We start from the raw sequence: 106,275 nt of genomic DNA, 5'->3' as shown, positions 1-106,275 counted from the left end.
GGTCGATGCCCATTAGGAACTGGGGCATTATTTTAAACCAGTTTTTGACTATATTTGAAAAAAGGGTCCGGCTTTAATCAAGCCAAACCCTCGATTTATAACTTACACACTTCTCGGGATAGTGTCTTTTTACAAAACTCAACTCTTACCATAATAGATTCATCTAGTTTCTGTCTTTAATTTATAAGAATTGCAACATTTGTTTTAATCATTGCTTCACAAATAGCTGTTTTTTATACCGCAAGAAAGTAATTTCATTTTTCTATAAATAAATATATAAATTCAAACAAAAAATGAAAAAACTTTGTAGTTCCATACTTATTTTAACTTGTATGTTGGTGAATAATCCTGAAATTTTTGCTCAAAAAAAGGGCTCTAAATTAGACGATAATATTGAGTCAAAAATTGATAGTATTTTACCTTTATTAACGCTGAAAGAAAAAGTAGATATGTGCCATGCGCAATCTAAATTTAGTACAAAAGGCGTAGGAAGGTTAGGAATACCAGAAATATGGATGTCAGATGGTCCTCACGGTGTAAGAGCCGAAATTAGCTGGGATTCATGGGATTATGCTGGATGGACAAACGACTCAATCACCGCTTTTCCTGCATTAACTTGTTTGGCAGCTACTTTTAATCCAGAATTGGCCGAAGCAATTGGATTTAGTCTTGGTGAAGAAGCACGATACAGGAAAAAAGATGTACTCCTAGGGCCTGGAGTTAATATTTACAGAACCCCGCTTAATGGTAGAAATTTTGAATATATGGGAGAAGACCCATTCTTAGCTTCAAAGATGGTGGTGCCCTATATTAAAGGTGTACAAAAAAATAATGTAGCCGCTTGTGTTAAACATTTTGCCTTAAACAACCAAGAACATTGGAGAAATACTGTTAATGTAGAAGTGAGTGATAGGGCTTTGCACGAGATTTATTTGCCAGCCTTTAAAGCAGCTGTACAAGAGGCTGGTGTTTGGGCTGTAATGGGAGCATACAATAAATTTAGAGGACAATATACTACACATAACGAATTACTTACCAAAAAAATCTTAAAAGGTGATTGGAATTATGATGGTGTAGTAATTAGTGATTGGAGTTCTGCGCACAATACAATGGAAGCTGCCATGAATGGATTAGATCTTGAAATGGGAACAGGAACAGATGGTTTAGGCACAAACTCTGTTAACCACTATGATAATTATTATCTAGCATCACCGTTTTTAAAAGCCTTAAAATCAGGAGAAATTGATGAAGCTGTTCTTAACGATAAAGTAAGACGAATTTTAAGATTAATGTTTAGAACCACATTAAAACCCAATAGAGGTTTTGGAAGAATTAATAATAAAGAACACCACGATGTAGCCAGAAAAGTTGCTCAAGAGGGAATTGTTTTATTAAAAAATGAAAATAAATTTTTTCCTATTGAAGATAAAAAAGGAGTAACAATTGCAGTTATTGGTGAAAATGCAACCCGTTCTATGACAGCCGGGGGAGGGTCTTCAGAGTTAAAACCTCAATTTGAAATTTCTCCATTAGAAGGTTTAAAAGCACGTTATAAAAACGCAAATATTGTACATGCTATGGGGTATGCCACGGGCCCATCAGTTTATGATGCTATTATACCATCTAAACTTAATGCAGATTCACTCAAGACAGAAGCTGTAAAAGTTGCAAAAAATGCCGATATCGTTTTGTTTTTTGGCGGTTTGAACAAAAGCCACCTTCAAGATTGTGAAGGTGCCGATAGAACACAGTTCAACCTACCATTTGGGCAAGATCAATTACTTAATGATATATTAAAAGTAAACAAAAATGTTGGATACATTTTAATGTCTGGAAATGCGGTTGAAATGCCTTGGTTAAAAAATATAGACGGCCTTATACAAACGTGGTACTTAGGTAGTATGGCTGGATATAGTATAGCAGATGTTGTTAGTGGAGATGTAAATCCTTCGGGAAAATTACCATTTTCTTTCCCTGTTAAATTAGAAGATAATGCTGCACACTCATTCGGTGAATCTTCATATCCTGGTATAGATGAGGAACAAACCTACAAGGAAGGTATTTTGGTTGGTTACAGATGGCATGATACTAAGAAAATTACACCTCTTTATGCCTTTGGTTACGGACTTTCTTATACTAGTTTTAATATTTCAGATGTAAAAACTGATAAAAAAACATACCGTGCTAACGAAAAAATTAAAGTAACCTGTCAAGTAACAAATACTGGTATTCTTGATGGATCTGAAGTTGTTCAAGTATACATAGGTAAACCAAAATCTAAAGTAAAAAGAGCTTTAAAAGAGTTAAAAGGATTTGAAAAAATTAATTTGAAAAAAGGGATATCCAAGACGGTAGAAGTTACTATAGACATTGCGAATCTTGCATTTTATGACGAATCTATTTCTGATTGGAATTTAGAAAAAGGTGGTTACGTGGTTTACGTAGGTAACGCGTCCAATAATACTGTTAAAACCATAAAAATAAACATTAAGTAATTTCTAAACAGTACACCATCACTATTCTATGTAGTTTTAAGGTGGTATCTCACTAATTGCGTAAAGTTTAAATATCGAGGGTTAAACGCTCTCGATATTTTTTTGTTTAATTTTAAATTTTATACACTCATGAAAAAGAAGATTTTATAAACCAATTCAGAACGGTAGACGAACTGACCTCCTTTCTAAAACCCATCCAAATGCAAGGTATTGAAAAGTTGTCGGAAGGAGAACTTGATGCATATCTGAATTACGATAAGCACCAACAATACGATAACAGCAATATCCATAACGGTTATGCTTACAAAAGAATAAAAATGGCATTGGGCGATACTGATATTTAAATTCCCAGGGCCGATAAACCTCTTTTAGCCCAGTGGTGGTTCCTAAACGCACTAACATGGTCGATGGCATAGAAAATGTGATTGCCAGCCTTCATGCTAAAGGTAAGACTGAATGTGATGTTGAAGAACAGATCTGTGGAGTCTGTGGTTTTGATGTATTCATATCTAAGATATCCTGTGTTACGGAAAAAGGTGACCAACGATATTGTACTTTAAGGTTTGGGAGAACTGTTTCTTCTGTAACCTTGTTTTTATTTATTTTCTTAATTAAATCACACTAATAATATAACAAATGTAGCATTTCATGTTTCATATGTTGTACAATAGGCATATAATTCATTATTGCAACAATTCTTTCAGTACATGCATTATCAGTTTTATTATAAACCTTAGCCTCTAATTATATTTGGTTAATACATTTCATATAATATAGGTGATAGAGCGAAAAAAAACAAAGTATAAAATATGGAAAGAAGTCCTAATTATAGGGTTTATGTTGTTTTTGCTTCTACTTATTTTCAATTACATATAAAAACAATCATTACCAATTTTAAATATTGATAGAATGCATTTTAACAAATACAGAGGTACAAAATTATTAGTTTATTTATCAAACTTTAGGTTGATTTCAGTAATGCTAGTACTGTTAGTTTCATCGTGTAAAACAAATGAAAAAGAGATTGACTCCTACAAATTTAAGTTTCAAAATCCATCGTTAAAAATTGAAGAACGTGTCCAAGATTTAATACATCAAATGACTCTTACAGAGAAAGTATCTCAAATGCGTTATGATGCTCCAGCTATTGATAGATTGGGAGTACCAGCATACAACTGGTGGAATGAATGTTTACATGGGGTTGCAAGAGCAGGTGAGGCAACGGTTTTCCCTCAAGGAATTGGCATGGGAGCCACATGGAATGCACCGTTAATTTACCAAATGGGAACAGCTGTATCAGACGAAGCAAGAGCTAAACACCACAAATTTATTTCAGAAGGTAAAAGAGGTATTTACCAAGGGTTAACATTTTGGACACCCAACATAAATATTTTTAGAGATCCAAGATGGGGACGTGGACAAGAAACTTACGGTGAAGACCCATACTTAACTAGTAGAATTGGTGTTAATTATATAAAAGGGCTTCAAGGGAACGATTCTAAATATTTAAAAGTCGTAGCTACGGCAAAACATTTTGCAGTGCATAGCGGGCCAGAAAAATCAAGACATGAGGATAATTACCAAACCTCTAATAAAGATTTGTATGAAACCTATTTGCCTGCTTTTGAAGCTGCCGTAAAAGAAGCTAAAGTGCATTCTGTAATGTGCGCATACAATCGCTTTAGAGATGAAGCTTGCTGTGGAAGCAATTTGTTGTTACATAAAATCCTTCGTGATGATTGGGGATTTGATGGGTATGTGGTTTCAGATTGTTGGGCAATTAATGATTTTTGGGAACCAGGAAAACACGAGCTCGTAAAAACTCCAGAAGAAGCCAGTGCATTAGCCGTTTCCAGAGGAACAGATTTAAACTGTGGAGACTGTTTCGACCCTAATTTAAAAGAAGCTGTTCTTAAAAAAATGGTAGATGAGGATAAAATAGATTTAGCCCTCACCAAATTAATGACAGCGCGCTTTAAATTAGGAATGTTTGACCCAGAGGAAAATGTAAAATGGTCAAAAATCCCATATAGCGTTGTAGGAAGTCAAAAACACTATGATTTATCAAAAAAGGTAGCAAGAGAATCAATGGTTTTGTTAAAAAACCAGAACAACATTTTGCCCTTAAGTAAAGACGTAAAATCTATAGCAGTTATAGGGCCCAATGCAAATTCAAAACCAGCATTATTAGGCAACTATCATGGTACACCAAAAAATTACAATACACCTGTAAAAGCTATCTCCAAAAAATTACCTAATGCTACTGTAAATTACGCCTTAGGAAGTGATATTGCCATTGGTTGGCCTATGTTAAACACAATACCTTCTTCCGTTTTAAAAAATGGAGAAAATAAAGGTTTAAAAGGAGAATATTTTAAAAACAAAAACTGGGAAGGAAATCCAGAGTTTATAAAAAACGATAGTGTAGTCGATTTTATTTGGACGTTAAAAAGGCCTATCGAGAATTTAACAACAGACGAGTTTTCAGTGAGATGGACTGGACAATTAATACCAAACGAAAGTGGAAAATATAGGATAGGACTCAGAGCAAGTAGCGCAGGCAAACTCTACTTTGATGGTGATTTAAAGTTTGAATTTAGTGACGATCATGAACCAAAAACTAAATATTTCGATATCAATTTAAAAAAAGGAAAAATTCATGATATAAAAATAGAATATTATAACTATCACTCAGATCCTCAAGCGCAATTTGTTTGGGCTAAAATAAATCAAGATTTAATAACACCAGCTCTAGAAGCAGCTAAAAAATCTGAAGTTGTTGTACTGTGTTTAGGATTGTCTCCAGATATTGAGGGTGAAGAAATGCCTGTTTTGTTAGAAGGTTTTGATAAAGGTGACCGCTCTGATATAGCCTTACCCCAAACCCAAATTGAACTAATGAAAAAAGTTCATGCTCTAGGTAAACCAACCATACTAGTTTTAATGAATGGAAGTGCCTTAGCCGTTAATTGGGCAGCCAATAATGTTCCCGCCATTTTAGAGGCATGGTACCCAGGTGAATTTGGAGGAAATGCAATTGCAGATGTTCTTTTTGGAGATTATAACCCTGCAGGTAGATTACCTGTAACCTTCTATAAATCAATAAAATACTTGCCGGATTTTAAAAATTACAATATGGAAAACAGAACCTATAAATACTTTAAAGGCACCCCACTGTTTCCTTTTGGTCATGGTTTAAGTTATACCAATTTTACATATTCCAATCTAAATATTCCTGATAGCATAACCATAGGTAGTAATATTGAAATAAATGTAGAAGTAAAAAATACTGGAGACTTTGATGGAGATGAAGTAGTACAATTATACATTTCTCATAAAGGCAAACCCAATACGGCCATAAGAACTTTAGTGGAGTTTGAAAGAATTCATTTAAAAGCTGGCGAAACCAAAAAGCTAAAATATAATATTAACCCAAAAAAATACAGTTTAATTAATGAACATGGTAAACCTGTAATAGAACCAGGAAATTTAGTTATAAGCATAGGTGGAAAACAACCCGGTTTTAAAGGTCTTTCAAACACCCACACAACCAATGTGTTAGAGAAGAAAATAGCATTAAAAAATAAGTAACAAATAAACTAAATTAATAACTTAAACTATTTAATATGATAAAACTAAAACTTTTAGGTATTGCACTAGTAATGCTATGCATGCAAAATGCATTATCACAGGTTAAAACGGTCTCTGGTGTAGTTTCAGATAAGAGTGGCGTTCCGTTACCTGGCGTAAATGTTCTTTTAAAAGGCACTAAAAAAGGAACCTCAACAGATTTTGACGGAAAATATACTATTAATGATGTGAAAGCAAACAGTATATTTGTATTTAGCTATTTAGGATATGCAACTCAAGAAATTCCTTATAACGGTAAAAATGTACTGAATATCACTTTGAAGGAAGATACCTCTAAATTAGAAGAGGTAGTAGTAATTGGTTACGGTACTTCCAAAAGAAAAGACCTAACAGGAGCAATATCTTCTGTTTCTGCTGAAGAACTAAAAGACCAACCCTTTTCTTCTGTTGACCAAGCCTTAACAGGAAAAGCTGCAGGTGTTACGGTTTCCCAAAACTCTGGAGCTCCAGGAGGGGGTGTTTCCATTAAAATTAGAGGTATAACATCGCTTTATGGCAATGAACCACTTTATGTTATAGATGGCACCCCTGTATTTGCAGACAGAAATAATACTTCTTTAGATTTAGGAACCGCTACCGGAGGTGGTTCTGGGCAAAATGTAAATTCTGCCTTGGCTGGTTTAAACATGTCCGACATTGAATCTATTGATATATTAAAAGATGCATCGGCCACGGCTATCTATGGTGCAAATGGTTCTAATGGTGTGGTATTAATTACAACAAAAAAAGGTAAAAGAGGTAAAACCACTATTAATTTCGATCACTACACAGGTATTCAAAGTGTTGCTAAATACTATGACATGATGAATTTACAAGAATACGCTCAATATACCAGTGATTTATTAAAGTCTGATAACAGAGATGTTCCGTTTATATTTCAAAACCCTAGTTTATTAGGTAAAGGAACAGATTGGCAAAAGGAAATTTTTAGGAGTGCAATAGTAACAAATAACCAACTTTCTGTTTCTGGAGAAAAAGATGGAACACGCTACTATACATCCCTTGGTTTTTTTAGGCAAGAAGGTGTTATTGTAAATACAGACTTTAAAAGAATTTCAATGCGCTTAAATATAGAAACAAAAGTTAATAACTGGTTTAAAATAGGTAACAACATATCATTAAGCAACGTTCAACAGCGTATTGTTAAGAATGATGATAGAGGAGGTATAGTTTCTTCTGCCTTGCGTTTAAGTCCGCTAATCCCTGTAAGGTATCCAGATGGTAGTTATGGAGCTCCTGGTGGAGGCGTAAATGGTGCTTCAAACAATTATGAAGCAGTAAACCCTGTCGCCTATTCAGAATATGTTAACAACCTAGATAAAAAATTCAAAATAAATGGGAACTTATTTGCTGAAATTTCATTCATAAAAAATCTAACTTTTAGAACCGAATTGGGATATGATTTAAATGCTGGAGATAGTAGGGTGTTCATTCCTACATATGAAAACATAGGTACAGCCGCTAATGAGGTAAATTCATCGCTTAAACAGCAAGATCAAGGCTACTATTGGACGGTAAAGAACTTTTTAACATATAATAACTCTTTGGCTAAGCACAATATTAACCTAGTGCTAGGTCAAGAAAGCCAGAAAAGTGATTTTGAATACTTAAGAGGATCCAGAAGAGATTTGGAAGGAAATAATGAATTTGATAATTTAGTATTAGGATTAAAATCTACCTCTGAAGTAGATAACCAAAGTTTTGCTTGGGCTATGCAATCTTACATAGCAAGAGCCAATTATAACTATAACAGTAAATATTATTTAACAGCCTCTATAAGAGCCGATGCATCTTCAAATTTCGGCCCAAATAATAAATGGGGTTACTTTCCATCAGTTTCTGGTGCTTGGACCATTTCAAATGAAAATTTCATGAAATCTTCATCTGGTCCCATTAATTTTTTAAAATTAAGAGCAGGCTATGGTGAAGTAGGTAACCAAAACATTCCTAGCTTCTTATATCAAACACAATTTGCTGCCGTTCCTTCATCTAGCGGACTTTCATATGTTTATACAGTAGATGGCAACCCAGATATTAAATGGGAAACCTTAAAATCCACTAACCTTGGTCTAGAAATAGGTTTGTTTAATGATGCTATAAATCTAGATCTTGATTTGTATCAAAAGAAATCCTCAGATTTATTAATTCAAAGACCAGCAGATGATAGAACAGCTGGAAGAGTACTGCCATATGAAAATGTAGGTGAAATGCTTAATAGAGGTCTAGATATAAAGTTGAACACAAGAAATATTCAAACAGATGATTTTTCATGGAATTCTACATTTATATTTTCAACATATTCCAACGAGTTAACAAAATTCTATGGTGGTACAAAACCACTAACCGCAAATATTCCACAGTCAGATGGCGAGTTATTATATAGCTATGTTGAACAAGGAGAGTCTTTAGGCCAAATTTATGGTTATGTTACAGATGGTATTTTTAGAACCCAACAAGAGGTAGATGAAAGTGCCGTTCAAGTTCCAGGTAAAACCAGTGTAGGCGATATAAAATTTAAAGATTTAGATAACGATGGTGAAATTACACTTAAAGACAGAACCTATATAGGGTCTGCTCTTCCAAAATTTACTTATAGTATAAATAACAACATATCTTATAAAGATTTTGATTTAAGTGTTGTAATAAACGGTTCTTACGGTAACAAAATATACAATCAAAATAGATTTTATACTGAAGCCTTACGTTTCTTAGGAGAAAATCAATCTAAAGATGCCCTAAATCACTTCGTTGTAAATTATTTACCAGATGGCGTTACTTTAGATGATGCTGCAAATCTTGCTCAAGATACAGATATTCCTAGAATTGATTTAGCAAACGGTAATTCAAACACACGGGTTTCAGACCGTTTTGTAGAAGACGGGTCATACCTTAGAATTCAAAACATTACCATGGGCTACAATATTAACTCTGATATTTTAAGTAAAACAAACTTCTTTACTAAAGCAAGAGTTTACCTTTCAGGACAGAATTTATTCACCTTCACTAAGTATTCTGGTTTAGACCCAGAAGTTGGAAGTAGGAATTCAGATATAAGGTTTGCTGGTTTAGATGTGGGTAGATACCCATTAGCTAAAACAATAACCCTAGGTGTTAATCTAACATTTTAAAAAATTAAAATTGATTATTATGAAAAAACAAATAAAAAAAGCATTAATGCTAGTGACCATGATTCTTTGTTTAGTATCATGTTCAGAAGATTTCACCGAGTTAAGATCGGAGAATTCATTGTGCGTAGATTGTTTACCTCCAGGAGCATCTCCCTATGAAGGTATTCAGAACGGAATGTATACTAAAGGCTGGTTTGATTATAATTTTAAGGGTATGATAACCCAAGGAGACACCTACGCAGGCAACGTATGGGCTAACGATGGCGAATTTAGACCATTTGCAGAGGCATCTGTATTAAATGATAATCCCGTACTAAATAGTAATTGGACAGCGTTGTTTTCTGTAGTGAACCAAGCTAATTCTTTAATACAAGATTTGATCAGGGACAAAGATAATATCCCTGAAGACGCCTATATTCAAGGAATTGGAGTTTCAAAATTCATGCGAGCCACTGCTTATTTTTATCTAGTTAGAATATGGGGCCCCGTACCTATTTTTGATGAAAACTCTGACGGTATAAATGCCAACAGAAATTTAGAAGCCGATGTTTATAAATTCATCGAGATGGATTTAGAGGATGCCGTAGAAAAATTAACCACAGAACCAAAAACGGGAAGAGTTGGGAAATATTCTGCTATGGGCATGTTGGCAAAAGTGAAATTAAATTTGAAAAAATTTGATGAGGCTGCTAATTTATGTAGAGAAGTTATTAATAGTGGTAAATACGATTTGCTAGAAGATTATGGAAACTTATTCAATAACCCCAACTATAACAATAACATAGAAAGTTTATTCTCTTTACAATGGACAGTAAATTGTAATGAATGGGGCACTCAAAATACCGAACAAGCGTTTATAGTACCATCGGGTTCCGGTATAACAGGAGGTGGAGATGGCTGGGGGTCTTACATGCCAACCATTGACTTACCTGGATTATACGAAGATGGTGACAAAAGAAGAAAACCATCCATTATGATTGATGGTGATTTTTACCCAGAGTTATTAAGCAAAAAAGATGGTTATACCTTTAATAAACTTCCTTCTCAAACTGCATTAAACTTTAGAAAGTATATTGTGGGTTCTGCAGATGATGGCTATAATGTCTGCTTTATGAGAACAGACCAAAACACCAATATGTTAAGATATGCAGACGTACTATTAATGATGGCCGAAGCCAAATTAGGCGCCAATGCCTCTACCTCTGACAGTGAAGCGCTATCTGCTTTTAATAGAGTGCGTTCTCGCGCAGGTCTAAGTTCAGTGAGTACCATAACCCAAGCCAGTTTATTTAAAGAAAGAAGAATAGAGTTTTTGCTAGAAGGGCAATATTATTTTGATCTACAACGCAGAAATAGAGCTGATGCCTTGGCAGAAATCGCTGCCCAGGAAAGAGGTTTCTACGGAGATGATGCCAGAACCGAGTTGAATTCCATTAAAATCACACCAACAGATGATTTCTTCTCTATGCCATTGCCATCCGGCGCTATAAGCATCAATGAGAATTTAACAGCAGAACCGGTTCCTTTTAATTTTTAAACTACAATTATGAAAAATTTGATAAAAATATATTTAGTTACGGCAATTTTTGCCCTTACGTTATTTTCATGTTCAGAAGATGATGTCGAAATGCCAACAATAACGACTTTTTCTTCTCAATCAAGCCCTAATGCATCAGGTACACCTGGTGAATTGCTTAAAATTGAAGGAACAAATTTATCTGGTTTAGAAAAAATTATACTGGACAATACATTGGAGGTATCTTTTAATCCGAATTTAAATTCCGATAATGCGATCTTTTTCAATATCCCTAATTATGATTTTGAAAATCCATATAATTTTGGGGTTCAGCCTATAAAATTCATAACCGCAAATGGGGAAATTGATTCCCAAATAAACATTATACAACCTACACCGATTTTTGGGAACTTGAGTATACCCAATCCTAAACTTGGCGAAAAAGTAACCATAAAAGGAAGTTGGTTTATAGGGGTGCAATTTGTTACTTTTGGAGGTAAACCATTAGATTACACTCTAGTTTCAGACCAAGAAATGTACTTTTTAGTGCCAACAGATGCAACTGAAGGACAACATGTTGTTATTACAACCGATGCAGGAAGTACTGCAATCGTGGAGCCAGGTCCTGGTATCGCAAACACTACATTCGTTGATATCAATTTTGGGTTTGTTAATTACTTGTTTGAAGATTTTGATGGTAATGGATTGTACACTAGTACTTGGGGATTTTATGGTGATGCGGGTGATTTGTCTGTAACCGCTGCAGGCCAAACCGGTAATTGTGCCCAATATGATTATAATGGAGCAACAGCAAACGGTTATAATGGATGCCAAAATAATGAGGCTGGCGCATTTTTACCCAGTTCAGCCACAGATGCATCCAAAGTCACTTTCAAAATGATGGTGAATGCTAACGCAGGTTCATCTTTTGATGTGATTCTAGACACGTGGGCTTATAATTTTACCCTTGCAGAGAGTGGATGGCAAGAAGTTTCAGCTAGATTAGATGAATTTGGATCTGGTTATAACCCAGGGAATGCAGCAACAGATACGGAAAAAGTAGATCCCTCTGGCATATTACAAGTTAAAGTCTCTTTACCCAATAACGGTACTGCTTCAAGTGTAAAATTTGATGATATTATATTTAAAGTAAAAGAGTAATCCTGATAACAGTAATATGAAAGGTTACTAGGTTAAAAAAACAGTAACCTTTTTAAACATTAAAAAATGAGAATAATTAAAATAAAAATGGGAATAGCCTTTTATTTAATACTTACAATTCTAAGTTGTAGTGAAGACAATGACAATGGAGATTCCCCAGAAGCCTCTGGTAAACTAGATATACCGTTTGCCTCAATAGCTAGTAATATTACAGAAAATTCTTTTCAAGCCAATTGGGCTTTGGTTTCTGAGGCAGATAGTTATTTATTAGATGTTTCAACAAATAGTAATTTTTCTGTTATGCTTACTGAATATAACGCTTTAATTGTTCAAAATAATACGGTTACTGTAACAGGGCTTTCCCCTGCAAGCAACTATTATTACAGGGTAAGAGCAAAAAAAGGTACAGAAATTACCAATAATTCTAATGTTATTACAGTTACAACAACAGGGGTTGCCGCTGAAGAACCCGAAGACCCAACTTTTCTTAAAGTTAAAGCCAATGCTTTAGAAAACCCATTTTATGTAGGAGTTGCTGTAAAAGCTCATCAGCTAACAGAAGGAAGTGCTTATGATGAAGTATTAAAAAATGAATTTAGCAGCATTACGGCTGAGTATGAAATGAAAATGAACCCAATTTCTACAGGGAGTGGATCATATAATTGGGAGGCGGCCGATAAAATAGTTAATTACGGAAATGATAACGGAATAAATGTTCATGGGCACGCCTTAGTGTGGCATAATGCCGTACCCGATTGGTTGTCTAATTTCTCGGGTACAGATACTGAGTTTGCTTTAGAAGTAAAAAAGTTCATCACCGACGTGGTTACCCGTTATGCCGGAAAAGTAAGGTCATGGGATGTGGTAAATGAGGCCGTTGATGATAATGGCAATATGAGAAACACTATTTTTCTACAAAAAATGGGTCCCGATTATATTAAAGATTGCTACCAGTGGGCCAGAGACGCTGCAAATACAGCTGGTGATACCGACTTGTTGTTGTTCTATAATGATTATGCAACATCTACCAATATACCCAAACAAGATAGGGTGTTTAGTATTGTAGATGATTTAAAAGCGAACAACCTTATTGACGGGGTTGGTTTTCAGATGCATAATACCTATTTAAGTCCAACCAAAGCACAAATAGAAACAGACATAAATAGAGCTGTTGCCTTAGGTTTAAAAGTGCACGTTTCTGAATTAGATATTCAAGTGAACCAAAATAATGACATCACTTACCTTACAGAGGAAAGAGCATTGGCTCAAAAAGAAAAGTATAAAGAAATAGTTAAAATATATAACGCGCTTCCTAAAGCAAATAAATATGCTTTAACGGTATGGGGTTTTAAAGATAATGAATCTTGGATACCTTATAGTACGGATTTAAATCATCCAGGGAATGACTGGCCGTTATTGTATAATGATAAATTTGAATTAAAAAAGGCTCACACAGGATTTTTAGAGGGATTAGATTAAGTTTTGTTTAGTTGTTTGGTTTTGGTGAATCGTCTGAAAATCAATTTTCAGGCGATTTTTTTGATTAAAGTTTATGAACTCTATTCCTGTGTCGGTTGATATATTTTGGACAAATCGTTACCCTCCATTACTGATTGACTTTTTTTTGATAAAGAGGTTTGCAGGTTTTCATAATGCCTGTTTGAATTTAAAATTAGTAAATTTCGAATTATTAAATGTCTTATTTTTAGGGAAACCTACAAATTAGGGAAGGCTACACTATTACCTGAATTAAAAGTGGATTTTAAGAATTTGATTCAATTTCTGTTGGTAATATACCAAAATGAGCTTTGAAACATTTAGTAAAATAAGAAGGAGATGAAAAACCAACTTTGTAACAAACCTCGCTTACATTTACACTACCACTTTCAAGTAATTGCTTAGCTCTCTGCAATCGTGTTTTTCTCAAAAACTCATTAACGGTTTGTCCAGTTAGTGTTTTAATTTTTCTATATAGTTGACTTCTACTAAGGTTTAATTCTGAAGCTAACAGTTCTACACTTAAATCTGAATCGCTCATATTTTCATTAATAAATTTCAATACTTTTTGAATGAATTCTTTATCAATTGATGTTGTGTTTGTTTTTTCTTTAGCTCCACTTATTTCGCCAAAATATTTATCGAAAATTAATTTTCTACTGGTAATTAATTGTGATATCCTAAGCTTTAGCAACCTCAAATCAAATGGTTTTACCATATAAGCGTCTGCACCGTATCCAATACCTTCTATTCGGTCATCTATTCTTGTTTTGGCCGTAAGCATTAATAAAGGGATATGACTTGTCTGTATATTTGTTTTAATAATTTCACAAAAATCAAAGCCATTCATTTCAGGCATCAAAACATCGGTTATGATTACATCAGGAAGTATTTCTCTGGCTACTTCCAATCCTTCTTTACCGTTGTTTGCTGTAAAAATTCTATAATCTTTCTTTAATTCGTTCTTTAAATAATTCCTGAGTTCAATATTATCTTCAACAATCAAAATGCAATGGGGCTTAGTTGTTTTTTCTGTTTCTGTTTCTTCTTCTTTGTAATTATTATCAAAGTAAGGTATGGTGTTAGTGTTTGATACAAAGCGTTTTTTTTGAGAAATTGCGCTAGTCACTTCAGAGAGGAGTTCTTGTTCTGCAAAATGGTTTTTCCCTGCGGGCAATATAATTCTGAAGGTTGTTCCTTCTTCTAGCTTGCTGTTAACTTCTATTTTTCCTTTATGCAATTGAACAAAGTTTTGAACTACTTCAAGACCTATTCCTGTTCCACCATAATAGGTTTTATTCAAGTTTTTTACTTGATAGAATCGCTCGAAAATTTTGTTGATTTGATCTTTTTCTAAACCTGGACCCGTATCAGAAATAATGATTTCGACAACCTTAACAGGTTTTGTTTCATCTACCAATGGCAAGATATGCAAATCATCTTTGGATAATATGTCGATATTTATAGCTCCGCCATCTGGTGTCACTTTCATGGCGTTGGAAAGTATGTTAAAAATAATTTTTTCTAGCATACTTTGATCTGCCCAAAGAACAATATTAGGTAAGTCTGCATCTACAGCTAGGTGTATATTTCTATTAAAAGCTTCTTCCTTGAAATAGCTTATAATTTCTTTTGTGAAGTTAACCAGATTTAATTCTTGAGCTTTTATTGACATTTTATTTAGCTCTAATTTTCTAAAATCCATTAATTCATTGATGAGCCTATAAAGTCTTTGTGTGTTCTTGTAAATTACGTTATGTTTTTCCTTAATGCGTGCTGGTAAATTTAAAGTGTTATCATTAATAATATCTTGTAGTGGGTTTATCATTAAAGTTAATGGTGTTCTAAATTCATGAGAAATATTAGTGAAGAACTGGATCTTATTTTTATGCAATTCATCTTCTTGAATTCTTTGGATTCTTTCATTTCTTAACAATTCCTTTTCTTTGATACGACGTTGAACTACTATATTTAACACATAAATTGCTCCCAGAAACAACATGATATATGTTACTAGCGCCCAATTAGTTTTCCACCAAGGAGGCAATACGGTTATTTTCAACTCTAATGGAGTTTCATTCCAAACGCCATCATTATTAGCTGCTTTTAACTTAAAAATATAAGTTCCCTTGTCTAAATTTGTATAGGTTGCGCTTCTTAAGTTGCCAACATAATTCCAAGATTCCTCTAAACCTTCCAAATAATAAGCATATTGGTTTTTTTCTGGTCTGGTATAACTTATTCCTGAATACTCAATGGTAAAAACAGATTGGTTATGGTTTAGTTCTATTTCTTGGGTTTCGGCTAAGACTTGTTTTAAAGGAGAGTTTTCTTTATCGGGTAAGACTTCTTTGTTAAATAGTTTAAGTCCAGTAAGATATAGAGTTGGTGGGGTTTTATTTAAATTAATGTCTTTGGGGTTAAAAAAATCAATTCCTTTATAATTCCCAAAATATAAATATCCTTTCTTATCTCTATAAACAGCATTAAAGTTAAACTCATTAGAAAGTAGTCCATCGTTTAACGTAAAGTTAGTTATTTCGTTATTCTTTAAATTTAGTTTTGCAAGTCCAGAATTTACTGTTACCCATAAATTAGCATCTTTGTCCTCAATGATATTAGATACACTTTCCTCTGTGAATTCATACATTTCATTATACCATTGAAATTTACCGCCCTTAGTGTAACGGCATAATCCAGAGCCTCGGGTTCCAAACCAAATTGAGCCATCGGAGCTTTCAAATAATGACAATATGTGGTTTGCGCTTTTTTTATTTCTGTTACTATTTGTTTCTTTTTTTGAAATACATTCTACGTGATATTTGTTATTTCTGTTTTTATTAATTCTAAACAGACCTTCGGTAGTGCCTATCCAGACATTATCCTTTGAATCAACCAATACTTTTCTAACAGCATTTCCTATGAATTTGTTTTCTGGAAATGGCGGCATGTACTGATTAGAAAACGCTTTAGTTTCTGGATTATATGTAACAACGCCACCATGAAAAGTGCCTATCCAAATAATTCCTTCTGAATCTTCATCAAAACTTAATACACTATTAGCATCGAGATTAGGGGTGTTATCTGAATTATAATTAATAAATTTTTTAGAGCCATTTTTCATAAAAAACAAACCATTATTCCAGCTTCCGGCCCAAATATTTTTCTTGCTATCAATAAACACGGTTTGAATATCAAAGCTAGTTAATCCGGTATAAGGTATAGTGCTTGTTTTATTAATATGCTCAAATGTTTTAGTTTTTGGGTTGTATATATCTATTCCACCCCCATCCATACTTATCCAATAATTTCCGTTTTCATCTTGTTCAATGGCCGTAACAGATGAAAATTGCAATGAATTAGGATTACCAGGTACACTTTCTAAGCTATTAAATTTATCATATAATTTGTCATAAACTGCCACCCCACTATTATAGTACCCCATCCATATTCTTTGGTTATTATCCACAAACAAAGACCAAATTGAATTTGATTTTATACTATCTTTATCTGTTTTATTTAATCTGTAATTTTTAATTACTGAACCATTTTGATTTATGTGAATTAATCCATCGTTTTCTGTGCCGATAAGCAAAGTGCCGTCAGGAATTTGAACCATTGATAGTATGCGTTTCTTTGTTAGTTTATAATGGTTTAATTTAAATGAACTTTGATTGCCATTTTTTAATAAAGTAGCCCTATATAGACCGTTTTCTAGTGTACCAATCCAAATATTATTTGAGTTGTCTAACAGTACTGATTGTAAGGGTTCATCTATAGAAACATTCCCATTTTCTAAAGAAAAGAAACACTTTTTTAGTATATTGGTTGAACTGTCGTATTCTAAAAGCCCAATATTAGAGGCTACATAAACTTTACCGTCCTGCCTAACTTGAATACCGTTGATATTTATATAGCTTGTTTCTAAATTTACATCATCTATAAGTATTTGTACTATCTTATCATTGTCTGTATTGTATTTATATAGTCCATTTTCAAAAGTACCTACATAAATATTACCAAATCTATCAGACCCCAGACTGCTTACGGTAACAGGCATGTTTTTGTTTTTCTTTACTCGCTGGATAGAGATTTTTTTAAACCTATCAAGTTTTCTTTGGTATAAATTAAGCCCTTCTTCAGTACCAATCCATAATCTGTTTTTATAATCTAGGTGAGAACAATAAATTATATTACTAATTAAAGAGGTTGAATCATTAAGGATATGCTTATACGAAAGGTAATCAATCCCGTCAAACCTATATAATCCAGCACCATTGGTACCTATCCATATAAAGCCATCTTTATCTTGGGTAATACTAGGTACGGCTACCTTAGAAATACCATCTTTTATGTTAATAAAATGAAATTCTTTAGCATTTCCTTGAGCTTGCATTTGCAAAGTAAAAAGGAAACAAAAAATTAGAAAACTGTATATGCGATTGTTAAAAACCATTTAAATATTTAGTTTTAGCCTAAATGTAGTATTTTTTTAATAATATTAGGCGTTTGGATACTAATGGCGATTTAAAATTTGAAATCGATTTTAGAACCTTTTATGCTACGGTATTAGGAAAGTGGCTTCAGGTTGACGACCAAGAAGTTTCAGTCAGCTGAACTTCGTATAAATAAAAAAACCTTGACTCTGTTTCGATTTGGAGCACAAGGTTTAATTAAAAAGATTAATAGCAGTACAAACTTACAATTTTTGTTTTAATAAAGCAATATTTAATGTTAAGTAAGGGTTAAGTTAATCGTAATTAATTATATTTCACTTTTCTAAGTATGCGAAGGGCTTCTTTGTAAAGTTGATATACTTCCCCGCTGTGTGCTTTAAGATAAGGCTTGGCTTCATTAAGTTTTTCTAAGGCTTCATGAAACGAGTTTAAATAGCAAATGAGGTAAGTGCTAGGCAGATTTTTTAAGTCGGAGAGTTGTCGTTCGGTGAGTTTGAGCCCTTTTTTCAGTTTGTTTAAAATAGCATTGTTGCTGTTGTAAATGTGGTGAAGTATTTTTTTGTCGAATTGTGGCGGTTCAAACAGCAGTTTGGTTTTTATGTGGTATTGGGCATTGTCTTCAAAGTTGATTAAGGTTTCTTCCAAAGGATAATATTTTTTCGAATCTTGAAGTCCTAAATTTACATATTCCAATATTTTAAAGCTGTCTTCGTCAATGGTGATGGCCACTTCATCCAACGCCGAAAAAAACAAACGTACCTGTTCGTTAATCAATTCAATATCCACCCGTGAATAGAACGTTTCGTCTTTCACCATTTTTTTTTGTCCAGCCCAACACACAACAAAATATTCCTTAAACACTTTATATTGGGCGTTGTAATCTTTTCGGGTGTCCATAAAATGGAACACACCATCCAGTGTATGTTCAATATTATTTTGCGCATTGTTTTCAATGGCTTCGACAATTTTCGAGTTAACGTCCTTAATTTCAATATTGAACACTTTGGGCATGCTCATGCTGCCGTCCCTAAAAAACACCGAGCCACCATAATATTTCCAAATGTTTTTTCTAAGCGATGTGATTGTTCCTGTGGGCCGAATGGTTACCAACCCAACCACTTTGTCTTCAGGCAGGTGGGGAAATGCAATGTTTTCGTATTGCACTATAGGTGGGTGACTTAAGTAAGCATTGATGAGGTTTTGTATTTTACTGTCATCAAAAAAATCGACACCTATTATTTTATTGTCGGCATCGTCAACGCCAATAACTATGTACGAGTTGTTTTTGGGGTTGCTGTTCGAGAGCGCGCAAACATGCTTTAAAAACTTGGCCTTGCCTTCTTTGTGGCTAATATCGATCTTGCGTTTTTTGTCGTAAAAACTGTTTTCGTCGTTATGGGCCAAAAGGTGTTTTATGAGTAGGCGCTTGTTAATCATGTTTGTTTGGGAGCTAAAAACTAATCCACCAATATTTTCTTATTTCAGCATAAAAATAATCAAAACCCATGTAAACTGGTATAATTATATGTTTTGGTTTTCAGTGAATTATAAAATGTATAAGAGACGTATCGCTTTTGGAACTATTTGCTGAGAACGTTTTGTGTTTGAAAACCTCAAAAACAATCGTAATAATTGAAAAAACAAAGTGAGTGTAGTGTCTTTAGCGGTTTTAACCAATAATTAACGCCTTCGAAAGTTTATTTTTAACCAATTTTTAACAGCGGCAAAATAAAAATTTTAACAATTTGCAATGCTCGAATAAGGACTGTATATTCGGGCTTTTAATAAAATTAAAAAATGATGGAAGAAACAAGTACAATTGATATTAAGTCGATTAACGAGAAAATTGAAAAGGAAAGTGCTTTTGTTGACTTGCTAATGTTGGAGATGAACAAAGTGATTGTTGGCCAAAAGTATATGGTAGAAAGATTGCTTATTGGTTTACTTGGTCAGGGGCACATTTTACTAGAGGGTGTTCCAGGTTTGGCAAAAACCTTGGCCATTAATACGCTTTCGCAAGCGGTTCAAGGTAGCTTTAGCAGAATCCAGTTTACTCCCGATCTTTTGCCTGCCGATGTTACGGGTACATTGATTTACAATATGAAAGTCAATGATTTTTCCATCAAAAAAGGGCCTATTTTTGCTAACTTCGTTTTGGCCGATGAGGTAAACAGGGCACCCGCCAAGGTACAGGCCGCATTACTGGAAGCCATGCAGGAAAAGCAGGTAACCATTGGCGATGATACTTTTAAGTTAGATAAACCCTTTTTGGTAATGGCTACCCAAAACCCGGTGGAACAAGAAGGGACCTATCCGTTGCCAGAAGCACAAGTGGATCGTTTTATGTTAAAAACCGTTATCGACTACCCAAAAATTGATGAGGAACAACTCATTATGCGAGCCAACTTAAAAGGCGCTTGGGAAAAAGTGAATCCAGTGGTGTCGCTCAAGCAAATTTTAAATGCCCAACAGGCGGTACGCGAGGTTTATATGGACGAGAAAATTGAAAAATACATCCTCGATATTATTTTCGCTACGCGTTACCCAGAAAAATATAGACTTACCAGCTTAAAACCATTAATTTCCTTTGGGGCATCGCCACGTGGTAGTATCAACTTGGCCACTGCTGCAAAATGTTACGCGTTCATTAAACGCCGTGGTTACGTCATCCCAGAAGATGTTCGTGCCGTGGTTTACGATGTGCTAAGACACAGAATTGGCATTACTTACGAAGCTGAAGCCGAAAACGTGACTTCCGTTGATATCATCAATAAAATAGTAAACGAAATAGAAGTGCCTTGATGAGTTTCAAGTTACAAGTTTCAAGTTCAATGTTACTAAACTTTGAACCTTAAACCTCAAACCTTGAACAATTCTAATGGATACCAAAGATTTACTAAAAAAAGTACGTAAAATAGAGATCAAGACACGTCGGTTGTCCGATCATATTTTTGGAGGTGAATACCATTCCACCTTCAAAGGGCGTGGTATGACCTTTAGTGAGGTAAGGCAGTATCAATTTGGCGACGATGTTCGTAATATCGATTGGAACGTTACCGCACGCTACAACGAGCCTTTCGTAAAAGTGTTTGAGGAAGAGCGCGAGCTCACCATGATGTTGATGGTCGATGTTTCAGGATCGGAGTTTTTCGGAACGGAACAGCAGTTTAAAAACGAAGTAATTACCGAAATAGCTGCAACATTGGCATTTTCGGCCACTCAAAACAACGATAAAATCGGACTGATTTTGTTTTCCGATAAGGTTGAATTGTATATTCCGCCAAAAAAAGGACGCTCCCACGTATTGCGAATTATCCGCGAGTTGATAGAATTTCAGCCCGAAAGTAAACAAACCAATGTGGCCGAAGCTTTAAAATTCATGCAAAACGTCATGAAAAAGAAAGCCATTGTTTTTGTGCTGTCTGATTTTATTGCCGACGATTACCATCACACCATGAAAATAGTTGCGGGAAAACACGATGTAACGGGCATCCGTGTGTACGATAAGCGCGAGGAGGAAATCCCCAATTTAGGCATGGTACAAATGCAGGATGAAGAAACGGGAGAGCTTATGTTGGTAAACACGTCTTCGAAAAAAGTGCGATTAAATTACGGTAAGTTTTACAACGAAAAAGTGAATTACTACAAAGAAGCCTTCACCAAATCGGGTGCTGGTGCTATTGATTGCCGTGTGGATGAAAGCTACGTGAAAAAACTATTGGGCTATTTTAAAAGAAGAGGATAAACAAAGAGTGGTCAGGTTGAGCGCAGTCGAAACCTAATTAAAAATGAAGCATAATTATTTGAACATATTAGAACCAAGAATAAAGAACAAAGAACAGAGGAACTTTAAAAAAGGTATGCTTTTGTCTTTATTCCTTATACTTGGTTCTTTGTTCTCCTTTTCGCAAGTTAAATCAACCGTAGACTCTACGTCAATTAAAATAGGAGAACAGATTACTTATCACATTCAAGTAGAGGTCGATTCTACCAAATTAGTGGTTTTTCCAGAGGGGCAAACCTTTTCACCCTTGGAAATGATTGAGTCTTACGATGTAGATACACTAAAGAACAACGATAAATTCAATCTGATAAAAAAATACGGACTCACACAGTTCGATTCTGGAGCATACACCATTCCGAGGCAAAAAATCATTATTGGCGATAAAACTTTCTTTACCGATTCGCTGCAGGTTGAGGTTAGAAATATCGAAGTCGATTCTACCAAAGGTCTGTATGATATCAAACCCATTATAGCGGTTGAAAAACAAGGTAGCGATTGGTGGAAATATGTGCTTATAACTTTGTTAATTCTAGGCGTTGCGGCCTTTTTACTGTATTGGTTCATTTGGCGAAAAAAACCATTGACCGAAGAAGAAAAAATAGCCTTGCTCCCACCATACGACCGTGCGAAGTTGGCATTGAAAAAGTTAGACGAAGCGCCTTATTTACAGGAAAAAAATCTGAAGGATTATTATTCTGAATTGACATTTATCATCCGAAAATATTTAGATGAAAAAGTGTACGACCATGCTTTGGAAAGTACCACTGATGAGTTAATTAACCGATTGAATTTATTAAAAGAAGCCAATCAGGTCGATTTGAGTAAAGAAGATATTAAAAATCTGGAAGCTATTTTAAAACGTGCCGATTTGGTGAAATTTGCTAAATCTGCCCCAGATATCGAGTTGGCTAAAATAGACCGCGACACTATTGATTTGGAAATAGACCACGTAAAAGAAGCCTTGCCAGAACCCACCGAAGAAGAAAAGCTTCTAGACCAAAAATATCGCGAAGAGCAAGAGCGTAAAAAGAAGCGTAAAAAAGTGTGGCTTACTGTGGGCATCAGTGTGTTTTTGCTTTTGGCCACCATCACCGGGCTTTCTATAAAATTTGGTTTCGATTATGTAAAAGATACCATAATAGGCCACGATAGTAAAGAACTTTTGGAAGGCGAATGGGTAACCAGCCAATATGGTGTTCCGCCGGTAACGATTAGTACGCCAAAGGTTTTAAAACGCATGCCGCCACCCATTCCAGAGGAAGCCAGGCAACAAGTAGATATGACCATGTTTGGCTACGGAAGCCTTATTGATGGCTTTAATGTCGTGGTAATAAACACTAAGCTGAAAAACTTAGGTCAAAATAAAATTGAGTTAGAGCAAGTTGCCGATCAAAGCATGAAAATGATTGAGCAGCAGGGTGTAGAAAATATGTTGGTTAAGAACGACAAGTTTGTAACGCCAAACGGTGCCGAGGGACTCAAGATTTACGGTACTGGCGATTTCCCAACTTTGGTTCCCGATAAAAAAGAAAAAGGAAATTACACGATTTTACTGTTCAACTCAGAAAATGTGATTCAGCAAATCATGTTAGTTTGGAAGTTGGATGATACCTACGCCGAACAAATGGTAGAGCGCATCTTAAATTCCGTGGAACTTAAAAAAGCAGAAAACTAATGTTTGAAGGCATAGAATTTGTAAATAAAGAGTTTTTCTGGTTGCTGTTGGCCTTGCCTTTGGCTGTGCTTTGGTATGTGTTCAAAAATAAAAAGCAAACCGCCGAGCTTAAAATGTCAAGTTTAAAAGGCTTTAAAGTTACTAACTCTTGGTTGCCGAAATTAAAGCACTTGTTATTCGTGTTGCGTTTGTTGGCTTTGGTGTTGTTAATTACGGCTTTGGCGCGTCCGCAGTCGGTCGATGTGTCCACACGAACTAAAACTACAAGGGGTATCGATATTGTAATGGCCATTGACGTTTCGGCTAGTATGCTGGCAAAAGATTTGTCGCCCAACCGATTGGAGGCCTTAAAAGATGTGGCGGCCGATTTCATTAAAAAACGCCCCAACGATCGTATTGGGCTTGTAGAATATGCTGGTGAAAGCTATACTAAAACACCTATTACAAGCGATAAGGCCATTGTTCTGCGTTCGTTGAAAAGTATAAAATACAACACGATTATTGAAGGCGGAACGGCTATTGGGATGGGCTTAGCCACTTCGGTTAACCGTTTAAAAGACAGCAAAGCGAAAAGTAAAGTGATTATTTTGCTAACCGATGGGGTAAACAATTCTGGGTTTATCGACCCGAAAATTGCCAGCGAATTGGCCGTGGAATACGGTATAAAAGTATATACCATCGGGTTGGGTACCAACGGTATGGCTCTATCTCCCGTGGCTATTTTGCCCAACGGGCAGTTTCAGTACGGCCGCATTCAGGTGGAAATTGACGAAGCTTTGTTGAAGGAAATCGCCGAAGTTACCGGTGGAAAGTATTTTAGGGCCACCAATAACAAAAAGCTGGAAGCCATTTACGATGAAATAAACAAACTTGAAAAAACGGAAATAGAGGAATTCAAATTTTATAATTATGATGAAAAATTCCGTCCGTTGGTGATTTTAGCAGGCATACTGTTAATGTTCGAAGTGTTGTTGAGGTTTACCGTTTTTAGAAGTTTTATTTAAGGCATAAGAAGAAGTTTTAAACTGAAGATGGTTGCGCTTGCTAAGTCGAAGTAAATTGAAGTTAAAATAAAGATCAGTGTTCGTGGCATGACTGCTTGACTGAATACTGCGACTGAATACTAAAATATGTATCAATTAGACGAAAAAATATGGTTTTGGGCATTGGCAGTTATTCCTGTAGTGGTGTTGCTCTTTTTGGTGCTTCAGTTTTGGAAATACCGCGCCCAAAGGAAGTTCGCCGACAAGGAGTTGCTTAAAAAGTTGAGTCCGAATACCTCACTTTTCAAAAGCATTTTAAAACTTACGGTACTCTGCTTGGCGTTTGCCTGTTTGGCACTGGCTTTGGTAAACCCCAAAATTGGAACGAAATTGGAGACTGTAAAACGCGAAGGCGTCGATATTGTTTTTGCTATCGATGTTTCAAAAAGTATGTTGGCCGAAGATATTGCGCCCAACCGATTGGAGAAATCCAAACAACTGGTAACCCAAATCATCAATAATTTGGCCAGCGACCGCGTTGGTATTATTGCCTATGCTGGGAAAGCCTTTCCGCAATTGCCTATCACTACCGATTATGCTTCGGCCAAAATGTTCCTTCAAAGTATGAACACAGATATGTTATCGTCTCAAGGAACGGCCATTAACGAAGCTATTAATTTGGCGAAAACTTATTTTGATGATGAAGAACAAACCAACCGTGTGCTCATTATTATTTCAGATGGCGAGGACCACAGCGAGCAGGCCGCTACAGTGGCCGAAGAAGCTAGCGAAGAAGGTATTCGTATTTTCACCATTGGCGTGGGCGATGTTAAGGGAGGGCCTATTCCAGAAAAACGAAATGGTGTGGTACTTAATTACAAAAAGGATAGCCAAGGCGAAACGGTAATTACCAAGTTGAACGAAGAAACCCTTAAAAATATTGCCAGCGAGGCGAATGGGGCGTACATAAACGGAAAGAATACGAAAGATGTTGTTGAAAATATCCGTGAAATATTGAATGCCATGGACAAAACCGAATTTGAATCGAAACAGTTTGCCGATTTTAAATCGCAGTTTCAGTGGTTTTTAGGCTTCGGTATTTTCTTTTTGCTGCTCGATATTTTCCTTTTGGAACGAAAAACAGCTTGGCTTAAAAAGTTAAACCTGTTCAATGAAAATTTATAAACGATTGGAATCGAGATATTTTATAAAATTTTTAACGAACAAAACATAGCATATTTTCTAACTTAGAAATAAAAAATGAAACAATTACTAGCAATTTTACTCCTTTTTACAACGGTTTTCTCCTTTGCGCAAGAAGAGGATAAAGCGCAGTTTTTGGCTTTAAAAAAGGCTAATAATTTTGTTTATCAAGGTAATAACTTATTGGATGAAGATGCCGTTGCTGCCGAAATGGAATATCGAAAAGCCCTTTCTGAGCGACCTAATTTGGCGGTGGGTAGTTACAATTTGGGCACATCGTACATTAAGCAAGGTAATTTTGATGAAGCTATTTACAGGCTTGAAGCTGCTGCCAAATCGGCGACATCAAAAGCAGAAAAACATAAGGCTTACCACAATATCGGTAATGTTTTAATGCAGGCAAAAAAATGTCAGGAAGCCGTTGACGCTTATAAAAACGCGTTGCGAAATAATCCTTCCGACGACGAAACCCGGTATAATTTGGCAGTGGCGAAAGACTGTGCCGAGCAGCAAAAAGACCAAAACCAAGACGAGAATCAGGATAACAAGGACGAAAATAAAGACAAAAAAGATCAACAGGAAAACGACGAGAATAAAGAAAATCAGGATAACCAAGATAATCAAGATCAGGAAGGCGATAATCAAGACGATAAAAAAGACGAGGGCGACCAAGACAACAAAGAAGGAGAGGATAAAGAAGATGAAGGCAAACCTGAAGAAGACAAAAAAGATAAAGGAGATGGTGGCGATGAAGAACGTGAGCAGCCGAAACCACAACCACAGCCCGGACAGCTATCGCCACAACAGATAAAAAATTTGTTGGAAGCCATGAATAACCAAGAACAAAAGGTTCAGGAAAAAATGAATGCCGAAAAGCAGAAAGGCGTCATCATTCAATCTGATAAAGATTGGTAAAATTTAGAAGTTTGAAGACAGAAGCTCGAAGTTTACAGTCGTTTTGTCATGCTGAGCGGGCCTGCACTGAGCGCAGTCGAAGTGAAGCATCTCAATCTAAAAAAATGAAATTCAAAAAATACATACTTATATTATTGGTTTTAACAACCGGTTTTGCTACCGCCCAGGTACAGTTTAATGCCAAGGTGAGTAAGCAAAAATTGGGTGTGAACGAAAGGTTACGTATCGATTTTGAAATGAATCAGGATGGCGATAATTTCAACCCGCCCGATTTTGCCAATTTCACTGTTGTTGGCGGTCCTAATCAGTCGGTGAGCAACTCGTGGATTAATGGTAAGCGCACCTTTAAAAAAACCTATAGTTATTTCTTGGCACCGAAGAAGCGTGGAAATTTCACCATTCAGCAAGCCACTATCGTTATTGATGGCACTGTTTATAAAACCACTCCCTTAAAAATTGAAGTAACGGCAGCGGTCGATATTCCGAAAGATCCCAACGACCCACAGTATTTAGCTTCAGAAAACATTCACTTGGTGGCCGAGGTTTCCAAAACCAATCCATATTTAAACGAGGCCATTACCGTGGTTTACAAACTGTACGTGTCCCCAAAAATTGCGGTTGATAATTGGAATGAAATCGACATCCCGAGGTATAACGATTTTTGGAGTCAAAATATAAATACCCAAGGCCAAAAAGTACAGAATGGAAAGTATAATGGAGAAGATTACCGTTTTTTGGTACTCCGCAAAACTGTGCTTTACCCTCAAAAAACCGGAAAGCTCAATATTGAGCCTTTAACGCTCGATATTGCTTTACGCGTGCCTACCAATCGTCGCGATATTTTTGGAAGTGTTTATATGCAACGTACCAACCGAACCGTTTCGGCTGGTAACAAAACCATCAATGTAAAACCTTTGCCAGAGTCTGGTAAACCGTTAGATTTTACCGGGGCTGTTGGTGATTTCGATTTAAACGTTTCGGCTTCAAAAACAGAGTTGGATGCCACCGAATCGCTTCAGGTAAAAGTTGAAGTGTCCGGAAATGGCAATTTAAAACTGTTTAAGCTGCCCAAAATTTCATTGCCAAGCTCGCTGGAGGTATACGAACCAGAGCATACAGAAAATGTACGTACCAACCTTTCAGGAATGCAGGGAGCTATTTCAGATAGTTATACCGTGGTGCCACAGTACAAAGGGAAGTACCCAATACCAAGCATTTCGTTTTCGTATTTCGATGTAAAAACCGAAAGCTATAAGCGTTTATCTTCCGATGAAATAATCATCAACGTGCTAAGTGGGCCATCCAACGCAACCGCAGATAATAATGCCTCTACAACTAATGCAGGTAAGCAGGCGGTAGTTTTAAACAACGATCAGTTTGCTTTTATCAAAACCCAAACCGATTTTCACCCCATTGAGAGTAGCTATTTTTTCAAAACCAAATTGTTTTGGGGGCTTTTATTGGCACCGTTTTTGGCCATTCCGTTGGCCGTTTTTGTACGTCGTAAAAAGGCGGTTAGGGATGCCGATGTATTTGGGAATAAAATTAGAAAGGCCGATAAACTGGCCAGAAAATATTTAAGTAATGCTAAAAAATCCTTGGGTAAAAAAGAGGAATTTTACATTGCGCTTGAAAAAGCTTTGCACAACTATTTAAAGGCAAAATTACATATTGAAACCAGCGATTTCAGTAAAGATAAAATAGAAAATCTATTAAAAGAAAAGCAGGTTGATGCCAATGTGGTTGATGATTTTATTGGAATAATTGAAAATTGCGAACTGGCTCGCTACACCCCAATAGACCATGTTACCATGCAGGAAGATTATGAAAAGGCCGCAAAAACTATTTCGTTAATTGATAAACAAGCACGTTAAAACATGAAATCACTACTCTATACATTTTTGTTGTTGATTGGGTTGATGTCTTTTTCGCAAAACCAAGACTTGTTTAAAAAAGCGAACGCCTTGTACAACGAAGGGAAATACGCCGAAGCAATTGACGATTACATGGCTATTTTAGAAATTGGTGAGCATTCTGCCGATTTATATTATAACTTGGCCAATGCCCACTACAAACTCAGCCATATTGCCCCAAGTATCTATTATTACGAAAAGGCTTTGCAGTTGGCACCTAACGACCAAGATATTAAAAACAACATGGTCTTTGCCAAAAACATGACCATTGATGCCATTGAGGTGGTGCCCGAAACCGGGGTTTCAAAGCTTATAAAAAACATGACCAACAAACTGTCGTTTGATGCTTGGGCCAAAGTAGCCGTGGCTTTTGTGTTCTGTTTTGTCGTTTTATTTTTGGTGTACTACTTTGCTTATTCTACCACCCGAAAGCGGTTAGCGTTTATCGGTAGTTTTGTGTGTTTGGGCTTAGTTTGCATAACCTTGGCATTTGCATTCCATAAATATAATTTGGACAAAAATGATAATCCGGCAATAGTTTTTGTGCAAGAAAGTAAAGTGCAAAGCACGCCAAATGCGCGCAGTGAAGAAGCCTTTAGGTTGCACGAAGGCACTAAGGTTCAGGTGGAAGAGACTTACAACGATTGGAAAAAGATAAAACTTGCCGACGGAAAAACAGGTTGGGTGCCACAAGAAGACATAAAACTGCTCAACAGTTTTTAATAGAAAATTAACATTAAGAATTGTATATTTGTTAACCTAGTAACAAGTTTTTATGCTAAAACAAATCGTTTCAATATGCTTTACAACGCTGTTTGTGCTGTTTTTAATGGCTCCGACACTGGTGACCGTATTAGACGATTCTGCTGATGTTTCAGTATTTTTCAATGCTTCGGAAGAAGAAGAAAAAGGAAACAAGAAAAATGTAGAGAAGGAGCTTCTTTTCAACGAGTCGAAAGAGACAGATTTAGATATTTCTCTTTTTGAAGAAGAACTCGATTTAGAATACTACCTAAAGAAGTATCCTGACCCCTTATTAAAATTGATTTCTCCCCCACCCAAATCATTCATATTATAATTCCGTTTTAAGGCTTTTTATAAGTCTTTATTAAATGTTTATTGTTTACCTATGTTTGGCTTCACTTTAAGGCCAAGCTAAAATTTTATTATAATATGTTTAAAACCATAAAAAGTGACTTGCCTGCGAGTATAGTCGTGTTTTTTGTTGCCCTACCGCTGTGTTTGGGTATTGCTCTTGCCAGTGGAGCACCTTTATTTTCAGGATTAATTGCTGGTATTATAGGAGGTATTGTTGTTGGGGCATTGAGTGGCTCAAATATTGGGGTGAGTGGTCCCGCAGCAGGTTTGGCTGCCATTGTATTAACTGCCATTGGAACTTTGGGTGGTTATCAAAACTTTTTGGTGGCCGTTGTATTGGGTGGAATTATCCAATTACTTTTTGGAGTGCTAAAAGCGGGTGTTATTGGATATTATTTTCCATCATCGGTTATTAAAGGGATGCTTACCGGTATTGGTATCATCATTATACTGAAGCAAATTCCTCACTTTTTTGGCTATGATGCCGAGCCCGAAGGAGCCGATAGTTTTATTGAGGCATCCGGAGAAAATACATTTTCTTCGTTGCTTAGTATTACTGATAATATTATTTGGGGGTCGTTTTTAATTGGAGCTCTTGGTTTAGCCATTCTAATTCTATGGGATAGGGTGTTATCGAAAAAGTCCAAAATTTTCCAACTTATTCAAGGCCCATTGGTAGCAGTGATTTTAGGTATCATTTTTTATGTATTTACACAAGACCACGAAACGTTGTCTATCGCTCAATCACACTTGGTGAGTGTGCCCGTACCCGAAGATGCTTCGTCCTTTTTGGCGCAATTCAGTTTTCCCAATTTTGGAGTGATTACCAATCCCGATGTTTGGGTAGTGGCATTTACAATTGCATTGGTAGCCAGTTTGGAAACATTGTTGTGTGTTGAAGCCACCGATAAACTGGATCCGCATAAAAACGTAACGCCAACAAACAGAGAATTGTTAGCCCAAGGAACTGGTAATATTCTTTCCGGTTTAATTGGTGGATTGCCTATTACACAGGTAATTGTTCGTAGTTCTGCAAATATCCAATCAGGTGGACAATCTAAATTATCAGCAATTATTCACGGATTTTTCTTGTTGATTTCGGTGATTTTGATCCCGAGATTGTTGAATATGATTCCTCTTTCGGTATTAGCGGCCATTTTATTGGTTGTAGGATATAAACTAGCAAAACCTTCATTATTTAAAGTGATGTACAATTTAGGTTGGAAGCAATGGGTGCCATTTATCGTAACGGTTTTGGGTATCGTTTTTATCGATTTGTTGTATGGTATCGGACTCGGACTTATGGTTGGTATCGTGGTTATTCTTTTAAAGAGCTACCAAAATTCGCATTTCCTTCATATTGAAGACAAGAGCAACGGAAAGCATAAAATTAAGATGACCCTGGCCGAAGAGGTTACCTTTTTCAACAAAGGTGCTATTTTAAAGGAATTGGACAGTTTACCAAAAGACACTTATTTGGAACTGAACCTTTTAAAAACAAGGTATTTGGATAACGATATCATAGAAATTCTTGAAGATTTCCTATTTAAAGCTAAAGAACGAAACATCGATATTAAATTGGTATCGAAACGTGGCGTTGAAGAAAACCCCGAGAGCTTTATCAAGTTTTTCAATGAAAGACCTAAGTCGAGCATCAGTTTAAGTTAATCATCATGGAAGGCAATAAAAATAAAATTTTAGTCCTTTCAGACTTAAAGGATTCTACCGAGGTTATACTAAAAAGTGCTGTAGCCTTGGCCAAGACCTTAAGTGCTGATGTCAAGTTTTTTCATGTGAAAAAAGGAACGGATGTGGTGGATAGAGATAGCCAATTATCCAGCTTTCGCACCATAAACGAGCAGCATAGCTTAACCAAAAACAGTATTGATGGCATTATAAAGTCGGTTTCCAAAACCTACGGCCTAAAGATTGATTACAGTTATGCTTTCGGAAACATAAAAAACGAGATTCAAGACCAATTGAATGCGTATCAACCCGACTTTGTTATTGTGGGACGCCGAAAATCGAGATTGGGTTTGGCTGGAGACAAGATTATAAATTTTGTTTTAAAAGCCCATGAAGGCCCAGTATTGGTGGTTAACAGCAAAAACACCATTGAGCCCGATAAAACACTGTTTATGGCTATTTTAAACGGAAGGGCCTCGGGCTATAGCGATGTCATTACAAACAGTTTATTGGAACAGGCCCAAAAACCGTTGAAATTATTCGAGGTTGTCGATAAAGCCGGAAAACACAAAGCCAACGAAGCGTCTTCAGCTAATGGGGATGTGGAGTTTGTTTTCGAGCGCAACGACAATACCGTAAGTAATTTATCTAAATACCTATTGAAGAGTAATATTAATTTACTTTATTTAAACCGAAAAAGTAAAGAACAAAACAATGATGGTTTAAAGAAATCTGATATCAAGGACATTATCAGTAAAATAGAGGTATCCTTGCTTATTTCGGGATAAACCTTTCTTAAAACCAATTAAATTAAAACAAATATCATGAAAGCACACACTAAAGAAACACAGGCAACAATGACGCCAGAAAAGTCGTTACAATTTTTAAAAGAAGGAAACCAAAGGTTCGTAAATAATCTAAAAGCAAATAGAAACCTTTTAGAACAAGTAAACGATACCAGCGATGGGCAATTTCCGTTCGCTACTATTTTAAGTTGTATCGATTCGAGAGTGTCGGCTGAGTTGGTTTTCGATCAAGGTTTGGGTGATATTTTTAGCGTTCGAATTGCGGGGAACTTTGTTAACGAAGATATATTGGGTAGTATGGAGTTTGCATGTAAATTGGCAGGAACCAAAATCATTGTGGTTTTGGGCCATACTAGTTGTGGTGCAATAAAGGGCGCTTGCGACGATGCTAAACTAGGAAACTTAACCAGTATGCTTGGTAAAATTAAACCAGCCGTAAATGCTGTTAAGGAACCAGCAGATGCCAGCAAAAGAAACTCTTCCAATATCGATTTTGTCAACAATGTTGCCGAGAAAAATGTTGATTTAACAATTGAAAATATTAGAAAGCTAAGTCCAGTTTTAAAAGAAATGGAAGATAAAAGGGAAATAGCCATTATTGGTGCCATGTACGACATCAATACAGGAGCAGTGACGTTTTACGAATAAAGCACTGTATGGGAAGAAATGATATGAAAAAGAAAATAAGTTTGGCGGCATTAATCTTCGGGTTAATGCTACCTTTTTTTGGCCAAGCCCAAGATAGCAATTTTGGTAATTGGCTCATTTACATCGGGAATAAAAAAATAAACTCCAAGTGGAACATCCATAACGAGGTTCAGTACCGAAACTATAATGCCATTGGCGATTTAGAGCAGTTGCTGTTACGAACTGGTTTGGGGTACAACTTTAACGAAGGAAAAAGCAATGTGCTGTTAGGCTATGGCTACATTCTTTCTGAAAATTACGTTGGAAATACAGATGATAAAGTTTCGGTTAACGAGCATCGTATTTTCCAACAGTTCATCTCAAAACAAGCCATAGGCTCAGTAAGCTTACAGCATCGCTACCGTTTTGAACAACGTTTTGTGGAGGACGATTTTAAAATGCGTTTTCGGTACTTTTTGGGTGTGAACGTTCCGCTTTGTGCAAAGGATGAAAACCCAAGCAAATTTTATCTTTCAGCATACAACGAAATATTTTTAAATACCGAATCGGCCGTTTTCGATAGGAACCGACTTTACGGAGGTTTAGGTTATAATATCAGTAAAAATATTCGGGTAGAAGCTGGTTACATGAACCAGTTTTTTGAAACCGATGGTCGAGACCAATTTAACATAATGACCTTTGTAAACTTTTAAAAATCAAAAAAAATCAATACTTTAAGTGTTGATTTTTTTTTTTGCAATAAAACCAATAAACCTAACGATTGTCTCTAAATTAAACATTCTTATGAAGAAATTGTTCTCAAACATAAAAGGCGATGCCTTTGGAGGAATAACCGCAGGTATCGTAGCATTACCATTGGCATTGGCTTTTGGTGTGTCTTCCGGATTAGGACCTACGGCCGGCCTTTACGGAGCTATTTTTATTAGTTTTTTTGCTGCCCTTTTTGGAGGAACCAACACTCAAATTTCTGGACCCACTGCACCCATGACGGCCGTAAGTATGGTGGTGATTGCCAGTATTATTGCAGTTAACGATGGTGATGTCAATCAAGCGCTGCCAGTAATCCTAACCGTGTTTTTATTGGCAGGGCTCATGCAAATAGGCTTGGGCATGTTGGGTTTGGGAAAATACATTCGTTATATTCCTTATCCAGTGGTTTCTGGATTTATGACGGCTATTGGGGTTATTATTCTGCTCACCCAAATTTTGCCTTCATTGGGTTATTATCCCAAAGAAGATGTAGAGTTTGTTGATACCTTTAAGCCACAGGCCGAAGAGGTTATTTTAGAGAATATTTTAAAAGAAGAAGCCGAAGAAGGTATTTTGGTGTTGGAAGACTTTCAAGAAACTATTAGAAGAGCTGAAAAGATAACTGAGATAGATATTTTAAAAGAATCCCAAACTTTGGCAGCAAAGGAAGCTTCGGGAGCTTTAGGAGCCGTTAAAGCGTTTCCGCGTGCGCTGCAGAATATCAATTGGCTGGAATTGATATTGGCACTCGGTACTATTCTTATTATTTATGGTTTTAAAAGAATGACCAAGGCCGTTCCGAGCACATTGGTAGCTTTATTGGTCATGTCGGGGATAGCGGTTGGCTTCGGGCTAGATTATAGGCCCATAGAAGAAATCCCTAGCGGATTGCCAGTGCCTAATTTGGAAATCATTACCGGGTTTAAACTCAGCCACGTTACCCCTTATGTGTTCACCGCGCTTACTTTGGCGCTTTTGGGAGCGATAGATTCTTTGTTGACCAGTGTAGTGGCCGACAATATGACCAAAACCAAGCACAAACCCAACAAAGAATTGGTAGGGCAGGGTATTGGTAACAGTATCGCTGCCGTTTTTGGTGGTATTCCTGGTGCTGGCGCAACTATTAGAACAGTGGTAAATATTACTTCAGGCGGAAAAACCAGACTTTCAGGAATGATTGCAGGAGTGCTATTGTTCGTAATTTTACTCGGTTTAGGCCCAATCGCATCAAAAATTCCAGCGGCGGTTTTGGCTGGGATTTTAATCACCGTAGGCATTGGCGTAATGGATTATAAAGGACTGAAAGCTATTCCGAGTTTGCCAAAAGATATTAAACTTGGGCCATTTAAATTAAGTTCAGAGGTGCTTATTATGTTGGTGGTACTCTTTCTGTCAACGTTTTGGAATTTGGTGTATGCCGTGGGTATCGGTTTAATTATCGCTTCGTTGATGTTTATGAAGAAATTAGGGGACTTAACGGCCGAACGTAGTAATGTAACACCTCTCAAGGAAGATGCTTGGAAAGATGAGGCTGGCTTCCCTGAAAATTTAAAAGAAGAAGTATTCATCAAGCACCTTAAAGGGCCACTGTTTTTTGGTTCTACAAGTGAATTTCAACAATTGGCCGAACAAATCCCTGCAACTGCACGTACGGTTATCATAAGGTTGGGACGAATGCAATATATGGACCAATCGGGGCTTTATGCTATGGAAGATGTGCTTCAGGATTTGAACAAAAAAAATATTGAAGTGCTTTTTGTAGGCTTGTTGAAACAACCTCAATATATGATGGAGCGTATTGGTATCATTCCCGATTTAATTCCCAAGGAACACATTTTTGAAACATTTAAGGAATGTATGAAATGGGTAAAGAAGAACGTTAAAGATGTGTATTAGCTGATTGTAAATCTTTTATAAACGCCGCTTATTTTTAGCGGCGTTTTTTTGTAAAAAAAAGTAAGAAACCTGTTTTAATTTAGAATGATTCTACATAAATTTGCTTTTTTCAAAATAGAATCAGTCTAAATTAAGATAGATTTTGAATAAATTTGCAATCGATAAGCTGTTATGCTTCCTGAATTAAAAAGAATAAAAACCAAAATAGAATGAAGAATTTAAAATCAATTTTAATTGTTTCCGTCGTGAGCTTCTGCATAAAAGGATTTGCACAAAACAACGTGTTTTTAAGCCGAGATTTTTGGAAATCCACCACGACCATTGCTGAGGTAGATGCCAAAATTAAAGAAGGCAATAATATTTCAGAATTGACGTCCCATTATTTCGACCCCGTGGTATTTGCCATTAACAATAACGCCCCCAATGAAACCATTAAATATATCATTTCAAAAGAAGGCAACGACGTAAACAAATTAACGCACGATGGCCGAACCTACATTTTCTGGGCTGCCAGAATGGGTAATGCCGATATCATGGAGTATTTAATTGAAAACGGAGCAAAAACCGATATGGTTGAGGACCATGGTAATACGGTACTAAATTTTGCGGCATCTGGCGGGCAGGAAAACACCAAAGTGTACGATATTTGTTTGGCTAACGGAGCTAACCTCCAAAAGGATGTTAACCAAAACGGTGCTAATGCATTGCTATTGGCCGTACCAAATGACAAAACAGGCAAACTTACCGAATACTTCGTTTCAAAAGGATTGGACATCAACAGTACCGATTACGAAGGCAATGGCGTATTCAATTACGTAGCACGCACTGGAAATATCGAGGCTTTGAAAGAGCTGATAAAAAAAGGCGTAAAAGGAAACAATCAGGCCTTTATTTTTGCGGCTCAGGGCACGCGCGGTAAAACCAACGGATTGGAGGTTTTCCAGTTTTTGGAGAGTGTTGGATTGAACCCCAAAGTGACCACTAAAGATGGCAGCACGCCACTCCATACCTTAGCGGGCAGAAGTAAAGATTTGGAAATCATCAAGTATTTTATTGAAAAAGGGAACGATGTAAACGTGGTTGACGAAAACGGTAACAATGCTTTTATGAATGCCGCAAGCCGGAACAGCATTGAAGTATTAGAGCTGTTAAAGCAAGAGTTGAAAAATATCAATATTATCAATAACAAAGGACAGTCGGCTTTAACGATGGCCGTGGAGCATAATTCACCCGAGGTAATAAACTACTTGATTGAAAATAATGCCGATGTGCTTACAGTAGATTCCAACGGGAATAATTTAGCGTATTATCTAATTGAATCTTACAGCCCAAGAAATAAAGAGCAGTTTGAAAAAAAATTAAAATTGTTGCAAACAGCTGGTTTAAAGGTGTCTGAACTACAGAAAGATGGCAGTTCTCTATACCATTTGGCGGTAAATAAAGAGAATATGGATTTGTTGAAATTAGCGGCTTCATACAATGTTGATATTAACAGTAAAAACAACGAAGGTAACGCCCCGTTGCATTTAGCCGCCATGAAGGCAAAGGATACCGAAATATTAAAGTACCTTATAGCCAACGGCGCTAAAAAAGATGCCGTGACCGAGTTTGAAGAAACCGTTTACGACCTCGCTTCAGAAAACGAAATTTTAAAAGAAAAAAACATAGCCATCGATTTTTTAAAGTAAAAAATAATAAAACATGAAATTAAAATATATAAGTATCTTAGGTGTGCTGTTTTTAGGTCTCGTATCTTTTTCAACCTTAACGGAATCTACCAAATACAAATGCATGATCCAATTGACCAATTACACAGGGCATGGTGCATACATTGTTATTTCATTAATTAATCCTGAAGGCGAATACGAAAAAACCCTTTACGTTATTGGTGATGACGATGAATGGTACAACACAGTTGAAGAATGGTGGAAATTCTATGGAAAAAAACGTAACAACATCGATGCCATAACCGGGGCAACCATTTCTGGTGGTGAGCGAAGCATTAATGTTATCGATATTGAAGATTCGAAAATTGATGCAGGGTACAGCATCCGTTTCGAATCTGCGGTTGAAGACGATAAATATCATGTAAAAGATGTGCAATTTCCATTGACCAGCGAAGCTATTAAAGGCAAGCATGACGGAAAGGGCTTTATCCGTTACGTGCGGATGATTCCCAATAAATAATAATTATTTCGAGTTAGTTTTTATGTCTATTTCAATTTGGAGGTACAGTCATCTAGCGTTGGCTGTATCTTCTTTTATTTTCATTTTTTTGGCGTCGGTAACGGGCATTATTTTGGCCTTTCAACCCATTTCGGAACAATTGCAGCCTTTTGAAGTTGCCGATTTGGATGAGGTAACTGTTGCTGAAACCATTTCTGCTTTTCAAGAAATGTATCCTGAAATTATAGACATAAAAGTGGATGCCAACCATTTTGTTCTAGCATCCGTTATTACCGAAGAGGGCGATAATTTAGAAGGTTACTTCAACCCAAACACAGCCGAATATTTAGGGGAGGAACTAAAGCCTTCACCATTTTTTCAATGGGTAACCAACTTTCATCGGTCGTTGTTTTTAAAGAGTGTGGGGCGTTTTTTTGTCGGGCTGTGTTCGTTCCTCTTGTTTTTAATTGCCGTTTCCGGAACGGTGCTGATTGTAAAGCGGCAACGTTCATTTAAAAAATTTTTTTCAAGAATAGTCAATGACGATTTTAATCAATACTGGCATGTGGTTTTGGGGCGTTTGTCTTTAATCCCCATCATTATCATCACTACTACGGGTGTGTATTTATCATTCGATAAATTTGATTTGCTGCCCGAATCGCAAGCAAAACACCAAGTAAATTTCGAATCGCTTTCTGAAACTCCAAAACAGGAGATTTCAGATTTTAATGTTTTCAGAAATACCTCGCTTTCAGAAATTCAATCCATTGAATTTCCCTTTTCACCCGATGTTGAAGATTATTTCACCTTAAAATTGAATAACAAAGAAATGCTGGTTAATCAGTTTACGGGAGAAGTTTTGAGCGACATCAATATTTCAGAATTCAGTGTTTTTACGGCATTAAGTCTCAACTTGCATACGGGTAAAGGCAGCATATTGTGGTCGGTAATTTTGGCTATTGCCACGGTGAACATTCTGTTTTTTATCTACTCTGGTTTTGCGATGACTTTTAAACGCCGAGCCTCCCGATTAAAAAACAAATTCAAAAAGGATGAAGCCGAGTTTGTAATTTTAGTGGGTTCTGAAAACGGAAGCACCGTTGCTTATGCCAATGCCTTACACAAACAATTGTTGGCTTCGGGAAAAACATCGTACATCACCGAGCTTAATCATTATTCGACCTTTAAAACAGCGAAACAAATTGTAGCTATAACGGCGACTTATGGGCAGGGCGAGGCGCCTACCAATGCCAATAAATTTTTAAAATTAACCGAAGAAATTGAGCAGGAGCAGCCGTTTTCATTTTCGGTGGTTGGGTTTGGTTCGTTGGCCTATCCCGATTTTTGCAAGTTTGCAGAAGATGCAAATCAAGCCTTTTTAAAACTGAAGAATGCTACACAACTCACCGAATTGCACACCATAAACGACAAATCATTTGAGGCATTCGATGCGTGGGTAAAAAATTGGAACAGTAAATTAAACTTGTCCTTAACCATTCCGGAAGATAAACTCACAGCAAAGCCCAAAAACCTGAAACGTTTCGTGGTAGTTGAAAAGGAGTTGGCCCAAGTGAGTGCCGACAATACGTTTTCGGTAACCCTGAAACCCAAGTGGCCCAAAACCATCAAGTCGGGCGATTTATTGGCCATTTACCCAAAAAACGACCATCGGGAGCGCTTGTATTCCATTGGGCGAATCAACGGGCATGTGCATTTAAGCATTAAGCTGCACGAATGCGGTTTGGGCTCGGGCTATTTAAACGACTTATCCGAACGCCAAACCTTTAAAGCCCGCATTGTTAAAAATCCAGCGTTTCATTTTCCGAAGAAAGTCAGTCGAGCCATTTTAATAGCCAACGGAACGGGCATTGCGCCATTTTTGGGGATGATTGATGAAAACAAAAATCAGGTAGAAACCCATTTATACTGGGGCATCCGAAGGAAATCATCGTCAGAAACCATCATAGCCGGTTTGCAAAAGGATTTAGAACGAAACCGATTGAATACACTAAACTTGGCTTGTTCGCAGGAAGGCCAAAAACAATATGTGCAGGACACCATAAAAACTGACGCGGCATTAATAACTAAAACCTTAAGCGAAAACGGTGTGATTATGGTTTGCGGGTCGTTGGCCATGCAAAATAGTGTGTTTGCTGTTTTAAAAAGCATTTGTGCCGAACATTCCTTAAAACCGTTTGAGTTTTATAGAGAAAATCAACAGATAAAAACCGATTGTTACTAGCCAAATTTTATGCTGTAACCATCGAAAAAATAATAAATCATGTGCCAAAGCATAAAAACAATATCAAAAGGGAAAAATGGCGAGTTGTCGTTGTGCGTCAATTGTAAAATTTATCATTTGGAATTCAACAATTTGTATTTTGAATTTGATTACAGGCAATATATCCAGTTTAAAGAATATCTAAAAACCATCGACGCCCAATTTTGGGAGTGCAAATATGCCAAATCGACCTTCAAACGAAAAATACCGATACCTTCGGTTCAGCCGAATTTGGTATTGTTGTTCAATAGGCAGGAAATAGAAGAATTAAAAGATTTATTTTTTAGGCGGAAAGGCAAAAGCCTGTTGAATGTTGACGATATTGATTACCAGTTTGTTTTAAACTGATTGGAGTACGTTGCTGTCCGTTTCGTCAGAATCTTCATCATTGTTCAAAACATTCGGAAAAATACTCGGCACCAGCGATTTTACAGGGCTGTAAAGCAAGGAGTCTTCCAAATCCTCTTCGTTGGCAAAAGGCAGCGTGTTGTTTAGTCGGTCGAATACAATCAAAACCACACTTAAAACCAGGGCTATTTTCAATGCGCCAAAAATTCCGCCCAAAACTTTATTGATAATGCCCAATGCGGCAAAATCAGCCAATTTGGTCAATGCTTTGCCGGCCAACGATATAGCCAAAATAATAATGATAAACGTTATGGCAAATGCCGAATATTTAATAGTGTTGTCGGTCCAATCGGTTTTGTCTTGTAAAAAACTGGCAACAAAATCACTAAAATGAATGGCGCCATAAACTCCGGCAACTAGCGCAATAATAGAGGCCACTTCTACAAAAAGGCCTTTCATGAAACCACGTACTAGTCCAAATAAAATTAAAGCCCCTAAAACAATATCTATTACGCCCATAATTCAGAATTTTGTCAAATATAATTAAATAACCATGTTAAATTCGCTCCTTTTTAAGGAGAGATGTGGCGAAGTGACCGAGAGGTTTGTTAACTTTGAACTTTTTAAACCTGAAACTAGAAACTAATTTATGGCTAGGGACGAGCAATTAAAAGAACGGTGGGATTTGGTGGTGGAAAAATTATCGGCGCAATTTGCCGATGGCGACACGATGGACCTCGATGCCATTATTTACCTTATCGGAGTGCAGGAACTGGGGCAGCTGCACCGCAGTTTTAAAAAAGACCAAAAGCTAGATTTAATGCATATCGCCATTTGTAAACTTTTGGCGCCTTATGGCTACTACGAACTCGATTTTGTCGATGATGAAGGTTGGCCGCATTATAAAACACTGGAAACCTTACCGCATTTAAAAGCAGGGGAACAATCGGTGTTGATGAAAGAAGCTATTGTGAATTATTTTGTGGAAACGGAGTATATCGAATAATTACAGGTCATTGCGAGGCTATCGAAGCAATCTCTTGATTTAAAGATGACATCGTCTTGTGCGTAATGACTATATTTTACTAAATTTGCCATCCTTTTTAAGATGTTATGATAGAAAAGATTAAAGAACTTATTGACGAAGCCGAAACGTTTCAAGCCCAATCTAAAGAAGAGGTTGAAGCCTTTAGAATAAAATATTTGGGGTCAAAAGGTTTGTTGAAACAGTATTTTGCCGAGTTTAAAAATGTGGCGAACGACCAAAAAAAGGAATTCGGACAAACCATTAATAAGCTGAAAAAAACGGCTGAGGATAAAGTCAACGCCTTAAAGGGGGAGCTGGAAAGTAAAGAAGAGGTAAAAGGCGTTTATGGCGATTTATCCCGTCCGGGCGAATCTGTTCAGATTGGTGCTCGTCATCCTATTTCTATCGTAAAAAATCAAATTATCGATATTTTTTCGCGCATTGGATTTAACGTAAGTGAGGGGCCGGAGATTGAAGATGATTGGCACAATTTCACAGCTTTAAACTTACCTGAATATCACCCAGCAAGAGATATGCAGGATACGTTTTTTATCCAAACCAATCCTGACATTTTATTGCGTACACACACCAGTTCGGTGCAGGTACGTTATATGGAAAATAACAAACCGCCTATCCGAACCATTTCTCCGGGCAGGGTGTATCGTAACGAGGCCATTTCGGCGCGTTCGCACTGCTTTTTCCATCAGGTGGAAGGCTTGTACATTGATAAGGACGTGAGTTTTGCCGATTTAAAACAAACGCTTCAGCACTTTACTACCGAAATGTTCGGAAAAAGTAAAATACGTTTGCGCCCAAGTTACTTTCCGTTTACCGAGCCAAGTGCCGAGGTAGATGTGTATTGGGGATTGGAAACCGAAATTGATTACCGAATTACTAAAGGTACCGGTTGGTTGGAAATTATGGGCTGCGGAATGGTAGACCCTAATGTTTTGGACAACTGCGGTATCGATTCTAAAGAATACTCTGGTTTCGCTTTCGGAATGGGAATAGACCGCATTGCCATGCTTTTACATCAAATAGGTGATATCCGTTTATTGAGCGAAAACGATGTGCGTTTCTTAGAGCAGTTTAAGTCTGCGTTATAAAATAAGCATCTATAAAATACTATTTGAAGCCGATGGAAACATCGGCTTTTTTTATTTAACAACAAATTAACTTCGTTTAGTTCGGTTTGTTCCGAACCTGATGTATTTTTGCAGCATAATTTTTTAAAATAATTTATGACGAAAGATATATGTAGCAAAAAAATGGCACTGGTTGAAAAACTTGGTGTGCATTTAGAAGGTAGAGAAAACCTAGCGCCTGTTGCTGCGCGCATTATGGCGTACGTGATTTTAACTGGTAAGCGCGGTACTACGTTTGATGAAATGGTTACTGTACTTCAAGCTAGTAAAAGCACAATTTCTACGCATTTAAACCACTTACAAGATTTAAAGAAATTAGAATACTTCACCAAAACTGGTGACCGTAAAAAGTATTTCATCATTAATAAAGATTCTGTTTTACATCATATTAATGAAATGATAAAAGAATGGGAAGAAGTTGCGGCACTTCATAAAGAAATGAAAGCTTACAAAGAAGCTATTAACGAGCATATTACAGATGAAGAAGAAAAATTCGATTTAACCTTTCATAACGATTATTTACGATTTGTAGAAGATGCTTCGGCTTCAATAGAAAATTTAAAAGAAAACCTAATTAAAAATAAATTCAACCTTTAAAATAATGACAACAAATAAATTTATTTCAATATTAACCATAGCTAGTGTGTTTCTAGTCGTGGTTAGCTGTGGTAATAAAGACAATGCGCAAGCAGCTGCAGCGCAACAACAGCAAGCCTTACCATTTCCGGTAACGCAAATTCAAACCCAAACGGTAGAAGGTTTTAACGAATATCCTGTAAATATTGAAGGTATTGTAAACAGTGATGTGCGTGCAAAAACTTCAGGATACATTCAAAAAGTATTGGTGGACGAAGGTGCTAGAGTACGCAAAGGTCAGCCTCTTTTTAGGTTAGAAACGCAATCGCTAAGTCAAGATGCCGAAGCGGCAAAAGCACAAGTTAATGTGGCTCAAGTTGAGGTTGATAAGTTAAAACCTTTAGTAGAAAAAAATATTATTAGTCCTGTACAATTAGAAACTGCAAAAGCCAATTTAGCACAAGCCAAAGCAGCTTACAGTAGTATTGCTGCCAATATTGGTTATGCAACGGTAAAAAGTCCGGTTGATGGTTACGTAGGTTCTATTAATTTTAGAGAAGGTGCTTTAGTAAGCGCTGCCGATCCAACACCATTAACTACGGTTAGCGATATTAGTCAAGTATATGCGTTTTTCACTTTAAACGAAGCGCAATACATAGACCATTTAAAACGAATGAAGGGTAAAACCAAAGCAGAGCGTATTAAAAATTCGCCAGATGTAAGTTTAGTATTAGCAAATGGCGATATATATTCTGAAAAAGGTCGTATTCAAACCAGTACTGGTCAAATTAGCGAAACAACTGGTACCATAAAAGTAAGAGCAGCTTTTGATAATCCAAACGAGCTGTTAACTAACGGAAACAGCGGTAAAATACGTATTCCTTCAACTTACGCAAATGCAGTAGTTGTACCACAATCGTCAACCTTTGAACAGCAAGGTAAAGTAATGATTTACACCTTGGGCGAAGACAATAAAGTAAGCAGTAAAATTATTGAAGTTGAAGCGAAAGTAGATAATCTTTACGTGGTAAAATCAGGTATAGATGCTAATACTAAAATTGTAGCATCTGGTGTTTCAAAATTACGTGATGGTATGCCAATTGCGCCACAAGAAATTCCGTTTACCGAAGCCACTAAAAAAGTAGCTACTTTATTTAAAAACTAAATTATTCCTTAAACATATTTATTAGTTATGTTAAAAACATTTATTGAAAGACCAGTGCTTTCAACAGTAATCTCTATTATCATAGTTATACTAGGTGTTATCAGTATAACATCTTTACCTATAGAGGAATATCCAGATATTGCGCCGCCAACTATTAAGGTTACGGCTAACTATACAGGTGCAAATGCAGAGACTGTTTTAGAGAGTGTAATTGTACCAATTGAAGAGCAAATTAATGGTGTAGAAGGTATGACGTACATTACATCTACAGCATCAAATAATGGTACTGCCGAAATTACCGTGTATTTCGACCAAACTATGGATGCCGATATTGCTGCGGTAAACGTACAAAACCGTGTAGCACGTGCAAATCCGTTGTTACCTTCAGAAGTTATTCAAACGGGTATTGTAACGCAAAAGCAAGAAACCAGTGCATTAATGTTTATTGCTATGTATTCTGATAGCGAAGATTATGATGCTACTTTTATTCAGAATTACTTAAAAATAAACGTAATTCCTGCAATGCAGCGTATTAAAGGTGTTGGTGATGTATCGGTGTTTTCACAACAAGATTACGCTATGCGTGTTTGGTTAAAACCTGAAAAATTAGCAGCTTACAATTTAATACCATCAGATATTACAGCTGCTTTAAACGAACAGAATTTAGAAGCTGCAGCTGGTTCTTTAGGTGAAAATAATGGTGAATCATTCTCTTATATTTTAAAGTATAGCGGACGATTTAAAGAAGAAGGGCAATATGCAGACATCGTAATTAAAGCTTTAGGAAATGGTGAATATTTACGATTGAAAGATGTCGCAGATATTGAGTTAGATGCACAATCCTATTCGTCTAACGCTACAAGTTTAGGACATCCAGCGGTATTTATGGGAATTTTCCAAACCAAAGGATCTAACGCTGCCGAAATTATAGAAAACATAAAAACCACTTTAGACGATGTAGAACAAGGTTTACCTGAAGGTTTAAACTTCTTTGTGCCTTACGATACAAGTTTATTCTTAAGCGCATCTATAGACAAGGTAATTAGTACGCTTTTAGAAGCCTTTTTACTAGTGTTTTTAGTGGTGTTTATCTTTTTGCAAGATTTCCGTTCTACATTAATTCCTGCAATTGCAGTACCGGTTTCTATTATTGGTACCTTCTTTTTCTTGAATGTTTTTGGATATTCTATAAACCTATTAACATTATTCGCATTAGTATTAGCAATTGGTATTGTGGTAGATGATGCTATTGTTGTGGTAGAAGCCGTACACGCCAAAATGGATAGTGGTGAGAAAAAACCGAAGAGCGCCACTCTTAAAGCCATGAACGAAATTTCTGGAGCTATTATCTCAATTACATTGGTAATGTCTGCTGTATTTATTCCAGTAACCTTCATAACAGGTCCAACAGGTGTATTTTACGAGCAGTTTGGTGTTACTTTAATTATTGCCATTTTAATCTCGGCAGTAAACGCCTTAACGTTAAGTCCGGCATTATGTGCATTGTTATTAAAAGAACATAAAGACGATGAAGAATTAAAAGGAAAAAATGCACTTCAAAAATTCTACACGTTATTTAACAGAGGATTTGACGCAACTGTAAATAAATACGGAAAGTCACTACAGTTTTTATATAAAAACAAGTTTGTATCAGTGATGCTATTAATCATTGCTGGTGTAGGTATTTACTGGGCTGCAACAACAACACCAACAGGATTTGTGCCAAATGAAGATAGAGGAATTATTTTTGCTAACATAGAATTACCTGCAGGTGCATCATTAGACCGTACCGATGCAGTAACTAAAGAATTATATGCAAAAATTAAAGACATTGATGGTGTTACAGATGCTAGTTTTGTTAAAGGACGAAGCTTAATTAGTGGTGCTGGTAGTAACTTTGGTATTGGTTTCGTGAAGTTAGACGATTGGTCTGAAAGAGAATCAGAAGCCTTATCTGCACAAGCCATCACCGGAAAATTATTTGGTATTGCGGCTACTATTCCAGAAGCAAAAATTATTTTCTTCTCGCCACCAAGTATTCGTGGTTTTGGTAACTCTGCTGGTTTTGAGGTGAATTTATTAGACAAGTTCGGTGGTGAGTTTACCGATTTAGATAAAGCTAATAAAGAGTTTGCAGCAGCCTTAATGAGTCATCCAGAAATTCAATATGCGCAATCGGCATTCAACACTAATTATCCACAGTACGAAATGGAAGTTAATGTGCCTTTAGCTAAAGAAAAAGGTGTGGCTATTAACAGCATTTTCGGGACGCTTCAAGGTTATATAGGTGGAATTTACGCTTCAGATTTTAGCCGATTTGGTAAACAGTATCGTGTATACATTCAGTCGTTACCAGAAGACAGAGCAGATGAAAATGACCTAAACAGTATGTATGTTAGAACAAGTTCTGGTGAAATGACGCCAATTACACAGTTTGTAACTTTAAAACGTGTGTATGGTCCGCAATCGGTAACTCGTTTCAACCTATTTAATTCAACAAATATAACAGGTGCAACTAACCCTGGATTTAGTACAGGTGATGCTATTAGAGTGATTGAAGAAGAAGTGGCAAAACTGCCAAGTAATTACACCGTTGCATATTCTGGTTTAACACGAGAAGAGGTAAATGCAGGTAACCAAACCACGTTTATTTTCATCTTAAGTATTCTGTTTGTGTATTTCTTATTAAGTGCGCAGTACGAGAGTTATATCTTACCATTTTCGGTGTTATTATCGCTACCATTTGGTGTGTTTGGTGCGTATATAAGTACGAAATTCTTCGGATTAGAAAACAATATTTACTTCCAAATTGCACTGATAATGCTGGTTGGTCTGTTGGCTAAAAACGCCATACTTATTGTTGAGTTTGCATTGCAAAGACGCAAACAAGGCGAAAGTATAGTAGATGCAGCTATCCATGGTGCCAAAGCACGTTTACGACCAATTTTAATGACATCATTCGCCTTTATACTTGGGTTAATGCCGCTTGTATTAGCCAAAGGTGTTGGTGCCGAAGGAAATAATTCTATTGGTACAGGTGCAGCTGGTGGTATGTTAATAGGAACCATTTTAGGTGTATTTGTTATCCCAATTTTATTCATCTTTTTCCAATGGTTACAAGAAAAAGTATCGCGTAAACCAGAAGTAGAAACAATTGAAGCTTAAAAAAATGAAATCAACTATAAATAAAAATTTTAGTAAAGGCGCATTAGTTTTAATGCTGGCGCTAACACTGCAAAGTTGTTTTGTGGCGAAGGATTACACACGTCCTGAATTAGAAGAAACAGAACATTTGTACAGAACCGATAACTTACCACAAGACAGTATATCGTTAGCCAATGTATCGTGGAAAGATATGTTTAAAGACCAATATTTAACGCAATATATTGAAGAAGGTCTTCAAAACAATCTAGATATTCGTGTGGCTATTCAGCAAATTGCTATCGCCAATGCGTATATGAAACAAGGTAAAGCAGGTTATTTACCAACGTTAACTGGTACAGCCCAAGCAACACACCAAGAACTGTCTGAAAACAGTCAGTTTGGTGGTTTTTTCTCGTCTGTAGATCAATATGAATTATCAGGAAGTTTATCTTGGGAAGCCGATATTTGGGGTAAAATAAGAAGTAATAAACGCGCAGGTGAAGCTAGTTATTTACAAACTGTGGCAGCACATAAAGCGGTAAAAACCGAATTAATTTCGGCAATAGCATCAACCTATTATCAGTTATTAGCGTTAGACGAACAATTAGAAATTACTGAAAGAACTATTGCCACCAGAGACAGTAGTGTTTACACTATTAAGGCATTAAAAGATGCCGGAAGCGTAACACAAGTTGCGGTAGACCAATACATAGCGCAGTTTAACAATGCCAAAGCCTTAAAAGTAGATTTACAAGCAGCTATTTTTAGAACCGAAAACACGTTAAATTTCTTATTAGGAAGACCTGCTGAACCAATTAAACGAAGCAAGTTAACCGAGCAACAGTTAGATGAAAAGATTACACTTGGTGTGCCAGCAACTTTGTTGAGAAACAGACCAGATGTGATTGCTTCAGAGTATAATTTAATCAATGCTTTCGAGCTAACCAATGTGGCAAAAAGTAACTTTTACCCATCGTTAACCTTAACGGCAAGTGGCGGATTTCAAAGTTTAGAATTAGATAAGTTATTTAATGCTAATTCATTATTTGCAACAGTTATTGGTGGTTTAACACAGCCAATTTTTAATCAGCGTAAAATAAAAACACAACACGAAGTAGCCAAAGCACAGCAAGAACAAGCGCTTTTAAATTTTAAGAAAACTTTGTTAACAGCAGGTAACGAAGTGTCTAACGCACTTTATGTTTACAATGCTGAAACCGAAAAATTCGAATACCGTAAAAATGAAGTTGAAGCACTACGTCAAGCCGAAGCAAACTCAGAAGAATTATTACAAAACGGTTTAGCTAATTATCTTGATTTATTAACCGCAAGAGAAAGTGCGCTTAATGCCGAGTTAAACGTAATTGATAACAAATTACAACAATTACTAAGCGTCGTTACATTATACGAAGCACTTGGTGGCGGTTGGAAATAGATTTTTTTTTTAATGTTAGGTTAGTTTGTTTATGATTGGCAAAGAACACATTATTGCGTTCGCAGCCGAGAAATTTACCCAATTCGGCAGCAAGCGGTTCACTATGGATGAGCTCGCTGCCCTATTGGGGATTTCTAAAAAAACCATTTACCAGTATTTTTCCAGTAAAGAAGATTTGGTGGTGGCCAGTATTCAATATTTAATTAACGAATACAACGAAACACTAGAGCATTTAATAAAATCCGAGAAAGACCCAATCACTAGTATTATTTTAATGTACGAAAAGGCTTTTGAGCGCCTAAAGTACTTTAAACCTTCCTTTATTTTCGGACTAAGAAAATACTATCCGTTAGCCAATAAAGTGTTTGATGATTTTCGGAATAATTTTGTAAAAGAGCGGATTTACAGCCTTTTGAAAGTGGCAAAAGAAAAAGATATTTTATTGGAAGGGGTGAATTTAGATTTGTTTTGCGATCTGTACTTTAAACGGTTTGAAGAAGTCGCTTTTATACGTAATAACTTGTTCGATGTGTATTCTAACACAGATTTGCTAAACCATTTTATTGTTTTCAGTTTACGGGGCATTACCAAACCCAATTATTCGAATCCTTATTTTGAATAGTTTTCTATTTTTGCAGCATGAAGAAAGATATTGATATTCCAAAAGTTGAAGGCGTTTACGTAGCCGTAGTAAACGAGTACAACGATATTTATAAGACCCAAGATTGGAACGCTTACATCATTAACGATAAAAATGTAGATTTAGAGGTGGTGTTGATTGTAACCAACGGTTATGCTGGCGATAAAATTACGTCTACCTTTCGGAAAAAACTCGATAAACTTTCCGCAAAAAGCTATGCTAAAATCGAATTGATGCAGGAAGAACTCTTTGCTTTAAACAATCAATTTAAAGTATCGTTTTTTGAGGGCAACCAAATGTTCGATAAAACCTATCTGTTTAGAAAAAATACCATCAACGAAAAGGCGTTGCAACCCATTCCTTTGATGGAAGTAAAAGGGGTTTTGGTGAAGTAAATTATTTGTGCATTATTTAACCACAAGCCTGTCTGTATAAAGTTCAGAATCTTTCTGATATTTAATTATGTAAACTCCGGGACGAAAATTTGTAACGTCAATTCTGTTTATTCCATTTTCAACATCAAGTTTTTTTATTAGAGAGCCTTTAGTGTCGTAAATAGATGCGGATAAAGAGTTGAAAGAGTTATTTTTAATTATAGTATAGCTATTGGCTGGATTAGGGAATATAGATAATTGGTATTCTTTAGAATTAACTTTATTTATATCTAAAACTAAATCTGTTTCACTTAAATAATATGCATAAGATGAAACTAAAGAACCATTATTGTAAACTTCAGATGTAGAAGCTAAGTAGTTTTTATTCAAGGTGTCAAACCAGGTGTATGAAATGGTTGTTGTTTCTGGTAATGGAATCCCCATATATGTGTCTATGCTTGAAATTACTGTTTTAATTCTGAGTACATCGTCTATTGTTGTATAGGGTAAAATTAAATTACCATAACCGTCAGCTGTTATTTCTATAGTTCCGGTTCTATTGAAAGTCTGTTCGGTAGAAATGTTTTCAACAGTTCCTGAGAAAGTTTCATTAAACACATCATTATATGTCATAGGAAACTTAAGGTGTTCTTGTTTATCAGAATAAATGGCTCTAACGCTTCCAGGAATATAATAGCCTTCATTTGAAATTTCAGAACTGGAAACCGACATGTATGCTTCAGTACCAGAATTTGACGAAAATAAAACTAAATCAGCAGAAGAAAAATTAGATGGTTCAGAAGCATTTGAGGGGCTAATACAATTGGTGGTGTCTATATTTCCTGTGGCACTAGAAAAATCCCAGGTTTGATTTGCTCCGCTTTGACTTACATCAAATGTATAATTTGAAACCAAAATATAATTATATGTGTCTCCAATTTCAACGGTGTTATTAGTGTTGGTTAAGGTTATTTGGGCATTCAGGTATGTTGAAATCAAGCTAGTAAGGAGGAAAAAGTATTTTTTTTGCATGAGGTTTTAATTAAGTTTTCAAAAGTTAAAGATGAATAAATTTATCTAGCTTTTTGTTAACTTATTAAAAACTTTTTGGAAATATTTAAACAATTATGCTCCCTAAATCTTAAAAGTAATCACTGGGCGTTTGGCGTGGTTTACTAAATCTTCGCTGATGCTGCCATTAAAAAAATGCGAAAGTCCTTGGCGGCCGTGGGTACTCATGCCAATGATATCGGCGTTTATAGATTCGGCAAAATTCATGATGCCCTTTTCAATGCTTAAATCGTTGTAAATGTTTAAAGTGTGGGGTTTGTTGGTTATAAGCCTTTCGTAGGGCTCCATACGTTTGTTAGCCTCTTGGGTGGTTATGAACATGTTGGGGGTGTTCACCATAAGCAAGTGTAGTTTGGCTCCGAACATATCGGAAAAATCTATGGCTTTTTTAAAGGCGGCTTTGCTTTCATCTTCAAAATCTGAAGCAAAAACAAAATGCCCAATATTAAAAACAGGGTGTTCCTTTTTTACCACCAAAACCGGTGTTTCTGAAGTTCTAACTACTTTTTCGGTATTGCTTCCTATCAGCATTTCACGCAGACCGCTAACACCGTTAGAGCCCATTACAATCAAATCGATGTCGTGTTTTTTACACACATGGAAAATCCCTTTAAAAATTTCTTGAAAATCTACGGTTTCGTGCACGGTTATCCCTTGCAAAAAATCTTTCTTCATTAGGGTTTCAAACTTTTTGTGGGCCAGTTTCATAAAAAACATGGCTTCGGGTAAAGCGCTTTGGGTGCCCAAAGGGTCTACTTCCTGCAGCGGGATTTCAAGCATGTGGAGCAGATAAATTTCGCAGTTATGCTTTTTTGCAATTTGTGCCGCAACCTTTAGGGCGTTTTCGGCTTGATCAGAAAAATCGGTGGGGACAAGTAATTTTTTCATCAGTTCAAGATGTGTTTAGTTAGTGTTCTATTGCGTCGGCGGTATTTAAATTTATGAAATATTCCTTTAAAAATCAATAAAATATTATATATTTGCACCATTGAAAGACGAAATTAAAGATTATGAGGGGACGAAAAGTCCCCTCTTTTTATACTAAAAAATGTTTAAAACCAAGGTTACAGAATTACTCGATGCCGCGTTGACGGAACGTCAGGATTTATTTTTGATAGATTTAAGCATTTCGCCAAGCAATCACGTTAAAGTAATTATTGATGGCGATAATGGGGTTTTGGTTGACGACTGTATTTTTGTAAGTCGTGCCATAGAGCATAATTTAGACCGTGAGGAGGAAGATTTTTCGCTGGAAGTGATGTCGGCAGGAGCAGCCTCTCCATTGGTGCACCAGCGCCAGTATAAAAAAAATGTAAGCCGTACGCTAAAAGTAAAAACCAGCTCTGAAACTATTGAAGGGGTGCTTACCGAAGCGAACGATAAAAGCATAAAGCTAGAATGGAAGGTTAGAGAGCCCAAGCCTGTTGGCAAAGGCAAAACAACCGTAAAAAAGGAAGCCAATATTCCTTATGAAGATATTGTTGAAGCAAAAGTTATGATTAAATTTTAATTTAAAAGAGATATGGAAAATGTCGCGTTAATTGAATCTTTTTCAGAATTCAAAGACGATAAGCTAATTGACAGAGTAACGTTAATGGCTATTTTGGAAGAAGTATTTAGAAGTGCCCTTAAGAAGAAATTTGGAGATGATGATAATTTTGATATTATTGTTAACCCAGATAAAGGGGATTTAGAAATATGGAGGAATAGGGTTGTAGTTGCCGACGGAGAGGTGGAAGACGAAAACCAAGAAATATCTCTTTCTGAAGCGCGAAAAATTGAGCCCGATTTTGAAGTTGGCGAAGATGTATCTGAAGAAGTGAAATTAGTCGATTTAGGAAGACGTGCCATTTTAGCGTTGCGCCAAAACCTAATTTCGAAAATTCACGAGCATGACAATACCATTATCTACAAACAATTTAAAGATTTAGTGGGTGAAATTTATACAGCCGAAGTGCACCACATCCGTCATAGAGCTGTGATTTTGTTGGACGATGAAGGCAACGAAATCGTGCTTCCAAAAGACAAGCAAATCCCGTCTGATTTCTTTAGAAAAGGCGATAACGTTCGCGGTGTGATTGATAGTGTGGAATTAAAAGGTGCCAAACCAACCATAATCATGTCGAGAAGCTCGCCCGTATTTTTGGAAAAACTGTTCGAGCAGGAAATTCCAGAGGTGTTTGATGGCTTGATTACTATAAAAAATGTAGTGAGAATTCCAGGTGAAAAAGCAAAAGTAGCCGTAGATTCTTATGACGATAGAATTGATCCAGTAGGTGCCTGTGTAGGTATGAAAGGATCAAGAATTCATGGCATTGTACGCGAGTTGGGTAACGAAAACATCGATGTAATTAACTATACCAACAACTTACAGTTGTTCATTACACGTGCCTTGAGCCCAGCAAGAGTAACTTCAATAAAAATTGATGAAGAAGCGAAGCGTGCCGAGGTAATTTTAAAACCAGAAGAGGTAAGTAAAGCCATTGGTAGAGGCGGTCACAACATCCGTTTGGCCGGTCAATTAACAGGTTACGAAATCGATGTGTTTAGAGAAGGTGCTGAAGAAGATGTAGAATTAAGAGAGTTCTCTGATGAAATTGAAGGATGGATCATCGAAGAATTCAGCAAAGCTGGAATGGATACGGCAAAAAGCGTATTGGAGCAAGATGTTGATGATTTGGTGAAAAGAACCGATTTGGAAGAGGAAACCATCAACGAAGTTATCAGAATTCTTAGGGAAGAATTTGAAGAATAATAAAAATAGTGCAGATTTGCACAACTTTGTGCCATTATAAAGGCATAATATATATATTTGAGTATTTTAAAGGCAATTTATGGCTGAAACAATTAGATTAAATAAAGTATTACGCGAACTGAACATTTCACTTGATCGGGCCGTTGAATTTTTAGATTCAAAAGGTATCGAGATAGAGAAGCGTCCAACGACCAAAATTTCTGAGGAAACCTATAACATACTTTCCGATGAATTTGAGACCGACGCTAATAAGAAAATGAAGTCGCAAAAAGTAAGTGAGGCTAAGCAAAAGGAAAAGGAAGATTTGCGTATTAAGCGCGAACAAGAATTGGAGGCCAAGCAAAAAGAAGAAGAAGCCAAAGAAAAAGCCAAACAGGAAGAAGTTGTAAAGGCAGCCAAAACACTATCAGGCCCTAAAACGGTTGGCAAGATTGATCTTGAGCCTAAAAAGGCCGAAGAAAAGCCTGCCGCTCCTAAAGAAGAAGCTAAACCTGCTGAAAAGCCAGTGGAAGCCAAAAAAGAGGAACCAAAAGAAGTTAAGCCTAAAACAGAAGAAAAACTTGTTGCTCCTGCCGCAAAAGAAGAAAAAAAGGAGGAGAAAAAAGCCGATGAACCTGCTAAAGAGCAACCTAAAAAGGTTTTGATTGATGGTGAATTGGTGGTTCCTCAAGAAAAGGTAAAAACCCAATACCAAAAACTTACCGGCCCTAAAATTGCTGGCGATAAAATTGATCTATCGCAATTTAACAAGCCTAAGAAAAAGAAAGAGGATAAAAAATCCGATTCAAAACCAGGTGATGCCAGTGCAGGAAAAAGAAAGCGCAGAAGAATCAGTAAAGTTGGTGGCCCTCAAGATAACAAGGGAGGTAACAGAGGCGGTAACGATCGCTTTAATAAAGGCAAAGGCCAAGGGCGTAGAAACATTGTAAAGGAAGAGCCTAGCGAAGAAGATGTAAAAAAACAAGTGCGCGAAACACTTGAAAAACTTCAAGGGAAGTCTAGTAAAGGTAAGGGTGCTAAGTATAGAAGAGATAAGCGTGATCAGCACAGAGAACAATCTGAGCTAGATCAACAAATGGAAGCTGCGGAAAGCAAAATCCTAAAAGTAACCGAGTTTGTTACGGCAAGCGAGGTGGCAACTATGATGGACGTTGGTGTAACACAGGTTATTTCGGCTTGTATGTCATTAGGAATGATGGTGACGATGAACCAGCGTTTGGATGCTGAAACCTTATCGATCGTTGCCGAAGAATTCGGATACAAGGTTGAATTTGTAACGGCTGATATTGAGGAATCGATTGAAGAGGTAGAGGATCAGCCAGAAGATTTACAGCCACGCGCGCCAATTGTTACGGTAATGGGTCATGTAGATCACGGTAAAACATCGCTTCTGGATTATATACGTGAAGAAAATGTAATTGCTGGCGAGTCTGGTGGAATTACCCAGCATATTGGAGCTTATGGCGTAACCTTAGAGGGCGGACAAAAAATTGCCTTTTTAGATACACCAGGTCACGAAGCGTTTACGGCGATGCGTGCCCGTGGTGCGCAGGTAACCGATATTGCTATTATTGTTGCTGCAGCTGATGATGATATCATGCCACAAACCAAAGAGGCCATCGCACACGCTCAGGCTGCCGGTGTTCCTATTGTTTTTGCTATCAACAAAATTGATAAACCTAATGCAAACCCTGATAAGATTAAGGAAGGCTTAGCCAATATGAATCTTCTAGTTGAAGATTGGGGCGGTAAAATACAATCGCACGATATTTCGGCCAAATTTGGTACTGGTGTTAATGAGCTTTTGGAAAAAGTATTGCTAGAAGCTGAATTGTTGGAATTAAAAGCCAACCCTAACAAAGCTGCTCAAGGTACAGTAGTGGAGGCCTTTTTAGATAAAGGTCGCGGATACGTTTCAACGGTTTTAGTGCAGGCAGGTACACTAAGGGTTGGAGATTATGTGTTAGCAGGGCAGCATAGCGGAAAAGTAAAAGCGATGCAGGATGAACGAGGCCAAGATATAGAAGCCGCTGGGCCATCAACTCCAGTGTCAATCCTTGGTTTGGATGGTGCGCCTCAAGCAGGTGATAAATTCAATGTATTTGAAGATGAGCGTGAAGCCAAACAAATTGCAGCCAAACGTGCGCAATTGCAACGTGAGCAGTCTGTAAGAACGCAACGCCATATTACACTTGATGAAATTGGTCGTCGTATTGCATTGGGCGATTTCCAAGAACTGAACATTATCCTTAAAGGTGATGTGGATGGTTCTGTGGAGGCGTTAACCGATTCGTTCCAAAAGCTTTCTACTGAAGAAATCCACGTTAATATCATCCATAAAGGCGTAGGTGCCATTACAGAAAGTGATGTGTTATTGGCAACGGCTTCCGATGCGATTATTATCGGATTTAATGTGCGACCTGTTGGTAACGCAAGATCCATTGCAGATAAAGAAGAAATCGATATTAGAACATACTCGATCATCTACGATGCCATCAACGATCTTAAAGATGCTATGGAAGGCATGTTGTCTCCAGAGCTTAAAGAAGAAGTTACGGGTACCGCAGAAATCAGGGAAACGTTCAAAGTGTCTAAAATTGGTACGATTGCAGGTTGTATGGTAACCAATGGAAAAATACTAAGAAACTCAGGAGTACGTTTAATACGTGACGGTGTTGTGGTACATACTGGTGAATTGGCTTCGTTGAAACGATTTAAGGACGATGTGAAGGAAGTTTCCAAAGGATACGATTGCGGTATGCAAATTAAAAACTTCAACGATGTTAAGGAAGGCGATATTATTGAAGCGTTCCATGAAGTTGAGGTTAAAAAGAAGCTGAAGTAATAAATAGAATTTAAACAATGCGTTTAAAAGCACTTATCAATTGATAAGTGCTTTTTTTTTGCCTATCTTTAAAGGAGCTATTAATTTTAAATCTATCATTATGAAAAAAAGAATTACAATCGGGTTCTTTCTCCTTTGCTTTGTTTTTAGTTTCCAATTGAACGCTCAAGAGGGTTTTATTGGTGAAATACGCATGTTTGCTGGAAATTTTGCGCCAAGAAGTTGGGCCTTATGCGACGGGCAATTATTGGCCATAAGTCAGTATCAAGCTTTGTTCTCCATTTTAGGAACTACCTATGGCGGCGATGGCCGAACCACTTTTGCCCTTCCCGATTTGCGGGGTCGTGTGGCTATCCATCCGGGTAGTGGTCCCGGGCTTAGTACTTACCGCCAAGGGAGTAAAGGCGGTACGGAAACAAATACGCTAACGGTTTCGCAAATGCCACCGCACTCCCATACTGTAAATGCTGTAGTAGAGGATGGTAACCAATCCGTGCCAACCGGAAATTTACCAGCGGGTACAAAGGCATTAGATAAAGAATATTCAGATGCAGCAGCCAACACAACAATGAACAGCACTATGATTGGAAACTCCGGAGGTGGTCAGCCCGTAAATAATATTCAGCCTTACGGTACTGTAAATTACATTATTTGCCTTCAAGGCATTTTTCCATCTCGAAACTAGTTTGGTTATGAAAACAAATATTCAAACCCTTTTAATTGTGATGTGCTGTTACAGTGTTTTTGGCCAAATTACCTTTAATGGCTGCCATGATTTGTTCGAAAATCAAGACTATATTTTCAGTTACGTTGAAACTGATGCTACGGGCAGAAATGTTTACACCACGATTCCTGTTGATGGTGAACAATCCTGCGGAGGCATTGGTACATGTGAATTTAAAATTAAGTGGAATGATGTCGACAGCGTTTGGGAGTTTACTGCCGACGATGGCAATGGTGATTTTGTCTCACCTTACGTTATTTATACCAATACAATTGCTTCTAGTCCCAATCCGCCAAGTTTGGTGTTGGGCACTTGGATTGAAAACAGTTCGATTACAGATAGTGGTTGTGGAGGAAATTTGAGTCCTTCGAATGCTGTTTTAACCGGCGATGTTCAGGATGAAGAACTTTCGATGGCAGATAGCGCTGTTGCATACATGGTACGTGTTTATCCTATGCCCGCCAAACATTCCATTCAAATAAAAACCACGGTGAATATTGATTCACTTGTTCTTTTTGATGTATTTGGAAAAGCTGTAGTCCGTCAATTTTCAGCAATTGATAATGTAGATGTTTCTGGCTTAAAATCGGGAGTGTATTTTTTAAAAATTGAAACTCGCCAGGGCAACGTTTTAAAGAAGATAACAGTAAAGTAAGCTTTAATAGAAAAGGGCGTCAAGTATAGCATTTACTTGACGCCCAATATAAACTGTTTGTTTCGCTTTTGTTTATTTTTTGGGTTTAAAGATAAAAGCTATAGGGAACTTCTTTTTTATTTGTTGCAACGCTCTATCAGCCTCCAATCGTGTTCTAAAATTGCCGACCCAAATTTTAAAATTTGGTGGTTCGTAAACATCGGTTGAATACCATTCGGAAAACGATTCTTTAAATTCACTTTGTGCCTTTTGGGCTCCCGAGCGGTTTCCGGAGTAGATTTGGATTTTATATCGATCTGAATCATTGTCGTTTTTGTTCATTTCCTTCATCAGATTCATCAAAACATCTATTTTTGGATCTCGATTTATTTCGGTTTTTCCTTGTTGGGAAAAGCCAAAAGTGATGCCCAATGCAAAAACGAGAATGCTTAAAATGCTAGTTTTCAAATTCAATGGTTTCATTTTTAAATATTTTTCACAAATGTATATGATATTAACTAAAATGCGTGCTTTTTTATTATTTAGAATTGCTCTAAATTACCAATTAACACTTCTGTAACATTTCTAAAATGGACTTTTAATATTACTTTTGCGACAGATTTTTTTAACTGTATTTTTTCTATTTCGTAAATGAAAAAATCATACCAAAGTTTAGAAGTTAACATAACCAACAATATGGAAAAGGTGATTCACCGTAAATTGAGCGCAAACATTCTTCGTTTAGGCTTAATGGTTTTACTAGCGTTTACAACCTCTCTTTCGGCTCAAGATGGAGATCCAGCAAAAGGAAAAGCTTTGTTTAATGCCAATTGTGCAGCTTGTCATAAATTAGATAAAAAAATGACCGGGCCTGCATTGCGTAATGTTGAAGCGCGTTTATCCGATGAGCAAGGTTTGGATAGGGATTGGATTCATGCTTGGATAAGAAACAGTTCGGCAGTTATCAAATCTGGCGATGCTTACGCTAACAAAATTTATGATGAGTACGGTGGGGCGGCTATGACCGCGTTCCCGCAATTATCAGACGAAGATATCAACAATATTTTAGCTTACACAGCTGAAGAGAAAGCGGCTCCTGCCGAGGGTGCTGCCGGTGCAGGTGCTGTGGCGACTCAAGCGCCAGCTGCTTCGGGAGGTATTTCAAACGAAATTATTCTAGGGGCTTTGGCTATTTTGTTTATCCTTTTGGCTGCTGGGCTATACTTGGTGAACAAAACGTTGCGTCGTTTTGCTGAAGCTCAAAATATAGAGTTGCCAGAAGAAACAAAAAGAACACCGCTTTGGAAAGCTTTCGTTCAAAATCAATTCTTGATGATTGTAGTGGCGATTTTCTTCTTGCTTTCAAGTGCTTATTTTGTGTATGGCTACTTATCTCAAATAGGTGTTGATCAAGGGTATCAACCAGTGCAGCCTATTCACTTTTCACATAAAATCCACGCAGGCGACAACGGTATCGATTGTAAATACTGTCACTCTTCTGCTAGAGTAAGTAAAACTTCAGGTATTCCTTCGTTGAATGTTTGTATGAACTGTCATAAGTCTATTTATGAGTACACAGGTGAAACGTCTCCTGAGTATTCAAAAGAATTTTATGATGGAGAAATCCAAAAGCTATATGCTGCTGCTGGATGGAGCGATGCCGACCAAAAATACACTGGTGAATCCCAACCTGTAAAATGGGTTAGAATTCATAACTTACCAGACTTCGCCTATTTTAACCACTCGCAACACGTTACCGTTGCAGGTGTTGAGTGCCAAACTTGTCATGGTCCTGTAGAGGAAATGGAAATTATGTACCAACACGCGCCACTTACCATGGGATGGTGTATTAACTGTCACAGGGAAACCAATGTGGCTGTAAAAGACAATGCTTACTATGAAAAAATCCACGAGGAGCTTTCTAAAAAGTATGGTGTTGAGGAGTTAACTGCGGCTCAAATGGGTGGTTTGGAATGTGGTAAGTGCCACTATTAATAATTAATAAGAAGTAATTCAATTATATCATATGTCATCAAACAAGAAATACTGGAAAAGTGTTGAAGAGCTAAACGAAAACAGCTCTATTGTTGAGACGCTAAAACAAAACGAGTTTGTTAACGAGATTCCTACTGATGAATTTTTAGGTGATAAAGATACGTTAGAGACTACATCAACTACTCGTCGCGATTTCTTAAAATATGTTGGGTTTAGTACAGCGGCTGCTTCTTTGGCAGCATGTGAAGGCCCGGTTAAAAAATCGATTCCTTACGTGGTTCAACCTACCGAGATTATTCCGGGTGTGGCCAACTACTATGCAACTACTATTGCAGACGGATTTGATTTTGCCAGCGTATTGGTTAAAACTCGCGAAGGCCGTCCAATAAAAATTGAAAACAATGCGATGGCTAAAACAAATGGCAGTGCTAATGCCAGAGTTAACGCATCTGTTTTAGGTTTGTATGACAGTTTAAGGGTTCAGGGTCCAAAAAAAGAAGGGAAAGCCATTTCTTGGAGTGATTTTGATGCTGAGACCAATCAGAAATTAACCGATTTAAAAGTTGCAGGTAAGGAGATTGTGTTGTTAACGCAAACTTTTGCTAGTCCGTCAACAAGTAAGTTGATTTCAGAATTCAAAGAAAAATATGGTAACGTTCGCCATGTAGTTTATGATGCTGTTTCAGAATCTGCTGCATTGGACGCTTACCAAGCAAAATATGGAGAACGCGGATTGGCGAATTACGATTTTGAAAAAGCGATGACTATTGTTTCTGTTGGAGCTGATTTCTTAGGCGATTGGCAAGGCGGAGGCTTTGATTCTGGCTATGCCAAAAACCGAGTGCCTGACCACGGAAAAATGTCGCGTCACGTACAGTTTGAAGCTAATATGTCGTTAACTGGTGCTAATGCCGATAAGCGTGTGCCATTAACGCCATCACAACAAAAAATAGCTTTAGCTAAATTGCATAGCTATGTTGTTGGTGGTTCGGTTTCTGGAAATTTACCGGAAAAAGCAGAAGAAGCTGTTAAGAATGCGGCTTCCCAATTGAAAAAAGCGGGAAGCAAAGCGGTTGTAGTTACAGGAATTCAAGATGTAAACGCACAAACCGTTGTTTTTGAAATCAACGAAGCTTTAGGAAGTAAAGCATTCGATCCAAAAACACCAATAAAAACAAAACAGGGTAGCGATAAGTCAGTAGCCCAATTGGTTGCTGATATGAAAGCTGGAAAAGTTGGGGCAATCATCGCAAGTGGTGTTAATCCTGCTTATTCTTTACCAAATGCAGCTGATTTTGTTGAAGGATTAAAGAAAACAGAATTATCGATTGTGTTTTCAATGAAGGAAGATGAAACCTCTTCTGAAGCACAATATATAGCAGCAGCTCCTCACTATTTAGAATCTTGGGGTGATGTTGAAATCAAAAAAGGACATTTTGCGTTAACGCAGCCAACTATCCGTCCGTTATTTGATACAAGACAATTCCAAGAGGCATTATTGAAATGGACGGGTAACGATGCTTCTTATCACGATTATATTAAAGAGGCATGGGGTACTTCTATTTTAGGCGGTAGCTCATTTAACAAAGCACTTCACGATGGTGTTTATGTAGGTTCTATTGCTACGGCTGTTGAAGAAACAGCAGAAGCTTCAGAGGAAGAAACTTCAAGTACACCGTTTAGCAATGCTGCTAGAGCATTGGCGGCTTCGGCTAAGTCTGAAGGGCTTGAATTGACTTTATACACCAAGACAGGAATGGGTGATGGCCAACAAGCCAATAACCCTTGGTTGCAAGAGTTCCCAGACCCAATTACAAGAACATCTTGGGATAACTATTTAACCGTTTCAAAAGCAGATGCTGAGGCATTAGGCTTAATGAATAAGCACGTTGCCAATGGAGCTTTAAACGGAAGTTATGCTAAAGTGACTGTTAACGGTGTGTCTGTTACCGCTCCGGTAATTATTCAGCCAGGACAGGCTAAAGGGTCTGTTGGTCTTTCATTCGGTTACGGAAGAACCTTAGGTTTGAAGGAAGAAATGCAAACGGGTGTTAATGCTTATCCGTTATACCAAAACTTCAACAACGTACAGAGCGTTTCTATTGAGGCGACATCTGGTGAGCACGAATTTGCTTGCGTACAGTTGCACAATACCTTAATGGGACGTGGTGATATCGTTAAGGAAACCACTTTAGAGATATTCAATACTAAAGATAAAAAATACTGGAATGCAGTACCTGTGGTGTCATTAAACCACGAAGAAACTCCAGTAACTTCACCAGAAGTAGATTTATGGGATGAGTTTGATCGTTCTGTAGGTCACCACTTCAACCTTTCTATCGACTTAAATGCGTGTACAGGATGTGGGGCTTGCGTTATTGCTTGTCATGCTGAAAACAACGTACCAGTAGTTGGTAAGTCTGAAGTACGTCGTAGCCGTGATATGCACTGGTTACGTATCGATAGATATTATTCATCTGAAACCTCATTTGAAGGCGATAACGAGAAAAAAGATAACATTTCTGGTTTAGGAAGTTCGTTAAGCGAATTTGGCGAAATGGAAAATGCTTCCGAGAATCCTCAAGTAGCATTCCAACCGGTAATGTGTCAGCACTGTAACCACGCACCTTGTGAAACGGTTTGTCCAGTAGCGGCAACATCACATGGTCGTCAAGGTCAAAACCACATGGCTTATAACCGTTGTGTGGGTACAAGATACTGTGCCAACAACTGTCCTTACAAAGTACGTCGTTTCAACTGGTTCCTTTACAATGGAAATGATGAGTTCGATTACCACATGAACGATGATTTAGGTCGTATGGTATTGAATCCAGATGTTGTGGTACGTTCTCGTGGTGTGATGGAAAAATGTTCTATGTGTATCCAAATGACACAGAAAACCATCCTTGATGCAAAACGTGACGGACGTGAGATTAAAGATGGTGAGTTCCAAACAGCGTGTTCTGCGGCATGTAGTAGTGGTGCCATGGTATTTGGAGACATCAACGACAAAGAAAGTAAAGTTGCAAAACTTAAGGAAGATAACCGTATGTACCACTTGTTGGAGCACGTAGGAACGAAGCCAAACGTGCAGTACCACACGAAAGTGAGAAATACAACTGAAGCATAAATCTAATTAAAGAATCAATTATATAATTATGGCGTCTCATTACGAAGCACCTATTAGAAGACCTTTAGTTACCGGCGAAAAATCATACCACGATGTAACTGTGGATGTAGCAAAGCCAGTAGAAGGAAAAGCAAACAAACAATGGTGGATAGTTTTTGGAATTTCACTAGCCGCTTTCCTTTGGGGTATTGGGTGTATTTTATATACAATATCTACGGGTATTGGTACTTGGGGTTTAAATAAAACCGTAGGTTGGGCTTGGGATATTACCAACTTCGTTTGGTGGGTAGGTATTGGTCACGCAGGAACACTTATTTCTGCGGTACTTTTATTGTTCCGTCAAAAATGGAGAATGGCAATTAACCGTTCTGCAGAGGCGATGACCATCTTTTCGGTTGTGCAAGCAGGTTTGTTCCCAATTATCCACATGGGTCGTCCATGGTTAGGTTATTGGGTACTCCCTATTCCAAACCAATTCGGTTCGTTGTGGGTAAACTTTAACTCACCATTACTTTGGGACGTATTTGCGATTTCTACATATCTGTCTGTATCACTAGTATTTTGGTGGACTGGATTATTACCAGATTTCGCGATGTTAAGAGACAGAGCTATAAAGCCATTCCAAAAGAAAATTTATTCCATATTAAGTTTCGGATGGTCTGGTAGAGCAAAAGATTGGCAGCGTTTTGAAGAAGTATCATTGGTACTTGCCGGTTTGGCGACACCACTTGTACTTTCGGTACACACCATTGTATCGTTTGACTTTGCTACTTCGGTGATTCCAGGATGGCATACCACCATTTTCCCACCATACTTCGTTGCTGGTGCGGTATTCTCAGGATTTGCCATGGTAAACACGCTTCTTATTATCATGAGAAAAGTGTGTAACCTTGAAGACTATATCACCGTACAGCACATCGAATTGATGAACATTGTAATTATGATTACAGGTTCTATTGTAGGTGTGGCTTATATTACTGAGTTGTTTATTGCTTGGTATTCTGGTGTAGAGTACGAACAATACGCCTTCTTGAATAGAGCAACCGGACCTTACTGGTGGGCATACTGGGCGATGATGACCTGTAATGTATTCTCTCCACAGTTTATGTGGTTCAAGAAATTAAGAACCAGTATTATGTTTTCATTCTTTATCTCGATTGTGGTAAACATAGGAATGTGGTTCGAGCGTTTCGTAATTATCGTAACTTCATTGCATAGAGATTATTTACCATCGTCGTGGACTATGTTCTCGCCAACCTTTGTTGATATTGGAATTTTCATCGGAACGATTGGATTCTTCTTTGTATTGTTCCTATTATACTCAAGAACATTCCCGGTAATTGCACAAGCAGAGGTAAAGACAATTTTGAAATCATCAGGAGAAAAGTACAAAAACTTAAGAGAAGCTGGACAGAGCTTAGTAGGTACAGGTGCCGATTCAAGAACATCATCTGTGGCAACTGCCGAACCTGCAAAGCAAACGGTTGAAGTTTCAGAAGAAGAAAAATCAGAAAAGGTGAGCAGTTTATTAGGAAGCATCGGTACATTTGATGCTGCTACGCAAACCGCTGATGATTTGAAACAGATTAGTGGCGTTGGACCTAAAATGGAAGAAGTGCTCAACAGCATTGGTATTTATACCTTCCTTCAGGTTAGTAAAATGACCAAAAAAGAATACGATTTGTTAGACTCTATCACTGGTTCTTTCCCTGGAAGAGCAGAACGTGATGATTGGGCAGGACAAGCTAAAAATTTAATAAACTAATTATAGTCAATGGAAGCTTCAAAAGTTATTCACGCTATTTATACCGATGATGATGTATTAATGCACGCCGTAAAAAAGGTGAAGGCAGCCAAACATCACATTGAAGAAATATATACTCCGTTTCCGGTTCACGGGCTAGACAAAGCCATGGGCTTAGCACCAACGCGTATCGCCATAACTGCATTTATGTATGGTTTGGTTGGTCTTACCGTTGCGATAACCATGATGAACTTTATCATGATTGAAGACTGGCCTCAAAACATTGGTGGTAAACCAAGTTTTAGCTATTTGGAAAACATGCCAGCCTTTGTGCCAATCATGTTCGAGCTTACGGTATTTTTCGCAGCCCACTTAATGGTAATTACGTTTTACTTAAGAAGTAGAATGTGGCCATTTAAAAAAGCTGAAAACCCAGATTCTAGAACTACAGACGACCATTTTTTAATGGAAATACCTGTGCACGGTAATGAAGAAGAGCTTGCCAGCTTACTTAAAGATACCGGTGCAGTTGAAGTTAATTTAGTTGATAAAGCCCATTAATATATCTATGAAAAGCTTAATTAAAATAGTAGCAATAGCAGTCGTTTTTGTGGCTGTATCATGTAATAAAAGCACCGCACCAAACTATCAGTTCATGCCTAACATGTATGAGTCTGCGGGTTACGAAACTTACGGTGAAGCGGCATTTAGAGATGGCGTAGAAGCGCAGTTGCCGGCCGAAGGTTCAGTGCCAAGAGGTCACATTCCTTTTGATATCGACAATACAACTGAAGGGTTTGAATTGGCAAAGGCTTCATTAACCAATCCGCTTGATTCTACTGCTATAGATTTAGAGAGAGGTAAAGAGCTTTACAATATTTATTGCGGTATTTGCCACGGAACAAAAGGTGACGGACAAGGAAACCTTGTGAAGCGTGAAAAGATATTGGGTATTCCAAGTTACGATGATGCTGGTAGGGCCATCACAGCCGGAAGTATTTACCATACTATTTATTACGGAAAAAATGCGATGGGTTCTTATGCTAACCAACTTAACGAAGAAGAGCGTTGGCAAGTAGTATCGTATGTGTTGAAGTTAAAGGCCGATTTAGAAAAATAAGACTGATAAGATTATTATAGATATGTACACATTTTCAAATAAATTAAAGACATTTTCTATCATTCTAATGGTGTTGGGGCTATTAGGAGTTGGATATGGTTTTATGACATCGCATAAATCTTTTGAAGAGGTTGAAACGCTTCTTGCTGAAGAAGCACACCATGGCGGTGGGCACGGTGAGGAAGCAGCTCATGCTGCACCATCCCACGATGCCCATGCTGCAGATGCTCATGGCGAAGAAGCACACGCTGAAGTTGACGAGCATGCTAAGCATATTGAGCACGTTCAGCACCAAATAGCAAATCGTCCTTGGGCAGCATTATATGTTGCGGCATTTTTCTTTATGATGATTGCTTTGGGTGTATTGGCTTTCTATGCTATTCAAATTGCATCACAAGCCGGATGGTCACCAGTGCTTTTTAGAGTTATGGAAGGTATTACAGCATATCTATTACCGGGAGCTGTTATAGTATTGTTGATTGCTTTGGCTTCTGGTACTATTGGCCACTACAACTTATTTATTTGGATGGATCCTGATGTAGTAGCCCACGATAAATTGATTCAAGGTAAATCGAGCTGGTTGAACATTACTGGTTTTGCTATCCGTGGAATTATCTTTATTGCTGGTTGGGTATTATATCGCCATTTTTCACGTAAGTTTTCTATCGCTCAAGATACTGCTGAAGATAAAAGCAACTTCAAAAAGTCATTCCGTATTTCTGCGGCATTCTTAGTATTCTTTATTTATACAGAATCGATGATGTCTTGGGATTGGATAATGAGTGTAGATCCACACTGGTTTTCAACCTTATTCGGTTGGTACGTATTCGCTAGTATGTTTGTAAGTGGTATTACGGTTATTGCTTTAATCGCTATTTACTTAAAATCTAGAGGTTATTTGGATTTTGTAAACGAAAATCATATTCACGATGTGGCTAAATTTATGTTTGCCATGAGTATTTTCTGGACTTACCTTTGGTTCTCACAATTCATGTTGATTTGGTACTCTAACATTCCAGAAGAGGTAACTTACTTTATTAGCCGTTTTAACGATTACAAATTACCATTCTTAGGTATGGTAGTATTGAATTTTGTATTCCCAATTTTAATGTTGATGAATGCCGATTACAAACGAATTCCTTGGTTTGTGGTTATGACTGGTTTGGTTATCCTTTTTGGTCACTATATTGATATTTTCAATATGATTATGCCAGCCACGGTAGGAGACAGATGGTTTATTGGTGTACCAGAAATTGGTTCTATATTATTGTTTGCTGGGCTGTTTATTTTCGTAGTATTTACAGCTTTAACCAAAGCACCGCTGTTAGTAAAAGGTTATCCTTTTAGAAAAGAAAGTGAAGATTTTCATTATTAATTAAGAAATAAATAAAGACGAACGATACCAATGACTGCTTTATTAACAATTATAGTTTTAGTATTTATTTTAATTGCCATTTGGCAGATGGTAAAGATTTTCGATTTAGCACAAGCTAGAAACGAGAATATTACCTCTGGTGTGGCCACAGATCAGGACAATAAAATAAATGGTTATTTAATGATGGGCTTTTTAGCTTTTATTTACATCATAACCATAGTATGTTTTGTTAAATGGGGAGATTTACCATTATTATCAAATTCGGCTTCAGAGCACGGACCAACTATTGATAATTTGATGATTATTTCATTGGTAATTATTTTCTTGGTTCAAACTATAACCCAATTTTTACTGCACTATTTTGCATTTAAATACAAAGGTGAAAAAGGAAAAAAGGCTTTATTCTTTGCCGATAACAATAAATTGGAAGCTATCTGGACCATTATTCCAGTAATTGTTTTAGCAGGTTTAATTATCTATGGACTGAGCACTTGGGTAAACATTATGGGGGTTGACGAAAGCGACGATCCATTAGTGGTAGAATTGTATGCACAACAGTTTAACTGGAAAGCAAGATACGCTGGTGCTGATAATACTTTAGGTAAGGCTAACGTAAGGTTGATTGATATAGATCGTGCTAATATTTTAGGATTGGACGAAGCTGACCCTAACGCACAGGATGATGTCATTACTACCGAATTGCACTTACCAGTGGGTAAGCCGGTGTTATTCAAGATGCGTTCACAGGATGTATTGCACTCTGCTTACATGCCACACTTTAGAGCTCAAATGAACTGTGTTCCTGGTATGATTACACAATTTGGTTTCACACCAACAGTAACCACAGAGGAAATGCGTCAAACACCTCAAATGATTGAAAAAGTCCAAAACATTAATAATATTAGAGTTGAAAACAGTAAGGAATTGGTAGCTAACGGTGAAGATGCCTTAGAGCGTTACGAATTCGATTACCTTTTGTTGTGTAATAAAATTTGCGGAAAATCGCACTATAATATGCAAATGAAGATTATAGTGGAAACGCAGGAAGAATTTGATGCTTGGATGAAAGAGCAAAAGGAATTTAAAAACTCTCTAGTAAACTAATTTAAAAAAAAAGAAAACGATATAAGATTATGTCAGCACACGCAGATAACCACGCTCACGACGACCACGGACATCATCATAAAGAGACGTTTGTAACTAAATATATATTTAGTCAGGATCACAAAATGATTGCCAAGCAGTACCTTATTACTGGTACTATTATGGGTGTTATTGGTGTTTTAATGTCTATGATGTTCCGTATGCAAATTGCATGGCCGGAAGAGCCAAACGTATTGTTTGAAGCTTTATTGGGCAAATGGGCACCCGATGGTGTTATGGATGCCGATATTTATTTGGCTTTGGTTACCATCCACGGAACCATTATGGTATTCTTCGTATTAACCGCTGGTTTAAGTGGTACCTTTAGTAACCTTTTAATTCCGTTGCAAATTGGTGCACGCGATATGGCATCTGGTTTCTTAAACATGGTGTCTTATTGGTTATTCTTCTTATCGAGTGTAATCATGGTTATCTCTTTATTTGTTGAAGCCGGGCCTGCTGCTGCTGGCTGGACTATTTATCCCCCATTAAGTGCGCTGCCAATGGCTCAAGGTGGTTCTGGTATGGGTATGACCTTATGGTTGGTATCTATGGCTATCTTCATTGCTTCATCATTATTGGGGTCATTAAACTACATTGTAACGGTGCTTAACTTGCGTACAAAAGGGATGTCTATGACAAGACTTCCGCTAACTATTTGGGCGTTTTTCATTACAGCCATCATTGGTGTAATTTCATTCCCAGTATTATTATCGGCTGCGTTATTGTTGATTATGGATAGAAGTTTTGGAACGTCGTTCTTCTTATCAGATATTTTTATTCAAGGTGAAGTATTGCATTACCAAGGTGGTTCTCCTGTATTGTTTGAGCACTTATTCTGGTTCTTAGGTCACCCTGAGGTATATATTGTAATCTTACCAGCGATGGGATTAGTGTCTGAGATTATGGCATCAAATTCACGTAAACCTATCTTTGGTTATCGTGCGATGATTGCATCTATTTTGGCAATCGCATTCCTTTCAACTATTGTTTGGGGGCACCACATGTTTATTTCTGGTATGAACCCATTCCTTGGTTCTGTGTTTACATTTACAACGTTATTAATTGCGATTCCATCGGCTGTAAAAGCATTTAACTGGATTACAACACTTTGGAAAGGTAATTTGCAGATGAACCCGGCCATGTTATTCTCTATTGGTTTTGTGTCAACTTTCATTACTGGTGGTTTAACAGGTATCATCTTAGGAGATTCAGCATTAGATATTAACGTACACGATACATATTTCGTAGTGGCTCACTTCCACTTGGTAATGGGTATTTCGGCATTATATGGTATGTTTGCAGGTATTTACCACTGGTATCCTAAAATGTTCGGACGTATGTTGAATAAGAACTTAGGATATATCCACTTCTGGTTAACAGCTATCTGTGCTTATGGAGTATTCTTCCCTATGCATTTTATTGGAATGGCTGGTTTACCACGTCGTTATTACACCAACAGTAACTTCCCGCTATTCGATGATTTAGCTAATGTAAATGTTGTTATAACAGTATTTGCCTTAGTAGGAGGTGTGGTTCAAATAGTATATTTGTACAACTTCTTTGCTAGTATTTTCTACGGAAAGAAGGCCACTAAAAACCCATGGCAGTCTACTACATTAGAGTGGACAACACCGGTAGAGCACATACACGGAAACTGGCCAGGTGCAATTCCACACGTACACCGTTGGGCTTACGATTACAGTAAACCAGGACACGATGTAGACTTTGTTCCTCAAAATATACCTTTAAAAGAAGGAGAAGAGGAGCTGCAGCACTAAGAAAAGTTAAAATTTAAATAATGAAACCCGCCTATTTAGGTGGGTTTTGTCGTTTAAAAGCTTTTTTTTTCGTCAAAATGACAAAATAATTTAAAAACATCGACGAAATACAAAAAAATCAGTTAAATTGCGTTAAATTTCATTTGTAATTTGATTCTCCCAATTCGTTGGTAGTATTTAGTACAAGTTGAAAGCCATTTAATCAAGATTCTAAAGTTTCAATTATGAAAACAAAACTACTGTTTAGAAATGCATTTAGTCATGCGTTTTTCTTTTTACTGTTGTTTGGCATGTCGCAAGCCCTGTTTGCACAATGCCCTACAATTACAGATTCTAACCCACCACCAATATGTGATGCATCGGGGTATACCTTTGCAGATTTAAGTGCAGATTATGCCGTAGATGGCGGTGATGGTATTGTTTGGTATAACGCAGACACAGGTGGAACAGCCTTTAATGAAAACGAAAATGTTTCCCAAGGGATATATTATATTGATAATAATTCAGAGAGTTGTCCTCAACCACGGGCTTCAATTACCATAACTTTTCAAGTAGGAATTTCAGGGCAAAATTTAGACCGAATTTATTGTAGTAACGATAATGCCACAATTCAAACCTATATTGATGATGTGTTGCAGTCTAGCATACCATCTGGAGGCTCGGTTGAAGTTTATAATGACTTTGCTTTAACCGATCAAGCCAATCCTTCGGATGCTATACCAGAAGGAGGGTCTGGTTATTTTATAGTGTTTGTTGATAATAGTGGTTGTAAAAGCCAATTAGAATTCGGAAACGTGGGGGTTTTTAGTGCACCGGCCGATCCAACACCGGCATCACCCCAATCATTTTGTTCAGATACTAACCCAACTATAGGAGATTTAGACCCAGGAACAACGGCAACTAATTACAGTTGGTATAACAATATTGATGGTTCTGGAGATCCCATTCCACCAGCTTTGTCGTTATCTACAGCTTTGGTTGATGGTAGCACTTATTATGTGCAAATAAACGATGTGTTTTGTGATAGTAACGCGGTACCCCTAACCGTTGAAGTGGATGATCCAGTGAACACCGGAAACTCCGCAACATTAGAGTACTGTAATGATAACTTGCCAGCACCCTTTAATTTGTTTGATGAATTAACTGGTGCCCCTGATACAACCGGAACTTGGGCAGGGCCAGTGGCCACAACAAACGGCCATTTAGGAACTGTGGATATTTCTTCGTTAAATGTGGCAGGCACCTATACGTTTACCTATTCGGTTTTGAGTAATAACGCTTGCCCAGACGAAGCTTCAACGGTTTCAATTACCATCTATCAAACATGGTCTTCGGGTACAGCTTCGGCTTCCAATCCAGCTTCATTTTGCGAGTCTGGCTTACCAACAGATTTCGATTTGTTCACATTAATTGAGAATGAAGACCCCAACGGACAATGGACACAGGGTACTTCGAGCTCGGGGCCAGTGGTTGCTTCCACAATTGATTTATCAGGTTATACCCCGCAAACCTATAATTTTACATACACCCAAAACTTAGCACCAAGTCCCTGTCCAGAAGAGTCGACCACAGTGCAAGTTATTGTCTTAGCCGATCCTAATGCAGGAACGGCCAACAACCAAGAATTTTGTGAAAATGACTTGGCAGCAAACTCCCCATTTGATTTGTTCGATGCGCTTAACGCACCATATGACGGAGGTGGAACTTGGACGGATTCAGGCAACAACACGGTGTCGAACCCAATAGATATTACATCATTTACTGCTACCGGAAGCCCATATCAATTTACTTATACGGTTGATAATGGAACGTGTACAGATGATGAAACTATTTCAATTACAGTATTACCTGCCCCAGAATCTGGTACGGCAAATGCGCCAGCCGAGTTTTGTGAAGGTGCTGCACCAGCAAGTTTTGACTTATACAGTTTAATTTCTGGCGAAAGTGGAACTGGTACATGGACCGATAATACCACATCAACAACAGTAGCAGATCCAACGAATGTAGATTTATCGGCTTATACTGCAAATACATATAGTTTTACTTTCGATATAGACCCAATAGACAGTTGCGACGATGCAAACGTAACGGTATCCGTTATTATTAACCCATTACCAAACACCGGAACACCGTCAAACGTTTCATTTTGTGAAAATGATTTAGCAGCCAATTCACCGTTGGACTTGTTTGCTCAACTTTCAGGAGAAGATGCTGGAGGTATTTGGAGTGACGATAATACTTCGGGAGCACTTTCAGGAAGTGATGTGGATTTAACCAAATTGGGCATCGGAAGCTATAATTTTACATATAGCATAACCGATACCAATGGCTGCTCAAATAGTAGCACGGTAACGGTTACCGTAAACGATGCTCCGGAATCCGGTACAGCAAATGCACCGGAAGAATTTTGCGAGGGAACTGCACCATCAAGTTTTGACTTATACAGCTTAATTTCTGGAGAAAGTGGAACGGGTACATGGACCGATAATACCACATCAACAACAGTAGTAGACCCAACCAATGTAGATTTATCGGGTTATACTGCAAATACATACAGTTTTACATTTGATATTGACCCAATAGGAAGTTGTGACGATGCTAACGTTACGGTATCCGTTATTATTAACCCATTACCAAACACCGGAACACCGTCAAACGTTTCATTTTGTGAAAATGAGTTAACAGCGAATTCACCTTTAGATTTGTTTGCTCAACTTTCAGGCGAAGATGCCGGAGGTGTTTGGAGTGACGATAACACTTCGGGAGCCCTTTCGGGAAGCGATGTTGATTTAACTGTTTTGGGTATTGGAAGCTATAATTTCACATATAGTATTACTGATGCGAATGGATGTTCGGACAGTAGCACGGTAACAATTACCGTAAACGATGCTCCAGAATCGGGAATAGCGAATGCTCCGGCAGAATTCTGCCTTTCGGAAATTACAACTGGGCAAACTTATAATCTGTTCGATTTACTTACCGATGAAGACCAATCAGGTACGTGGAGTGATGACGATGCCTCGGGCGCTTTAAACGGAAATGAAGTGGCTTTAGATAATCTTACTCAAGGCAATTACAATTTTACTTTTAATGTGGATGCTATTGGTAGTTGCGACGATGCAGACGTAACCGTAACCATTATTATAAATGATACTTTTGCTCCAACGGCCAATTCTCCACAAGAGTTTTGTGATAGTGCTACCGTGGCCGATTTAGCAGCTACTGGAGATAACATCCAATGGTACGATGCGGTCACTGGTGGTAATCTGTTAATAAGTACTGACGCCTTAGTAAACGGGGCTACTTATTATGCTTCGCAAACCGATCCCGCAAAAAATTGTGAATCGGCAACCCGAACAGCGGTAAACGTAAATATTTACACGTCTCCAAATGCCGGAAACCCCAATGGTACAGCGCTTATTGTTTGTAGCACAGATAATAATATCGATTTATTTGCTGGTTTAGATGGTTCGCAAGATGCTGGAGGTACTTGGAGTAATGACGATAACGTGGGCTCGTTGCTCGGTAATATTTTTAATGCTACGGGATTATTCGCAGGAACCTATAGTTTTACTTATACCGTATCAGGCACATCTACTTGTGCTGACGATAGCACGGTGATATCGGTAACAGTGGAAGAGCCTTTTAACGCGGGTGCAGATGGCAGCCCATTAGAGCTTTGTAGCAACAATGGTACCGTAAACTTATTCGATTATTTAAACGGAAACCCAGATACGGGAGGAACATGGTCGCCTGCCTTAACTAGTGGTACGGGTGTTTTTGATCCCTTAGTAGATGCTCCGGGTACTTATACCTATGCATACACCAACGCTTGCGGAACGGCATCAAGTAGTATTGATGTTTCAGTTACCTTGGCACCAAATGCCGGAGCAGATGCATCCGTTGCGCTTTGTGTAATTGATGGTCCAACCGATTTATTCACCTTATTAGGTTCTGGTGCTCAAAGCGGCGGAACCTGGTCGCCAACCTTAGCTAGTGGTACGGGCGTTTTCGACCCTGCTGTCGATGCCCCGGGAGATTATACTTATACCGTAACGGCAGAATCACCTTGTTCGCCAGATGCCGAGGCTATAGTATCGGTAACGGTTAATGATAGCCCAGCTATAATTGTTAACGATGCCAATCCGTCTTACTGTTTGGTTGATAACCCCACAGTAGCAGATTTGTCAATTGCTATTCGTCCAAGCGGAACAGTAAATTGGTACGAAGATGCAAGCTTAACTTTACCTTTAACAGGTACAGAAGGCTTGACTAATGGAGAGGATTATTATGCTACCCAAACCACAACTTCGGGGTGTGAATCGTCAGTGGCCGTGCAAGTTGTGGCTACGGTAAACGACGCCCCAACGCCAACCTTGGCAGATGCTTCCGAAGACTATTGTATCAATGATAATCCAACCATTTTAGATTTAAGCAATAATATTTTGGATTACGATTCAAATATAGATAATGTGGTATGGTACGATGCCGCAACAGGTGGTTCAACCCTTTCAGAAAGTGAAATGCTAACCAATACAACTTACTATGCCGCATTGATAGATGCTTCAACAGGTTGTGAAAGCAGTACGCGTTTGGCCGTAACGCCAGATGTTACCGCCTGCGAAAAAGTAGATTTACCAGATGGATTCTCTCCAAATGGCGATGGTGTAAACGATACTTACGATGTTGACAACTTAGCATTGCTTTATCCGAATTTCGAAATTGAAATTTTCAACCGAAACGGTAATGTGGTTTACAAAGGAAATGCCAATTCTCCAAGATTTGATGGAACATCCAACCAATCGAGAGTGGTTTCAAAAGGCAAACTCCCGGTCGGCGTGTATTTCTACATCATTAAATTTAATGATGGCGAAAATCAACCAGAACAAGGACGCTTATACTTAAGCAGATAATTGATAAATAAAGCAAAATTTAGAAACGATGAACAATTTAAATATATATCATAAAATAGCTGCTTTGTTAGGTCTGGCGTTCTTGTCGATACAAAGTCACGCACAGCAAGACCCCCAATTTACGCAGTACATGTACAACATGAGCGTTATTAACCCCGCTTATGCCACCGCCGAAGAAGGTATTTTAAACCTCGGCGGACTTTACAGAACCCAATGGGTAGGCGTGGAAGGTGCTCCAAAAACGGGAACATTTTTCGCCCATACACCCATAAACGATAAAATTGAAATGGGTGTTTCGTTCACCAACGATAATATTGGTGATGTGGTAAACGAAAATAATATTTATGCCGATTTCGCATACGTGCTTCCAGTGGGGATAGAAACCAAAATATCTTTCGGATTAAAGGCTGGAGTTACCATGTTCGATACCAATTTTAACGATTTTGAACTACAATCTGGGAGTGCATCAAATGGCCTTGACGTAGCCTTTAATGAAAACGTTAACCGTGTATTCCCTAATGTGGGTATTGGTGCTTTCTTTTTCACAGAAAACTATTATTTGGGGCTTTCGGCACCCAATATGTTGTCCACAAAACATTTGGAAGAAGAAAATGGTATAAAAGCAACGGGAGTTGAAAATGTACATTACTTTTTTACTGGTGGTTATGTGTTCGATTTAAATCAAAATCTAAAGCTGAAGCCAGCTTTTATGGCAAGAGCGGTGAAAGGGGCGCCTATGGCTCTTGATGTGACGGCAAATGTGCTGATAAATGAAAGATTGGAAGCCGGTTTGGGCTACCGTCTAGGCGATGCGATGAGTGCCCTGGTAAATTTTAGGTTAACACCAGATTTGAGAATAGGCTATGCTTACGATTACACCATGAGCAGCTTAAACGAATACAGCTCGGGATCGCACGAAATTTTTGTACTGTTTGATGTGGACTTATTCGGATTTAAAGGTGGCTACGACCGTTCACCAAGGTTCTTCTAATTTTTAACAACAAGTAAAGATGAAAAAAAATACATATATACTGGCAGGCCTTTTATTAGTTGGTGGAATGGCATGGGCACAAAAAAGCAATTTAAAACGCGTAAATAAGCTTTTTGAAATGCGAGCCTATAAAGATGCTGCCGAAATTTACGAAACCAAACAGCGCAATCAAGAAGTGCTTCAAAATTTGGCCGATAGTTATTACTACAATGCCAGTCTTCAAAAAGCAGTTAAAACCTATAGAGAGCTGTTTGTGGAATATGGCGATTCTATCGACATCGATTACCATTTTCGTTTTGGGCAGGCTTTAAAAGGCGTTAAAAACTACAAGGAAGCCGATAAGCATTTAAGCTTATATTACAACAGGCCTGTAAATACAATGGCTTTTGTCGAGTCGGTTGAAAAAAATACACCCCACGTCTTCAATTTAAAACAAATTGAAAATAAAAACTCCAGTGGTGATTTCGGATTATCGTTTTTTGGAGATGATAAGGTGGCTTTTGCTTCCGCCAGAAATTCCGATAACCCAGCATACTCATGGAATAATTTACCGTATTTGGATTTATACCATGCTACATTAAGCGGTGCCAATACTTTGGAAGATATTCAAGCATTTCCGGATGCGATTAATACCGATTCGCACGAAAGTAATGCGGTGATTACCAAAGATGGGAAAACCATGTATTTCAACCGAACAAACGAAACCCGTAAGAGAACGGATGAAGAGCGTATTGCCCACATCAAAATCTATAAAGCAGAAATGGTTGATGGCGAATGGACCAACGTAACGGCTCTACCATTTACATCGAACAGCTACAGTACCGAGCACCCAGCATTGAGCAAAGACGAAAAAACGCTGTATTTTGCCAGCGATATGCCGGGAACTTACGGAAGTTTCGATATTTATAAAGTAGCTATTAACGACGATGGTACTTATGGCGACCCTGTAAATTTGGGAGATAAAGTAAATACCAAACACCGCGAGCAATTTCCATTTATAAGCGAATACAATGTGCTGTATTTTTCATCCATTGGTCATGAAGGTTATGGCGGATTGGATGTGTTTAGAAGCAATATGGTAAACGGCGAGTTCGATAAACCCGTGAACTTGGGTGGTTCGGTAAACAGTAATTTGGACGATTTTGCCTATGTGGTTCGCGAGAAAGACAACATGGGTTATGTGTCTTCAAACCGCACGGGTTACGACCGGATTTTTGGTTTCGCAAGGGAGGAAAACCCATTGACTAAATATCAAGTGGAAGGTGTTGTGCAAGACAAAAACAGCCAAGAATTGTTGACAGGTTCTTTGGTCACCTTGTTCGATGAGTCTGATACTGTAATTCAAGACACCATTGTGGGTGACGATGCTTACTATATTTTCAAAATAGAACCGAACAAAAAATATAAGGTTCGCGGAACACGCAAAGCGTATATTCCGCAGGATGTAGAGTTTTCAACCGATAGCAAAGGAAAAATTCAGCATAATATTTATTTAAGTTTAGAATCGTATGCCGATGCTGAAGAACGCGTAAAAGAAAACGAAAAAGGCGATGTACAAGTGCAATTGGAAAAAATATTCTTTAATTTCGATAAATCGGAAATCCGTGAAGATGCCGCAAAAACCCTGAACGTTTTGGTCGACTTAATGAAAAAATACCCAAGTATGGAAGTGGAGGTTTCGGCACACACCGATGCCCGTGGCCCAGACGAGTATAATTTGAACTTGTCCAAACGACGCGCCGCATCTACTTTAGAGTATTTAGTAAGTCAAGGTATAGAGCGTAACCGCTTAAAAAGCATTGGCTACGGTGAAATGCAGCCGCTTAATAAATGTGTAAAAGAAGGCATTTGTGATGATGAGGAATACGATATTAACAGACGCTGCGAGTTTACTATTTTAAATTAACAAAAATTTCCGCCTAAGCGGAAATCTTGTAAAAGAGATTCATAACCAACCCTAATTTTAACCAAATTATTAGTCAAAGCCTTTCCCCGCAGGAAAGGCTTTTTGTTTATATTTGCTTGAGTACTTAATTTTGTTATTCCCGTGAAGACGGAAATCTATTTTTATTTGAAATGAAATGTCACCCTGAGCGCAGTCGAAGGGCTTTGTATGAACGAAAACCTAGATCCAACAAGCCATAATTTTTCTCCAGAAGAGTTCGATGTAGAAAAAAAATTAAGACCCCTATCTTTTGATGATTTTACGGGTCAGGATCAAGTATTGGAAAATCTTCAAATTTTTGTTCAGGCCGCCAATTTGCGCACCGAAGCTTTAGATCATACTTTGTTTCATGGTCCTCCTGGGCTGGGAAAAACCACTTTAGCCCATATTTTAGCCAATGAGTTGGACGTGGGAATAAAAATAACTTCAGGTCCTGTTTTAGACAAGCCGGGCGATTTAGCCGGTCTGCTAACCAATCTCGAAGAGCGCGACGTGCTGTTTATTGATGAAATCCACCGATTGAGCCCCATTGTAGAAGAGTATCTGTACTCGGCTATGGAAGACTATAAAATCGATATTATGATTGAAACGGGGCCCAATGCCAGGACGGTTCAGATTAATTTGAATCCGTTTACATTGGTCGGCGCGACGACACGTTCGGGATTATTAACTTCGCCTATGCGCGCCCGTTTTGGAATTCAGAGTAGGTTGCAATATTACAAAACCGACTTATTAACGACGATTATTCAACGTAGTGCCAGCATTTTAAATGTACCCATTTCAATGGAGGCGGCTGTTGAAATTGCCGGTAGAAGTCGAGGTACACCCCGTATTGCCAATGCCTTATTACGCCGTGTGCGCGATTTCGCCCAAATAAAAGGCAACGGAAAAATAGACATTAAAATCGCCAAATTCGCTTTGGAAGCTTTAAACGTTGATGCGCATGGATTGGATGAAATGGATAATAAAATCCTATCGACTATCATCGAAAAATTCAAAGGAGGCCCTGTCGGGATTACCACCATTGCTACGGCAGTAAGCGAAAGCCCTGAAACCATTGAAGAAGTTTACGAGCCTTTTTTAATTCAGCAAGGATTCATCATGCGAACGCCCCGTGGCCGAGAAGTGACCGAGCAAGCTTACAAGCACCTTGGTAAAATTAAAGGGCCAACGCAAGGTGGTTTATTTTAAATCCTAGTGTCAGGCTGAGCGCAGTCGAAGCCCATATAAATGCAGTTAACAAAATGTATTCCTATTTTGTATATATTATTAAATGCTCAGATGATTCCTTTTACACAGGAATTACCAACGATTTAGAAAAAAGGTTTACAGAACATCAGTTGGGTTTCCAAAAAGATTCATATACTTTTAAGAGAAGACCTCTTTTTTTAGAATTTCATCAAGAGTTCAATGACGTTTTACAAGCTATTAATTTTGAAAAGAAAATTAAAGGTTGGACAAGAGCCAAAAAGCAAGCTCTGATTGAAGGTGATTTTGATATGCTTCAAATACTTTCAGAATGTAGAAATGCAACACATCATAAATATAAAAATTAGATGATTTAAGCGCTTCGACTGCGCTCAGCGTGACATATGGAGTATAAAGAAAAATATGCGAAATTAATTAAAGATAAAGCCAAACGCCTCGGTTTTTTGTCTTGTGGAATTTCGAAGGCTGAGTTTTTAGAAGAAGAAGCCCCGCGTTTGGAAAAATGGTTAAACAAGAACATGAACGGCAAAATGCAATACATGGAAAACCATTTCGACAAGCGGTTGGATCCTACAAAATTGGTTGAAGGTTCAAAAAGTGTGGTGTCGTTGTTGCTGAATTATTTTCCTTCGGAAACCCAAAACCCTGAAAGTTACAAGCTCTCCAAGTATGCTTACGGAACCGATTATCATTTTGTCATTAAGGACAAATTGAAATCGCTTTTACAATTCATTCAAAATGAAATAGGCGAGGTGGAAGGGCGAGCCTTCGTCGATTCCGCACCGGTGCTTGATAAAGCTTGGGCTGCAAAAAGTGGTTTGGGCTGGATAGGGAAGCATAGCAATTTGCTCACCCAGCAAGTGGGGTCTTTTTACTTTATAGCCGAATTGATTATCGATTTAGAATTGGAATACGATGCACCAACTACCGACCATTGTGGTACGTGCACTGCTTGTATTGACGCATGCCCCACACAAGCCATTGTTGAACCTTATGTAGTAGATGGCAGCAAATGCATATCGTACTTAACCATTGAGTTAAAGGAAAACATTCCAAAGGAATTTAACGGGAAAATGGACGACTGGATGTTTGGTTGCGATGTGTGCCAAGACGTTTGTCCGTGGAATCGGTTTTCAAAACCACATAATGAACCATTGTTCAATCCGCATCCCGAATTACTTTCTATGAGCAAGAAAGACTGGGAAGAGATTACCGAAGATACCTTTAGAAAAGTGTTTAAAAAATCGGCCGTAAAGCGTACCAAATACGCCGGTTTAACTCGAAATATTAAGTTTTTAAAGCATTAAATGATTAGTTTTTACCTATAAGGCGTTTCAAAAACACGTTTCGATTTTAGGACATACATTTTCAATCTTATTTTAAAAACCCAATATTTATACGATAGTGATTTAAACGTTTTTCTGATGTTTTTAAATAATTGCATAACTCTCATTTTTAATCTAATATAGCAAAAAGTTTACAATTAATTTACATTTAGTTAACATTTAGTTTACATTAGGTTTTTTTTTGGGTGTTTTTATAACTTAAAAGAAAGCCTGTTTATCGTTTTAACCAATAGGGGGAGCGAAGGCTTAAAAATCAAGACCTAAAGGGATAGGGCGATTATTTTTTTTATTTGGTGGAATCCCTTTTTACCAAAGCCGTGTCTAGTGTGATAACTTCAGGTTCTACGGTTTTATTTTTTTTAGCTGCTTTAATTTCTTTGAATAATTGTTTAAATGCAGCTTTGCCCATTTGGTATCCCGGTTGGTCTATGGTGGTAAGTGAAGGAGAAATAACCGAAGCCATAAACCAATTGCTAAACCCAACAATACTAATGTCATCAGGTATTTTTATGCCTTGTTTGTTAAATTCAGTCATCGCACCAATAGCTACCAAATCGGTGTTGATAAAAATTCCATCAACATCGTTGTGGTCGTTCAATAGCTTTTTCGCATTGTTTTGCCCCTCTTCAAAACTCATGTCGCCACATTCGCACAAATAGACCAAAGCGGGGTCAAAAACCATATTGTTGTCTTCTAAAGCTTTCTTATAACCCAAAAATCTATCAATGGAATTTTGTGGCAGCAGTGAACCCCTAAAATGAGCAATTCGTTTGCAGCCTGTATCAATTAAATGTTGGGTAGCCATGTAAGCAGCCTTTCGGTCATCAATAATCACTTTAGAGCATTTTACAACCTTGGCTATTTTATCGAACATTACCAAAGGTTTTTCCTGAGCAATGATATCGTTTAAATGACTAAAATTAGAGGTTCCATTTGCCAATGATATTATTATGCCGTCTACCCGTTGACTCATCAGCAAATCCAATTGTTTTTTTTCTAATTCATAAGATTCATTAGATTGAAGTATAATCACGAGGTATCCCTTTTTTTCGGCCTGAGCTATTATGCCTTTAATAACATTCGAGAAGAAGTGGTGTACAATTACAGGAATAATCAAACCAATGGTTTTAGATTCTTTTGTTCTTAAGTTAACTGCAAATGTATTGGGTTTATAGTTGAGTTCTTTTGCTGTTTTCCTTACAAGCTTCTTTGTTTTCTTACTAATGTCTGGATAGTCTTTGAGGGCTTTCGAGACAGCAGTTACAGAAATACCCAATTTTTCAGCAATTTGTTTTAGGGTTACAGCTTCTTTCATTTAGTTGAGTTTTACGATAGCTTGTTTTTCAGTTGTTTGTTTTTTCGCAGCGCTGAAAATGGTATTCCAGTTATAAATTATGGTAAATATAAAAGTTAATTTCTATAATTACTAAAACGATTTAGTTTAAACTAAATCGTTATAGTTTAGTGGATTGATAAAAAAATCATGTTTGAAATATATATTTGACAAAATAAACTGATTAAATTTTTAAATAACTAAAAAAGACAAAAATGAACACATTAAAGAACAAAGGGATGTTGTTGATTGTTATGCTTCTATCGGCTGGCAGCGTAATGGCGCAATCAATATCAGGAAACGTAAAAGACGAAGCTGGGGTGCCGTTGCCCGGTGTTAACGTTATTTTAGAAGGAACCTCCAAGGGGTCAGTAACAGATTTTGATGGAAACTATTCCATTGATAATGTTGAAAATGGAACTTACACTTTAGTAGCTTCCTTTTTAGGTTATGCCAAGTTTACACAAAGTGTATCCGTAAGCGGAGCAGATGTTTCAGTTAATGTTACCATGAAGGAAGATACTCAATCTTTAGACCAAGTGGTGGTAACCGGTGTGGTAAATCCGAAATCGAAAATCGAGTCGAGTGTATCGGTTTCTACCATGGATGTTAAACTCATAGAACAGGCTTCTCCGCGTAGTTCAGGTGAGCTTTTTAGAAATATCCCAGGTATTCGTGCAGAATCATCAGGTGGTGAAGGTAATGCCAACTTTAACGTGCGTGGTGTGCCTATTTCTTCGGGTGGTTCAAGGTATTTCCAAATTCAGGAAGATGGTTTGCCTTTAAATTTATTTGGTGATACGTCTTTTGGTAATGCCGATAACTTTTTAAGAATTGATTCTAATATTGGTAGAGTGGAAGCCATTAGAGGTGGTTCAGCCTCTACACAAACTTCAAATGGGCCAGCAGGTATAATCAACATGATTAGCAAAACAGGTTCAACTGAAGGTGGTTCTGTAGGTACAACATTCGGGTTGGGTTATCAAACTAGCCGATTGGATTTTGAATATGGTGCACCTTTAGAAAATGGGTTTTCATATCATATGGGTGGGTTCATCAGAACTGGCGAAGGGCCTCGCGAAATTGGTTATCAAGGTAATAAAGGTGGGCAGTTTAAAGCCAACCTTACCAAAAGATTCGATAACGGCTATGTGCGTGTTTACACAAAATTATTGAATGACAGATCGGTAATGTACTTGCCTATGCCTATGTTGTTAAAAGGTAGTAACGACGACCCTACTTACGATAACTTGCCTGGTTTCGATATCACTTCAGATGCTGTACATTCAGCTTATTTACAACAAAGTGCCGGAACCTCGCCTTTTAGCGGAGAAAACCATGTAAACGATGTTAGAAATGGAAACAATCCTATCTCTAAATCTTTGGGTGCAGAATTCTCTTTTAGCTTACCTAAAGATTGGAAAGTAACTGGTAAAGCAAGATATTCAAGCAATAGCGGTGAGTGGGTGTCTCCATTTACTGCGGCCGTTGGAACGGTTTCAGAAATTGAATCTACCGCAAGAGATGCTGTAAATGCAACAGGTTCTTTAGTGTATTCAGATGGAGATAGAGAGGCTTTTAATCCTTCGAATGGTTTAGCGCAGATTATTCACATGTTCGATGTAACGGTTGATGATTTAAGCAATTTCTTTGGCGACGTTAAAGTATCTAAGAAAATAAGTGATAATGTTGGGTTTACTGCTGGTTTATTCACAGCAACCCAAAACACCAAAATTGGATGGCAATGGAGTTCGTTCATTTCTGAAGTACAAGGTGGCGGACAAGCAAGATTAGCAGATTTCGACGGCTTCTCAAGAAACGGACAGTATTCTTACGGAACTCCGGTTTGGGGCAACTGCTGCCAACGTAAATACAACACGGTACATAATGTAAATTCACCATATGTTGGTGTGGATGCCGATATTACTGAAAAATTAAACTTTGATGGTAGTATCCGTTTTGAAAACGTTCGTGTTAACGGAAACATTCAAGCTGGGCCAACAAGTCAAGGCAACTACGATTACGACGGAAACGGTACTATAGAAGGTATTGAAGAAAGCGTTCCAGTAATTATTGGAAATGCTGGTCAAATTGTTGACGACAAATACAACTTTGTATCGTATTCAGCTGGTCTTAACTATAAGTTGAACGAAGGTTCGGCGGTGTTCGCACGCTATAGTTCGGGTGCTTCGGGTAGAGCTGCCGATAGAAATAACTACGGCACCGATGGAAAGGCCGATGTGCAGTACGATGAAGTATCTCAATTGGAAGTTGGTTTTAAGAAAAGATTGAACAACGGGGTGCTTAACCTTACTGGATTTATGAGTAATACTGACGAAGGTTTAAGTAATGAGTTGAATCGTTCTGTAGGTAACCCATTTAAAGCACTTGGTTTAGAGGCCGAAACAGCATTGGCTTTTGGAGAAAATCTAACATTCAACGGGTCTTTCACTTGGACCAAAGCTGAAATTGACGGTGGTGACAACAAAGGAAACACGCCAAGAAGACAGGCCGATTTGGTTTACAACTTATCACCGTCTTATAACTTCGGTGAAGGTAAGCAGCACGGTGTGGCATTGAGTGTTTTGGGTACAACAAAATCTTATGCTCAGGATAATAACGATCTAGTAATGCCAGGATACGCCTACTTTAACCTAATAGGTAGAGCTGGGTTAACCAAAGGATTGTCATTAGTATTGAGTGTTAACAACCTATTCGATACCATTGGTATTACAGAGGTTGAGGGTAATGGTGATGGTGCTTTTGGTAATGACCGTTTGGTAAGAGCAAGGTCAATAAGTGGTCGCTCATCAACTGTTTCATTACAATATAAATTCTAAAAACAATAAGTTTAGTTTGATTTGTTTGTTAATTTAGGAACTGGTGGTGTGTTGGTAAGTTCCACCAGTTTCTTTTTAAATCCAGTTTAAATGATGAAGTCAATAATTGTTTCAATAGTGTTTTTTACTCTAAATGTTAATTTAAGCTTTGCACAAGAGCAAAGCTCAGGTGCCAAAAATCAGTCAGTAAAAAAAGAGTTGAAAAAACTAATTGTTTACGGTAGCGATACCTGCCATTATTGTCTGGATACCAAAGCCTACCTTAAAAAAAACAATATAAAATTTGTTTACTTTGATGTAGATGTGGATTTAAACAAACAAAACGAAATGGTATTAAAATTGCAAAAGGCGGGCATTCCACTTGACGCCATATCGTTGCCGATTGTAGATCTAGGACAGCAATTAATTATGAATAATGTTGCTGATTTTGAGGGCTTTTTAAAACAACTGAACACTAAACACTAAAAACTATGAAAATAGCAAAACCAAAATTGTCCTTCTGGCAAATCTTTAATATGAATGTTGGGTTTTTGGGCATTCAGTATAGTTTTGGTTTGCAACAAACAGCCGTTAATCCCATTTTTTCATTTCTCGGTGCAGAGCACGACCAACTGCCTTTGCTTAATTTGGCAGGCCCGGTTACTGGGTTGATTGTTCAGCCCATTATTGGAGCCATTTCAGATAAAACCTGGTCTCCAAAATGGGGAAGACGGAAACCTTTCTTTTTAATAGGGGCTTTAATTGGTAGTTTGTGTTTGTTTGCTTTTCCATTCAGTCCGGCGTTATGGTTTGCTGTTGGATTATTGTGGATTCTCGATGTGGGAAACAACATGGCCATGGAGCCTTATCGCGCTTTTGTGGGTGATAAACTGCCAAATGAACAACTTAGTTTCGGCTATCAAATGCAGAGTTTATTTGTGGGAGCTGGAATTGTTTTGGCCAATGCTTCAATATTCATTTTTCAAGATTGGTTTGGCGGTGTTGAAGAAGTTACCGAAAATGTGAAATCCATTCCAAAGTGGCTGTATTATTCCTTCTTTATAGGTGCTGTGTTATCCATTTCAACCATTCTTTGGTCAGTATTAAAAACACCGGAAATTCCGCCCTCGGATGACGAACTGAAAGAGATTGAAAAACACAAATCTTTACCAATTTCCGAAAGAATTAAAACGCCTTTTATGGAAATTGTAAGTGCCATAAAAGATATGCCCAAATTCATGTGGAAACTCTCAGCAGTTTATTTGTTTCAGTGGTACGCCTTGTTTGTATATTGGCAATTTATAGCCCCTATGTTTAAGGAAAGTATGGGGTTCGATAGCTCGCAAGCGTTGGCACAAGCGGCAAAGATGAACACGACTTACAATATTTCTACCATTGTTTTTGCCCTGGCATTGGTGCCGTTGGCATTAAAATTTGGCGGAAAAAAAGTGTATGTTTTTAGTTTGTTTATAACCGGACTGGCCATGTTATGCATCCCATATATAAATGACCCTTTATTGGTGGTTTTACCCATGATACTCTTCGGAATTGGTTGGGCGGCGATGATGGGCATTCCGTATTCCATGGTATCTAAAATTGTGCCACAAGAGCGTCGTGGCGTTTACATGGGTATTTTAAACATGATGATTGTGATTCCTATGGGTATTCAAACATTAACTTTTGGTCCAATAGTTAAAAACTTGTTGGGTAATAGTGCGGTTAACGCCATCCTGTTTGGAGGAGTGTTTTTTGTGATTGCAGGAGTTTTGGCGCTAAGGCTTAAGCAACCCGAAATGAATGAAAATGAAACGATTAAGGATGTTTTTAACGTTAGCGGACATTAATTACAAAGATTAAAAATGATTCAGAATAATAAAGATATAGATATATTATGCGTTGGTGAAGTGCTGGTCGATTTTATTGGTCATCAATCTGGAGTGCTTATCAATGAGACACGTGATTATCATAGGTATTTAGGAGGCTCACCAACAAACGTAGCGATGAATTCCGCTCGATTGGGGTTGAATTCGGCATTGGTGGCTACGGTTGGTAACGACGGTTTTGGAGAATATATATTTAAAAGACTGAAAGAGGTTGGTGTGAACACCAGTTTTATCAAAAAAATGGAGAACAAAGCCACTAGCGTCATTTTTGTGTCGCGGTCTGAAGGTACTCCAGATTTTCTTCCTTTTAGGGAAACCGATTATCACATCGATGAAAGTCAAATTACAGAAGAAACCTTAAGAAAAACCAATATTTACCACACTACATGTTTTGCGTTAAGCCGAAAACCGGCACAAGAAACCATTCTTAAAAAAGCCGAAGAAGCAAGTAAACAAGGTTGCACTTTGAGTATTGATGTTAACTATGCCAGAAAGCTTTGGGATAGCCGAGAGGAAGCTTTAAAAGTGATAAAGACCTATTGTAATTTAAACCCTCTGGTAAAAATTAGTGAAGATGATATGCTCCGTCTTTTTGAAAAGGAGCTTCCGCACGAAGAAATATTTAAATTTTTTCATAATCAAGGTGTCGATACCGTTTGTTTAACCTTGGGTAGCAAAGGCGTAAAGTTGTCGCAAAAAGGAAAAGAAGAGATAGTGAAGCCGGCTGTAAAAATAGAAAAGGTTATGGATGCCACTGGTGCAGGCGATGCCTTTTGGTCTGGTTTTTTATTCGCTTATATTAATAAAAAGTCTGTTGATGAATGTCTTGAAGTGGCTTTAAAACTAGCGGCACTCAAACTTCAAAATGTAGGACGATTGCCAGATAATATCAATATTTTATCAAAACTGTTATGAAAGATGAACAAACAATAATGTCTAGTGGGGTAATGCTCAATGCCTATCCCGATAGTATAGGTGAAAATCTGGGCGATTTAATTGCCATGCTAAAAAAGCCTGAGTTTAAGGATGTGTTTTCGCTGTTTTACGTCTTGCCTACTTTTTTTAATAGTGATTTAGATCGGGGATTTTCAATTATAGATTATAACTTGAATGAAGCATTGGTTTCAGAAAGCGATTTAAAAACTTTAGAAGCGTTAAATATTAAACTAAAGTTCGACATTGTTTTAAACCACTTATCGGTCGCTTCGCCTCAGTTTAAAGATTTGTTGCAGAACGGCGAACAATCAAAATACAAAGATTTCTTCATCAATTGGAATACCTTTTGGGACGGGAACGGTGAAAAAAATCAAGAAGATGTAGTAGTGCCCAATAAAGATTTTTTGGATAAACTGTTTATGCGTAAAGCAGGACTACCCATTTTAAAAGTGCCATTTCCTGATGGTACGGAACAACCCTACTGGAACACGTTTTATCAAAAAATAGCGGTGGATGAAGCCTCCAACGAAAAAACATTTTTAGGGCAAATGGATGTTAATGCCAAATCCGAATTGGTTTGGCAATTTTACGAGGAAACCCTGGCTAAATTAAAGCAATATGGTTGCAAAATTTTACGTCTCGATGCTTTTGCCTATCTCCATAAAGAAGTTGGCGAAACTAACTTTTTTAATAAACCGGGCACTTGGCAGTATTTGGAGCGTATAAAACAAATTGCAGATAAACATAATTTGGTGCTTCTGCCAGAAATCCATGCAGAATATGGCGCAAAACTCCATGAAGAAGTGGCAGGTGAAGGGTATCCTATTTATGATTTTTTTCTTCCAGGTTTAATGATTCATACTTTGGAAACTGGAAGCAACAAAGCCTTGATTAAATGGGTGAACGAGGTAGTTTCCAAAGGTTATAAAACCGTAAATATGTTGGGGTGCCATGATGGTATTCCGGTTCTGGATTTAAAAGGTAAAGAGATTGATGGTAAATACAATAAAGGTTTGTTGGAAGACGCCGAGATTGAAGCCGTAATGGATAAAGTGATGGAGCGTGGCGGAAGAGTGAAAAACCTCTACGGGCCTTCAGGAGAAAAAATCTCATATTACCAAGTCAATGCTACATTTTTTAGTGCCCTTGGCGAAGATGAAAATAAAATGCTTTTGGCGCGTGCTATCCAAATGTTTATGCCGGGTATTCCGCAAGTTTGGTATTTGGATATGTTTGCCGGAAAGAACGATTATGAGGCAGCCGATAATGCAGGAAGTGGAGGGCATAAAGAAATTAATCGAACTACTTTAACCTTGCAGGACGTTGAGGAGGGATTAAAAACAGATGTGGTCCGCTATCAATTGGAGATGATTAGGTTGCGAAATACTTCCAAAGCATTTTTGGGCGAAATGCACATTAAAAATACTTCGGAGAACAAGATTGATATTACTTGGGAAAATGACGGAGAGTCTGTTCGTTTAAAAGCAGACCTTGAGACCTTTGAGTATGAAATTGATAAGAACTAATACCGCCAAATTTAAAACAACAAAATTTTAACAGTAGTTAATGTAATTATTTTACTAGATTGGAGTTTTTTAAAAAAAAGAAAAGCATGATAACTCCAACCGAGCCAGAAAACGAAAAAGAAAGATTAGAGTACTTAAAATCTTTCAGTATCCTCGATACATTGCCCGAAGACGATTATGATAACATTACAAAAATTGCCACCGAGATTTGCGATATGCCTGTGGCATTAATTAGCCTAATTGACGACAAACGCCAATGGTTTAAATCGCATCATGGTTTAGATGCTACCGAAACTCCCAAAGAATATGCCTTCTGTGCGCATGCTATAAACGACCCTCATAATGTATTCATTATTCAAGACGCGAGAAAAGATGAGCGCTTTATAGGAAACCCGCTGGTTGATGGAGAACCTGCGGTTATTTTTTACGCTGGGGTACCCCTTACTTTGGAAAACGGATTGCCCTTGGGTACCTTGTGTGTAATAGATCATAAGCCTAATTTGTTAAGCCAAAGCCAGATTCAATCTCTAAGTGCACTTTCCAATCAGGTTATGAAACTTTTAGAGCTGCGAAAGAACAAATTTTTATTGGAAAGTACTCTGCAGGAATTGGAAGAAAAAAACCATGAACTGGAGCGCTTTGCTTATGTTGCGGCACACGACTTAAAATCACCGTTGTTAAGTATAACCGGTTTAGCTAATTTGCTTGTTGAAGAATACAAAGTGAAGATAGATGGTCAAGGCATACAAATGCTGGAAATGATTATCCATTCTTCAGAGAGTCTGGCGAGTTTAATTGACGGTTTACTTGCATACAGTAAAAGTGATAGCGTTTTAAATCAAGAAGCATCAATTATTAAACTGGACGAGATGAATACTGAAATTCTCGAACTTTTTAATTTCGACCATGATGTAAAAATGACTGTAAATTCTACTTTGCCAAGTATTAAGGCCAACAAAACGGCCATCTATCAAATTCTAATCAATTTGGTGGCCAATGCCATTAAATACAACGACAAGGAAGTAGCAGAAATTGAAATATCAGTTTCAGAAACCAATAAAAAATATAAATTTAGGGTTAAGGATAATGGCCCGGGTATAGCTCCAGAAAATCAGCATAAAATATTCAATATTTTTGAAAAACTGAATAGTCAAGATCGGTTTGGCCGAGAAGGTAACGGCATTGGCTTGGCAACGGTTAAAAAGCTGGTTGAAAAATTAGGGGGAGCCATAAAAGTAGACTCAGAATTGGGTCATGGGGCTACATTTAGTTTCACAATCAATAAATAAAATTCAATTTTTTCAAAGAAAAACGATATGGTTGGGTAGGTTTATTATCTTTGTTCGTTTAGTTAATTAACCGAAAACTATGAGTGAAGAAAGCAAACGCAGAGAGGCTTTAATATATCATGCCAAGCCCGTTCCCGGGAAAATAAAAGTAGTCCCCACTAAAAAATACGCTACACAAAGAGATTTGTCTTTGGCCTATTCGCCAGGCGTGGCAGAGCCTTGTTTAGAAATTGAAAAAGATAAAAACAACGCCTATAAATACACGGCCAAAGGTAATTTGGTGGCCGTAATTTCCAACGGAACGGCGGTTTTAGGTTTAGGGAATATCGGCCCTGAAGCCTCAAAACCCGTAATGGAAGGAAAAGGTCTGTTGTTCAAAATCTTTGCCGATATCGATGTTTTTGATATTGAAGTCGATACCGAAAATGTTGATGAATTCATTGAAACGGTTAAAAACATTGCGCCGACTTTCGGAGGGATAAACCTTGAAGACATCAAAGCGCCCGGCGCTTTTGAAATTGAGCGTCGATTGAAGGAAGAGCTTGATATTCCGGTAATGCACGACGACCAGCACGGTACGGCCATTATTTCTGCGGCGGCGTTAATCAATGCTTTAGAGCTCACCAATAAAAAAATTGACGAAGTTAAAATCGTAATCAGTGGTGCTGGAGCAGCGGCCATTTCTTGTTCGCGATTGTACCAAGCTTTTGGTGCCAAGCGCGAAAATATGGTGATGTTGGATAGTAAAGGCGTTATTCGAGATGACCGTGAAAATCTATCTTCTGAAAAAGCAGAATTCGCCACACACCGCAAAATCGATACTTTGGAAGAAGCAATGGTCGATTCCGATGTGTTTATCGGGCTGTCTATGGCCAACGTGCTATCGCCCGAAATGCTGAAATCTATGGCGAAAGACCCTATTGTGTTTGCCATGGCCAACCCGCATCCCGAGATAAAGTACGATTTGGCTATTGCCACCAGAAAAGACGTGATTATGGCCACGGGTAGAAGCGACCATCCTAACCAAGTGAACAACGTGCTTGGGTTTCCGTTTATTTTCCGTGGCGCTTTAGACGTTCGTGCGACTAAAATCAACGAAGAAATGAAAATGGCAGCGGTCGAGGCTTTGGCCAGATTGGCTAAAGAACCCGTGCCAGAGCAAGTAAATATCGCTTATGGCGAAACCCGTTTGGCGTTCGGAAAAGATTATATTATTCCGAAGCCATTCGACCCCCGATTAATTGCCGAAGTACCACCAGCTGTGGCAAAAGCGGCCATGGAAAGCGGTGTGGCCAAATCGCCCATTACCGATTGGGAAGATTATAAAGATACCCTTCGCGAGCGTTTGGGCTCTGATAATAAATTGGTGAGGTTACTTTTGAACCGCGCCAAATTGAATCCGAAGCGTGTGGTTTATGCTGAAGCCGACCAATTGGCTGTAATTAAAGCAGCACAGATAGTTTATGAGGAGGGCGTAGCGATTCCTATTTTATTGGGACGAACCGAAACCATTAAAGAATTGATGGCCGAAATCGAGTTTGAGGCCGACGATGTCTTGATCATCGATCCCAAAACGGAAGAAGAAAACGACCGAAAAAATAAATACGCCAAAGTGTATTGGGAACAGCGCAAACGCCGTGGTGTAACCTATTACGCGGCACAACGATTAATGCGTGAGCGAAACTATTTTGCTGCGATGATGGTTAACGAAGGCGATGCCGATGCTTTGGTTTCAGGCTATTCCAGAAATTACCCGAGTGTGGTTAAGCCGATGTTGGAGCTAATAGGCATGGCCGATGGCGTAAACCGTGTGGCCACCACAAATATGATGATGACCAAGCGTGGCCCGTTGTTTTTAAGTGATACGTCCATCAACATCGACCCCGATGCAAAGGTACTGACCAAAATTGCTCAAATGACTTCGCATGTGGTAAAAATGTTTGGACTTACTCCGGTTATGGCCATGATTTCATATTCAAACTTTGGGTCGTCAACCAGCGAAAAGGCTTCAAAAGTGCGCGATGCCGTGGCCAACCTGCATCGTTATCACCCAGAAATGATTGTAGATGGTGAATTGCAAACCGATTTCGCCCTAAACGACGAGATGCTTAAAGAGCGTTTTCCGTTTTCAAAATTGGTAGGCAAAAAAGTGAACACGCTTATTTTTCCAAATTTAGATTCGGCAAACATTACCTATAAATTACTAAAAACCCTCAACGAGGCAGAATCCATCGGTCCCATCATGATGGGTATGCGAAAACCGGTGCATATTTTGCAATTGGGAGCCAGTGTTGATGAAATTGTAAACATGACCGCCATTGCCGTTGTAGATGCACAACACAAGGAGCAGTTGGAAAAGGAAAAGGCCAGTGCCAAGTAATCCTATTGAAAATAAATTTATTACATTTGGTCGGTTAATGAAGTGCTGTAGATGATAACACATATTCAAGGAAAACTTACTGAGAAAAATCCAACGCATGTGGTTATTGATTGTAATGGAGTGGGGTATATGCTCAATATTTCGCTGCATACTTTTTCGCAAATACCTGATGCCGAGAACTTAAAACTATTTACCCACCTTCAAGTTAAAGAAGATTCCCATACACTTTATGGTTTTTCATCGCTTGCCGAACGCGAAATTTTCAGGTTGCTGATTTCCGTTAGCGGCATTGGTGCCAGTACGGCACGAACCATGTTATCGTCCTTAACACCCAAACAGGTGCGCGAGGGTATAGCTGGTGAAGACGTCGCATTAATCCAATCCATAAAAGGGATTGGTGCAAAAACGGCTCAGCGTGTTATTATTGATCTTAAGGACAAGGTTTTAAAGATTTATGATATCGATGAAGTTTCGGTTTCAAAAGACAATACCAATAAAGATGAAGCGTTATCTGCTTTAGAAGTGCTCGGTTTTGCCAAAAAACAAGCAGAGCGAGTGGTCGATAAGATTGTGAAGGCCCAGCCCGATGCCGATGTTGAAACCATTATAAAACAAGCTCTAAAAAATTTATAACTATTTTGAACAGAACTAACCAAAACTCTTATAAACTATATACTTTACTGGTTTGTGTTTTATGTGTTTCCTTTTGGTCTTGGGGTCAGGAGCCGGTTAAAGATTCTGTTCAAACGGGGTATAATGTAGGCCAAATAAAAATGCCCAACCCCAACAGTGTCGAATCTAAATACACTTATGATCCCGTAACCGATCGCTACATTTACACTGAAAAAATCGGTGAATTCAATATCAATTATCCGGTCATTTTAACGCCCGATGAATACTATGCCTTGGTTGCAAGAGAAAATTTAAAGGGCTATTACAAAGAAAAAATCGATGCCTTTGATGGCAAAAAAGAAGGTGCCGAAGACGAACGCAAAAACCTGTTGCCCGAATTTTATGTGCAGTCCGATTTTTTTGAAACCATTTTCGGAAGTAATGTCATTGAAGTGGTGCCGCAAGGTTCGGTTGAAATGGATTTGGGCATCCTATTTTCAAAACAAGATAACCCCTCCTTTTCACCACGAAACCGAAGTAATTTTACTTTCGATTTCGATCAGCGCATCAGTTTAAGTTTGTTGGGTAAAGTGGGAACGCGGTTGCAGGTAACGGCAAATTATGACACTCAATCAACTTTCGATTTTCAGAATTTAATCAAGTTGGAATATACGCCAACGGAAGACGATATCATCCAAAAAATTGAAGTGGGTAACGTGAGCATGCCACTCAACAGTTCGCTCATCACGGGCGCACAAAGTCTATTTGGTGTAAAAGCACAACTGCAATTCGGGAAAACGACTGTAACGGGTGTGTTTTCCGAGCAAAAATCGCAGGGTAATACGGTAGTGGCACAAGGGGGCGGAACGCTGGAAGAATTCGAACTTTTTGTTAGGGATTACGACGAAAACCGTCACTTCTTCCTGTCCCAATATTTTAGGGATACTTACGATGCTTCATTGGCGAATTATCCATTTATAAATAACCGAGGGTTACAGATTACCCGTATTGAAGTTTGGGTAACCAACCGAAGCAACCGTACCGAAAACGTAAGGAATATAGTGGCGTTACAGGATTTGGGTGAAACCGATAAGGTCTATTCAAATGTGAATGTTTTGGCGGGGCCGGGCGCTTTTCCGGATAACGGAAATAATGCATTTGATCCTACCAATATAACTGGTTCTGCGCCAAACTCACAATTAAACCAAAATATCCGCGACATCTCAACCGCTCAAGCGGGCATCGAGGTGGCCAACACCCGCGAAGGTTTCGATTACGCGAAATTAGAAAATGCCAGAAAACTAACCCAAGGACAGGAATACACCGTAAACCGCGAATTGGGGTATATTTCTTTAAACCAACGTTTAAATAACGATGAGGTTTTGGCAGTAGCGTTTCAATATACTGTGTCCGGAAATGTATACCAAGTGGGTGAGTTTGCTAATGATGGTGTGGACGCTACAGATGTGGAAACCAATGCCCAAGGTCAGGTCACTTCCGTGGTCAACTCTAGTTTGGTGCTTAAAATGCTAAAAAGTAGCGTAACCAATGTCGATTTGCCTATTTGGGATTTGATGATGAAAAACATCTACGACACGGGAGCCTATAATTTGAGTCAGGATGATTTTAAGCTGAATATTTTTTATAATGAAGCCTCACCGCTGAATTTTATTGCACCCGTTGGCGGTAGTTTTGCTTTGGATATCAACGGAAACCCGGTGAATGGTTCAACACCCGAAGGCGATTTAATTGAAAACTCACCATTGTTGAGAGTGTTCAACCTCGATAAATTGAATTTCAATAACGATCCGCAAACCCGAGGTGATGGTTTTTTCGATTTTGTGCCGGGCATTACCGTGATTCCGCAAAACGGAAAAATTGTGTTTACCAGTGCCGAGCCATTCGGGGAATACTTGTTCAATAAACTGGGAACGGGTAATTACGAAGATGAAACAACTTACGACGACAACCAACAAAAATACGTTTTCAATACGCTGTACAACAGTACAAAAACAGCCGCTTTAGAGGACGCAGAAAAAAATAAATTCAAAATAAAAGGCCGATACAAATCCAGTGGTGGCGATGGTATTCCCATTGGTTCGTTTAACGTCCCGCGAGGTTCGGTGCGTGTTACTGCTGGCGGGCGTGTATTGGTTGAGGGTATCGATTATACGGTGAATTATCAATTGGGTCGTGTTCAAATTTTGGATGAGGCCTTAAAAGCTTCAAACACACCTATTGAGGTTTCCACTGAAAATAATGCGGTTTTCGGTCAGCAAACCCGACGTTTTACAGGGTTTAATGTCGAGCATAAATTCAATGAAAACTTTGTTTTGGGCGGTACTTTGTTAAATCTTAACGAACGCCCCATTACACAAAAGGCGAACTATGGGTCGGAGTCCATTAACAACACCATTTTCGGATTGAATGGAAACTACGCCACCAAAGTACCGTTTTTAACCCGATTGGCGAATAAGCTGCCCAATATTGATACTGATGTGGAATCGAACTTGTCGCTACGTGGCGAGTTTGCTTATTTGGCACCCGGCGCACCCAAAGGCACCGATTTAAACGGTGAAGCGACCTCTTACATTGACGATTTTGAAGGCTCGCAAAATGGTATCGATTTAACCTCGCAACAATCGTGGTTCTTGTCCAGTAGACCAATCGATTTAAATGGCGATGGGCAACCCGATGCAGAAGACGATGCCACTATCGAAAATGGGTACAACCGTGCCATGTTAAACTGGTATGTTATCGATCCTATTTTTTACACCAGTCAACGACCCACTGGTGTTACTGATGACGATCTTTCCGATTTGTATACCAGCCGCGTGTTCATTAACGAGCTGTTCCCCGATAGGGATATTGTTCAGGGACAAAACTCGGTGCTTTATACTCTAGATTTAGCGTACTACCCCGAAGAACGTGGGCCATACAATTTCGATCCTAATGCTTCTGACGGTACTATTGACGACCCCAGCCAAGCTTGGGCCGGTATTACCAGACAGATTACCTCAACCGATTTCGAGCAGCAAAACGTAGAGTACATCGATTTTTGGTTGCAAGATCCTTTTCAGGGCAACCCTAACAACCCGGGAGGAAAACTGGTATTCAATCTCGGTAATATTTCCGAAGATATCATAAAAGACGGTAAAAAATTATATGAAAATGGCTTGCCGGAAGACGGCGATGTCAGTTTGCTTCAACCTACTAGCTGGGGAACGGTAACGCCACAAAACCAAAGTTTGGTGTATGCCTTCGATACTACTGGGCAAGAGCGTACCAACCAAGATGTGGGTTATGATGGATATGACGATGAGGAAGAGGCTGCGGTATTTGGAAGCCAATTTGGGGATGACCCTGCCAACGATAACTACACCTATTTTTTAAATGCCGAAGGCGGGATTTTTGAGCGTTATAAACGATATAATGGAGTGGATGGCAACTCGCCAGATACTTTTTCGAATACCAACCGTGGGGCCAATACCCAACCCGATGTAGAGGATATTAATCGTGACAATACCATGAACACGATTGATAGCTATTTTGAATATGAGTTGGATTTAAATAGACAAAATCTCCCAACATCGATTGCCGATTTTCAGAATTTGCCAGATTCCAATCCGTTAAAACAATTTTTAAGAGATTATAAAGAGAGACAACGTAATTTTCCTAACGGAGAAAGCGAAAATGTACGCTGGTACCAGTTTAGAATTCCGGTGCAAGGGGCACATGTTAGAGCTGTGGGAGGTATCAACGATTTAAGATCGGTGCGTTTTGCGAGAATCTATTTAAAGGAGTTCCAGCAATCTACTGTATTCCGTTTTGGAACCTTGGACTTGGTGCGTAGTGATTGGCGCCGTTTTACCCAAGCTTTAGATAAAGATGACCCGGAGCCAAGCGACCCACAAACCGATTTTTCAGTGGGTGTTATCGGTACTATTGAAAATGAAGGTAGTTATGATAGACCACCAGGAATTGAGCCTGAAGAATTGTTTAATAACAATACGGTGGTGCGCCAAAACGAACAATCGTTGGTTACCAAGGTTTGTAATCTGGAAACCGAAGATGCCCGTGCGGTGTTTAAAAATATCAATGTGGATATGCGTCAGTACAAACGCATCAGGATGTTCATGCACGCTGAAGATGACGACGATTCTGGAGCGGGCAGTTTAGGAGACGGTGATTTAGTTGGTTTCATAAGAATGGGTAACGATTTAACGGAAAACTATTATCAAATTGAGATTCCGTTAATGGTTTCAACATCTACTTCCAGAGAGGGGCTTTGGCCTACCGAAAACGAAGTCAATCTACCCATTGAGATTTTAGGAAAAGTAAAAGCCGAAGGTATTTCAAATATGACCTTGGCTAACGAAGACCCCACGTTTTATGATATTGTGAATGACGAACTGGTATTAGCTGCCGATCCGTACAGCGGTCATGTTATTGGTCAGCATCGTGTAGGAATAAAAGGAAACCCTAGCTTTGGAGATATTAGAACTTTAATGGTTGGGGTGAAAAACGTTTCGAACGACAACAACCTTTGCGCCGAAGTATGGTTTAACGAATTGCGACTTTCAGATTTAGAAAACGAAGGGGGTTGGGCAGCCGTGGTAAGCATGGACAGTAATATTGCCGATTTTGCCAACGTTAGTGCCACGGCAAGACAAAGTACTTCTGGTTTTGGTGCTTTGGAGCAGGGCCCAAGCCAGCGTAGTTTGGAGGATGTGAAGCAATACGATGTGGTAACCAATATTAATGTGGGGCAGTTGCTGCCAAAAAAATGGGGCATCCAGGTGCCGTTTAATTATGGGCAAAGTGAAGAGTTGATTACCCCGAAATACGATGCCTTTTATAAGGATTTAACTTTGGAGTCGCGATTGGAAGCGGCCAACGATAACGCCGAGCGTGAACAAATCAAAAAAATATCGGAAGACTATACCAAACGCCAAAGCATCAATTTTATTGGGGTTAGAAAAAATAGGACGACCGATAAAAAACCGCGCTTTTATGATGTAGAAAACGTAACGCTAAACTACTCGTACAACAAAGTGGAGCACCGCGATTTCGAAATTGAAAACTCGGTAAACAAAACCTTAAGGGTTGGGGCCAACTATGCGCACAATTTCAATCCGGTGAAAGTGGAGCCGTTTAAAAACAACGACTCACTGTTCAGAAATAAATATTGGAAAATCATAAAAGATTTTAACTTGAATTTATTGCCATCGAGTTTTACGGTAAATACCGATATTAACAGGCAATTCAACAAACAAAAATTCAGGGAAGTTGATTTAACGGGCGATAATATTGGTATTGAGGAACTCTTCCGAAGAAATTATACTTTCGATTTTCAATATACCATCAATTACAATTTAACCGACGCGCTTCAGTTTAATTTTACGGCGGCAAACAATAATATTGTTAGGAATTATTTTGTTGATAACGATTTAATCCGAGGTGAGCAGGACGAGCGACTGGATGTTTGGGACGGTTTACTGGATGTGGGTGACCCGAACAGGCAAACCCAAAATTTGGGGGTAACCTATCAATTACCGATTAATAAAATCCCGACGTTCAATTTTATTGATGCCACGTATCAATACACGGGTAGTTTCCAATGGCAAAAAGGCTCCGATTTATTTGGCAATGTAGAGCTAAACGGGCAAACTTACGATTTGGGAAATACCATTCAAAATTCCAATGTGCACAACCTGAACACATCGTTGGACATGACTCGTTTTTACAAATACATCGGTTTGGTGAAAAAACCGGTGCGAACAGTAAGACGACGAACCAATACGCCTGGCGGCCCTCCAGGAGCGAATCCTGAAAACAATAAACCTTCACGGCCTAAAAACCAGTCGATGACCAAAATTTTAAATGCGGGAGTTGATATTTTAACCAGTATAAAAAGAATTCAGTTTAATTACTCTGAAAACAACGGAACCTTTTTGCCGGGTTATACCAGAACACCTGGTTTTGTAGGGACTTTGAAACCCACCGTTGGTTATACTTTTGGTAGCCAAAGTGACGTGCGTTATTTGGCGGCAAGGCGAGGTTGGTTAACCGCTTTCCCAGAGTTCAACCAGCAATTCACAGCAACCAATACCAAACAATTGGATTTTTCGGCGAGCTTGCAACCGGTTTCCGATTTAAAAATCGACTTGCTTGGAAACCGTGCCTATTATGAAAATTATGCCGAAAATTACAATGTGGTAAATGGGATTTACAATCCGTTAACACCAAATACCTTTGGGAATTTCAATATTTCAACGGTATTGATAAAAACGGCTTTCAGTAAAAGTGATGAAAATGTAAGCGAAGCTTTTGATGAATTTAGGTCAAACCGACTGAAAGTGGCCGAACGTTTGGCTGAAGAATTTTATGGAACTACAAACTACGAAAGAAATGCCGAGGACGGCTTCCCGCTAGGTTTCGGTAAAAACAGCCAGAAGGTGTTATTGCCAGCGTTTTTGGCTGCCTATTCGGGGCAGGATGCCAACAAGGTAAAAACATCGGCGTTTAGAGATGTGCCCATCCCGAACTGGGATTTAAAGTACACCGGTTTCATGAAATTCGACTGGTTTAAAAAACATTTTAAGCGTTTTTCTCTTACGCACGGCTACCGTTCTACATACACCATCAACCAGTTTACAACCAACCTGAATTTGAATTTAGACCCAGATGCGAACGAGCAGCCCGTTGCCGAAACCCCATACTCGAACCAGCCACAGGAAGCATTGGATCAATCGGGGAACTTTAAAAATGCTCGTTTGTTCAGTAACATCAACTTAACTGAAATGTTCAGCCCGTTGATGCGATTGGATTTCGAAATGAAAAATTCGGTTAAAATTTTGGCCGAAATTAGAAAGGATAGGTTACTGTCTTTAAGTTTCGATAACAATTTAATGACCGAAGTGCAAGGGAACGAATACATCATAGGTTTGGGTTATCGTATAAAAGACTTGCGCATCCGATCAAATCTGGCCGGGCCACAAAAGCGTATTGTTAGCGATTTGAATATGAAGGCCGATATTTCTGTGCGTGATAATAAAACCATTATCCGTTACCTCGATTTGGAAAACAATCAAATCACCTCGGGGCAAACCATTTGGGGCTTGAAATATTCGGCTGATTATGCCTTCAGTAAAAACCTAACCGGCATCTTTTATTTCGATTACACGTTTTCAGAATATGCCATTTCAACCGCATTTCCGCAAACTACCATCCGTTCGGGGCTAACCTTGAGGTATAATTTTGGTAATTAAGACGCTTAAAATTTGAATTTTACAGGCGAATAAATACTTTTGCTGAAATAATTTAATAGATAAATAAATGAACATTCCTTCAGAATTAAAGTACACTAAAGATCACGAGTGGGTATCCATTCAAGGTGATATTGCTACTATAGGTATTACCGATTTTGCACAGAGCGAACTGGGCGATATTGTTTATGTTGAGGTTGAAACCTTGGACGAGACTTTAGATGCCGAAGACATTTTTGGAACGGTTGAGGCCGTAAAAACAGTTTCCGATTTGTTTTTGCCGCTTTCTGGCGAAGTTGTTGAATTCAACGAATTGTTGGAAGACGAGCCTGAAAAGGTAAATAGCGATCCTTATGGCGATGGCTGGATGATTAAAGTGAAAATTTCGGATGCCGAGGAAATCAACGGACTCATGTCTGCCGACGACTATAAAGCCTTAATTGGTGCTTAAAAAACTAATACTTCTGGCAACCATTTTGTACACATTGGCCTTAACCTTGGTGTGTTTAATTCGGTTGAATAATTTACCAGATGTAGGGGTTTCTTTTGGCGATAAAATCTTTCACTTTTTGGCTTACAGCGTTTTAACTTTACTTTGGTTTGGTACGTTTTTGTTTTATACCAGTGCAGGGCGTTCAAAAGCCATACTTTACGCCACGGTTTTTGCGGTAATCTTTGGTATAATTATTGAAGTATTACAAGATACCATGACCGATTTTAGAAGTTTGGATATTTACGACATGATAGCCAACAGTCTCGGCGCATTGTTAACCGCTGGAACTCTGTGGATAAAGAAAACTTTACAAGTTAAAAACCAATAAAGCCTTGCTTTTTTGGAAAATAAATAGTTAAATTAGCAATCTTGATAAACGAATAAATTATGGAACCTAAAAAAAATCCTAAAGCAAATGTTGGGCGAAACAGTTCGCTGTATTTCGCCATTGGGTTAGCACTTATGCTATTCCTTACCAATTACGCCATCAACTATAAAACTTACGATAAAGAAGAAATAGACGTAGGTATGGTGGTTATGGAAGAGGAGATTGAAGAAGAAATTCCATTAACAGAACAGATACAAACGCCACCGCCACCACCGCCACCACCAGCAGCTCCCGAGGTTATCGAGATTGTTGAAGATGAGGTTGAGGTTGAGGAAACCGTAATCGAATCGACTGAGGTAGATCAAGAAACCGAAATTGTTGAGGTTGAAGAAGTAGAAGTGGTAGAGGTTGAAGAAGACATTGACGTACCGTTTTCAGTTATTGAAAATGTACCGGTTTTCCCTGGTTGTGAAAAAGGAAACAATCAGCAGAAAAGAGATTGTATGTCTGAAAAAATCCAAAAGTTTGTACAAAAGAAATTTAATACAGATTTGGCCAGTGATTTAGGTTTATCGGGAAGACAGCGTATCAACGTAATCTTTAAAATTGACAAAACAGGTAGCGTAACGGGTATCCGTTCCAGAGCACCGCACCCTGCTTTAGAAAAAGAAGCAGCAAGGGTAATCAATTTATTACCAAAAATGAAGCCCGGAAAACAAAGAGGTAAGCCGGTAAACGTACCGTATTCGTTACCAATTATCTTCCAAGTACAAGATTAAGTTTACACTTTATAAATTATAAAAACCTTGAAGTTCGCTTCAAGGTTTTTTTGTGCGTTATGGTTTCGCTTTCAGGAAAGGGAGTTTGATTTAAAAAAAAACATTGGTAATCTTCTTTTTAATGACATTGTTTAACGAATTGTGTCATTCCGAATGAGGTACGAGGAGGAATCTCATAATTGTGGAATTTCTCGTAGTTTATCTTGAGCGTAGCTGAAGCATAAAACCCCGCTACAATTCTGTAACGGGGTTTCGTTTTTGGTATGCTTATTGTGACTTTAGCATATTATTAACATTTTAAACTATAATTATTATGAGACATCAAAAGATCGCTCACAAACCCATTCGGCAAAATGGGGAAGTCGAGAAAAAGCCACACAAGCACGACACAAATTTACAAAAAAACTCCACCCTTTATTTTCAGGTGGGACTTATTGTTTGTTTACTGGCCGCCTATGGGTTGCTTGAAATGAAGTTTGAAACGGCCAATGTCGAGATTGCAGCCTTGCCTCCAATTGACACAATATACATTGCCGACCCTCCAAATTTCACTCCCGAAATTATTGAAGAAAGCAAGCCTGTTGAGAAAGTTGTTACGGCCCCAAGTGAAACTTTTATAGAGGTTCCCGATGAAACACCTGATATTTTTATTGAGGAAACCTTAAAAAAGGAAAAGGTGATTGCACCAATAACTTCACCCGGCGATATAATTTTAGAGGAAAAGCCAAGAGAGCCAGAAAATGTTTCTTTTATTTTAATTGAAGATGCTCCTATTTATCCAGGGTGTGAAAAGTTTAAGGATAATAAGGGTAGAAAAAAGTGCATGTCCGATAAAATCACCAAGCTTATCCAAAGGAAGTTTGATGGCAACGATATTGCAACAAGCTATGGTTTGCAGGGTGTACAAAGAATAGATGTGCAATTTACAATTGACAAAACAGGTAAGGTTAATGATGTTAAAACTAGGTCGCCACACCCAAAATTAGATGAGGAAGCTGAGCGGGTTATAGATATGATTCCACAAATGACTCCCGGAAAGCAGAGGGACAAGAACGTAGGTGTGATTTATAATTTGCCAATTATTTTTAAGGCTCAATAAATAATTACCAGGTCATTTTGTAAAGGAGGTTCAGAAAATATACTTTTTTGAACCTCTTTTTGGGTTTAAACTAATTGTAAGAGACTGTCTAAAAAGTGATAAATAAACGTCATTGAGAGAAAATAGCTTGCACTGAGTGCAGTAGAAGTTAAGCAATCTCATGTTCAGCAACTTCATTTAAAAGATGCCTTCACGTTGTTCGGGATGACGACTTTTAATATAGCTTGTTTCGTGAGTTTGGCCAATCGGCAATCTAAAAAAATATAGTATCTTTCAGTCCTAAATCAATGCTTTACAACACGCATGCGCTTATTTATTGTTCCCATTCTACTTTTTGTTTTGCAATTCGGTAATGCTCAAATCCAATCGGTAAATGAAAAACCGCCTGTTTTTCCAGAGTGCGATAGCGTACCTATTACTAGTTTGCAGGATTGTTTCGATAAGCAGGTATTCAATCATATTTTCAATCATTTTAACGTGCCAGAAGATCTTGCCCAACAAAATTATAAAGGTGAAGTGTCTGTACTTTTTGAAGTGGATACTTTAGGGCAATTTCAAGTGGTTTATGCCAATGCAGTTTACCAATCGTTGAAAGACGAAGCCAAACGGGTTTTTGGCGCCATGCCGAAAGTTGCCCCAGCAACTTACAACGGCCGACATACTTTTGCCCAATATTCGGTGGCAATTCAAATTCCGTTGCACAACCAGTATGTGAAACGGCAGCCTGTTTCAAATGAAAACGAAATCAATCAACAAGCAATGGCGGCCAAACGCGAATTCGATAGTGTCAATGCCAGTTTAAAAACCTTCGAGAACCCTAAATTCGACAGTCAGTTAAACATTCCGTTTACGCATAGCGATTACGCGCGTTTTGATTACGGAATGAATTTAGTGGGCACCAATAGTCATACCGCATCAAAACCCTTCGTTTATGAGGATGTTTCGAAATATTATGATTTTAAAACCGAACAGGAGCAGTTGAAAAAAGAAGCCGGAACTTGGGCGGGCAAAAAACTGTGGAATGAACATTTGGTGCAGTTACAAGGCGAGAATTATTGGTTCACTATCGACCCGATTTTCGATTTGCAATTGGGAAGCGATGCCGAAATTGGTTCCACTTATAATAATACCCGCGGACTTTTAGTTCAGGGCGGACTGGGCAAAAAATTGAATTTTTACACTACCGTTTTTGAAAGTCAAGGCCGATTTGCCGATTACGTGAACCGCTATGCTGAAAGTTTAAAAGCTTGGGGACCCGATCCGGCTATTATTCCCGGGCGTGGCATTGCCAAGCGTTTTAAAACCGATAGTTACGATTATCCCGTGGCTGAAGCATACCTGTCGTACGCGCCAACCGATTTTATGAATGTGCAGTTTGGGCATGGTAAAAATTTTATTGGTGATGGCTATCGGTCGTTGTTATTGAGCGATGTGGTGAGCCCGCATCCCTTTTTAAAACTGAACACCAAATTCTGGAAAATAAAATACACCAACACTTGGATGTGGCTAAAAGATGTGCGAGACGAAGCGGTGGCCGACAAAGCTTTTTTAACCAAATACATGGCCAACCATTATTTAAGTTGGAACGTGTCGAAACGGTTGAACATTGGGTTGTTCGAATCGGTGTTGTGGACTAACTCCAATAACCGCGGGTTTGATGTGAATTATTTAAATCCCATTGTGTTTTATCGCGCCATTGAATTCGAAACGGGGCAAGGTGCCGGAAATGCGCTTTTGGGAGCCACGGCAAAATATAAATTCAGTGACGAGGTGAATGCCTACGGACAATTCATTTTAGATGAATTTTCGTTAGGCGATATTAAAGGCGGCGAAAGAAGTTGGAAAAACAAGTACGGCTACCAGCTTGGGGTTAAATATTTCAATGCTTTTAAAGTGGACAATTTGTTGCTGCAAATGGAGTACAATCGCATTAGGCCGTTTACCTATTCGCATAACACCATTGTGCTGAACTACGGGCACAACAACCAAAGCATGGCGCATTTGTGGGGTGCCAATTTTAGTGAGCTGATTTTAATTGGCCGCTACCGTTACCAACGTTGGTACGGCGATGCCAAGTTTATTTTTGGTATGCGCGGACTCGATTTTAACAACGGCACCGATAACTTTAGTTACGGCGGCGATATTTACCGCGATTACAACGACCGCCCTTTCGATACGGGCGTTGAAGTGGGGCAGGGCATAAAAACCAACAGTTTTTACGCCAATCTGCAAGCTGGCTATTTGGTAAACCCCGCTTCGAACCTTAAGATTTTTACCGATATTACGGTTCGGAATTTTAACCCCGAAGCCACCACAGCATCCACGTTTGAAAACAATACTGTGTGGTTTAACTTTGGATTACGCACCGATTTGTTTAATTGGTATTTCGATCATTGACAATTGTTTGTCATTCCCGCGCTTGTGCTGAGCGTAGACGAAGTGAAGGCGGGAATCTTTTAAATTGGAGTTCATGTCACCCTGAACTGTCAGGCTGAGCGGAGTCGAAGCCTTGTTTCAAGGTTGCACCATTTCAGGACCAAAAGCAACTTTTCGTCATCACGAGGGAAGAATGACCGAAGTGATCTGCCGATGTGAACTATTTTTTGATGAGATGGCGTCGTCATGCTTCCTCGCCATGACGTTGTTGAGAGATTTTCAAGAATTAAAAAGCCTTTAGATAATGGCGTAAAACACTTACATTTACAGGATAACAACACAAAACTCTTTATGCCCTAACGTACTTTGCAGGATATCGTTAATAAAAGCTTGGATATAATAAATAAGACAATACATAGACAAACCCGCATTGAAAAAGAAATTAAACTCTATAGATTTATTAATTGAAAATCTTCAAAAGGAATTTTCCAAAATCCCAAATTTTGAACTTACTCAAAATGACCCACTCGGAAAAAAAACTTTTTGATTTTGTAGTGCGATTTGTTTCAGAATTTCACTCATATCAAGATTTATTTGTTCAATTCTACCTTCCTGCTTCATTAAAATCAATACAAACTTTTAAAAGAGAACTTAAGTTTTCAAAGTATAAACAATTCTTCAATTTAACCGAAGATGAATTCAAAGAAAATTATTTTGAAACTGTCAGATTAGGGTATGTCGGTGTGTAACCTTCCCTAAAAATAAGACAGTTTAAAATTCGAAATTATTAATTTTAAACCAATAAACTGTCAGATGAAAAAAAGTAGATTTACCGAAAGTCAGATCATCAAGATCTTAAAAGAAAACGAA

Annotated in this window: 74 protein-coding genes; 67 read left to right on the top strand and 7 right to left on the bottom strand. The window is 38.1% G+C overall.

The window, feature by feature from the left end; genetic code table 11:
• Nucleotides 1–293: 293 nt before the first annotated feature.
• The 8 genes from HC176_RS11620 (at nt 294) to HC176_RS11585 (ending at nt 13,430) form a co-directional block, all read left to right on the top strand.
• Nucleotides 294–2,495 carry a beta-glucosidase family protein gene (locus HC176_RS11620; RefSeq protein ID WP_167918470.1) on the top strand — a complete coding sequence of 734 codons (2,202 nt, stop codon included), beginning with the start codon at nt 294–296 and terminating at the stop codon, nt 2,493–2,495.
• A gap of 200 nt (nt 2,496–2,695) precedes the next feature.
• Nucleotides 2,696–2,839, top strand: coding sequence for a hypothetical protein (locus HC176_RS11615; protein WP_167918469.1), 144 nt, complete (start codon nt 2,696–2,698; stop codon nt 2,837–2,839).
• Between the two features lie 56 nt (nt 2,840–2,895).
• Nucleotides 2,896–3,120, top strand: a complete 225-nt coding sequence (locus HC176_RS11610; protein ID WP_167918467.1) for a hypothetical protein — start codon at nt 2,896–2,898, stop codon at nt 3,118–3,120.
• Nucleotides 3,121–3,404: 284 nt separating this feature from the next.
• Entirely contained in the window at nt 3,405–6,086 is a 2,682-nt protein-coding gene (locus tag HC176_RS11605) for a glycoside hydrolase family 3 protein (RefSeq protein ID WP_245234886.1), read from the top strand.
• A 35-nt stretch (nt 6,087–6,121) separates the two neighbouring features.
• Complete coding sequence (locus HC176_RS11600) at nt 6,122–9,274, top strand: SusC/RagA family TonB-linked outer membrane protein (RefSeq protein ID WP_167918466.1); 3,153 nt, start codon at nt 6,122–6,124, stop codon at nt 9,272–9,274.
• A gap of 19 nt (nt 9,275–9,293) precedes the next feature.
• Nucleotides 9,294–10,811, top strand: a complete 1,518-nt coding sequence (locus HC176_RS11595; protein WP_167918465.1) for a RagB/SusD family nutrient uptake outer membrane protein — start codon at nt 9,294–9,296, stop codon at nt 10,809–10,811.
• 9 nt (nt 10,812–10,820) lie between these two features.
• A complete protein-coding gene (locus tag HC176_RS11590; protein ID WP_167918464.1) occupies nt 10,821–11,951 on the top strand; it encodes a hypothetical protein in 1,131 nt (376 codons plus the stop codon).
• A gap of 66 nt (nt 11,952–12,017) precedes the next feature.
• Entirely contained in the window at nt 12,018–13,430 is a 1,413-nt protein-coding gene (locus tag HC176_RS11585; protein ID WP_245234885.1) for an endo-1,4-beta-xylanase, read from the top strand.
• 283 nt (nt 13,431–13,713) lie between these two features.
• Here HC176_RS11585 and HC176_RS11580 read toward each other — a convergent pair whose 3' ends face one another.
• Together HC176_RS11580 and HC176_RS11575 are read right to left on the bottom strand one after the other, a co-directional pair.
• Nucleotides 13,714–17,844, bottom strand: coding sequence for a hybrid sensor histidine kinase/response regulator transcription factor (locus HC176_RS11580; protein ID WP_245234884.1), 4,131 nt, complete (start codon nt 17,842–17,844; stop codon nt 13,714–13,716).
• A gap of 364 nt (nt 17,845–18,208) precedes the next feature.
• Nucleotides 18,209–19,342, bottom strand: a complete 1,134-nt coding sequence (locus tag HC176_RS11575) for an ATP-binding protein (RefSeq protein ID WP_167918461.1) — start codon at nt 19,340–19,342, stop codon at nt 18,209–18,211.
• Nucleotides 19,343–19,705: 363 nt separating this feature from the next.
• Here HC176_RS11575 and HC176_RS11570 point away from each other — a divergent pair, with 363 nt between their 5' ends.
• The 18 genes from HC176_RS11570 (at nt 19,706) to HC176_RS11485 (ending at nt 40,057) form a co-directional block, all read left to right on the top strand.
• Nucleotides 19,706–20,707 carry an AAA family ATPase gene (locus HC176_RS11570; protein ID WP_167918478.1) on the top strand — a complete coding sequence of 334 codons (1,002 nt, stop codon included), beginning with the start codon at nt 19,706–19,708 and terminating at the stop codon, nt 20,705–20,707.
• Between the two features lie 76 nt (nt 20,708–20,783).
• Nucleotides 20,784–21,650 carry a DUF58 domain-containing protein gene (locus HC176_RS11565; protein ID WP_167918459.1) on the top strand — a complete coding sequence of 289 codons (867 nt, stop codon included), beginning with the start codon at nt 20,784–20,786 and terminating at the stop codon, nt 21,648–21,650.
• Nucleotides 21,651–21,765: 115 nt separating this feature from the next.
• On the top strand, nt 21,766–23,364 hold the full coding sequence (locus HC176_RS11560; protein WP_167918476.1) for a protein BatD: 1,599 nt from the start codon (nt 21,766–21,768) through the stop codon (nt 23,362–23,364).
• The gene (locus HC176_RS11555; RefSeq protein ID WP_167918457.1) at nt 23,364–24,368 is read left to right on the top strand and encodes a vWA domain-containing protein; all 1,005 of its coding nucleotides are present in this window, start codon (nt 23,364–23,366) and stop codon (nt 24,366–24,368) included. The genes HC176_RS11560 and HC176_RS11555 overlap by 1 nt, the downstream gene beginning before the upstream one ends.
• Before the next feature lie 126 nt (nt 24,369–24,494).
• Entirely contained in the window at nt 24,495–25,532 is a 1,038-nt protein-coding gene (locus tag HC176_RS11550) for a VWA domain-containing protein (protein WP_167918455.1), read from the top strand.
• Between the two features lie 75 nt (nt 25,533–25,607).
• On the top strand, nt 25,608–26,465 hold the full coding sequence (locus tag HC176_RS11545) for a tetratricopeptide repeat protein (RefSeq protein ID WP_167918454.1): 858 nt from the start codon (nt 25,608–25,610) through the stop codon (nt 26,463–26,465).
• A gap of 104 nt (nt 26,466–26,569) precedes the next feature.
• A complete protein-coding gene (locus tag HC176_RS11540) occupies nt 26,570–28,339 on the top strand; it encodes a BatD family protein (protein ID WP_167918452.1) in 1,770 nt (589 codons plus the stop codon).
• 3 nt (nt 28,340–28,342) lie between these two features.
• Nucleotides 28,343–29,101, top strand: coding sequence for an SH3 domain-containing protein (locus tag HC176_RS11535; RefSeq protein WP_167918450.1), 759 nt, complete (start codon nt 28,343–28,345; stop codon nt 29,099–29,101).
• 52 nt (nt 29,102–29,153) lie between these two features.
• Nucleotides 29,154–29,456 (top strand): hypothetical protein, encoded by a 303-nt coding sequence (locus tag HC176_RS11530; protein ID WP_167918448.1) that lies wholly within the window; start codon nt 29,154–29,156, stop codon nt 29,454–29,456.
• A 95-nt stretch (nt 29,457–29,551) separates the two neighbouring features.
• Nucleotides 29,552–31,144: a SulP family inorganic anion transporter gene (locus HC176_RS11525; protein ID WP_167918446.1), complete on the top strand. Its 1,593-nt coding sequence runs from the start codon at nt 29,552–29,554 to the stop codon at nt 31,142–31,144.
• 5 nt (nt 31,145–31,149) lie between these two features.
• Nucleotides 31,150–31,950 carry a universal stress protein gene (locus tag HC176_RS11520; RefSeq protein WP_167918444.1) on the top strand — a complete coding sequence of 267 codons (801 nt, stop codon included), beginning with the start codon at nt 31,150–31,152 and terminating at the stop codon, nt 31,948–31,950.
• 36 nt (nt 31,951–31,986) lie between these two features.
• Nucleotides 31,987–32,616: a carbonic anhydrase family protein gene (locus tag HC176_RS11515; protein ID WP_167918442.1), complete on the top strand. Its 630-nt coding sequence runs from the start codon at nt 31,987–31,989 to the stop codon at nt 32,614–32,616.
• A gap of 23 nt (nt 32,617–32,639) precedes the next feature.
• A complete protein-coding gene (locus tag HC176_RS11510; RefSeq protein WP_167918440.1) occupies nt 32,640–33,308 on the top strand; it encodes a DUF2490 domain-containing protein in 669 nt (222 codons plus the stop codon).
• A 91-nt stretch (nt 33,309–33,399) separates the two neighbouring features.
• A complete protein-coding gene (locus tag HC176_RS11505; RefSeq protein ID WP_167918438.1) occupies nt 33,400–35,262 on the top strand; it encodes a SulP family inorganic anion transporter in 1,863 nt (620 codons plus the stop codon).
• 209 nt (nt 35,263–35,471) lie between these two features.
• Complete coding sequence (locus tag HC176_RS11500; RefSeq protein ID WP_167918436.1) at nt 35,472–36,950, top strand: ankyrin repeat domain-containing protein; 1,479 nt, start codon at nt 35,472–35,474, stop codon at nt 36,948–36,950.
• A 13-nt stretch (nt 36,951–36,963) separates the two neighbouring features.
• Nucleotides 36,964–37,449, top strand: coding sequence for a DUF2271 domain-containing protein (locus HC176_RS11495; protein ID WP_167918434.1), 486 nt, complete (start codon nt 36,964–36,966; stop codon nt 37,447–37,449).
• 22 nt (nt 37,450–37,471) lie between these two features.
• Nucleotides 37,472–39,670 (top strand): PepSY domain-containing protein, encoded by a 2,199-nt coding sequence (locus HC176_RS11490; RefSeq protein ID WP_167918432.1) that lies wholly within the window; start codon nt 37,472–37,474, stop codon nt 39,668–39,670.
• A 39-nt stretch (nt 39,671–39,709) separates the two neighbouring features.
• The gene (locus tag HC176_RS11485; RefSeq protein ID WP_167918430.1) at nt 39,710–40,057 is read left to right on the top strand and encodes a DUF6686 family protein; all 348 of its coding nucleotides are present in this window, start codon (nt 39,710–39,712) and stop codon (nt 40,055–40,057) included.
• Here the strand turns inward: HC176_RS11485 and HC176_RS11480 are convergent.
• Nucleotides 40,049–40,576, bottom strand: a complete 528-nt coding sequence (locus HC176_RS11480; RefSeq protein ID WP_167918428.1) for a CvpA family protein — start codon at nt 40,574–40,576, stop codon at nt 40,049–40,051. The genes HC176_RS11485 and HC176_RS11480 overlap by 9 nt on opposite strands.
• Before the next feature lie 130 nt (nt 40,577–40,706).
• Between HC176_RS11480 and HC176_RS11475 the strand changes: the two genes are divergently transcribed.
• From HC176_RS11475 to HC176_RS11440, 8 genes are all read left to right on the top strand, one after another.
• A complete protein-coding gene (locus tag HC176_RS11475; protein WP_167918426.1) occupies nt 40,707–41,063 on the top strand; it encodes a hypothetical protein in 357 nt (118 codons plus the stop codon).
• Between the two features lie 107 nt (nt 41,064–41,170).
• Entirely contained in the window at nt 41,171–42,190 is a 1,020-nt protein-coding gene (pheS, locus tag HC176_RS11470; RefSeq protein WP_167918424.1) for a phenylalanine--tRNA ligase subunit alpha, read from the top strand.
• Between the two features lie 135 nt (nt 42,191–42,325).
• Nucleotides 42,326–42,826, top strand: a complete 501-nt coding sequence (locus HC176_RS11465; RefSeq protein WP_167918422.1) for a GbsR/MarR family transcriptional regulator — start codon at nt 42,326–42,328, stop codon at nt 42,824–42,826.
• A gap of 4 nt (nt 42,827–42,830) precedes the next feature.
• Complete coding sequence (locus HC176_RS11460) at nt 42,831–43,970, top strand: efflux RND transporter periplasmic adaptor subunit (protein WP_167918420.1); 1,140 nt, start codon at nt 42,831–42,833, stop codon at nt 43,968–43,970.
• A gap of 27 nt (nt 43,971–43,997) precedes the next feature.
• Complete coding sequence (locus tag HC176_RS11455) at nt 43,998–47,135, top strand: efflux RND transporter permease subunit (RefSeq protein ID WP_167918418.1); 3,138 nt, start codon at nt 43,998–44,000, stop codon at nt 47,133–47,135.
• 4 nt (nt 47,136–47,139) lie between these two features.
• The gene (locus tag HC176_RS11450; protein WP_167918416.1) at nt 47,140–48,549 is read left to right on the top strand and encodes an efflux transporter outer membrane subunit; all 1,410 of its coding nucleotides are present in this window, start codon (nt 47,140–47,142) and stop codon (nt 48,547–48,549) included.
• A 31-nt stretch (nt 48,550–48,580) separates the two neighbouring features.
• Nucleotides 48,581–49,171 carry a TetR/AcrR family transcriptional regulator gene (locus HC176_RS11445; protein WP_167918415.1) on the top strand — a complete coding sequence of 197 codons (591 nt, stop codon included), beginning with the start codon at nt 48,581–48,583 and terminating at the stop codon, nt 49,169–49,171.
• 17 nt (nt 49,172–49,188) lie between these two features.
• Nucleotides 49,189–49,584 carry a hypothetical protein gene (locus tag HC176_RS11440; protein ID WP_167918414.1) on the top strand — a complete coding sequence of 132 codons (396 nt, stop codon included), beginning with the start codon at nt 49,189–49,191 and terminating at the stop codon, nt 49,582–49,584.
• A gap of 12 nt (nt 49,585–49,596) precedes the next feature.
• Here HC176_RS11440 and HC176_RS11435 read toward each other — a convergent pair whose 3' ends face one another.
• Together HC176_RS11435 and HC176_RS11430 are read right to left on the bottom strand one after the other, a co-directional pair.
• Complete coding sequence (locus tag HC176_RS11435; RefSeq protein WP_167918413.1) at nt 49,597–50,595, bottom strand: T9SS type A sorting domain-containing protein; 999 nt, start codon at nt 50,593–50,595, stop codon at nt 49,597–49,599.
• Nucleotides 50,596–50,697: 102 nt separating this feature from the next.
• A complete protein-coding gene (locus tag HC176_RS11430; RefSeq protein WP_167918412.1) occupies nt 50,698–51,522 on the bottom strand; it encodes a universal stress protein in 825 nt (274 codons plus the stop codon).
• A 160-nt stretch (nt 51,523–51,682) separates the two neighbouring features.
• Between HC176_RS11430 and rimP the strand changes: the two genes are divergently transcribed.
• From rimP to HC176_RS11405, 5 genes are all read left to right on the top strand, one after another.
• Complete coding sequence (rimP, locus tag HC176_RS11425; RefSeq protein WP_167918411.1) at nt 51,683–52,144, top strand: ribosome assembly cofactor RimP; 462 nt, start codon at nt 51,683–51,685, stop codon at nt 52,142–52,144.
• 12 nt (nt 52,145–52,156) lie between these two features.
• On the top strand, nt 52,157–53,389 hold the full coding sequence (gene nusA, locus HC176_RS11420; protein WP_167918410.1) for a transcription termination factor NusA: 1,233 nt from the start codon (nt 52,157–52,159) through the stop codon (nt 53,387–53,389).
• A gap of 79 nt (nt 53,390–53,468) precedes the next feature.
• Complete coding sequence (infB, locus tag HC176_RS11415; protein WP_167918409.1) at nt 53,469–56,234, top strand: translation initiation factor IF-2; 2,766 nt, start codon at nt 53,469–53,471, stop codon at nt 56,232–56,234.
• A gap of 100 nt (nt 56,235–56,334) precedes the next feature.
• Nucleotides 56,335–56,919, top strand: coding sequence for a phage tail protein (locus HC176_RS11410; protein WP_342448689.1), 585 nt, complete (start codon nt 56,335–56,337; stop codon nt 56,917–56,919).
• Between the two features lie 7 nt (nt 56,920–56,926).
• Nucleotides 56,927–57,613, top strand: a complete 687-nt coding sequence (locus HC176_RS11405; RefSeq protein WP_167918407.1) for a T9SS type A sorting domain-containing protein — start codon at nt 56,927–56,929, stop codon at nt 57,611–57,613.
• Between the two features lie 72 nt (nt 57,614–57,685).
• On the opposite strand, the gene HC176_RS11400 is transcribed toward HC176_RS11405, so the two are convergent.
• Nucleotides 57,686–58,060: an SPOR domain-containing protein gene (locus tag HC176_RS11400; protein ID WP_245234882.1), complete on the bottom strand. Its 375-nt coding sequence runs from the start codon at nt 58,058–58,060 to the stop codon at nt 57,686–57,688.
• A gap of 228 nt (nt 58,061–58,288) precedes the next feature.
• Between HC176_RS11400 and HC176_RS11395 the strand changes: the two genes are divergently transcribed.
• The 14 genes from HC176_RS11395 (at nt 58,289) to queG (ending at nt 80,245) form a co-directional block, all read left to right on the top strand.
• Complete coding sequence (locus HC176_RS11395; protein WP_167918472.1) at nt 58,289–59,587, top strand: c-type cytochrome; 1,299 nt, start codon at nt 58,289–58,291, stop codon at nt 59,585–59,587.
• A 31-nt stretch (nt 59,588–59,618) separates the two neighbouring features.
• Complete coding sequence (locus HC176_RS11390; RefSeq protein ID WP_167918403.1) at nt 59,619–62,717, top strand: TAT-variant-translocated molybdopterin oxidoreductase; 3,099 nt, start codon at nt 59,619–59,621, stop codon at nt 62,715–62,717.
• Nucleotides 62,718–62,745: 28 nt separating this feature from the next.
• Entirely contained in the window at nt 62,746–64,482 is a 1,737-nt protein-coding gene (nrfD, locus tag HC176_RS11385; RefSeq protein ID WP_167918401.1) for an NrfD/PsrC family molybdoenzyme membrane anchor subunit, read from the top strand.
• 9 nt (nt 64,483–64,491) lie between these two features.
• On the top strand, nt 64,492–65,022 hold the full coding sequence (locus HC176_RS11380; RefSeq protein ID WP_167918399.1) for a DUF3341 domain-containing protein: 531 nt from the start codon (nt 64,492–64,494) through the stop codon (nt 65,020–65,022).
• Nucleotides 65,023–65,029: 7 nt separating this feature from the next.
• Nucleotides 65,030–65,581: a c-type cytochrome gene (locus HC176_RS11375; RefSeq protein WP_167918397.1), complete on the top strand. Its 552-nt coding sequence runs from the start codon at nt 65,030–65,032 to the stop codon at nt 65,579–65,581.
• A gap of 22 nt (nt 65,582–65,603) precedes the next feature.
• Nucleotides 65,604–66,956: a quinol:cytochrome C oxidoreductase gene (locus tag HC176_RS11370; RefSeq protein ID WP_167918395.1), complete on the top strand. Its 1,353-nt coding sequence runs from the start codon at nt 65,604–65,606 to the stop codon at nt 66,954–66,956.
• Nucleotides 66,957–66,986: 30 nt separating this feature from the next.
• Nucleotides 66,987–68,060, top strand: a complete 1,074-nt coding sequence (locus HC176_RS11365) for a cytochrome c oxidase subunit II (RefSeq protein ID WP_167918393.1) — start codon at nt 66,987–66,989, stop codon at nt 68,058–68,060.
• Between the two features lie 29 nt (nt 68,061–68,089).
• Entirely contained in the window at nt 68,090–69,880 is a 1,791-nt protein-coding gene (locus HC176_RS11360; RefSeq protein ID WP_167918391.1) for a cytochrome c oxidase subunit I, read from the top strand.
• Nucleotides 69,881–70,104: 224 nt separating this feature from the next.
• Nucleotides 70,105–74,793 (top strand): gliding motility-associated C-terminal domain-containing protein, encoded by a 4,689-nt coding sequence (locus HC176_RS11355; protein ID WP_167918389.1) that lies wholly within the window; start codon nt 70,105–70,107, stop codon nt 74,791–74,793.
• A gap of 28 nt (nt 74,794–74,821) precedes the next feature.
• Nucleotides 74,822–75,784 carry a PorP/SprF family type IX secretion system membrane protein gene (locus HC176_RS11350; RefSeq protein WP_167918387.1) on the top strand — a complete coding sequence of 321 codons (963 nt, stop codon included), beginning with the start codon at nt 74,822–74,824 and terminating at the stop codon, nt 75,782–75,784.
• 19 nt (nt 75,785–75,803) lie between these two features.
• A complete protein-coding gene (locus HC176_RS11345) occupies nt 75,804–77,690 on the top strand; it encodes an OmpA family protein (protein ID WP_167918385.1) in 1,887 nt (628 codons plus the stop codon).
• A 207-nt stretch (nt 77,691–77,897) separates the two neighbouring features.
• Complete coding sequence (gene ruvB / locus HC176_RS11340; protein ID WP_167918383.1) at nt 77,898–78,920, top strand: Holliday junction branch migration DNA helicase RuvB; 1,023 nt, start codon at nt 77,898–77,900, stop codon at nt 78,918–78,920.
• A 53-nt stretch (nt 78,921–78,973) separates the two neighbouring features.
• On the top strand, nt 78,974–79,285 hold the full coding sequence (locus HC176_RS11335) for a GIY-YIG nuclease family protein (protein WP_167918382.1): 312 nt from the start codon (nt 78,974–78,976) through the stop codon (nt 79,283–79,285).
• Between the two features lie 36 nt (nt 79,286–79,321).
• A complete protein-coding gene (queG, locus tag HC176_RS11330; protein WP_167918380.1) occupies nt 79,322–80,245 on the top strand; it encodes a tRNA epoxyqueuosine(34) reductase QueG in 924 nt (307 codons plus the stop codon).
• Nucleotides 80,246–80,570: 325 nt separating this feature from the next.
• Here the strand turns inward: queG and HC176_RS11325 are convergent, their stop codons facing one another.
• Entirely contained in the window at nt 80,571–81,599 is a 1,029-nt protein-coding gene (locus tag HC176_RS11325; protein WP_167918378.1) for a LacI family DNA-binding transcriptional regulator, read from the bottom strand.
• A 233-nt stretch (nt 81,600–81,832) separates the two neighbouring features.
• On the opposite strand from HC176_RS11325, the gene HC176_RS11320 reads away from it, so the two are divergent.
• From HC176_RS11320 to HC176_RS11255, 14 genes are all read left to right on the top strand, one after another.
• Entirely contained in the window at nt 81,833–84,457 is a 2,625-nt protein-coding gene (locus HC176_RS11320; protein WP_167918376.1) for a TonB-dependent receptor, read from the top strand.
• Between the two features lie 90 nt (nt 84,458–84,547).
• The gene (locus HC176_RS11315; RefSeq protein WP_167918374.1) at nt 84,548–84,922 is read left to right on the top strand and encodes a glutaredoxin domain-containing protein; all 375 of its coding nucleotides are present in this window, start codon (nt 84,548–84,550) and stop codon (nt 84,920–84,922) included.
• Nucleotides 84,923–84,927: 5 nt separating this feature from the next.
• Nucleotides 84,928–86,280 carry an MFS transporter gene (locus HC176_RS11310; protein WP_167918372.1) on the top strand — a complete coding sequence of 451 codons (1,353 nt, stop codon included), beginning with the start codon at nt 84,928–84,930 and terminating at the stop codon, nt 86,278–86,280.
• Between the two features lie 15 nt (nt 86,281–86,295).
• The gene (locus HC176_RS11305) at nt 86,296–87,234 is read left to right on the top strand and encodes a carbohydrate kinase family protein (protein ID WP_167918370.1); all 939 of its coding nucleotides are present in this window, start codon (nt 86,296–86,298) and stop codon (nt 87,232–87,234) included.
• Entirely contained in the window at nt 87,231–88,781 is a 1,551-nt protein-coding gene (gtfA, locus tag HC176_RS11300) for a sucrose phosphorylase (protein ID WP_167918368.1), read from the top strand. Before HC176_RS11305 ends, gtfA begins: the two co-directional genes overlap by 4 nt.
• A gap of 86 nt (nt 88,782–88,867) precedes the next feature.
• Nucleotides 88,868–90,070 (top strand): GAF domain-containing sensor histidine kinase, encoded by a 1,203-nt coding sequence (locus tag HC176_RS11295; protein WP_167918366.1) that lies wholly within the window; start codon nt 88,868–88,870, stop codon nt 90,068–90,070.
• 79 nt (nt 90,071–90,149) lie between these two features.
• Nucleotides 90,150–92,450: an NADP-dependent malic enzyme gene (locus HC176_RS11290; RefSeq protein ID WP_167918364.1), complete on the top strand. Its 2,301-nt coding sequence runs from the start codon at nt 90,150–90,152 to the stop codon at nt 92,448–92,450.
• A 51-nt stretch (nt 92,451–92,501) separates the two neighbouring features.
• Complete coding sequence (gene ruvA, locus HC176_RS11285) at nt 92,502–93,083, top strand: Holliday junction branch migration protein RuvA (protein ID WP_167918362.1); 582 nt, start codon at nt 92,502–92,504, stop codon at nt 93,081–93,083.
• A gap of 5 nt (nt 93,084–93,088) precedes the next feature.
• Entirely contained in the window at nt 93,089–100,333 is a 7,245-nt protein-coding gene (gene sov, locus HC176_RS11280) for a T9SS outer membrane translocon Sov/SprA (RefSeq protein ID WP_167918360.1), read from the top strand.
• Between the two features lie 67 nt (nt 100,334–100,400).
• Entirely contained in the window at nt 100,401–100,781 is a 381-nt protein-coding gene (gene gcvH, locus HC176_RS11275; RefSeq protein ID WP_167918359.1) for a glycine cleavage system protein GcvH, read from the top strand.
• Nucleotides 100,774–101,151, top strand: coding sequence for a VanZ family protein (locus HC176_RS11270; protein ID WP_167918357.1), 378 nt, complete (start codon nt 100,774–100,776; stop codon nt 101,149–101,151). The genes gcvH and HC176_RS11270 overlap by 8 nt, the downstream gene beginning before the upstream one ends.
• Nucleotides 101,152–101,210: 59 nt before the next feature.
• A complete protein-coding gene (locus HC176_RS11265) occupies nt 101,211–101,930 on the top strand; it encodes an energy transducer TonB (protein WP_167918355.1) in 720 nt (239 codons plus the stop codon).
• A gap of 313 nt (nt 101,931–102,243) precedes the next feature.
• Nucleotides 102,244–103,029, top strand: coding sequence for an energy transducer TonB (locus HC176_RS11260; protein ID WP_167918353.1), 786 nt, complete (start codon nt 102,244–102,246; stop codon nt 103,027–103,029).
• Nucleotides 103,030–103,332: 303 nt separating this feature from the next.
• Nucleotides 103,333–105,426: a gliding motility protein RemB gene (locus HC176_RS11255; RefSeq protein ID WP_167918351.1), complete on the top strand. Its 2,094-nt coding sequence runs from the start codon at nt 103,333–103,335 to the stop codon at nt 105,424–105,426.
• Nucleotides 105,427–106,275: the final 849 nt, after the last annotated feature.

Source organism: Tamlana crocina (assembly GCF_012037625.1).
Note: the sequence above shows the minus strand (reverse complement) of the source record. Positions and strands in the feature narration are given on the sequence as shown.

Bases quoted from the DNA above. Each gene is read 5' to 3' on its own strand.
- HC176_RS11290 (WP_167918364.1), top strand. From the start codon at position 90,150: ATGAGTGAAGAAAGCAAACGCAGAGAGGCTTTAATATATCATGCCAAG.
- nrfD (WP_167918401.1), top strand. From the start codon at position 62,746: ATGGCGTCTCATTACGAAGCACCTATTAGAAGACCTTTAGTTACCGGC.
- HC176_RS11515 (WP_167918442.1), top strand. From the start codon at position 31,987: ATGAAAGCACACACTAAAGAAACACAGGCAACAATGACGCCAGAAAAG.
- rimP (WP_167918411.1), top strand. From the start codon at position 51,683: ATGTTTAAAACCAAGGTTACAGAATTACTCGATGCCGCGTTGACGGAA.
- HC176_RS11320 (WP_167918376.1), top strand. From the start codon at position 81,833: ATGAACACATTAAAGAACAAAGGGATGTTGTTGATTGTTATGCTTCTA.
- HC176_RS11450 (WP_167918416.1), top strand. From the start codon at position 47,140: ATGAAATCAACTATAAATAAAAATTTTAGTAAAGGCGCATTAGTTTTA.
- HC176_RS11480 (WP_167918428.1), bottom strand. From the start codon at position 40,576: ATGGGCGTAATAGATATTGTTTTAGGGGCTTTAATTTTATTTGGACTA.
- HC176_RS11585 (WP_245234885.1), top strand. From the start codon at position 12,018: ATGAGAATAATTAAAATAAAAATGGGAATAGCCTTTTATTTAATACTT.
- HC176_RS11355 (WP_167918389.1), top strand. From the start codon at position 70,105: ATGAAAACAAAACTACTGTTTAGAAATGCATTTAGTCATGCGTTTTTC.
- HC176_RS11500 (WP_167918436.1), top strand. From the start codon at position 35,472: ATGAAGAATTTAAAATCAATTTTAATTGTTTCCGTCGTGAGCTTCTGC.
- HC176_RS11265 (WP_167918355.1), top strand. From the start codon at position 101,211: ATGGAACCTAAAAAAAATCCTAAAGCAAATGTTGGGCGAAACAGTTCG.
- HC176_RS11600 (WP_167918466.1), top strand. From the start codon at position 6,122: ATGATAAAACTAAAACTTTTAGGTATTGCACTAGTAATGCTATGCATG.
- HC176_RS11295 (WP_167918366.1), top strand. From the start codon at position 88,868: ATGATAACTCCAACCGAGCCAGAAAACGAAAAAGAAAGATTAGAGTAC.
- pheS (WP_167918424.1), top strand. From the start codon at position 41,171: ATGATAGAAAAGATTAAAGAACTTATTGACGAAGCCGAAACGTTTCAA.
- HC176_RS11590 (WP_167918464.1), top strand. From the start codon at position 10,821: ATGAAAAATTTGATAAAAATATATTTAGTTACGGCAATTTTTGCCCTT.
- HC176_RS11615 (WP_167918469.1), top strand. From the start codon at position 2,696: ATGCAAGGTATTGAAAAGTTGTCGGAAGGAGAACTTGATGCATATCTG.
- HC176_RS11490 (WP_167918432.1), top strand. From the start codon at position 37,472: ATGTCTATTTCAATTTGGAGGTACAGTCATCTAGCGTTGGCTGTATCT.
- HC176_RS11370 (WP_167918395.1), top strand. From the start codon at position 65,604: ATGTACACATTTTCAAATAAATTAAAGACATTTTCTATCATTCTAATG.
- HC176_RS11610 (WP_167918467.1), top strand. From the start codon at position 2,896: ATGGTCGATGGCATAGAAAATGTGATTGCCAGCCTTCATGCTAAAGGT.
- HC176_RS11570 (WP_167918478.1), top strand. From the start codon at position 19,706: ATGGAAGAAACAAGTACAATTGATATTAAGTCGATTAACGAGAAAATT.
- HC176_RS11540 (WP_167918452.1), top strand. From the start codon at position 26,570: ATGAAATTCAAAAAATACATACTTATATTATTGGTTTTAACAACCGGT.
- HC176_RS11380 (WP_167918399.1), top strand. From the start codon at position 64,492: ATGGAAGCTTCAAAAGTTATTCACGCTATTTATACCGATGATGATGTA.
- HC176_RS11475 (WP_167918426.1), top strand. From the start codon at position 40,707: ATGGCTAGGGACGAGCAATTAAAAGAACGGTGGGATTTGGTGGTGGAA.
- HC176_RS11605 (WP_245234886.1), top strand. From the start codon at position 3,405: ATGCATTTTAACAAATACAGAGGTACAAAATTATTAGTTTATTTATCA.
- HC176_RS11565 (WP_167918459.1), top strand. From the start codon at position 20,784: ATGGATACCAAAGATTTACTAAAAAAAGTACGTAAAATAGAGATCAAG.
- HC176_RS11595 (WP_167918465.1), top strand. From the start codon at position 9,294: ATGAAAAAACAAATAAAAAAAGCATTAATGCTAGTGACCATGATTCTT.
- HC176_RS11350 (WP_167918387.1), top strand. From the start codon at position 74,822: ATGAACAATTTAAATATATATCATAAAATAGCTGCTTTGTTAGGTCTG.
- HC176_RS11260 (WP_167918353.1), top strand. From the start codon at position 102,244: ATGAGACATCAAAAGATCGCTCACAAACCCATTCGGCAAAATGGGGAA.
- gcvH (WP_167918359.1), top strand. From the start codon at position 100,401: ATGAACATTCCTTCAGAATTAAAGTACACTAAAGATCACGAGTGGGTA.
- HC176_RS11440 (WP_167918414.1), top strand. From the start codon at position 49,189: ATGAAGAAAGATATTGATATTCCAAAAGTTGAAGGCGTTTACGTAGCC.
- HC176_RS11510 (WP_167918440.1), top strand. From the start codon at position 32,640: ATGAAAAAGAAAATAAGTTTGGCGGCATTAATCTTCGGGTTAATGCTA.
- HC176_RS11460 (WP_167918420.1), top strand. From the start codon at position 42,831: ATGACAACAAATAAATTTATTTCAATATTAACCATAGCTAGTGTGTTT.
- HC176_RS11575 (WP_167918461.1), bottom strand. From the start codon at position 19,342: ATGATTAACAAGCGCCTACTCATAAAACACCTTTTGGCCCATAACGAC.
- HC176_RS11430 (WP_167918412.1), bottom strand. From the start codon at position 51,522: ATGAAAAAATTACTTGTCCCCACCGATTTTTCTGATCAAGCCGAAAAC.
- ruvA (WP_167918362.1), top strand. From the start codon at position 92,502: ATGATAACACATATTCAAGGAAAACTTACTGAGAAAAATCCAACGCAT.
- HC176_RS11485 (WP_167918430.1), top strand. From the start codon at position 39,710: ATGTGCCAAAGCATAAAAACAATATCAAAAGGGAAAAATGGCGAGTTG.
- HC176_RS11365 (WP_167918393.1), top strand. From the start codon at position 66,987: ATGACTGCTTTATTAACAATTATAGTTTTAGTATTTATTTTAATTGCC.
- HC176_RS11620 (WP_167918470.1), top strand. From the start codon at position 294: ATGAAAAAACTTTGTAGTTCCATACTTATTTTAACTTGTATGTTGGTG.
- HC176_RS11395 (WP_167918472.1), top strand. From the start codon at position 58,289: ATGGAAAAGGTGATTCACCGTAAATTGAGCGCAAACATTCTTCGTTTA.
- HC176_RS11390 (WP_167918403.1), top strand. From the start codon at position 59,619: ATGTCATCAAACAAGAAATACTGGAAAAGTGTTGAAGAGCTAAACGAA.
- HC176_RS11550 (WP_167918455.1), top strand. From the start codon at position 24,495: ATGTATCAATTAGACGAAAAAATATGGTTTTGGGCATTGGCAGTTATT.
- HC176_RS11255 (WP_167918351.1), top strand. From the start codon at position 103,333: ATGCGCTTATTTATTGTTCCCATTCTACTTTTTGTTTTGCAATTCGGT.
- HC176_RS11345 (WP_167918385.1), top strand. From the start codon at position 75,804: ATGAAAAAAAATACATATATACTGGCAGGCCTTTTATTAGTTGGTGGA.
- HC176_RS11535 (WP_167918450.1), top strand. From the start codon at position 28,343: ATGAAATCACTACTCTATACATTTTTGTTGTTGATTGGGTTGATGTCT.
- HC176_RS11525 (WP_167918446.1), top strand. From the start codon at position 29,552: ATGTTTAAAACCATAAAAAGTGACTTGCCTGCGAGTATAGTCGTGTTT.
- HC176_RS11560 (WP_167918476.1), top strand. From the start codon at position 21,766: ATGCTTTTGTCTTTATTCCTTATACTTGGTTCTTTGTTCTCCTTTTCG.
- HC176_RS11580 (WP_245234884.1), bottom strand. From the start codon at position 17,844: ATGCAAGCTCAAGGAAATGCTAAAGAATTTCATTTTATTAACATAAAA.
- ruvB (WP_167918383.1), top strand. From the start codon at position 77,898: ATGAACGAAAACCTAGATCCAACAAGCCATAATTTTTCTCCAGAAGAG.
- HC176_RS11465 (WP_167918422.1), top strand. From the start codon at position 42,326: ATGACGAAAGATATATGTAGCAAAAAAATGGCACTGGTTGAAAAACTT.
- infB (WP_167918409.1), top strand. From the start codon at position 53,469: ATGGCTGAAACAATTAGATTAAATAAAGTATTACGCGAACTGAACATT.
- HC176_RS11495 (WP_167918434.1), top strand. From the start codon at position 36,964: ATGAAATTAAAATATATAAGTATCTTAGGTGTGCTGTTTTTAGGTCTC.
- HC176_RS11505 (WP_167918438.1), top strand. From the start codon at position 33,400: ATGAAGAAATTGTTCTCAAACATAAAAGGCGATGCCTTTGGAGGAATA.
- HC176_RS11520 (WP_167918444.1), top strand. From the start codon at position 31,150: ATGGAAGGCAATAAAAATAAAATTTTAGTCCTTTCAGACTTAAAGGAT.
- HC176_RS11405 (WP_167918407.1), top strand. From the start codon at position 56,927: ATGAAAACAAATATTCAAACCCTTTTAATTGTGATGTGCTGTTACAGT.
- HC176_RS11555 (WP_167918457.1), top strand. From the start codon at position 23,364: ATGTTTGAAGGCATAGAATTTGTAAATAAAGAGTTTTTCTGGTTGCTG.
- HC176_RS11375 (WP_167918397.1), top strand. From the start codon at position 65,030: ATGAAAAGCTTAATTAAAATAGTAGCAATAGCAGTCGTTTTTGTGGCT.
- HC176_RS11360 (WP_167918391.1), top strand. From the start codon at position 68,090: ATGTCAGCACACGCAGATAACCACGCTCACGACGACCACGGACATCAT.
- HC176_RS11310 (WP_167918372.1), top strand. From the start codon at position 84,928: ATGAAAATAGCAAAACCAAAATTGTCCTTCTGGCAAATCTTTAATATG.
- HC176_RS11335 (WP_167918382.1), top strand. From the start codon at position 78,974: ATGTATTCCTATTTTGTATATATTATTAAATGCTCAGATGATTCCTTT.
- HC176_RS11315 (WP_167918374.1), top strand. From the start codon at position 84,548: ATGATGAAGTCAATAATTGTTTCAATAGTGTTTTTTACTCTAAATGTT.
- HC176_RS11445 (WP_167918415.1), top strand. From the start codon at position 48,581: ATGATTGGCAAAGAACACATTATTGCGTTCGCAGCCGAGAAATTTACC.
- queG (WP_167918380.1), top strand. From the start codon at position 79,322: ATGGAGTATAAAGAAAAATATGCGAAATTAATTAAAGATAAAGCCAAA.
- HC176_RS11530 (WP_167918448.1), top strand. From the start codon at position 29,154: ATGCTAAAACAAATCGTTTCAATATGCTTTACAACGCTGTTTGTGCTG.
- HC176_RS11435 (WP_167918413.1), bottom strand. From the start codon at position 50,595: ATGCAAAAAAAATACTTTTTCCTCCTTACTAGCTTGATTTCAACATAC.
- HC176_RS11325 (WP_167918378.1), bottom strand. From the start codon at position 81,599: ATGAAAGAAGCTGTAACCCTAAAACAAATTGCTGAAAAATTGGGTATT.
- HC176_RS11305 (WP_167918370.1), top strand. From the start codon at position 86,296: ATGATTCAGAATAATAAAGATATAGATATATTATGCGTTGGTGAAGTG.
- nusA (WP_167918410.1), top strand. From the start codon at position 52,157: ATGGAAAATGTCGCGTTAATTGAATCTTTTTCAGAATTCAAAGACGAT.
- gtfA (WP_167918368.1), top strand. From the start codon at position 87,231: ATGAAAGATGAACAAACAATAATGTCTAGTGGGGTAATGCTCAATGCC.
- HC176_RS11410 (WP_342448689.1), top strand. From the start codon at position 56,335: ATGAAAAAAAGAATTACAATCGGGTTCTTTCTCCTTTGCTTTGTTTTT.
- HC176_RS11455 (WP_167918418.1), top strand. From the start codon at position 43,998: ATGTTAAAAACATTTATTGAAAGACCAGTGCTTTCAACAGTAATCTCT.
- HC176_RS11545 (WP_167918454.1), top strand. From the start codon at position 25,608: ATGAAACAATTACTAGCAATTTTACTCCTTTTTACAACGGTTTTCTCC.